We start from the raw sequence: 114522 nt of genomic DNA on the forward strand, positions 1-114522 counted from the left end.
GCGCCAAGGCGCTTCTGAAGCTGGTCGGCCTCGAAGGATTCGAGAAGAAGCTGCCCTGGCAGCTCTCGGGCGGCATGCAGCAGCGCGCCTCGATCTGTCGTGCGCTGGTGCACGATCCCAAGATTATGCTGATGGACGAGCCGTTCGGCGCGCTCGACGCGCTGACGCGCGAGCGCATGAATGTCGAGTTGATGCGGATCCAGCGCGAGACCAGGAAGACGGTGCTTCTGATCACGCATTCGATTCCGGAGGCCGTGTTCCTCGCCGACCGCGTGCTGGTCATGACCGAGCGGCCCGGCGCGATCGCGGCGATCTACGACGTGCCGCTGCCGCGCCCGCGTTCGCTCGATGTGATGGCCGATCCTGTCTTCACCGAGCTCGTGCAACGCATCCGCAAGCATTTCTTCTCGCAAGGGGCATTGGACTGACGACCATGGCGCCGCGCCTGAAGCTGCGAGACATCGCTTTCTTCGAACGTCCCGTTCATTTCGCGCGGCCGTTCCGCTTCGGCGCGATCACGATCAACGCGACGCCGCAGCTTTTCGTGCGGGTCGAGATCGAGGTCGAGGGCAGGGGGAATGCGGTCGGTGCCAGCGCCGAGCTGCTGGTGCCAAAATGGTTCGACAAGCGGCCGGAGCTGTCGCCGGCGCAGACGGCTGACGGCCTGCGGCGTTCGCTGGAGATTGCGCGGGGCCTTTATCTTGCGCGGACTGGATTTTTGACGGCATTCGATCTGCATGCCTCGTGCATCGGTGCCCAGGTCGCGACTTGTGCGAAAAAGAATATTCCAGCGCTTGCGGCGGCTTATGGCCCCGCGGAAATCGACAAGGCGATCCTCGACGCACTGCTGCGTGCCATGGATACCAACTTTTTCGACGGGATGGCCGGCAACCTTGCCGGCATCGATGCGCGGCTTTCGCCGGACCTCAAGGAAGCGGACCTCACGGCGTTTCTCGCCGGCCGGAAGCCGCTGCCGCGCGTTGCCATCAGGCATACCGTCGGCCTCGACGATACCGTCGAAGGCAAGGGCGGCGTGGCCGATGCACGCGAGAACGCCGGTGCCAATTACTTCAAGCTGAAGCTGTCGGGCGATCCCGCAGCCGATGCAGGACGGCTGGCGCGGATCGGCAAGGAGCTCGACACGCTCGGGCGCGACTACAAGGTGACGCTCGACGCGAACGAGCAGTACGCCGATCTTGCCGCACTACAGGCACTGATGGACCGGCTTGATCGTGATTCCGCGCTGCGCCCGATCGCCTCGCGCTTGCTCTATGTCGAACAGCCGATGCCGCGAGACATCACCCGGCAATCGCCGCTCGGCTCGCTCGCCGCGCACGGCTTCATCATCGACGAGGCCGACGATTCCTACGATGCCTTCCCGGCGGCGCGTGCGCTCGGCTATTGCGGCATTTCCTCGAAATCCTGCAAGGGCCTCTACAAGTCCATCGTCAACGCGACGCGCGCGGCGAAATGGACCGCGGGCGGCGCGCGGTTCTTCGTGACCGGAGAGGACCTGACCTGCCAGGCAGGCCTTGCCGTGCAGCAGGATCTCGCGCTCGGTGCCTTCATCGGCGTGACCCATGCCGAACGCAACGGCCACCACTATGTCGACGGCTTCGGCGAGACACCCGCCGCTGAAGCTGCGGCCTTCGCCGCGGCGCATCCCGATCTCTATGCCGATGCCGGGCAGGGCATCCGGCTCTCCAATCACGACGGCGATCTCCTGACGGGATCGCTCGCCACAACGGGCTTTGCGACGTCGGTCCATCCGGACTGGTCGGCGCTCGCCCCGCTCGAACAGCCAAAATCACTTCAGGAGCAATTGGCATGACCACCCAACGCCTCGGCCTCATCATGAACGGCGTCACCGGCCGCATGGGGCTCAACCAGCATCTGATCCGTTCAATCGTCGCGATCCGCGAGCAGGGCGGCGTTCGGCTGAGGAACGGCGACCGCGTGATGCCCGATCCGATCCTGGTCGGCCGCAGCGCCGACAAGGTCGAAGCCCTCGCCAAGCGCTATAACATCACGCGCTGGACCACCGACCTCGATGCGGCGCTCGCCGACAAGAACGACACCATGTTCTTCGACGCCGCGACCACGCAGGCGCGGCCCGGCCTTTTGACTCAGGCCATCAATGCCGGCAAGCACGTCTATTGCGAGAAGCCGATCGCGACGAATTTCGAGGAGGCGCTCGAGGTCGTCAAGCTCGCCAACGCCAAGGGCGTCAAGCATGGCACGGTGCAGGACAAGCTGTTCCTGCCCGGCCTGAAGAAGATCGCCTTCCTGCGCGATTCCGGCTTCTTCGGCCGCATCCTCTCGGTGCGCGGCGAATTCGGCTATTGGGTGTTCGAAGGCGGCTGGCAGGAGGCGCAGCGGCCGTCATGGAACTACCGCGACGAGGACGGCGGCGGCATCATCCTCGACATGGTCTGCCACTGGCGCTACGTGCTCGACAACCTCTTCGGCAACGTCCAGAGCGTGGTCTGCATCGGCAACACCGACATCCCCGAGCGTTTTGACGAGCAGGGCAAGAAGTACAAGGCGACCGCGGACGATTCCGCCTATGCGACCTTCCAGCTCGAGGGCGGCGTCATCGCCCACATCAACATGTCCTGGGTGACGCGCGTCTATCGCGACGACCTCGTCACCTTCCAGGTCGACGGCACGCACGGCTCGGCGGTCGCGGGCCTGTCGGATTGCATGATCCAGGCGCGGCAGGCGACGCCCCGGCCGGTGTGGAATCCGGACGAGAAGCGTCTGCACGATTTCTACGGCGACTGGCAGAAGCTGCCTGACAACGTCACCTACGACAACGGCTTCAAGGAGCAGTGGGAGATGTTCATCCGCCACGTCTACGAGGACGCGCCCTACAAGTTCACGTTGCTCGAAGGCGTCAAGGGCGTGCAGCTCGCCGAATGCGCGCTGAAGAGCTGGAAGGAGCGGCGCTGGATCGACGTCGCCCCGATCAAGGCCTGAGGTTGATTGGATAAGTCTCAATGTTGAGCCGTCATTGCGAGCGAAGCGAAGCAATCCAGACTACCTCCGCGGCAAGAGTCTGGATTGCTTCGTCGCTTCGCTCCTCGCAATGACGGGGAGAGGTCTGAAGTCATGAACAAGCCCGTCCTGCCGATGTCGTCATTGTCGCTCAAGCTGCCGAAGGCCGATCGCTCGATCGAGACCTACCGGCTTGCGGCCTCGCGCACGTTTCCCGCTAAACTCGAGGGACCGCTGAACCGCATCGCGTTCTCGGCCGTGCACACGGTTGTCGATCCCTTTGCGGACAACGATCCCTGGCTCTCGGCTGCCGTCGACTGGGACAAGACCATCGCCTTCCGCGAGCACGTCTGGGATCTCGGCCTCGGCGTGGCCGAAGCCATGGACACCGCGCAGCGCGGAATGGGGCTGGACTGGCCAACCTCGCTGGAGTTGATCACCCGCTCGGTCGGTGCCGCCAAGCGGCGCAACGCACTGGTGTTCTCCGGCGCGGGCACGGACCATCTCGCTGTCGAGGATGCGAAGAGCCTCGACGACGTCATCCGTGCCTATGAGGAGCAGCTCTCGGCCGTCGAGAAGGTCGGCGGCCGCATCATCCTGATGGCGTCGCGTGCTCTCGCAAAACTCGGCCGCAGCGCCGACGATTACGCCAAGGTCTATAACCGCGTGCTGTCGCAGGTCCGCGAGCCCGTGATCATCCACTGGCTCGGCGATATGTTCGATCCCGCTCTGACCGGATATTGGGGCACCAAGGACCTCGACAAGGCGATGGACGTTGCGGTGGCCATCATCAACAACAACGCGGCCAAGGTTGACGGCGTGAAAGTTTCGCTGCTCGACAAGCAGCGCGAGATCGACATGCGCAGGCGCCTGGACAAGCGCATCAAGATGTACACCGGCGACGATTTCAATTACGCGGAGCTGATCGCCGGCGACGAGCAGGGTTTTTCGCACGCGCTGCTCGGCATTTTTGATGCGATCGCGCCGGCGGCGTCCTACGCGCTGTCGCGGCTCGCGGCCGGCGACGAGGCCGGTTTCCACGACGTGCTGGGGCCGACCGTGCCGCTGTCACGTCACATCTTCAAGGCGCCGACGCGCTTCTACAAGACCGGCGTCGTGTTCATGGCCTATCTCAATGGCCACCAGGATCATTTCACCATGGTCGGGGGACAGGAGAGCGCGCGGTCGATGCTGCATCTGGCCGAGCTGTTCCGTCTTGCCGATCAGGCCGGCCTGCTCGCCAATCCGGAACTGGCGACACGGCGGATGAAGACCGTGCTGGCCTCGCACGGACTGGACTCCTGATGCGCGATTTCTCGTCCGACCATCGCTGGCTGTCACTCAACACGGCGACGGTCCGCAAGCAGGGTGACCTCGTCGAGATCATCGAGGCCTGTGCAAGGCATGGCATCCGCGCCATCGACCCCTGGCGCGACCAGGTCGCTTCCGTCGGTCTGGATCGCGCCGCGCGCGCGGTGCGCGATGCCGGCCTCGGGCTGTCGGGCTATTGCCGTGGCGGCATGTTCACCTCGGACGCATCGCGTCGCGGCGAAGTTCGCGACGACAACCGCCGCTGCGTCGACGAAGCCAAGGCGCTGGGCGCGCCCTGCATCGTTCTCGTCGTTGGCGGCCTCCCGCAATATTCGCGGCCGGGCAGCGAGGCGTCCAAGGATATCGTCGCAGCGCGCGGTCAGGTCGAGGAGGCTCTGGCCGAGATGCTCGACTATGCCAAACAGGCAAAGCTGCCGCTGGCGATCGAGCCCTTGCATCCGGCTTATGCAGCCGACCGCGCTTGCGTGAACACGACGAAACAGGCGCTCGACATCTGCGATCGGCTCGACCCCGGCCGCAGCGGCATGCTCGGCGTCGCGCTCGACGTCTATCACATCTGGTGGGATCCGGAACTGATGGCCCAGATCGCGCGTGCCGGCGAGGATCGCCTGCTCGCGTTCCATGTCTGCGACTGGCTGGTGCCGACCAGGGACATCCTCAACGACCGCGGCATGATGGGCGACGGCGTCATCGGCATCAAATCGGTGCGCGCCGCGGTTGAGGCGCAGGGCTATGCCGGCTTTTCAGAGATCGAGATCTTCTCCAACGACTGGTGGAACAAGCCGATGGACGAGGTGCTGCGCACGTGCATCGAACGGCACAGGACGGTGGTGTAGCTCCCACGCGCGCTGTCCCCGCGGGCTTGCGACTTGTTGCCGCGTGTTGACGCGCGCCTTCCGCTCGACGGCACCGAAGCGGCGGGCTTGAGCGATTCAGCGAGCCGGTTGGAGTACCACCAACGAGAGGTGGACAGCCATCAGCTTTCAGGCAGAATGATATCATCCCGATGCCGCAGCCTCGCCACAGTCTGCGCCAGATCGGATGCGGTAATCAGTGGCATCAACGATCGGCAGGCACGGCGGATGTACCCACGCCTGATGATCTTGGATGGCCCCGACGTGCAATCGTCGGGGCCATTGTTGTGATCGGCGTGCCGGAGGGCCCCGGCGTGATCCAGTCCCGGCCCGTTCCATTGCGGCGATAAGGAAAGACCGCCCGAAGGCGGTCTTGCAGTCCAATGTGCCGGGCCAAAATAGTTTCGGGATCAAACCTTGTCCGGCCCGGTCTGATCGCCAGCTAACCACTATCCCGGGAGGGCCGCTCACAATTATGATTTCAGTCCTGAAATGGAATGCGCCTGCGACTTAGGACCCCGTCGTCCGACACGAGTCTTGTTGCGTGCCTGCGTACAGCGCTGGCCGAAGGGGCTGCGGCGCTGAGAACTGGACTAGCCCTCAGGGCTGGAGCTGCTCACGTCGGTGAAAAGTCTGACGATTGCGCTATCATCGATTGACCGTCAAACACCGGACTATCACTCGTCAATTCAATCTGCGAAATTGTGACGACACAAATGCGCTTGTGAACAAGCTGGCGCGAAGGGAGGTTGGCAGTGGAGGCAGTGGAGAAAGTGCAGCGCTTGCGTGCGATGGGTTCGCTGTGCCGCCAACAGGCCGCGTACAACAGCATGAACAAATGGAAGCTGCTCGCAGAAGCAGAATATTGGGATCATCTGGCCGATCTTGAGTTGTCTGCCTACTTCCAGCAATGCAACGCCAATAGCGCGGATGAGAAAGAGCGGCCTCAAGCGATCCCAACCGCGAATGACGCTGGACCGAAGACGATTTCCGTCGCGTGAGGTCAAGACGAGGCGGTTGTTTGCATTCCGTGCCACCGCGCTTCTCGCAGAGAGAAGCGGCCTGGATACGCATGTTCTCGTCGTAGTGTGGAGCAGGGCGATGATCGCACCCCGCGTCGCTCGGCCGCTGCTCACATTGCAACGAGAGAATGCGACGCCGCCGTCACGGGCCTGCGAGCTGTTGCAGCGTATTGAAGCGCGCCTTCTGCTCGCTGCTCAGCGTGGCATAGAACTCGTCCAGGGCGGGCTCGACCAGCTTGGCGGCCTGAAGCATGGCCTCGAGCCGGTGCTGCATCGCCTCCAGCCGTCCGACCGGCGTCAGCGGTACATCGTTCGGACAGGCCGCCTGTAGGCCCTCAACGCCCTTCGCCGTCGCTTCGCTGAGGCGGTCAAGCGCTTCCTTCTGCTTGCCCGCGGGGTGGAGCACAGCCTCAATCCTCTGGATCGGCAATTGGGTCAGGCCGGACTTCGGATCACCGCAGCCTTCGGCACTGGCTTCCTCGCCGCTGGCTTGCTGCTGCGGCGGCGAGCGGTCGCCGATGTTGGGGCCGAGCGCGTTGAAGCGGGCCTGCTGCTCGTCGCTGAGCGAGTTGTAGAAATTCTCCAGTGCCGGTCGCACGATCTTGACAGCATCCAGTGTCGCGCTGACGCGGTTCATCATCGCCCGCAAGCGGCCAGGCGGCGTCAGTGCATAAGTCTCCGCACAGGAGTCCTTGAACACACCGGCGGCGTTGACCGCCGCGGTCTTCAACGCGTCGAGCAGCGCGCGTTGCTCCGCCGTCGGCCGCACCGCCCTCGTGATATCGTCAAGCGGCCAGGCGGTGACGCCCTTGTCCGGCGTGCCGCACAATTGCTGCAGCGTTTGCGGGCTCACGCTGGCGCGCTGGCGCGCGCGGGTGCCGCCACCGGCTTGCGGATAATCATACGGGTTGGTGCTGGCATAGGCGGAATAGGGGCTGTCACCACCCCAGAACACGGTGTCGACGAAGTCGTCATATGCGTACGCCCAATAGCCGGGCTCGTAAGCATAGGACCAGAACGTGTAGTCAAAAATGTCCGAATAGGCATAAGGCCAGAACACGGGCCCAAGCCATGCCACGAACACTGCGGGATGGCGGTGTCGCCAGGCCTGCCGGGGAGCCCAGCCGCTGTGGCGAGCGACGAGGGTCGCTTGGGTTTGCGCAGTCGCCCGCTCGCGGAAGTGCGCGCCAAACCGCCCGCGCGCGGCGGCAGCCGCTGCAACTGTTGCAGCGGGGGCCTGCAGTCCCAGCCTCTGCTGACGCGCCAGATCGATTTGCTGCGCGCGTTGCTCGCGCTGCAGCAGACGGTTCTGCGCCTGCAGTGCGCGGTCTTGTGTGCGTTGCGCGCGTGCGCCTTCCGGCTTTTGCGACTGCAATGTCTGCACACGCTGCTGGAGGCGATCGATGCGGGTCTGGCGCTCCGCGGTCTGGCCCGACAGCATCTCGCGCTGTCGCTGCTCGACGTGCTGTGCACGCTGTTGTACGCGCTGCTCGCGCTCCAGCAGCCTATTCTGCGACTGCAGCAACCGCTGCTGCTCGCGTTGCGCGCGTGCGCCTTCCGGCTTTTGCGACTGCAATGTCTGCACACGCTGCTGCAAGCGGTCGATGCGGCCCTGGCGTTCCGAGGCTTGGCGCGACAGCATCTCGCGCGGCTGTTCCCGCCGCTCGCTCACGGCCGGCGGCGCGCTTGGGGGTGAGGGGGCGGCGATATGCGGCGTCGGCCGCGGTGCCATCGCCGGACGTTGCGGGGCAGCCGGCGCGCGATGGAATTCAGGTCGCGGTGCCGCCACGTGCGGGGCAGCTCGCGGCGGCGGTGCAGCGAAGTGCGGGGCCGGGCGCGGCGGCGGGGAGGCCATGCGAGGCGCCGGATTCGGTGCCATTGCCGGTCGCTGCGGCATGGCCGGGGGATGAAATGCCGGCGCGGCGGGACGCGCCATCGCAGGTGGCGCCGCCGGTCGGGCCATGGCTGGTGGGGCTGCCGGCCGAGCTGCCGGCCCCGGTGGTCCGCCCCTTCCGTGTCCCGGGGGTCCTTGGGCGTACGCGCCGACGCTCGCCGTCAGCATCGAGACACCAACCAAAAAAGCCGTAAGGCAAACGCCACGCGGAAGCATGATCGTAGCTCCCAGCTCGTAATCGCCCACAACTTTCAACGCACAGGTGGCGGAATGGTTCGTAGTTGGTCGCGGCCGGCATTGCGATCTTCCGACGCACCCACAGCAGCCAGTCATGCCGGCTATTGGCTTTACCATCCGGCCCGCTAAGACGCGCGGTTAAGAAAGATCGGCAGCCCCTGCTTGTTGGCGTAGATGGGGCGGTAGCGCTCCGTGTTGTAGCTGCTGGCAACGTCCAATTTGCGCGGACCGAGCTTGGCGTCAGGGATGGGCACGAGGTCGTAGCGGCCCTCGACCAGCGCCGACATGAGGCCGGTCTTGCTTTCCAGCATGGCATCGTAGGCCATGTTACCGAAAGTCAGGGCCACAAGCTTGTCGATGAAGTCCGGATCGCCCGATCGCAAATCGTAGGTGAGATCGGAGGTGATCGTTTCCTCGCCGGTGCGCCGCTTGATCTCGTCGGCAAGCGATTCCGCCACGTTGGCCTTCTTGCGGTGCCCGTAGGCGTCAGGCTCGCCGTATTCGCGCAGCTTGTAGCCTTCCCACTGAGCTCCCTCGCTGAGCACGATCAGCGCGTAGTTGCTTGGATTGGCGCGCTTGTCCTCGATGAGCAACTGGACCAGCTTGTCGAGGTCGACTTTATACTCCGGTATGACGCATCGTATCGAGGTCGCATACGCGGTGTAGAGTGCCGTGAATCCGGCATCGCGGCCAAAGACGCGGAAAATGCCAATTCGCTCATGCGAGCCGACGGTGGTGCGCTGCCGCTGGATGGCATCGCTGGCGCGGGTGATCGCGGTCGAGAAGCCGATGCAGTACTCGGTGTTGCGGACGTCATTATCCATCGTCTTCGGGATGGCGATGATCTTGACGCCGAGTTCGTTGAGCTTGGCCGCATAACTGAGCGTATCGTCGCCGCCGATGGCGATCAGGTGTTCGATGCCAAGTCCCGAAAGGTTAGCGAGCACCCGGCTGGTGAGGTCCCACGTCTTTGTCGCGATGCCGCCCTTGGTGCTCAGCGAGACCGGAACATCATTGCCGACGAGATGATCGGGCAGCTTTTGTATTTTGGAGGGATTGACGCGGCTCGAGTGCAGCACGGTGCCGCCGCGCCGGTCGATGGTTCGAGTGTTTTCACGGTTCAGCGGGATGACGTAGTGGGACCTGCTGTTTGGGTCGTCGAGGTTCAGGTGCGTGAGGGCCTCCCAACCACGGCGCAGACCGACAACCTCGATGTCGTCCTCACTGCCGCGATAAGTCACGCTCTTGATGACTGCATTGAGACCGGGAACGTCGCCGCCGCCCGTGAGAATGCCGATGCGCCTTTTTGCCATACCCACCTCGCACGCAGTCCCTTACTCGGCCGCTTCCGGCGTGCTCTCCTTGCGCACCTGAAAGCGCTTCAGCAGTGAGGACACGGTGTCGCGGAAGCCACCATACTCCAGCTCGGAATAGGGCAGCATCGCGGCGCCGGACCAACCCTGGCTGCGGATCTCGATGGCTTTGCGCTGGGCGCGCCGGCGGACCTCGTCCCATGCCGGGTTGTCGAAGAAATCGGTGAAGGACTCCGAAAAACGGCCTTCCTTGTCGATCGAGAAGCCGGCGCAGGAAACGATCGGCAGGCAGTACATGCCCGTCACCGGGGTGTTAATTGGCACGGGCATCAGCGGCATCACATGCGAGCCGCGTGCATCGCCACCCACGAAGTGCGCCTTGGCGAACGGCGAAATGATTTCCTCGGGCGCCGCGAAAATCCCTTGGTTCCTGACGATCGCGACCGGATCATCCTTGCCTGTGTACTTGCCTGCGATCGCGTGAAGACGCTGCGCCGAAACGGCGACGGCAACCTCGTTATGCGTTCGAGAAACGATGCGATCGATGCCAAAGCGCTCGTTGTCGCGAAGCAGCGCGGCAATGTGGTAACTGTCCTCAGGCGCGTCGAGTTCGATGATGCTGTCGCCGGCCGTGTTGTCCATGTCGATAACATGGAAACGGAATCCCTTGATCATCGGGGGCAGCATCAGCCCGGCGCAATACATGGGATCGGCAAAGGCGAGGTAGAGCGGCAGGTTGTAGGCGCCGGGGCCGCATTTGTCGGCGGCGAACACCATGAAGGACTCCGCAGGCCTCGAACCCGAGAGGTTGTGGTCGAAGCTGAGCTCGGCGACGCCCGGTCCGGCGCCGCGGACGTTTCCGGAAGGTGCGTCGACCAGAAGATCCTGGCCGGCGCCATAAAGCCCGGAAGTTTTCGCGACCGAAGTGGCTGCGAGGAACGCCTTCCAGGCAAGCTGATGCACCTCGGAGCTTCCTTCGCCCCGTGTGTGCGTCATAATGATCGCAATGTCGTCGCCGGTGTGGCAGACGAAAGCGTCGACCAGCAGGCCATCGCAGATCGCCTTCGCGACCTCGCCCTCGACAGCCGCCATCATGCGTGTAGACGGCTTCGTGTGGCCGCCAACGGAGCCAACGTCAGCTTTAATGACTGAAAGAGTGAGTCTCATGAGCATTTCTCCGATCCGCGCAACTCAGCGCCAGCCTCGGCGCTTGCTGCGCCGGGCACGGCGCTGCTCATTCGCGGACCAAAACGTCCGTCGCTGCGATAGGTTCCACACATCCCGTTCATCCGGTTGCCGGGATCATGCAGAGCTTTGCCTTAGGACCTTGCGTCACAATTTGCTGCGCTGCACGAGTCCGGTTCTGGACCCACACCGGCTGTTGGAAGTCGTTGGCGGCCTTTAGATAGTCGTCGACCGCCTGGCGGGTCTGCTCGCTCAATTCAAATCTGACCGGCCGCCCGGTTTTCTTTTGCCAGACCGTTGCGCGATCCGCCGTGTACCCGCCGGCGGCCACATCCTCGACCCGGATGGCGGCGACATCACAGCCGCGAAACTTGCTGTCGACCGCCAGATTGAACTTGGCGCCTCAGGAGAAATCCTGCGTCAGGGTCGTGGCGAGCCGCTCTAGCGCCCAGTCGACCTCGTCGCTGGTGATGACCAGCGGCGGGGCGATGCGGATCGTGTGCCCATGGGTTTCCTTGGCGAGGATACCCTTGCCCTGGAGCGCCTCGCAGTAGCGGCGCGCGGGGCCGGCCTCTGGATGCAGCTCGACCGCCAGCATCAGGCCGCGCCCGCGTACGTCGCGGATCGTGTTGGCGCGAATGTCCTTCAAGCCTTCCAGAAGGCGCGCGCCCTGCCTGGCCGCGTTCTCGATCATGCCTTCCTCGACCAGCACGCGCATCGCCGCGCGCGCCACCGCGCAGGCAAGCGGGTTGCCGCCGAAGGTTGAGCCGTGCTGCCCGGGTCTCAATGTCCCGAGCACCTCGTTGTTCGAGAGCACGGCCGACACCGGATAGAAGCCGCCGGACAACGCTTTGCCGAGCAGGGTCACGTCCGCCTCGATTCCCTCGTGTTGTTCGGCGAGCAGCTTGCCGGTGCGGCCGAGCCCGGTCTGGATCTCGTCGAGCACCAGCATGACGTTGTTGGCCGTGCAGAGCTCCCGCACCCTGGCGAAATAGCCGGCTGGCGGAATGATGACACCGGCTTCGCCCTGGATCGGCTCGACCAGAAAGGCGACAGTGTTTTGCGTGATCGCTGCTTCGAGCGCCGCGGCGTCGCCGAACGGGATGATCTTGAAGCCCGGCGCGAACGGTCCAAAGTGTGTGCGGGTCTCAGGGTCCGTTGAAAAGCCGATGACGCCCAGCGTGCGTCCGTGGAAATTATCGGCGCAGACTATGATCTCGGCCTGGCCGTCCGGCACGCCCTTCACCTCGTAGCCCCATTTGCGCACCGACTTGATCGCGCTTTCGACCGCCTCGGCGCCGCTGTTCATCGGCAGCACCTTGTGGGAGCCGGTCAGCCCCGCGATCTCTTCGTAGAACGGGGCGAGCTGGTCGTTGTGGAAGGCGCGTGAGGTCAGCGTCAGCCGGTGTGCCTGTTCCACCATCGCCGCCAGGATCTTGGGGTGACAATGGCCCTGGCTGACCGCGGAATAGGCCGAGAGGCAATCGAGATAACGGTTGCCGTCGGTATCCCAGACCCAGACACCTTCGCCGCGCGACAGGACGACCCCGATCGGTTCGTAATTACGGGCGCCAAAGCGCGCTTCTGTTGCGAGGAAATCAATGACGGACGAGCTCATCTTTCGTCACTCCATTGCTGCGTGCCGGCGTCAACCGACTGCACCGCGCTCAAATTGATCCGGGCATCGGCGAGGTGCGCGATCGCGCTGATTTGCCTCCCCTTGTCAGTTGGTTATGCGGATCCACAGAAGCAATCTTCCGCCAACCTCCGCTACTGTGCATGGGGTTGTTTTCGACATTTTTGTTTTAGGCCCATCAACCTATGGAGCAGGGCACGCTCAGGAAGCCGCGGAACCGCACCCGTCCGCCCCGTACCGGATGGCCGCTCACGGCATAGTTCGGGAAGCGTGCCAGGAAGCGCGAGATCGCGATGGCGCCTTCGAGCCGCGCCAGCGCCATGCCGGCGCATTGATGCGCGCCGGTGGCGAAGGCGAGATGCCGGTTCGGCGTGCGCGCGATGTCAAAGCGTTCGGGCTCCGGAAACTGGGCGGGATCGCGGTTGGCCGCCCCGATGCACAGCGTCACCGACGTGCCGGCGTCGAGCATGACGCCGCCGAGCTCGATCGTCTCCGTCGTCATGCGGTTGCCGAGCTGGTTCGAGCTCTCGTAGCGCAGCATCTCCTCGACGGCAGTCTTGATCATGTCGGAGTTTTCGATCAGCCGCTGCTTCTGGTCCGGATTCCGGTGCAGCGCGACGAGGCCGTTGCCGATCAGATTGGTGGTGGTCTCGTGCCCGGCATTGAGCAGGAAGATGCAGTTGTGCAGCAGCTCCTTCTCGGTCAGCCGCTCGCCGTTCTCCTCGCCGTTGCCTTCTCCCTGGATCAGGCGCGTCAGCACGTCACGCTCGGGATTGCCCGGCTTTTGGCGCCTGCGCGCGACCAGGGTTTCGAGATAGGCGAGGAAGTCCTTCACCGCCTTGTTGCCGCGCGCAGCCACTTCGGGCGACACCACCGGCTCGAGTGCACCGAGGATCGCAAGCGACCAGTCGCGCAGCGGCTCGCGTTCGTCGTGGGGAACGTCGAGCAGATTGCCGATCACTTCGATGGGGATCGACGCGGCGAAGTCGTCGATCAGCTCGCAAGCCCCCTTGGCGGCGATGGCATCGAGCAGGCCGTCGACCAGCTTGACGATATCAGGCTCCATCCCCGCGATCGCGCGCGGCGACAGCGCGCCCATGATCAGGCGGCGTACGCGGGTGTGGGCGGGCGGGTCGTTGAAGACGAGGCTCGTGGTGTGGTGCTCGTAAAGCGGGGTGTCGCCGTATTTCGGCGCGAACTCGCGCTTCTTGTCCGAACTGAACGACTTTGTGTTCTTGTAGGTGGTGACGAGATCGTCATAGCGGGTCAGGAACACAGTGCCGTTGGGGAGGCGCTTGACCGGCTCGTTTTCCCGCAGTGCACGATAAGTCGGGTAGGGATCGTCGTAGAATTCGGGTGTCAGCTTCTCCAGATCGAAATTGGCCGCCAGTTCTTTCGCACTTGCGTTCATCGCCGCCATACTCGCCGGTTGAGACCGATATGCTGTTTTCGCTCTTTCGAGCGGCTCGGCTCACCGTCTACAGTCGTGTCGTGATTTGCAAGCCGACCGGACAGGAAAATGCACGCTCGCGCTGACGCTGCCGACACGGGCCCGAATTGGCCCGACGATATTTTCGCGACATTGCAACGCTTCGACGTCCGGCAGGTGCCTTACGTGCCCGATGCCGGCCATTCGAAGCTGATCCAGCGCGTGCTCGGCTCATCCACGATGCGCGGCATTCCGCTGACGACGGAGGAGGAGGGCGTCGCACTCCTGGCCGGGGCCTGGACCGGCGGACAGCGGGGCGTGCTTCTGATGCAGTCGAGCGGGGTCGGCAATTGCATCAACATGCTGTCGCTGATCCCGATCCTGCGCTTTCCGTTCCTCACGCTCGTGACCATGCGCGGCGAGTGGGGCGAGTTCAATCCATGGCAGGTGCCGATGGGATCGGCCACGCAGGGCGTGTTCGAGCTCTCGGGCGTCCAGGTGCTGCGCGCGTCCAATGCGGCCGAGGTGCCGGCCGTGCTGGAGGCGGCCGCAGCGCAAGCCTACAACGCGCTCACGCCCACCGCCGTCCTGCTGTCGCAGCGCCTGATCGGCGCCAAGGTTTTCACCAAATGAGCAAGGCCAACCTCCTCGACCGCCGTCAGGTGGTGTCCTCCCTGCTTGCGAACCGCAAGGACGTCGTTGCGATCGGCGGCCTCGGGGCCTCCACCAACGACATGTGTGCCGCCGGCGACCACGCGCGCAACTTCTACCTCTGGGGCGGCATGGGCGGTGCGGCGATGATCGGGCTTGGCCTGGCGCTGGCGCAACCAAAATTGCCGGTGCTGGTCATCACCGGCGACGGCGAGATGCTGATGGGGATGGGGAGCCTTGCCACCATCGGCCTGCAGAAGCCGTCCAATCTCTCGATCGTGGTGCTCGACAACGAGGCCTATGGCGAGACCGGCGGCCAGACCAGCCACACCTCCGCGGCTGCCGACCTCGTCGGCGTCGCCAGGGCCTGCGGCATCGGGGACGCCCGCGCAATCTCGACCATGGCCGAGGTCGAGGCCTTCGCCAAAGCCGTCCACGACGTCTCGGCGGGGCCGCGATTTGCCAATGTGAAGATCGACAGCGCCAGCCTGGACCGGATTCTCCCAGTCCGGGACGGGACTTACATCGTCAACCGGATCCGTGACGATCTCGGCTTCCAGCCGATCTAGCTCCACTTGGCTCCGTCCTGAGCAGCGTTCCGGTCCCTCCGGGCGGGGAAGTGTGGCCATTTTCCAACAAGTTTGCACGCACGTAGGTTGCGCCGCAGCATCCTGCTTGACTTTTGCGTGGGTGAGTGCTTACTCACTAACATGAGCTCACTGCGAATGACGAGCGACCTGAGGCGTCAATTGATCCTCGGTGCCGCAAAACGCTGCTTTGCCCGACACGGCTATACCGGCACCACGACCAAGAGCGTGGCGGCCGCCGCCGCCATTTCCGAGGCGCTGCTGTTCAAGCATTTCCCGTCCAAGGCGGCGCTCTACGCCGAAATCCTCAGCGACGAATGCGAAGCCGATCCGGCACTGACGGACCTGCTCGAGCGGGAGCCCTCGACAGCCACGCTGGTCGAGTTGATCCGCGGCATGGTCCAGCATTTCCTCCACATCGCCGACGGGCCCGATCAGGAAGAGGCGCAGCGCCTGCGACTGATGGCCACCAGCCATCTGGATGACGGCGAATTCGCCCGTCTGCTATATGCCAAGATCGAGAAGCTGATCGGGGCGGTCTTCCTCGCCTCGCTCGAGCGCGCGGTTGCCAGCGGTGACGCCCGGCCGTTCAGCGGCGATCCGCTCAACCTGTTCTGGTTCGCGCATCATTCGGTGATGATGGCTGCGCTGACCAGGCTGCCGGCCACACCCTGCCTCGTTTACGGCAAGGCGAACGATCTGGAGCGGCAGCTCTGTGAGTTTCTCCTGAGGGGTATCGGACTTAACGACGCCGCAATTGCTTCGCATTTGGGCCGCGATCAGGCCGCGGATGCGGGCAAGACGGCGATTGCAGAAAGCGCATGACATGAACATCGTAACCGAACACAAGATTTCGGGCGAACCGATCGACACCAAGGCTCCCAAGCGTCCGGTCAGGCCGGTGCTGTGGTTCATCATCGTCGGCACGCTCCTGGGCGTGCTCGTCGGTGGGCTCGTCTGGTTCAATTATTTCCGCGGCCAGATGATCAAGCAGTTCTTCGCCAACAACAAGCCGCCGCCGACGGCGGTCAGCGCGGCCGAGGCGAAGTCCGAGGTGGTGCCGAACCTGCTCACCGCGGTCGGCGGGCTCTTCGCCGTGCATCAGGTCGACGTCAGCGCCGACGTCAATGGCCGCGTCACCGAGATCAAGTTCGAGCCGGGTAAGCATGTCGAGGCGGGTACGCCGCTGGTGCAACTGTTCGACATGCCGGAGCAGGGCGACCTCGCCAACTACAAGGCGCAGTCAACCGTCGCGCAGCTTTCGCTCGATCGCGCCAAGCAACTGGCATCGCGCCAGTTCGGTCCGCAGGCCACCGTCGATAACGCGCAGGCCGCCTACGACCAGGCGCTGGCCGGCATCGCCAAGACCGAGGCGCTGATCTCGCAGAAGCTGGTGCGCGCGCCGTTCTCCGGCGACCTCGGCGTCCGCAAGGTCGAGGTCGGCCAGTATCTGACGGCCGGCACGGCGATCGTGTCGCTGACCGATCTGTCGGAGCTGTGGGCCAACTTCACCGTGACGGAAAAGGACTCGGGCAACCTCAAGGTCGGTCAGGTCGTCCGGCTGAAGGTCGACGCCTATCCGGGCCGCGTCTTCGAAGGCAAGATCACCACGATCGAGCCGCAGATCGCCACCGATACCCGCAACATCCGCGTGCAGGCGACGGTCGCTAATCCGGAAAAGATCCTGAAGCCCGGTATGTTCGTGACCACGACGGTGGTGCTGCCGGACAAGCCGGCGGTGATCACCGTGCCCGAGACTGCGGTCGACTACACGCTGTACGGCGACTCCGTGTTCGTGATCACCGAAAAGAAGGAAGAGGACGGCAAGACCAGCCTGAGCGCGGTGCGCACCTTCGTGCAGACCGGCAACCGGGTCGATGGTCGTGCCGAAATCGTCAAGGGCCTGAAGGCAGGCGACAAGGTCGTCGCCGTCGGCCAGCTCAAGCTGCAATCGGGCTCGGCGGTGTCGATTTCGACCGACCCGGCGCCGCCGATTCCGGCGCAACCGCCGCGATACTGACGCCGCACACGTCGCAGCATGATCCGGCACGGCCGGGTCATGCGCTTTGCAAGTCAACGAAATCGAGATCGCCGCGATGCGCTTTACTGATATTTTCATCAAACGCCCGGTCCTGTCGGTCGTCGTCAGCCTGCTGATCCTGCTGATCGGCCTGCGCGCGGCGACGACGCTGCCGATCCGGCAATATCCAAAACTGTCGAACACGGTCATCAACATCACGACCGTCTATCCCGGTGCGTCCGCGGACCTGATCCAAGGCTTCATCACGACGCCGATCGAGCAGGCAGTCGCCTCCGCTGAGGGCGTCGATTACATGACCTCGTCCTCGGTGCTCGGCACCTCGACGATCCAGGTCTACATCAAGCTGAATTTCGATCCGAACCAGGCGCTCACCGAGGTGCTGGCCAAGACGAATTCGGTCAAATATCTCATCCCGAAGGAATCGAACGATCCGATCGTCACCAAAACCACCGGCCAGACCACGGCCGTAATGTATCTTGGTTTTTCGTCCGACGAATTGTCGGGCTCGGCGATTTCGGACTACCTGACGCGTGTGGTGCAGCCGGTGCTGTCGACCGTTGATGGTGTCGCCTCCGCCGACATCCTCGGTGCCCAGAATTTTGCGATGAGGCTGTGGCTCGATCCGGTGAAGATGGCCGGCCGCAATGTGTCGCCGGCCGATGTCGCCGCGGCAATCGCCGCCAACAACTTCCAGTCCGCGGCAGGCCAGACCAAGGGCTATCTGATCGTCTCGAACATCTCGACGAACACGGGCCTGACCGACGTCAACCAGTTCAAGAAGATGATCGTCAAGGCGAAGGACGGCGGCTTCGTGCGGATGGAGGACATCGCGTCGGTCGAGTTGGCCGCGCAGACCACCGATGCGAGTGTGGCCTTCAACGGCGAGCACGCGATCTTCATCGGCGTGCAGGCGACCCCGCAAGGCAACCCGCTGACTCTGGTGAAGGGCGTGCGCGCGCTTTTCCCGGAGCTCGAGCGCAACCTGCCGCCGTCAATGAAGATGAAGGTCGCCTACGATTCGACCAAGTTCATCCAATCCTCGATCGATGAGGTCGAGAAGACGCTGGGCGAAGCCATCATCATCGTCATCGTAGTGATCTTCCTGTTCCTGGCGTCGTTCCGCTCCGTCATCATTCCGGTTGTCACGATTCCGCTGTCGATGATCGGCGTCTGCACGCTGATGCTGATGCTGGGATTCAGCTTCAACCTGCTGACGCTGCTGGCCATGGTGCTCGCGATCGGACTTGTGGTCGACGACGCCATCGTGGTGGTGGAGAACATTCACCGCCATCTGGAGGAGGGCAAGACACCGGTGCAGGCGTCGCTGGAAGGCGCGCGCGAAATCGTCGGTCCCGTCATCTCGATGACGATCACGCTCGCCGCCGTCTATGCTCCGATCGGCTTCCTCGGCGGTCTCACCGGCTCGCTGTTCCGCGAATTCGCTTTCACCCTTGCTGGCTCCGTGATCGTGTCCGGCGTCATCGCGCTGACGCTGTCGCCGATGATGTGCTCGGTGCTGCTGAAGAATACGGAGGAGGGCCGGTTCGCAAAGCTGGTGAACGGGGTATTCGGCGCCATGACGCGCTGGTACGGCCGCAGGCTCGACCGCTCGCTCGACTACAAGGCCATCACCGGCCTGTTCGCGGTGACGATCCTCGGGCTCGTCGGCTTCCTGTACATGCATACGTCGAAGGAACTGGCGCCTGAGGAAGATCAGGGCATCGTGTTCGCGGTGACCAAGGCGCCGAAATACGCCAACATCGACTACGTCGATTTCTACGGTGAGAAGCTCGACAAGGAATTCCAGAAATTCGCTGAAACTGATCTGCGCTTCGTGCTGAACGGCATTAACGGGCCGCAGGGCGGTATCGCCGGTATGCTGCTGAAGCCGTGGGACGAACGGAAGCGTTCTTCGATCGCGCTGAAGCCGCTGGTCCAGGCCGAGCTTTCCAAGATCGAGGGTGTTCAGGCCTTTGCGTTCAATCTGCCGCCGCTGCCGGGTGGGCCGGGCGGCCTGCCGGTACAGATGGTGATCAACTCGACCGCGGGCTTCCAGGCCGTCTACGAGCAGATGGAGAAGCTGAAGGACGCCGCGCGCAAGAGCGGCATGTTCATCGTGTCCGACAGTGACCTCGCCTACAACCAGCCCACTGTCACGGTGAAGATCGATCGCACCAAGGCCCAGGACCTCGGCGTGAATATGCAGAACGTCGGCAGCGCGTTGGCGGTGCTGCTCGGCGGCAACTACATCAACCGCTTCAATCTGGAGGGTCGTTCCTACCAGGTGATCCCGCAGGTGCCGCGCGGCCAGAGGCTCTCGCCGGAATCGCTCGGCGGCTACTATGTGACAACCAACACCGGTCAGCAGCTTCCGTTGTCGACAGTGGTGTCGGTCGAAACCAGGACTGATCCAAATTCGCTGACCCACTATAATCAGCTGAACTCGGCGACGTTCTCGGCGGTGCCGATGCCCGGCGTGACCGTCGGTGCGGCGGTGGACTTCCTCGAAGGCGAGGCCAAGAAGCTGCCGCAGGGCTTCACCCACGACTATCTGGCGGATAGCCGGCAGTACGTGCAGGAAGGCAACCAACTTGCGATCACTTTCGGCTTTGCGCTGATCATCATCTTCCTGGTGCTGGCCGCGCAGTTCGAGAGCTTGCGCGATCCCCTGGTGATCATGATCTCGGTGCCGATGGCGATCGTCGGCGCCCTGATCCCGCTGTTCTTCGGCGCGGCGACCATGAACATCTACACCCAGGTCGGCCTGCTGACGCTGGTCGGGCTGATCACCAAGCACGGCATCCTGATGGTGGAGTTCGCCAACGAGCTCCAGATCAACGAACGGCTCGACCGTCGCTCGGCCATCGAAATGTCGGCCCGTATTCGTCTGCGGCCGATCCTGATGACGACGGCCGCGATGGTGACGGGCCTGATCCCGCTGCTGACCGCGACCGGCGCAGGCGCGGCCAGCCGTTTCTCGATCGGCCTCGTGGTCGTCGCCGGCATGTCGATCGGCACGCTGTTCACGCTGTTCGTGCTGCCGGCAGTCTATGTGGTGCTGGCGACCGACCATCGCGCGGCGGCCGATTCCGAGCGGAACAAGGAGGTCAACGATCTCGACCTCAATTCCAAGGCGCTGCGACCGACCTGAGCCGCAGGTCAGCGAACCAGAAGGGCGGCAGCGGCTTCCGTTGCCGCCCTTTTCATTTGCCCCGCGCCCTGCGACCGCCGTCAGGCTTACGCGGGAGTCCTTTCCGCGTTGGCGAGAGACAAGTTCCGGCCTTCTTGCTAGATTCGCCGGGATGAGCATCTCCCTCCACCCCGATACCCCGCAAGCCGGGACAGCGCCGGGCGCGGCCGCGGCTGGCGTTGCGCCCGGCGAGGCGGCGGGACGGGGGATCAGGACCCGGCTTTTCACCAAATATGTCGCGCTGTTCGTGGCCGTCGTCGCCATAGCGCTGCTGGTCAACGGGCTGTTCGAGGTCTTCTTCTATTATCGCGAGCACAAGGCCGCGCTGATCCGGGTCCAGCATGAACAGGCCGAGGCGGCGGCGGCCAAGATCGGCCAGTTCGTCAAGGAGATCGAGAGCCAGCTCGGCTGGACCACGCAGCTGCCCTGGTCGGCGGGCTCGATCGAGCAGCGCCGGTTCGACGCGCAACGGCTGCTGCGCCAGGTGCCCGCGATCACCGAGCTCGCCCAGGTGGATGCGACCGGCAAGGAGCGCTTGCGGGTCTCGCGGCTGGCCATGGACGCGATCGACAGCGGGATCGACCTATCGGCTGACCCGAAGTTCACCGAGGCGGTCGCGCACAAGGTCTATTACGGGCCGGTCTATTTCCGCAGGGAGTCCGAGCCCTACATGACGCTCGCGCTGGCCGGCGCGCGCAAGGATGCCGGCGTCAGCATCGCGGAGGTCAATCTCAAGCTGATCTGGGACGTCGTGTCCCAGATCAAGGTCGGCGAGCACGGACATGCCTATGTCGTCGGCCCGGAGGGGCGCCTGATCGCGCATCCCGATATCAGCCTGGTCCTGCGCAACACCGACATGTCAGGCCTCGCGCAGGTGCGCGCTGCGCAGGCCGGAGGTGGCACCCTGTCCGGCGCGCTCCCCGAAGCGCGCAATATCCAGGGGCAGAAGGTGCTGACCGCATCGGCCCCGATCGAGCCGCTGCATTGGACCATGCTCGTCGAGCTGCCGGTTGAGGAGGCCTATGCGGCGCTCTATGCTTCGCTGCAGCGGCTGGCGATCGTGTTGCTCGCAGCGTCGATCTTCGCGGTACTCGCCGGGATTTTTCTCGCGCGCCGCATGGTCGGCCCGATCCAGGCGCTACGCAGTGGCGCCGAGCGGATCGGCGGCGGCGACTTCTCCCAGCGCATCTCGATCCGGACCGGCGACGAGCTCGAAGGACTCGCCGACCAGTTCAACGACATGGGCGCGCGCTTGCAGGAATCCTATGCGGATTTGGAAAACAAGGTCGAGCGGCGGACGGCAGAGCTGCGTGAATCGCTCGAGCAACAGACTGCGACCGCCGAGATTCTCGCGTCGATCAGCGGATCAATGCACGACACCAAGCCGGTGTTCGACGCGATCGTACGAAATCTGCTGCGGATGTTCGACACCCGCTTTGCAGTGGTGCAGACGGTCCACGACGGGACGGTTGAGATGCCGGCTGCAGATGGGCAGCCCGGCTTCGAGCGGCTGACCGAGCGATATCCGCGCCCGCTGGCCGACGACACGGTGGGCGGGCTCGCCATTCTGTCCAAGCGAACGGTGCAATTCCAGCCGATATTGGGCAACCCCTCGGCACCTTCTTCCACCAGGGAGTTTGCGCGGGATTTCGGGTTCAATTCGGTCCTGTTCACGCCGATGCTGTTGAGGGAAAAGGTGATCGGCGCGATCGGTGTCGCCCGGGTCGAAGCGGTCGCCTTCGACGAAAAGCAGATCGCGCTGATCGCGTCGTTTGCCAACCAGGCCGTCATCGCGATCGAAAATACGCGCCTGTTGAATGAGCTGCGCATGCGTACGCAGGAGCTGTCACGATCTCTCGACGACCTGCGCGCCGCGCAGGATCGCCTGATCCAGACCGAGAAGCTCGCCTCCCTCGGTCAGCTCACGGCGGGGATTGCCCACGAGATCAAGAACCCGCTCAATTTCATCAACAATTTCTCCGCGGTCTCGACCGAACTGATCGACGAGCTCAATGAGACCCTGCGGTCGGTTTCTTTCGACGGCAAGAGCAAGGAGGAGATCGACGAGCTGACCGGCATGCTCAAGAGCAATCTGGAAAAGGTGGTGCAGCACGGCAAGCGCGCCGATTCCATCGTCAGGAACATGCTGCTGCATTCGCGCGCGGGTTCCGGCGAGCATCGTCCCAGCGATATCAATGCCGTCGTCGAGGAAAGCCTCAATCTTGCCTATCACGGCGCGCGCGCGGAACGGCCCGCCTTCAACGTCACGCTCGAGCGCGAGTTCGATCCCGGAGCCGGGATGGTCGATGTCTATCCGCAGGAGATCGCGCGCGTCTTGCTCAATTTGATCTCGAACGGCTTCTATGCCGCAGCCAAGCGCAAGGAGAGCGCGACGGAGGGCTTCGAGCCCACCTTGAGCGCGGCCACCAAAAACCTCGGCGACAAGGTCGAGATTCGGATCCGGGACAACGGCACGGGGATTCCGCCCGAGGTGAAGGCGAAATTGTTCAATCCGTTCTTCACCACCAAGCCGGCCGGCGAGGGCACCGGGCTCGGCCTGTCCATGAGCCATGACATCGTCGTGAAGCAGCACGGCGGCACGATCGACGTGAACACCGAGCCCGGTGTATTCACCGAATTCATCATCACCCTGCCGCGCATGATGGCGGCAGGCGGCACTCCCGGAGGCAAGAGTTGAACGTTTACATCCTGGTCGTCGATGACGAGCCCGACGTCGAGGCGCTGTTCCGGCAGCAGTTCCGGCGTGACCTGCGCGCCGGACGCTTCCAGATGGAATTCGCGCCGTCCGCGTCTGATGCGCTCAAGCTCGCCTCCGAGGTGCGCGACCCCGCGTTGATCCTGATCCTGTCCGACATCAACATGCCCGGCATGAGCGGGCTCGACATGCTGCCCAAGGTGCGCGCCGAGCATCCGGACGTTCCCGTCATCATGATCACGGCCTATGGTGACGCCGAGACGCGCCGGAAGGCGATCGAGCGTGGCGCCATCGGACTCCTCACCAAGCCGATCGATTTTGCGCTGCTGCGGCAGGAGATCGACACGAGGCTCGAGCAAGCCGCATGACTTCGACCATCCTCTTCGTCGATGACGAGCCAGACCTCGAGGCGCTGATCCTGCAGAAATTTCGCAGGCAGATCCGCGACGGGCTCGTGGCCATCATGTTTGCGCGCGACGGCGTCGAGGCGCTGGAATCCCTCGAGCAGAACCCGCATGTCGACATGGTGGTCTCCGACATCAACATGCCGCGGATGGATGGGCTGTCGCTGCTGGCGAAGCTCCAGGAGGCCGAGGACAAGAAATCGACCATCATCGTCTCGGCCTATGGCGACATGAGCAACATCCGCACCGCCATGAACCGCGGCGCGTTCGACTTCCTCACCAAACCGATCGACTTCGCCGATCTGGAGGCCACGATCGAGAAGACCATTCGCCATATCGAGATGCTGCGCGAGGCACGGCGCCGTCAGATGGAGGCGGAGCGGGCTCATGCCGCGCTGTCGCGGCATTTCTCGCCCGAGCTCGCCAAGCGTCTGGTGGCTGGCGGCGAGGGTGAGGGGATCGAGGTGCAGTGGCGCGATGTCGCCACCATCTTCACGGATATCACCGGGTTCACCTCCCTGGTCGAGAGCGCGCCGCCCGAGACGCTGGGCGCGCTCCTCAACGAATACGTCGGCGGGATGACCGAAACCATCTTCGCGCATGAGGGGACGGTCGCAAAAATCATCGGCGATGCGATCCAGGTGCTCTTCAATGCGCCGGGCGATCAGCCGGACTATGCGACGCGTGCGGTCGCCTGCGCCCATGACCTCGATGCCTGGGCGCAGGATTTCTGCGCGCGCCAGAGGGCCATGGGCGTGAATTTCGGCACCACCCGTATCGGCATTCACGCCGGGCCGGCACTGGTCGGCAATTTCGGAGGCAACCGCTTCTTCGACTACACCGCGTATGGAGACACCATCAACATCGCGGCGCGACTGGAGGCCGCCAACAAGCATCTCGGAACACGCGTCTGCGCCAGTGCCAGCGTCGCCAAGGCGGCGGAGCATTTTCAAGGCCGTCCCGTCGGCGATCTGATGTTGCGCGGACGCAGCGAACCGCTGCGTGCGTTCGAACCGTTGCCGCCGGAAAAATTCGAAGCGCCAAGGACGGCGCAATATTCCGAGGCTTTTGCCAAGATGGAAGCCGGCGACGTCGCGGCCATGCCGGCCTTTGCCGCGCTGGTCGGGATGCACGCCGACGATTCCCTGGCCGGCTTTCACCTGAAGCGCCTGCTCAACGCCGCCAAGGGTATCCGCATGAAACTGGAATAGGAGTTCGACATGATTGGTGACTTCTCCGCCGGCAACTATCGGTTCATCCCGTCCGTGTTCCAGTATTCGGCCGGTGCCGCCGCTGACGACGGCTACGAGATCGAGCGCGTTCGGTTCGACCGCCTGGTGCCGCTGGCCGAGGGATTTGCGCTCGCGGCGAAGTATATCCAGGAAGCAGGGCGTCCGCTGACGGCGTTCTGTGCCTGCGAGCTGCGCTCACCGGCGGCCTTCAGCGAGGAAGGGTTTCGCGCGTTCAACCTGCATTATGTGAAGACGCTGTCGGAATGGGGCATCTTCGACGGCACCACCAATCCGGTGGCGCGCAGCAATGTCTGTCCGGAGCTCGATCCGCCATCCGAGCCGTCGTTCTATGCCTTCTCCTTCACGCGTCCGACGACATCGAAGAGTCCGAGCTTCGTGATCGCCGGTGGCGCCGAGGCGCGCGAGGGCGGCGGCACCTATGTCGAGCGCACGGTGCGCTACCGCGACCTCAGTCCGGAGGGCCTCCGCGAGAAGGTGCGGTTCACCACGACGTCGCAGATGGAGAACCGGATGACGGCCTTCGGTTTCGGCTGGAAGGACACCACCGGCGTGCAGGCCTATTCCGTGCATGATTTCCACCATGCGCTGGTCGACGAACTGGTCCGCCGCGGCGCGCTGCGCTCCGGCCTGACCTGGCATTTCGCCCGGCCGCCGGTGGTCGACCTCGAATACGAGATGGATTGTCGTCGCGTGATGCGGGAGACCGTGATCTAGCGCTGGCGCGGATCGAGCGCGTCGCGCAGGCCGTCGCCGAGTAGGTTCAGCGACAGCACCACGAGGAAGATCGCAAGGCCCGGCCAGATTGCCATCCACGGCGCCTGGGTCAGGAAGCGCTGCGCCGCGTTGAGCATGCTGCCCCAGGACGGTGCGGGCGGCTGCTGGCCGAGGCCGAGGAAGGACAGCGCCGCTTCGGCGATGATGGCGGCGGCGATCGACAGTGTGGCCTGCACCAGCAGCGCCGGCAGGATGTTCGGCAGGATGTGCGAGAACGCGATCCGCCAGGGCGGATTGCCGAGCGCGCGCGCCGCCTCGACATAGTCTTCGGCCTTGACGCTCAGCACCTGCCCGCGCGTCAGACGGATGAAGATCGGCGTTGCCGAGATGCCGATTGCGATCATGGCGTTGCCGAGGCTGGGACCGAGGAACGCGGCCAGCGCAATCGCCAGGATGAGGAACGGGCAGGCCAGCATTGCATCGGTGATCCGGCTGATCAGCGCGTCAACAAATCCGCCGCGATAGCCGGCGAGGAGACCAAGAGGGACACCGATCCCGAGCGCAATCGCGACCGAGATGAGACCCGCCATCAGGGAGGCCCGCGCGCCGTAGATGACGCGGCTGAGGATGTCGCGGCCGAGATCGTCGGTGCCGAACCAGTGGGCGGCGGTGGGCGGCTTGCGCACCAGGCTCCAGCTCGTCGCAATGGGATCATAGGGCACGACCAGCGGCGCAAGGGCCGCAAGCAGGATGAAGGCCGTGATCACGACAAGCCCGAAGACCGCAGCCTTGCGCTTGAACAGGCGCCGCCGCGCACGGCGGGCCGGGCTGTCCAGCTCGTAGGCTTGGGTGGCGGGACTGGCTGACAGTGCAGCGTCGGTCATCGTCTAACCTCGCAGCCGCGGATTGACGAGGACATAGGCGATGTCGGCAACGAGATTCAGCGTGATGTAGACTGTGGCTGTCACCAGCACCACGCCCTGCACCACCGCATAGTCACGGTTGAATACGGCATCCACGATCAGCTTGCCGAAGCCGGGAATGGAAAAGATCTGCTCGGTCAGCACCGCGCCCGACAACAGCGTGCCGAGCTCGAGCGCACCGAGGGTGATGATCGGCGTCAGCGCGTTGCGCATCGCATGCTTGAGGATTACCGAGCGCTCGGAGAGACCTTTCGCGCGTGCGGTACGGACATAGTCGCTCTCCAGAACCTGGAGCATGGCGCTGCGCGTGTGCCGCATCAGGACCGCCGAAATTGCGTTGCCGAGCACGAAGGCCGGCATGATGGTGGCGGCCACGCTCGCGCGCCAGTCCTCGCTGAGCGGCACATAGCCTGAGGCCGGCAGCCAGCCCAGGTGAATTGAGAACAGGAAGATCATGAGGATTCCGAGCCAGAAATTCGGCGTCGAGATGCCCCACAGCGCGAACAGATTGGCGCCATAGTCCCAAACCGTGCCCTTCTTCACCGCGGAGATGATGCCGGCGGGAATGCCGATGAGGAACGCGATCAGGATCGCCATCGAGCCGAGCTGGAGCGTCACCGGCAGTTTCTGTGCGATCAGCTCGCGCACCGGCATCTTGTTGCGCAAGGACTCGCCGAAATTGCCTGAGAGAACGCCCTTGAGCCAATAGACGTACTGCACGGGGATCGGCTGATCGAGCTTATACTGCTGGCGGATCTGTTCGATCACGGCGGGATCGCGCTCCTCGCCGGCCATCACCAGCGCGGGATCGCCCGGCAGCAATTGCTGGAGCGAGAAGATCAGCACCGACACGAAGAACAGTGTCGGCACGATCTGCGCGATTCGGTGGGCGAGGAAATTCAGCATGATTCCACGCGCGTCCCAACCGCTGCCGTGATCACTTGAACTTCAATCCGACTACGCGCACGAGTCCATCGGGCATCTGCCTGTAGCCGTCGAGCTTCTTGGTGTGCGCGATCAGCAGTGTGCGGTGATAGATGTAGATGATCGGCAAATCATCGAGCAGGATCTTGGTCAGCTTTTCGTAGATCGCCTTGCGCTCCTCGACGTTGGACGTCATGCGTCCGTCTTCCATCAGCTTGTCGGCCTCGGGGTTCGCGTACACGCCGTCGTTTTGCGGCGCTTTGCTGCGCATGAAGATGTAGGAATTGCCGTCAGGATCGATGCGGCCGCTCCAGTTGATCTGGAAGATCTGGAACTCGCCTGCCTGGGCCTGCTTGAAGGTCGTGGCGAATTCGACCGCGCGGATCTTGATGTCGAAGCCCGCTTCGGCGGCCATCGATTGGACGACCTGGGCGACGGCTTCGTTCTCCGCGCCCTTGGGGATCATGTAATCCACCGTCACCGGCGTGGTGACGCCGGCTTCCTTCAATAGCGCCTTGGCCTTCGCGATGTCGCGACCGCGAACCGGGAACGCTTTCTGGTAATAGGGATGCTTCGGGCTGACCCACTGGTTGCCGGGCGTGAACTCGCCGTTGAAGACGACCTGGTTGAGGGCCTCGCGGTCGATCGAGAGATCGAGCGCCTGGCGCACCTTCGCCGACTGGCTTAGCGGCCCCTTGCTCTTGTCGTTTCCGATATTGACCGTCAGGCCGAGATAGCCGAGCTCCGGCGCGGTCGACAGCACGAGGCGGGAATCGGCGCGCACGTCCTTGATGTCGGTGGCGAGCACGCGCTCGATCAGATCGAGCCCGCCCGACTTCAGGTTCGCGAGCCGCACCGTCGCGTCGACAATCGGCAGGAACACAACGCGGTCGATGTGGATGTTGTCCTTGTTCCAGTAGTCAGCAAACCTCTCGAACACCATGCGGTCCTGCTGGACGCGCTCGACGAATTTGTAGGGGCCGGCGCAGACCGGATGCAGGCCGAACTTGTCGCCAGCTTCCTTCGCTGCCTTCGGCGAGACCATCATGCCGGAGCGGTCGGTGAGCTGGGCGATCAGGGGCGAGTAGGGGGTCTTCAGCACCAGCTTGATGGTCAGGGGATCGACCACCTCGACATGGTCGACGCTGGCAAGCTCGGACTTCCGGAACGAGGTCGGCAGCGTCATGTGACGCTCGAGTGAGAACTTTGCGGCTTCCGCGTCCAGCGGCTCGCCGTCATGGAATTTGACGTTGGGCCGGAGCTTGATCGTCATCTCCTTGCCGTCGGCCGAAGTCTCGTAGGACAGCGCGAGCTGCGGCACGATGTTGAGCTTCTCGTCGATGTCGAACAGCTTGTCGCAGAAGGCGGAGAAGACGATACGGCCGACATAGGTGCGGCCGATGCTGGGATCGAGGATGTCGGGGTCTTCGGCGATGCCGATGCGAAGCGTGGTCTGAGCTTGAACTTGGGCTTGGGCTGCGCCCGCGAGCGACGTCAGCACAGCCGACGCCAGGATTGTCAAACGCATGAAACTCATCGCTCTCAACCTCTGTTTTGCGGCTATGCCGGGTCCGTTCCCAATGAACTAACCCCGCCGCCGCGGACTGCTTCCGGGCCGCCGCTGAAGGCGGCGACCAATTTTTCAAGGACCGGCGAAAAGCCGCCGTCGGACGGGACGATCGCCGCGGAGGACGGCAGTTCCGATGTTCGGTGACAGGCCGTTGCATGTCCGATGCCATCCGGCACGAGCTGCGGCATTTCACTGCGGCAGCGGTCGACTACGTAGGGGCAGCGGGTGTGGAAGCGGCAACCCGGCGGCGGGCTGAGCGCGCTCGGGATCTCTCCCTGCAGCACAATCCGGCTGCGCTTTGCCCGCGGTTTAGGCATGGGGATCGCGGACAGCAGCGCACGGCTGTAGGGATGGCGGGGTGCCGCGAACAGGGCGTCCGCCTCGGCGGTCTCGACGATCTGGCCGAGATTCATCACCGCGACATGGTCGGCGATGTGCTTGACCACAGCCAGATCGTGCGAGACGAAGATGTAGGCCAGCCCAAGCCGGTCCTGCAGCTCGCGCAGGAGGTTGAGGATCTGCGAGCGGATCGAGACGTCCAGCGCCGAGACCGGCTCATCGCAGATGATCAGTTTTGGTTCGACCGCGAGCGCGCGGGCGATGGCGATGCGCTGGCGCTGGCCGCCGGAGAATTCGTGCGGATAACGTCGCTCGAGCCGCGGCTCGAGACCGACCAGCCGCAGGATTTCCGCGACGCGCTCGCGGCGTTGCGCCGGCGGTACCAGATCGTGCAGCGCCAGCGGCTCGGTGAGAATCTGGCCGACCGTCATGCGCGGATTAAGCGAGGCGTAGGGGTCCTGGAAGATGATCTGCGCTTCGCGACGGAAGGCGCGGAGCGCCCCGGCGTCCAGCGAGAGCAGGTCACGGCCGGCGAAACGCACCGTGCCTGCATCCGGCTCGATCAGCCGCAGCACCAGGCGACTGACAGTGGATTTGCCGCACCCGGATTCGCCGACCAAGGCCAGCGTCTTGCCGGCTTCGAGAGAGAAGCTGACGCCATCGACCGCTTTGACATGCCCCAGTGCCCGGCCGAACAACGAACGCCCGGCGACAAAATGCTTGACCAGCCCTTCGACCTCGAGGAGAGCGGTCATCGTGTCTGCTCCCCGCGAATCCTGCTCTCTTGTCCCGGGCGCGGCGCAACGCGACGTGTTGCGACGCTGAACCGGGATCCAGCTCGCCGCCACATGGGCCCCGGTTCAGCAGCGCACCACTGCGCTTCGCTTGTGCTGCGCTGTGCCCAGGGCACGAGAGGAGAGAGCGAGGCCATCACGACACCAGCAGTTCGAGAGGCGCGCGGATGCAGCGCGAGAGGTGGCCGGGGCTGACTTCGACCAGCGGCGGCGGCACCTCGGTGCAGGTATCCAGCACGAAGGGGCAGCGCGCGGCGAAGCGGCAGCCGGCGGGTGGCTGCGCCATGTTCGGCACCATGCCCTCGATCGTGGCCAGCTGCTCGGCGCGGTGGTCGAGCCGCGGGATCGAGCCCAGCAGGCCGACGGTGTAGGGATGCTGCGGCATCGCGAACAGCTCGTCGACCGGCGCGCGCTCGACGATCTCGCCGGCATACATCACCGCGACCTCGTCGCAGACTTCGGCGACGACACCGAGATCGTGGGTGATCAGGATGATGGCGGCGCCGCTCGCCGCCTTCAGTTCGCGCATCAGCTCCAAAATCTGCGCCTGCAAGGTGACATCGAGCGCCGTGGTCGGCTCGTCCGCGATCAGGAGGCGCGGATCGCAGGCGAGCGCCATCGCGATCATCACGCGCTGGCGCATGCCGCCGGAGAGCTTGTGCGGATATTCGTCGATGCGCCGCTCCGGCGAGGGGATGTGAACGCGCCGCAGCAGCTCGATCGCCCGCTCGCGCGCGCTCTTCCGCGAGCCGCCACGGTGACGCAGGATCGTTTCGGTGATCTGGTCGCCGATGGTGAAGCTCGGGTTGAGCGACGTCATCGGCTCCTGAAAAATCATCGCCAGCCGGTTGCCGCGGAGGTCGCGCAGCGTTTGGTCAGGAGTCTTCAGCAGGTCGAAGCCGTCGAAGCGGATCGCGCCCGAGATCTCCGCGCTTTGCTTCGGCAGCAATCCCATGATCGCCAGCGACGTCACGCTCTTGCCGCAACCGGATTCGCCGACGAGGCCGAGCGTCGCGCCATTGGCGACGCTGAGATCGACGCTGTCGACGGCGTGGGTCACGCGGCCGTCGTCGCCGTGGAAGCGGATGCGCAGATCCTTGATCTCGATGAGAGGGCTTGCGCTCATGATTGCCTTGCTCGGCTCGCAGCGATGCTGGCGTCGATGACGCTGCGATCGGTATTGCCTGCCGGGTTCTGCCGCGTCGGCATAGAGGACCGGAAATGCACCCAGAGTTCCTGACTGACGCGCTCCAGCCGTTCGAGCTCGCCCAGCGGATCGGAATGATCGTCGGCGCGAATGTCCAGCGCCGGCCATTCCTCCTCGCCGTGGATCAGGAGCGCCGCGGATTGCTTGCCGCGCTTGTCGCCGCCGGCGGCCTCGCCCGCGCGCATGGCGGCAAGCAGGCGGCGCGGGAAGGGCAGGCTGTCATTGGCGATATAGGTCTTCGCGGTCTCGTCGAGCACGTCGGCGCCGGCCAGCATGTTGCCGGCGATCGAGAAGCCGCTGCCGGCGATGTGCCCGCACCAGTCGACGCAGTCGCGCCCGGTATGCGCGGCGATCGCGCCGCCGGCGTCCATGATGTGGATCTGGCGGCTTTCGCGGCCGTCGTCGGTCGCAAGCAGGGTGGCGAGAACGTCATGCGCGTTCAGGCCCTCGCGCAGCAGCTTGACGCCGTCGATGCCGTAATAGGGATTGACGAAGGCCTGGGTCGCGATGGCGCCGAGGCCGGCCGCGACGTAGGGCACGCGCGCGCCGACGGCGAAGAAACGGGTCGCGACCGCGATGCCGAACTGGCCGGTGGCAGGATCTCGCGCGATGATCGACCAGGTCATGTGCTGCCTTCAGCGCCCTGCGGCGTAGCCCTGCATGCCGCGCGGGTTGGCGGCGGCGCGGCGGCGCACCCCGACGCGCGAGGCCGCGGTGAGGCGACCTTCCGACCAGTCGGGGCCGACCTCGACAATGTGTCCGCGCTCGCGAAGGTTCGCGATCGTCGCCTTCGGCACGCGGTTCTCGACCACGAGCACGCCGGGGCGTGCGGTGCGCGGCCAGAACGAGATCGGGAAATGTTCGGAGTGCCAGGCCGGCGCGTCGATCGCTTCCTGGAGATTGAGGTTGCAATGGACGTGGCGCAGGAAGAACTGCGTGATCCACTGATCCTGCTGGTCGCCGCCGGGCGAGCCCCAGGCGAGGTACGGTTCGCCGTCGCGTAGCGCCATGGTGGGGGACAGCGTCGTGCGCGGCCGCTTGCCCGGCGCCAGCGCGGCGGGATGGTCTTCCTCCAGCCAGAACATCTGGGCGCGGCTGCCGAGGCAGAAGCCGAGCTCCGGTATGATTGGTGAGGATTGCAGCCAGCCGCCCGATGGCGTCGAGGACACCATGTTGCCGGCCTTGTCGATGATGTCGAAATGCACGGTGTCGCCGCGCACCTCGCCGAAACGCCCGACTGTCGGCTCGCCGGCGCCAAGCGCGCCGACCGCCTCGCGCTGCCACTCGGCGCGGCGCAGCTTGACCACGCCGCCAAAACCTTCGACCGAACCTGGGAGGAAGTCGAGCGAGGCCTTGTCGGTGATGAGCTTGCGGCGCTCGTCGTTATAGGCGTCCGACAGCAGCGTCGCGATCGGGATCTCGCTGAACTTGGGATCGCCGTAGAATTTCTCGCGGTCGGCAAACGCAAGCTTGGCGCATTCGATCTGGAGATGGATGAATTCCGGCCCGGTCGGATCAAGCCCGTCGAGCGCAAAGCCCTTGAGCAGCGCGAGCTGCTGGAGTGTCACCGGGCCCTGGCTCCAGACGCCGGCCTTGCAGACGGTGTAGCGGCCATAGTCGTAGGTGAGCGGTGCCTCGATCGTCGGCTGCCAGCGCGCCATGTCGTCGGCCGAGAGCACGCCGCGATGCGGCGAGCCGCTGACATCCATCACTTCCTGGGTGCGGCAGAACTTGTCGATGGCTTCCGCGACGAAACCTTGCGACCAGGCCTTTCGCGCGCGCTCGATCTCGGCGTCGCGGCCACCGCCGCCGCTCTCGGCTTCGCTGAGAATGCGCGCGTAGGTCGAAGCCAGTGTCTTGTTGGTGAAGAGCGTGCCGGGCCTCGGCACTTCGCCGTTGGGCAGATAGACCGCGGCCGAGGTCGGCCAATGCTTGCGGAACAGCTGCTCGACGGTCTGGATCGTGGCGCAGGCGCGCTCGACCAGCGGATAGCCGTCGCGCGCATAGGAGATCGCGGGCTCCAGCACGTCGCGCACGCGCATCGTGCCGTAGTCGCGCAGCAGCATCATCCAGGATTCGAACGTGCCGGGGACGCAGGCCGCGAGCAAGCCGGTGCCCGGCACCATGTCGAGGCCTTCGCTCTTGTAATGCGCGATGGTGGCGCGCGCCGGCGCCGGGCCCTGGCCGCAGATCACCTCGGTGCGTGCGCGTTTGACGTCGTGCACGATGATGGGCACGTCTCCGCCCGGGCCGTTCAGGTGCGGTTCGACGACCTGAAGCGTGAACGCCGTGGCGACGCCGGCATCGAAGGCGTTGCCGCCCTTTTCAAGGATGGCCATGCCGACCGCGGTCGCGATCCAGTGTGTGGTGGCGACCACCCCGAACGTGCCCTCGATCTCGGGGCGCGTCGTGAAGGGATCGGGATTGACGTTGCTGGCCATGGGATTTCGTTACCTTGTTTGTCGCGCGCGCAATTGATCACAGGCAATGCCGTGCCGCCAATGCGTAGGCCGCATGGCACGCGCGCGTCACGCCGGGACCGGCGCGGTGTTCACCGCATGGCAGGCGACGCCGGCGATCAGGCTCGGTGCTTCCTTGCGGCAGAGATCGAACGCCAGCGGGCAGCGCGGATTGAAGGCGCAGCCGGGCGGCGGATGGATCGGATTTGGAATCTCGCCCTTCACCGGAATGCGCTGGCGGCCGCTCATGGCGAGGTCAGGCACGGCGCCCAGCAGCATCTTGGTGTAGGGCATGCGCGGTCGGGCGAACAGCTCGCGTCCCTCCGCGATCTCGACGATGCGGCCGAGATACATCACGCCGACGCGGCTCGCCATGTGGCGGACGACGGCGAGGTTGTGGCTGATGAACATGTAGGTCAGGCCGAACTTGTCCTGGAGGTCGCGCATCAGGTTCAGGATCTGGGCCTGCACCGAGACATCGAGCGCCGAGGTCGGCTCGTCGCAGACGATGAACTCCGCATCGGAGGCGAGCGCTCGCGCGATCGCGATACGCTGGCGCTGGCCGCCGGAGAATTCGTGTGGAAATTTCAACCGGTCGTCGGGATGCAGGCCGACGAGGCTGAGCAATTCGCCGACGCGCGCCTGGATATCGCGCTCGCCCTGGATCAGGTCGAAGGCGCGGATCGGCTCGGAGATGATGGCATCGACCCGGAAGCGCGGGTTCAGGCTCGCATAGGGGTCCTGGAAGATCATCTGGATGCGGCGGCGCAGCTTCCGGCGCGCCGGCGCCTGCCGCGGATCGGTCATCGAGACGCCGTCGATCAGCACGCTGCCGGAGCTTGGCGGCAGCAGGCCGACTACCATTCGAGCCACCGTGGTCTTGCCCGAGCCGGACTCGCCGACCAGCGCAAACGTCTCGCCCTTCCTGATGTCGAAGCTAACGTGATCGACAGCCTTGAGATATTCGAGATGCCCGCCTTCGAGCACGCGGTTGAGCCAGGGTTTTGAGACGTCGAAGACGCGGCGCAGATTTGTAGCCTGGACGAAGGGCGTGCTCATGCCGCGCTCTCCGCAGGCACGGTGTCGTAGAGATGGCAGGCAACGGATTGTGCGCCGCGTGGCAGCGGCTCCGGCCGTTCAACCCGGCAGCGATCGAAGGCGAAGGCGCAGCGCGGATTGAACGAGCAGCCGCGCGGGATCGCCGACAGGCGCGGCATGGACCCGGGGATCTGCACCAGGCGCTTGTCGTCCCCGGCAAGCGTCGGGATCGCGCCCATCAGGCCCTTGGCGTAAGGGTGCAGCGGATTCCTGACGACGTCCTGTACCGGGCCGATCTCGGCGACGCGGCCGGCATACATCACCGCGACGCGGTCGGAGGTCTCCGCGATCACGCCCATATCGTGCGTCACCAGCATCACGGCGGTGCCGTGGTCGCGGCCGAGCCGCTTGATCAGCGAGATGATCTGGGCCTGCACGGAGACGTCGAGCGCGGTGGTCGGCTCGTCCGCGATGATCAGCTCCGGCTCGGCGCAGATCGCCAGCGCAATCACGACGCGCTGGCGCATGCCGCCGGAGAATTCGTGGGGATAGCCGTCGATGCGCTTTTCCGGCGCGGGAATGCCGACCTCGGCGAGCAGGTCGATGGCGCGGCGGCGCGCGGCCGTCTCGGACAGGTTCAGGTGAGTTTTGATCGTCTCGATGATCTGGTCGCCGACGCGGTACAGGGGATTGAGCGAGGTGAGGGGATCCTGGAAGATCATGCCGATCCGTTTTCCCCGGATGCGGCGTATCTCCTCGGCCGGCAGATTGTCGATGCGCTTGCCGGCGAGACGAATCTCGCCGCCGGCGATGCGGCCGGGCGGATCGATCAGGCCGATCACCGACAGGCCGGTGACGGACTTGCCGGCGCCGGATTCGCCGACCACGCCGAGTACCTCGCCCTTGGCGATGTCGAAGGAGACGCCGTCGATCGCGCGCAGCGTGCCGCGGCGAGAGGCGAACTCGACCTGAAGATTGCGCACGGAGAGAACGGGTTCGGTCATAGGCGAGGCGTTTTCATCGAAGCTTTGCTCATCGAACTCTTGCTCATCGAAGTTTCGGGTTGAGCGCATCGCGCAGCCAGTCGCCGAGCAGGTTGATCGACAGGATCAGCGCGGCGAGCGCAAGCCCGGGGAAGGCGACGATCCACCATTCGCCCGCGAACAGATAGTTGTTGCCGATGCGGATCAGCGTACCGAGCGACGGCATGGTGTCGGGCAGGCCGACGCCGAGGAAGGACAGGGTCGCCTCGGTGATGATGGCAAGCGCGAGGTTGATGGTGGCGATGACCAGGATCGGTCCCATCGTGTTGGGCAGCACGTGCCGTAGCATGATCTTTGGCGCGGGCAGGCCGATCAGCTGCGCTGCGGCCACGTAGTCCTTGTTCTTCTCGACCATCACGGAACCGCGCACCGTCCGGGCATATCCGACCCAGAAACTAAGCCCGATCGAGATCACCAGCACCACCAGCATGCTGTTGGCATCCAGCCGGTTGCCGAGGATCGATTTCGCGATGCCGTTGACCAACAGCGCGATCAGAATGGCGGGGAAGGTGAGCTGCACGTCGGCGATCCGCATGATCACGCCGTCGACCGCGCCCCCGAAATAGCCGGCGATCAGGCCGAGCGCGATTCCGAGCGCGCCGGCGAAGACCACGCCGGCGACGCCGACGGCGAGCGAGATGCGCAAGCCATAGAGGATGGCGGAGAACACGTCGCGGCCCTGCTCGTCGGTGCCGAGCAGGAACGGGCTCTGGCCGTCGGCGGTCCAGAGCGGTGAGATCCGCGAGTTCATCAATTGCAGCTGCGCCGGATCGAACGGGTTCTGCACCGCGAGCGCGGATGCAAAGATCGCGAGCAGGAAGAACAGCGCGGTAATGGCCGCAGCCACCATGGTCAGCTTGGAGCGACGGAACGAATAGAAGATGTCGCTGTCGAGCGCGCGGTTGAGCCAGCTGCGGGCGGCATGCGTCGGCAGCGTGCTCTGCTTGTCGGAATTTGAGGCGACTGCGTCGGACATGGGGGCTGCCTTATGCGGCGCGGCCGATGGTCGAGCGCAGGCGCGGATCGACCACGGTGTAGAGGATGTCGACCACCAGATTGATGGTGACGAAAATCAGAGAGACCATCAGCAGGTAGGCGGCCATAATCGGGATATCGACGTTTTGCACGGCCTGCACGAACAGAAGTCCCATGCCGGGCCATTGGAATACGGTTTCGGTGATGATCGAAAATGCAATAACCGAGCCAAACTGCAGTCCGGCCACCGTGATGACGGGAATGAGCGTGTTCTTCAGTGCGTGGCCGAAATGGATGGCACGGGTGGTCAGCCCGCGGGCCCGAGCGAAGCGAATATAGTCGGTCCGAAGCACTTCCAGCATCTCCGCGCGCACCAGCCGCATGATCAGGGTCATCTGGAACAGGCCGAGCGTGATCGAGGGCATGATCAGCGCCTTCAGGCCCGACAGCGTGAGCAGCCCCGTCGTCCACCAGCCGAGCCTGACCACCTCGCCGCGACCGAACGAGGGCAACCAGCCCAATGTCACCGCGAACAGATAGATCAGGAGAATGCCGATCAGGAAAGTCGGCAACGAGATGCCGATCAGCGAAACCGCCTGGAATAATTTGGCGAGCACGGTGTCGCGCTTGAGCGCCGAATAGACGCCCATCAGGATGCCGAACACCATTGCGAATACGGTCGCGCACATCGCAAGTTCCAGCGTCGCAGGCATGCGCTCCATCAACAGCGCCGAGACCGGCTGGCGGAACTGATAGGAGACGCCGAATTTGAACTGCGCGGCGTTGCCGAAATAGCGGACGAACTGCACCGGCACGGGATCATCGAGGCCGAGCGATTTGCGCACGGCTTCGCGTTCGGCCGCCGACGTATCGATCGAGACGATCTGGTTGACCGGGTCGCCGGCGAAGCGGAACATCGAGAACGCGATGATGCCGACGGCGAACATGACGCCGATGGCCTGAACGGCGCGGCGAAGAGTGAAAGCGAGCATGCCTTCCACCGTCCTTGGGTGTGCGTTTGGCTGACGTCTTTGTCAGCCGGAAAAGGAAAGGTCCCGGAAGCCTGATGCTGCCGGGACCTCGTGTTCAACTGACGCTATTCCTTCTTGGTCGCCCAGTGGAACATGACCAGATTGTCGGCGCGCTGCGGCAGGTTGACCTTCTTCGATACGCCCCAGGCCAGCGCCTGCTGGTGCAGCGGGATGTAGGACCAGTCCTTGTTGCCGATCTCGTAGGCCTGCTTGATCAGCTGGTTGCGTTTGGCGGTGTCGGTTTCGACCAGCACCTTGTCGGTGATGGCGTCGAAATCCTTGTTGCAGTAACCGCCAAGATTGGCTTCACCTCGCGAGGATTTCGCATCGTCGCGGCAGCCCATGATGTCATACAGCACGTTGTGCGAATCCATCGTGCTCGGCGTCCAGCCCAGCATGTAGAACGAGGTCTGGTAGCCGCCCTGTTTCAACACCTTGGCGAAGTATTGCGCCTTCGGCTGCGCCAGCAGATTGATCTTGACGCCGATGCGGGCGAGCATGCCGACGACGGCCTGGCAGATCGCGGCATCGTTGACGTAGCGATCGTTCGGGCAATCCATGGTGACCTCGAAGCCGTCGGGGTAACCGGCCTCGGTCAGGAGCTTCTTGGCACCGTCAGGGTCGAATTTCGGCCGGGTGAACTCCTTGGACAGCAGGAACAATTCCGGAGCGATCATCAGCGCCGACGGCGTCGCCAGTCCGCGCATCACGCGCGTCTTGATCAGCTCGATGTCGATCGCCTTGTAGAAGGCCTCGCGGACGCGGATGTCCTTGAATGGGTTCTTGCCCTTGACGCTCGAGTAGAGCAGCTCGTCGCGGACCTGATCGAAGCCGATGAAGATGGTGCGCAGCTCCGCCCCCTTCAGCACCTGGGCGTTCGGGCTCGAATCGACGCGGGAGATGTCCTGGATCGGCACCGGCTCGATGACGTCGACTTCGCCCGAGAGCAGGGCCGCGACGCGAGTGGCGTCGGAGGAGATCGGGGTGAAGATGATCTCCTTCAAATTACCTTCGACCTTGCCCCAGTAATTGGGGTTGGCCTTGAATACGGTCTTCACGCCGGGCTGATGGCTCTCGATGATGAAGGGACCGGTGCCGTTCTCGTGGAGCGAGGCGTAGCTCGGCGTGGTCGCCGCCACCGGCGTCGGATCGACGACGTTATTCTCCTCGGCCCATTTCTTGTCCATGATGTACCAGACATCCCACGAATTATGCAGGATGGGATTGGGAGAGGGCAGCACGAAATCGACGGTGTAGTCGTCGACCTTGACCACCTTGACGTCCGGCGCAAGGCGGGTTTGCATATTCGATCCCTTCTTGCGGACGCGGTCGGCCGAGAACACGACGTCGTCGGCGGAGAAGGGGTCGCCGTTGTGGAACTTCACGCCCTTGCGCAAATGGAAGCGCCAGCGGGTCGGCTCCGGAGTTTCCCAGCTCTCCGCCAGCGCCGGGATGATCTTGAGGTCCTTGTCGCGCGCGGTGAGGCCTTGATAGACGTGACCGAGATGGGCGTGAGTGGTGCTCTCGTTGAGGGTATAGGGATCGAGCGACTTCAGGTCACCCTGGTTGGCATAGCGTAGCGTCTGGCTCGACGCCGACGAGACCGTCAACGCGAGCGTACCGGCGAGCGTCGCCGCAAACAGACTTCGACCGACTGACATTCTTGACCCTCTCCACTCTGCCGCGCCGGTGATTTTTGATTGTTCGGCGGGCGGTTGAACCATGTTGCCCAGAGTTCTCGACCCGTGCAAGCGCCATTCCAGCAAGGAACGCGCCAAGTTGCGCCGCTGTGCAGCAATGCTGACCGACAATCGGGGGCGCGAGGCGGATTTTGATTGACCATATCTGCCGATCGTGGAGGCCGGTGCCCGGCCGCCTGTCTCAGGTCGCTTGCGTTGCACACCGTCTCGCGGTGATACTGCGACAGGCCGCTCGAATCTCATCTGGAGGGGACATGAAAGTTAACATCGAAATCGACTGTACCCCCCTCGAGGCCCGCCAGTTCTTCGGTTTGCCCGACGTGTCGCCGATGCAGACGGCGGTGATGGACAAGCTGCAGCAGCAGGTCCTCAGCAACATCGAGAAAGTCTCGCCGGAATCGCTGATCCAGAGCTGGTTCACCTTCGATCCCAAGATCGCCGAGCGGTTTCAGGACATGTTCGTCACCATGGCCGGTCTCGGCAGCCCGCGCAGCGGCGACAAGAAGAAATAAATGTCGCCCGGGCCGGACGAGCCGCAGGCGCCGGGCCGGCTTCGTCCGCCGAGCCTCGGCCTGCTGCTGGCCGAAGCGCGTGGACTTTTCGAATTCAACGCCAGCGTAATGCTGTCGCCGCTCCTGATGCGCGCGCCCAGGGGCGACGGCCATCCGGTGCTGGCGCTGCCGGGCTTTCTTGCCAGCGATCTTTCGATGGCGCCGATGCGGCGCTATCTCAGCGAGCTCGGCTATGAGGCGCATGCCTGGCGGATGGGGCGCAATCTCGGTGGGCTGGAACGGATGAGGGAAGCCCTGCGCACGCGCCTTGCCGAAATCCACGCCACGAGCGGACGCAAGGTCAGCCTGGTCGGTTGGAGTCTCGGCGGCGTCTATGCCCGCGATCTCGCGCTCCAGGCGCCCGAGATGGTCCGCTACGTCGTCACGCTCGGCAGCCCGTTTGCCAACGACGTGCGGGCGACCAACGCCACGCGGCTGTATGAAGCGCTGACCGGCGAGCGTGTCGAGGATTTTGCCGAGCTGCGCGAGGCGATCGCCGGCGATCTGCCGGTGCCGGCGACGTCGATCTACTCGCGCGCCGACGGTGTCGTGAACTGGCGAACCTGTTTGTTGCGCCCCTCCGACCGCGCCGAGAACATCGAGGTGCACCTGGCGAGCCATATTGGGCTCGGCGTGAACCCCGCGGCGCTGTGGGCCGTAGCGGACCGCCTGGCGCAACCGGAGGGGGAATTCTGGCCGTTCGACCGGACAGGGCCGTTTGCCATTGCATATGCCCCGCCGGAACGGGCAGTATCGGCCTGACGAGAAGCGCCGGCAAAGGCGCCCGTCAAAACGAGCGGAGGGAACTATGGCTGACGGTAAGAAGCTGTCGTCGCTGGACGCATCATTTCTCTATCTGGAAACGCCGGAGATGCCGATGCATGTCGGCAGCATGGCGATCTTTCGCCTGCCTGACGACTACAAGGGCGACTTCTTCGAAGACTTCAAGGCGATGATCGTCTCGCGCCTGCACATCGCGCCGATCCTGAAGGCGCGGCTGGAGAAGGCGCCGCTCGATATCGATCATCCCTCCTGGATCGAGGACGACCAGTTCGACATCGACCGCCACATCTTCCGCGCCAGCCTGCCGCAGCCGCGCGACCGCGCCACGCTCGAGCGCATCGTCGGCTGGATGCACGCCAAGCTCTTGAACCGCGCCCGGCCGCTCTGGGAGTTCTACGTGTTCGAGGGCATGAAGGACAACGAGGTCGGGCTCTATTCCAAGATGCACCATGCCGCCATCGACGGCGGCGCCGGGGCGGCGCTGACCAACATGATCTACGATATCTCGCCCACCCCCCGGAAGGTCGATCCGCCGACGCCGGGCAGCAAGCCCGGACAGGAGCCGCGCGACATCGCCGCCAATCTGCTCGATTCCTATCAGCAGCTCTTCACCCAGCCGCTCGATGCCTCGGCGGCCGCGAAGAACCTGCAACTGCCGCGCACAGGCAAGAGCGACATCGGCTCGATCCTGTTCGACAATGCGATGTATCAGATCGAGAGCGCGGTGCGCTTCGCCGGCAACATCCCCACCATGGTCAAGAGCGTCTCCGACGTGCTCGGCAAGATCTCCGATCCGAAATCTCGGGAAAGCCTCGCCAGCATGGTGTCGCCGCCGACGATGCTGAACAAGACGATTTCCTCGGAGCGCAGCTTTGCCGGCGTCTCGATCTCGCTTTCGCGTTCAAAGGCGCTCGCCAAGCAGGCCGGCGGCAAGCTCAACGACGTGGTGCTGGCGCTCGCCTCCGGCGTGGTCCGGCGCTACCTCCAGCAATATGGCACGCTGCCGGCGAAATCGCTGACCGCCGCCGTGCCGATCTCGCTGCGCGAGGAAGGCAACACCGAGGCCAACAACCAGGTGTTCGGCATGATCTGCTCGATCGCGACCAATATCGACGATCCCAAGGCGCGGCTGGAGGCGATCATCGCGCAGTCGACCAAGTCCAAGGAGATGTCGCATCCGTTGCGGGCCCTGATGCCGCAGATTTCCAACATCTCGATGCTGGGTGCGCCGATGATGGTGCAGGTTCTGGCGCTGCTCTACAGCCGCTCGAACCTGTCGGATGTGCTGCCGCCGGCGGCCAACATCACGGTGTCCAACGTGCCGGGGCCGCGGCAGACGCTCTATGCCGCCGGCGCGGAGCTGTTGCACATCTTCCCGGTGTCGATCTCGACACATGGACAGGCGCTCAACATCACCGTGCAGAGCTATCGCGACCAGCTCGACTTCGGCTTCATCGTCGGCGCCAACATCATTCCGCACGTGCAAGTGATGTGCGACATGCTGCCGGAGGAGTTCGCCGCGCTGGAGGCGGCCTACGCGCCGCCGCCGGCCGACGTCAAGGGCGCCGCAGAGTAGGAATATTGCGATGATTGAAATGCCACCGCTCAAGTTCGTGCAGACGAACGGAATCCGCATGGGCTACTACGAAGCGGGCCCGGTCAGCGACAAGCCGCCGATCGTGCTGTGCCACGGCTGGCCGGAACTCGCCTTCTCCTGGCGTCACCAGATCAAGGCGCTGAGCGAGGCCGGCATCCGGGTGATCGCGCCGGACCAGCGCGGCTATGGCGCGACCGACCGGCCCGAGCCGGTCGAGGCCTACGACATCGAACATCTGACCGGTGACCTCGTCGGGCTCCTCGATCATCTCCAGATCGACAAGGCAATCTTCGTCGGTCACGATTGGGGCGGCTTCATCGTTTGGCAGATGCCGCTGCGGCACATCAACCGGGTTGCGGGGGTGGTCGGCATCAACACGCCTCATACCAACCGTGCCTGGGCCGATCCGATCGAGCTGCTGCGCGCTCGCTTCGGCGACAAGATGTACATCGTGCAGTTCCAGGATCCGGCGCATGAACCCGACAGGATCTTCGGCAGTCGCGTCGAGCAGACATTCGATGCGTTCATGCGCAAGCCGGCGCCGCGCCCGCCCGATGCGCCGGCAGAGGAAGTGATCGCCGGCGTGGGCGCTTCGCCGCGGGTCAATCTGGCGTTTCCGCAGATGATTGCGGCTTACGACGCGAAGCACGATCCGCGCACGCCGATCCTGTCGCCGGAAGAGAAAAAGGTGTTCGTCGACAATTTCACCAGAACGGGCTTCACCGGCGGCATCAACTGGTACCGCAACATGTCGCGCAACTGGATTCGCGCCGAAGGGCTCGATCATACGGTGCGCGTGCCGTCGCTGATGATCATGGCGGAGAACGACGCTGTGTTGCCGCCGTCTTCCGCCGATGGCATGGACAAGCTGATTCCCGATCTCGAAAAATATCTGGTCCGCGACAGCGGCCATTGGACGCAGCAGGAGAAGCCGGAAGAGGTCAGCGCCAAGCTGATCGAATGGCGTAGAAAGCGGTTTGGCTAATTTGTCATTGCGAGCGAAGCGAAGCAATCCAGGAATCTTTCCGCGGGAAAATCCAGATTGCTTCGTCGCAAGGGCTCCTCGCAATGACGAGGGTTACTGAGGGGGAAGCGCCTTTAATGTCATCCAAGAACCGTCTGGACCCGATTCCGCAGCCGCCGACCAAGCCGGTGGTCGGCAACATGCTGTCGCTGGATTCGGCCGCGCCGGTGCAGCACCTGACCCGGCTTGCCAAGGAGCTTGGGCCGATCTTCTGGCTCGACATGATGGGCTCGCCGATCGTCGTCGTCTCCGGCCACGATCTCGTCGACGAGCTCTCCGACGAGAAGCGCTTTGACAAGACGGTGCGCGGTGCGCTGCGTCGCGTGCGCGCGGTCGGCGGCGACGGCCTTTTCACGGCCGACACCCGCGAGCCGAACTGGAGCAAGGCGCACAACATCCTGCTTCAGCCGTTCGGCAACCGTGCCATGCAGTCCTATCACCCGAGCATGGTCGATATCGCCGAGCAGCTCGTCAACAAATGGGAACGGCTCAACGCCGACGACGAGATCGACGTCGTCCATGACATGACCGCGCTGACGCTGGACACAATCGGCCTGTGCGGCTTCGAGTACCGCTTCAATTCCTTCTACCGGCGCGATTACCATCCCTTCGTCGAGTCGCTAGTGCGCTCGCTCGAAACCATCATGATGACGCGCGGCCTGCCGTTCGAGCAGCTCTGGATGCAGAAGCGCCGGAAGACGCTCGCAGAAGACGTCGCCTTCATGAACAAGATGGTCGACGAGATCATCGCCGAGCGCCGCAAGAGCGCGGAAGGGATCGACGACAAGAAGGACATGCTCGCCGCGATGATGACCGGCGTCGACCGCTCGACCGGCGAGCAGCTTGACGACATCAACATCCGCTACCAGATCAACACGTTCCTGATCGCGGGTCACGAGACCACCAGCGGCCTGCTGTCCTACACGCTCTACGCTCTGCTCAAGCACCCGGACATTCTCAAGAAGGCCTATGACGAGGTCGATCGCGTCTTCGGCCCCGACGTCACCGCGAAGCCGACCTACCAGCAGGTGACGCAGCTCACCTACATCACGCAGATCCTCAAGGAAGCTCTGCGGCTGTGGCCGCCGGCGCCGGCCTATGGCATCTCGCCGCTGAACGACGAGACCATCGGCGGCGGCAATTACAGGCTCAGGAAGGGCACCTTCATCACCATCCTGGTGACGGCGCTGCATCGCGATCCCTCGGTCTGGGGTCCGAATCCCGACGCCTTTGATCCCGAGAATTTCAGCCGCGAGGCGGAGGCCAAGCGGCCGATCAATGCCTGGAAGCCGTTTGGCAACGGCCAGCGCGCCTGCATCGGACGCGGCTTCGCCATGCACGAGGCCGCGCTCGCGCTCGGCATGATCCTCCAGCGCTTCAAGCTGATCGACCACCAGCGCTATCAGATGCATCTGAAGGAAACGCTGACGATGAAGCCGGAAGGCTTCAAGATCAAGGTACGTCCGCGCGCCGATCGCGAGCGCGGCGCCTATGGCGGCCCTGTCGCGGTCGCGTCCTCGGGGCCGCGGGCGCCTCGTAAGCCGACGACGCGGCCCGGCCACAATACGCCGATGCTGGTGCTGTACGGCTCCAACCTCGGCACGGCCGAGGAGCTCGCGACGCGCATGGCCGACCTTGCCGAGATCAACGGCTTTGCCGTGCATCTCGGGCCGCTCGACGATTACGTCGGCAAGCTGCCGCAGGAGGGCGGCGTGCTGATCATCTGCGCCTCCTATAACGGTGCGCCGCCTGACAATGCGACGCAATTCGTCAAATGGCTCGGCGACGATCTGCCGAATGACGCCTTTGCCAATGTGCGCTACGCCGTGTTCGGCTGCGGCAACAGCGACTGGGCGGCGACCTATCAATCGGTGCCGCGCTTCATCGACGAGCAATTGTCGAAGCACGGTGCACGCGCGGTCTATCCGCGCGGCGAGGGCGATGCGCGCAGCGATCTCGACGGCCAGTTCCAGAAATGGTTCCCGGCGGCCGCGCAGATCGCCACCAAGGAATTCGGCATCGACTGGAATTTCACCCGCACCGCGGAGGACGATCCGCTCTATGCGATCGAGCCGGTGGCAGTAACCGCCGTCAACACCATCGTGGCGCAGGGCGGCGCTGTCGCGATGAAGGTGCAGGTCAATGACGAGCTTCAGAACAAGTCCGGCGCCAATCCGTCAGAGCGTTCGACGCGCCATATCGAGGTGCAACTGCCGTCCAACATCACCTACCGCGTCGGCGATCATCTGAGCGTGGTCCCGCGCAATGATCCGACGCTGGTGGATTCCGTCGCCCGTCGCTTCGGCTTCCTGCCGGCCGACCAGATCAGGCTTCAGGTCGCCGAAGGCCGGCGCGCGCAGCTGCCGGTCGGCAATGCCGTCTCGGTCGGACGCCTGCTCAGCGAGTTCGTCGAGCTGCAGCAGGTGGCGACACGGAAGCAGATCCAGATCATGGCCGAGCACACCCGCTGCCCGGTCACCAAGCCTAAGCTGCTGGCCTTCGTTGGCGAGGAGGCCGAGCCGCTCGAGCGTTATCGCACCGAGATTCTGTCAAGGCGCAAATCGGTATTCGACATGCTGCTCGAATATCCGGCCTGCGAGTTGCCGTTCCACGTTTACCTGGAAATGCTCTCGCTGCTGGCACCGCGTTATTACTCGATCTCCTCTTCGCCGTCGGTGGACCCGGCGCGGTGCAGCGTCACGGTCGGCGTGGTCGAAGGGCCGGCTGCCTCCGGACGCGGTGTCTACAAAGGCATCTGCTCGAATTATCTCTCCAATCGGCGTGCGGGCGATGCGATCTATGCCACCGTGCGCGAGACCAAAGCCGGATTCCGGCTCCCGGATGAGTCATCGGTGCCGATCATCATGATCGGCCCGGGCACGGGGCTTGCGCCGTTCCGCGGCTTCCTCCAGGAGCGCGCCGCGCGAAAGGCGAAAGGCGCCGCCCTCGGTCCGGCCATGCTGTTCTTCGGCTGCCGCCATCCCGACCAGGATTTTCTCTACGCGGAGGAGCTGAAGGGGCTGGCGGCAAGCGGCATCACCGAGCTCTTCACGGCATTCTCGCGTGCAGATGGACCGAAGACCTATGTGCAGCACATGCTTGCCGCGCAGAAGGACAGGGTCTGGCCGCTGATCGAGCAGGGCGCGATCATCTATGTCTGCGGCGATGGCGGCAAGATGGAGCCCGACGTGAAGGCCGCGCTCGTCGCGATCCATCGCGACAAGAGCGGCAGCGATGCCGCCACGGCTGCGCGCTGGATCGAGGAGATGGGCGCGAAGAACCGGTATGTGCTGGACGTCTGGGCGGGAGGGTGATTGTTCGTCCGATCGTGCTAAAGCTCTCCCATGATTCCCTGGGAAAAGATCGACACCGCAAAAATCCCCGGCTCCGACGAGGAGCTCCGCCTGATGCGGCGGGGCAAGGAGTTCTCCATCAAGCTCGGCACCAATGAGCTGATGAACAACCGCCTGTCGGGCTCTGAGGCCGCGCTCGCGACGCTGGCGGCGAAGCAGATCGAGACGGTCGCAAAGCCCGTTGTCCTCATCGGTGGCCTCGGCATGGGCTTTACGCTGCGCGCAGCGCTCACTGTGCTGGGAAGCAAGGCGAAGATCGTGGTCTCCGAGCTCGTGCCGGCGGTGGTCGCCTGGGCGCGCGGCCCCATGGCCGAGGTCTTCGGCGACAGTCTAGATGACGTCAGGGTCAAAATCCGGGAGACCGACGTCGGTGAAATCATCCGCGCGCAGCGATCGGCCTTCGACGCCATCCTCCTCGACGTCGACAACGGGCCGGAAGGGCTGACCCGGAAGGGCAATGACGCACTCTACAATGCGAGCGGGTTGAAAGCGGCGAAGGTGGCGCTGCGGCCGGGCGGCGTGCTCGCCGTCTGGTCGTCGGGACCCAACCCGGCCTTCACCAAGCGCCTCGGTAGCGCCGGCTTCGATGTGAACGAAGTCAACGTGCGCGCCACCGGCAGAGGCGGTGGCGCGCGCCATGTGATCTGGATGGCGCGGAAGAGCTAGGCCGTTTCCTCGGCCGCCGTCCGTCAGAACATCGTGTTGTTGTTCGCCGGATTTTCCGGGATGTCCTGAACGACGTCCCAGTGTTCGACGATCTTGCCGTTCTCCAGCTTGAAGATATCCACGATCGCGCGGCCCCTGCTGCCGGGCTCGCGAACGGAGTGAACATGGAGGATGACAAAGTCGCCATCGACGAATGAGCGCTTGATGTCGCTGTGCGAGTTCGGGAATTTCTCGCGCAGGAAGCCGATGAATTTGCGAAAACCGTCCGGACCATCGGGCGCATTCGGATTGTGCTGGACATAGCGGTTGCCGACATAGGCGAGGGCGGCGTCGGCGTCCTTCTGGTTGAGGCCCTTCTCGTAGAAGGCCAGCACGGCGGCGCGGTTGGCTTCTTCCTGCGCGCTGGCGGCCAGCGCAGCGCTGTTGCCGAGGGACAGCATGAGAATGGAGGCCGCAATCATTGCGACGGACCGGACGATGAGACGCATGTGAGCTCCGAGAGGCCGCAGCCTCTGTCTTGCGATTGAGGGAGGCCTGTATAGCTTTCGCGCCAGCTTGCGTTAAGAGAGTAACCGGAAGCTCACATGGTCACCGCGAGGAGACCGGTCGCGTTTACGCCGCTTGCGCCGCCGCCCCATGGGCGTGCTTGTCGATGGCGCGGATGATGTCGGGCCAGAAGCGCATCGGCAGCGCATGGCCCATGCCGTCGATCATCAAGAGCTTTGCGCCGGGAATCGACTCTGCGGTGTCCTTGCCGCCTTCGGGCCGCACCAGCGGATCGACGGTGCCGTGAATGACCAGCGTCGGTGCTTTCACGCTCTGCAGCCGTTCCTTGCGGCTGCCGGAGGCGAGTACGGCGCGGAGCTGCCGGCCGACGCCGGCCGGATTGAGGCCGCGTGCGAACACGCGCTCGGCACGATCGGGGTCGAGCGCCTCTTCCTCCGGAAACGACCCGGCGCGCAACACCTTCCAGGTCTCTCCGAAGCGGACGATGAACTCCTCCTTGCTGCGCGGCGGCGGCGCCATCAACATCGCGGCAGCCTCGCGTGTCGGCGGCGGCACGCGCGGATTGCCTGTCGTCGACATGATCGAGGTAAGCGAGCGCACGCGCTCGGGAAACGACAGCGTCACCTCCTGCGCGATCATGCCGCCCATCGAGGCGCCAACCAGATGCGCCGACTTGATGCCGAGCGCATCCATCAGGCCGACCGTGTCCTTCGCCATGTCGATCAGCTTGTAGGTCGCGGCGACGGGAATCCTGAGGAAGCGCAGCTTCAGCAGCTCGAGCGGCGTCAGGCGTTTGCCGCCCGTCAGGTGGCTCGACTTGCCGATGTCGCGATTGTCGAAGCGGATCACGCGAAAGCCGTGCACGGCGAGCTGCTCGCAGAACGCATCGTCCCAGTGGATCATCTGCGCCCCGAGCCCCATGATCAGCAGCAGCGGCTCGGCGTTGTCGTTGCCGAAAATCTCGTAGCAGATGTCGATGCCGTTGGCGCGGATGGTCTGGGGCGGCTGATGGGTGGTCACGGGCGCGTTCCCTCCTGCTGATCGATGCTGTATCGCACGGTTTGCCGCCGCAAAGAAGCCGTGTGCGCCGCACCGCGCGACCTGCCGGTTGACCGCTCCCTCGCAACGGTGTGGTATGGCGAAAAAAGAAGGGCATCGCAGCTCTCGATATCAGGAGGACGCCGATGACCGACAAGACCAATGACCCGGTCGCCATGTGGCAGAAAATGGTGGGTGAGATGGAGAAGGGGTTCAACTCCTTCGCCAACCAGGCCATGTCGTCGCCCGAGTTTTCACAGGCGATGAACCGCGCGGGAGGGGTTGCTGCAGGTGCTCAGAAGCAGCTCGGCGAGCTCATGGAAAAATATCTGGTCTCCATGAACCTGCCCAGCCGCGATCAGGTCACTGGCCTTGCCGAAAGGTTGCAAGCCATTGAAGGCCAGATCGGTGAGATCAAGTGGATGCTGAGCCAGATGGCGGCAGGTTCCGGCGTATCTCAGGGCTTCGATATGGCATTGCGCCCGCCGCGCACCAAGCGCCCGCCGTCCGAGGGGGGAGAGCAGACATGAATGCACCCACCGGACTAGATTTCGCATCGATCCCGGATCGCATCCAGTCGGAGGTGCAGCGGGCCATCCAGCGCAGCATCAAGGGTGTCGAATATTTCTCGACTTCGGGCCCTTCGCTCGGCTCGACTCCGAAGGACGTGCTGCATTCGCGCGGCACCATGAGCCTCTATCACTACCGGCCGATGTCCGACGAGATCTACCGCGTGCCGGTCTTGATCGTGATGGCGACCACCAATCGCGGCTATATCCTCGATCTCGTGCCCGGCCAGAGTTTTATCGAATTCCTGCTCAAGCGCGGCTACGACGTCTACATGCTGGACTGGAGCGCGCCGCGGCCGGAGGAGAAGAGCCTGCGCATGGAGGATTACGTCCTCGATTTCATCCCGGATTGCGTCCGTCGCGTGCAGGCGGATTCCGGCGAGCAGGACGTCTCCGTGATCGGCTATTGCTTCGGTGGCGTGCTGTCGCTGCTCTATGGCTCGATCCACAAGGACGGGCCGATGAAGAATTTGATCTGCTTCACCACGCCGATCGACTTTCGCGAGATGAAGCTATTCTCCAATTTCTCCGACCGCCGCTATTTCGACGTCGACCGTCTCGTCGACAGCGTCGGCAACGTGCCGCCGGAGATGATCCTGTCCTCGTTCGAGATGCTGCGCCCGGCCTCGCGCACGGTGAGCCAGATCCAGCTTTGGGAAAACATCTGGAACGACGAGTTCGTGAAGTCGTACCGGATGTTCGATCGCTGGGCGACCGACACGCTGCCGCTTGCGGGCGAGTATTTCCGCGCCATCACCAAGGATCTGATGTGGGACAACAAGCTGTTCAACGACACCATGTCGGTCGGCGGCCGCGCGGCGAAGCTCGAAGACATCAAGGTGCCGTTCCTGCATGCGGTCGCGGAGCACGATCACATCGTGCCGTATGACGCCGCAAAGCACCTGATCGCCAAGATCGGGTCCGAGGACAAGGAAGAGGTGATGCTGAAGGGCGGTCACGTCTCGCTGGTCGCCGGCGCCAATGCGGTGAAGCGGCTGTGGCCGAAACTGGACTCCTGGCTGGGGAAGAGATCGACATGAGTGAGCAGCGTTCCTATCCGCGTCAGGTCAAGACCGACGCCGGTGATATCGAGATCCGCCTGATGTCGCCTGCGGACGAGGCTGCGGTGCTTGCGTTCGGCAAGGGCCTGCCGACCCATGATCTGTTGTTCCTGCCGCGCAACATCAGCGAGCCGAAGGTGCTCTCGGCCTGGGTCAAGGAGATCGAGCGCGGCGCGATGACCAGCCTGCTCGCGGTCAGGGACGGCAAGGTCGTCGGCTGTGGCACACTGGTGCGCGACCCGCACTCCTGGTCGCCCCATGTCGGCGAGATCCGGATGGTTGTTTCCCTCGACGTGCGCGGGAAGGGGGTCGGGCGGGCGCTGTCGCAGGAGACCTTTGCGCTCGCGCTCGGCGCCGGTCTGGAAAAGCTTTCGGTCCAGATGACGGTCGACCAGCAGGCGGCGATCGCCCTGTTCGAGAGCCTCGGCTTCAAGGCCGAGGCTCTGCTACGGGACCATGTCCGGGACGTCGACGGCAAGACCCACGACATCGTCGTGCTCGGCCACAACATCGCGCAGGTGCAGGCCCAGATGGAGGCCTATGGGTTGCCAGGTGCCGTCCAGCACTAAAAGCGCCGTCCAGCACCAAAGCGCCGTCCAGCATTAGGAGCGGCCGGCTCGTCATCCGGGAACCCGTCTGGCCAGGGAGGCGCCAAATTGCCTTCCATTAAGGCGCTTCACGATTTCGTGATATCGCAGTGCAATACGAATATTGCATCGCACCATTAATTATGTCATATAAGCCGTGCCCCGGGCCAATGAGGACGGGGTGAGCCCATAGCTCAACCCAATGAGGATGGAGAGAACCCCATGACCACCGAAACCAACACTGCCTTCGAGGGCTTCAAGGACGCTTTCAAGAACATCCAGAACCTGGAAGTTCCCGAGGCCGCCCGCGAGTTCGTCAAGAAGTCCGCCAACACCGCCAAGGACCGTGCTGCCGAGGTGTTCGCTGGCTCCGAGCGCGTGACCGCCGCCGTCGAGAATGCGGTGACCGAGTCCGTCACCGAGGCCGGCAAGATCAGCCGCAACATCCAGCAGGCAATCTACGAGGACGCCGAGGCGTTCTTCTCGGGCATCGACAAGCTCGCGTCCGCCAAGTCGATCAGCGAAGCCGTCGAGATCCAGTCGAGCCTGCTCCGCGCCCGCGGCGAAGTCTTCGTCTCGCGCGCCAAGGCGACCGCCGACTATGTCGGCAAGCTCGCCGCCAACGGTGCGAAGTCCGCTCAGGACAACTTTGCCAAGGTCTACACCAAGACCGCTTGATACGGCATCCTGAGTACAAACTGAAATTTGAGGCCCGCTTCGGCGGGCCTTTGTTTTTGCGCTGCCGTCATTGCGGGCGAAGCGAAGCATACAGTCCGTCGACGTGGAAAAACTCTGGATTGCTTCGCTTCGCTCGCAATGACGAGTAGGGTGATGCAGTGATGACCCCGCCCGCCACCTTCTCCTTCGATAGCCCCGGTGACGCCGAACGCGCGGCGGAGCTTCGCCGCGTGAAAGCACTGGCGACGCTGGTGCTGGCCTCGACGCTTGCGCTGTTCGTCGTCGCGAAATGGCTTCTGCCAGTGCATCCCGTGTTCGGCTTCATCGCGGCCTTTGCGGAAGCTGCGACCATCGGCGGGCTTGCCGACTGGTACGCGGTGGTCGCGCTGTTCAAGCGGCCGCTCGGCCTGCCGATCCCGCACACCGCGATCATCCAGAGCAACCAGGCCCGCATCGCCGACAAGCTCGGCGAGTTCATCCAGGTGCATTTCCTCGAGGCCGGCCCCGTCGAGGCCAAGCTGAGGGAGATCGATTTCGGCTCCTTCGTCGCCGACTGGCTGCGCGACCGCAAGCGCAGCGATGATCTCGCGCGTTTCGCGTTGCGCCTGCTGCCGGAGGCCGTCTCCGCTACGGAAAGCTCCGGTCTGATGACCTTCATCATTCGCCGCATGTCCTCGCAGCTCCAGGCGATCGACCTTGCGCCGCTCGCGGCCGGTACGCTGCGCGGCTTCGTCGCGGAAGGGCGGCATCAGATCCTGTTCGACGATCTGCTGCGCGTGATGCACGAGACGCTGAACCAGAACGAGACGATGGCGATGATCCGCGAGAAGGTGCGCGCGGAGTTGCCGACCCTGCTCAGGCTCTATCGCGCCGACAAGTTTCTGGTGAACAAGATCGTGGCGTCCGCCACCGCTTTCTTCAATGAGGTGCGCAGCGATCCCAAACATCCGTTTCGCGGTGAATTCGATCGCATGGTGCTGGGCTTCGTCGATCGGCTCGGCACCGATCAGGCCTATATCGATCGTATCGACGGATTGAAGCGCGATCTGCTCGCCCGGCCCGAGCTTGCCGATCTCGCCCGCACCGTCTGGGCCAACACGCGTTCCTTCATCGAGCGCAGCGCGAGCGGCGAGACGCAGGTGCTGCAGCATCATCTTGCCGGCATGTTCGTCGCAGCCGGCGAGGCGCTCGCCAGCGATGCCGAGCTCCGCGGCGAGATCAACAAGGGCCTGGTGGCGGTGCTGCGCAGCTTCGTTGCGGATCAGAAGAGCGGCGTCTCCACCTTCATTTCCGACCAGGTCAAGGCGTGGGATATGGCGCAGCTGATTTCGCTGATTGAAATCAACATCGGCCGCGACCTGCAATACATCCGCTTCAACGGTTCGTTGATCGGCGGGCTCGCAGGTCTTGCGCTCTACTCCGTAGAATTCCTGCTTCGATGGTTGTGACTTTTGCGTCACGGACGCTGGCATTCACGTGCGGGCCTATTGTCGCCTTGGGCTTCACCCGCTTGAATGTCCGGAACCGGCCGCCTAGCTGATTCATGCTGCGTTGCGGAACGTTCAAGAAGCCGGACTGTTGGAATTCGTAGCCATTTGCCGGCATCGCAACCGGTAGCTTTTCAGCAATTCTGCCCAGGGGACCATTGATGACCGCTACTGCCCAGACGCTGCGTCCGCCGTCCCGTACCCTGATGTTCCTGGAAGGGCGCGCGATCCACGAGTTCGGCGCATTCCTCGGCGCGCTACCGCTGCTGAGCCTTGCGCCCCGCGGCGATGGGCATCCGGTGCTGGTGTTCCCGGGCCTCGTGGCCTCCGACGCGTCGACGCGCGCGCTGCGCTCGTTTCTGACCAGCAAGGGCTATGCGGCAAGCGGCTGGCGCCAAGGCCGCAACTACGGCCTGCGCGAGGGCGTGCAGCATGCGATGGTCGATCTCGTGCAGGAGCTCAGCGACAGGCATGGCTGCAAGATCAGTCTGGTCGGCTGGAGCCTCGGCGGCCTCTATGCGCGCCAGCTCGCCAAGATGATGCCGGCGCGCGTGCGCCAGGTGATCACGCTCGGCAGCCCCTTCGCGGGCGATCCCCGTTCGACCAATGCCTGGCGCGTCTATGAATGGGCGAGCGGGCGGAAGTCCGACGAGGTCGATCCGCAGTTCGGCGGCGAGCTCGCCGTCCCGCCGCCGGTGCCGACCACCGCCATCTTCAGCCGCACCGACGGCGTCTGCGCCTGGCAGGGCTGTATGGAGAAGACGGGCGCGCAGACCGAGAGCATCGAGGTCGAGAGCAGCCATTGCGGCATGGGCCATCATCCGGCCGCCGTCTATGCGGTCGCCGACCGCCTCGCGCAGAAGGAAGGCCAGTGGCGGCCGTTCGACCGCAGCGGCTGGCGCAGCATGGTCTATCCCGATCCGCACAGGTAGTTGCTTCCTTCGCCTCTCCCCACGTGCGAGGAGAGGCCGACACGCGAAGCGCGGCGGGTGAGGGGACTCTCCGCGAGCCCATTTGTCACTGTGTTTACGGATACAGCCCCTCACCCCGACCCTCTCCCCGTAAGAACGGGCAGAGGGAGAGCAAGAGCGTCGCGCCCTTCCATTGTCGTGCCCGCACCAAACGCGCTATGCCTCGGGCATGGCGCATCCATTGTCCCGCATCATCGACCTGCTCAAGCGTGAGCCGTCACGCACGGGCTCCATCGTCATCACCGTGTTCGGCGATGCCATCGTGCCGCGCGGCGGCTCGGTCTGGCTCGGCACGCTGTTGGAGTTCTTCGAGAGTCTCGACATCGATGCCGGCGTGGTGCGCACCGCGATGTCGCGCCTTGCCGCCGATGGCTGGCTGATGCGTGAAAAGGTTGGGCGTAACAGTTTTTATCGCCTGGCCGACAAGGGAAGTCAGACCTTTGAGGCCGCCACGCGCCACATCTACGATCCGCCGTCGTCGGACTGGACCGGGCGCTTCGAGCTACTCCTGATCGGCAATGGCGAGGATCGCGACGTCTCGCGCGAAGCGCTGCGCAACGCCGGCTTCGGCAGTCCGTTGCCCGGCGTGTGGGTCGCGCCATCAGGCGTGCCGGTGCCGGACGAGGCTGCCGGGGCGATCCGTCTTGAAGTCTCGGCTGAAGATGACAGCGGCCGCCGTCTGCTCAGCGCGAGCTGGCCGCTGGACCGCACCGCCGACGCCTATCTGAAATTCATGAAGACGTTCGAGCCGATCCGTGCCGCTATCGCGCGCGGTGCGGATTTGTCCGAGGCCGACGCCTTCACCGCGCGCATCCTGCTGATCCACTACTACCGCCGCGTCGTGTTGCGCGATCCGCTGCTGCCCGAGAGCTTGCTGCCGGGCGACTGGCCCGGCAGGGCAGCACGTGAACTCTGCGGTGAGGTCTATCGCGCGCTGCTCGCGCCGTCGGAACAATGGCTTGATAGCCATGGAACCAATGAGAAGGGGCCACTGCCGCCGGCTCGAAAGCTTCTGGAGCGGAGGTTCGAGGCCTGATTTATATGTTACAGAAATATCTTGCATGAAGTAATTTTTGTTATATATTGCCTCCCAATAAACGGGAGGATGCGCATGTATACCCAGGCGCTGAACACGGCCGAGACCGACGATCGCGGTCTCGAGGATGCGGCGAAGGCTGCGCAATTCCAGGCGCGCATCGATGCCGAGGAGCGCATCGAGCCGAACGACTGGATGCCGGCGGCCTATCGCAAGACGCTCACCCGCCAGATCTCGCAGCACGCCCATTCCGAAATTGTCGGCATGCTGCCTGAGGGCAACTGGATCACGCGCGCGCCGACCTTGCGCCGCAAGGCGGCGCTACTGGCCAAGGTGCAGGACGAATGCGGCCACGGGCTCTATCTCTATGCCGCTGCCGAGACGCTCGGCACGTCGCGCGAAGAGCTGGTCGACGCCATGCTTGCCGGCAAGGCCAAATATTCCTCGATCTTCAACTATCCGACGCTGACCTGGGCCGATATCGGCACCATCGGCTGGCTGGTGGACGGCGCCGCGATCATGAACCAGATCCCGCTGTGTCGTTGCTCCTACGGCCCGTACGCACGCGCGATGATCCGCGTCTGCAAGGAGGAGTCCTTCCACCAGCGCCAGGGCTACGAGATCATGCTGACGCTGTGCCGCGGCTCGGATGAGCAGAAGGCGATGGCGCAGGATGCACTGAACAGGTGGTGGTGGCCGGTGCTGATGATGTTCGGTCCGCCCGATGCGACGAGCCAGCACAGCGACACCTCGACGAAGTGGAAGATCAAGCGCTTCTCCAACGACGAGCTGCGCCAGAAGTTCGTCGATGCCACCGTGCCGCAGGCGCAATATCTCGGCCTCACCATTCCCGATCCCGGCATGACGCAGGATGCCGAAGGGCACTGGCGCTACAGCGAGATCGACTGGACCGAATTCAAGCAGGTGCTCGCCGGCAACGGCCCGTGCAACCGCGATCGGCTTGCCGCGCGTCGCAAGGCGCACGATGAGGGCGCCTGGGTGCGTGAGGCTGCAGCTAGCTATGCCGCCAAGCGCGCGCAGCGTCAGACCGCACAAGCCGCGGAATAAGGAGATCAATATGGCCACGCCGAACACGCCGCTGTGGGAAGTCTTCATTCGCAGCCGCAACGGGCTCGCGCACAAGCATGTCGGCTCGCTGCATGCGAACGACGCCACCATGGCGCTGCAGGCCGCGCGCGACATCTACACCCGCCGCGGCGAGGGTCTGTCGATCTGGGTCGTGCCGTCGACCGCGATCACCGCGAGCGATCCCGCCGAGAAGGGCATGATGTTCGAGCCGGCGGAATCGAAGATCTACCGGCATCCGACCTTCTATGAGGTGCCGGAAGAAGTGGGGCACATGTGATGCTTGTGGCCAACATCCAGGTCGCGGAAACACCGCTGGTGCTCTACGCGCTGCGCCGCGCCGACGATGCGCTGATTCTCGGCCACCGGCTGTCGGAATGGTGCGGACATGCGCCGATGCTGGAAGAGGACATGGCGCTCTCCAATATCGCGCTCGATCTCATCGGCCAGGCGCGGGAGCTCTACAGCTACGCAGCCAAGGCCGAAGGAAAGGACAACAACGAGGACAAGCTAGCCTACCTGCGCGACGTCAGGCAGTATCGCAACCTGCTGCTGGTCGAGCAGCCGAATGGCGACTTTGCCCGGACCCTGGTGCGGCAGTTCTTCTATTCCGCCTTCGCCGACCTCTATTGGCGGGCGATGATGGCCTCGCGTGATCCGACGCTCGCGGCCATTGCCGCCAAGTCCGAGAAGGAGAGCGCTTATCATCTGCGCCACGCCTCGGAATGGATCATTCGGCTCGGCGACGGCACCGGCGAGAGTCACGTCAGGGCGCAGGCCGCGATCGATCACCTCTGGGCCTTCACCGGTGAGATGTTCGCCGTCGATGACGGAGAACGCGCCCTGATCCATGCCGGTATCGCGATTGATCCCGGCAGCTTGCGCGGTCGCTGGCTGACGATGCTCTCCGATGTCGTCAGCGAAGCAACACTCACGCTGCCGCAAAACGACTGGATGCAGCAGGGCGGCCGGTCCGGCCGTCACAGCGAGCATCTCGGTCATCTCCTGTCCGAGCTGCAGTCGATGCAGCGTACTTTTCCGGGGCAGACATGGTGACGGTGCTTGAACGCGACAGCGAGCTGCGCCGGCGCGCCTGGGACGCCGCGGCGGCCGTCGTTGACCCGGAAATTCCGGTGCTGACCATCGCCGATCTCGGCGTGCTCCGTGATGTCGTTCTCGACGGCGATCATGTCGAGGTCGCGATCACCCCGACCTATTCGGGCTGCCCGGCCATGAACATGATCGCACTCGAAATCGAGGTCGCACTGGAGCGCGCCGGCTTCCATCGACCGAAAGTGCGCACCGTGCTGTCGCCGGCATGGACCACCGACTGGATGAGCGAAGAGGGCCGCCGCAAGCTGCGCGCCTACGGCATCGCGCCACCGCAGGCGTCAAGCTCCCGACGCGCGCTGTTCGGCGAGCAGGCCGTCGCGTGCCCACAATGCGGCTCTGACAAGACCGAGCTGCTGTCCGAATTCGGCTCGACCTCCTGCAAGGCGCTGTGGCGCTGCAAGGCCTGCCGCGAACCCTTCGATTATTTCAAGTGTCATTGATCATGTCCGCAGCCGCACCGCGCTTTCATCGCCTGACCATCAACGACCTCCGTCGCGAGGCGGCCGACGCCGTGTCGATGACCTTTGCGGTCCCCGGCGAACTCGCGGGCGATTACGCTTTCGCGCCCGGCCAGTACCTCACGCTCCGCACCATGCTGGATGGCGAGGAAGTCCGGCGCTCCTATTCGATCTGCTCGGGTCCTGACGATGGCGAGATCCGCATTGCCGTGAAGAAGGTCGACGGCGGAGCATTTTCGAACTGGGCGGCGGATGAACTCAAATGCGGCGACGAGCTCGACGTCATGACGCCGACCGGTCGCTTCGGCGTGATCCCGCCGGCGGATAGCGGACGCATCCATGTCGGCTTTGCGGCAGGCTCCGGCATCACGCCGATCCTGTCGATCGTCAAGGGCGTGCTCGCGCGCGAGCCGGACAGCCGCTTCTTCCTGTTCTACGGCAACCGCGCCACCGACAACATCATGTTCCTGGAGGCACTCGAGGAGCTCAAGGACCGCTTCATCGATCGCCTCTCGATCTTCCACGTCATCTCCGGCGAGGAGCAGGACATCCCGATCCTGTATGGCCGGCTGGACGGCGACAAGGTGCGGGTGCTGCTACGCTCGCTGGTGCCGGCCGCCAGCGTCGACCATGCCTTCATCTGTGGTCCCCTTGGCATGAGCGAGGAGATCGAGGCGACTTGCAGGGATCTCGGCATCGCGGAGGAGCGCATCCACGTGGAGCGCTTCGTCTCCGAATTCGGCGGCAAGCCGCGGCCGAAGAAAATCGTTGCGCCCGACGCGCCGCCGAAGGCGATCGCCTCGCTGATCATCGACGGCAAGCGCCGCGACGTGCCGGTTGCCGAGGACGAGGCGATCCTCGATGCCGCGCTGCGCGCCGGCGTCGATCTGCCCTTTGCCTGCAAGGGCGGCATGTGCTCGACCTGCCGCGCCAAGCTGGTCGAGGGCGAGGCGCCGATGGACATCAACTATTCGCTGGAGCCGTGGGAACTAAAGGCCGGCTTCGTCCTGACCTGCCAGGCAAAGCCGTCGTCGGAGCGGGTCGTCGTCGATTATGATCACGTTTGACAGCTATGGCCGGGCAGCAGAGCATTGTGGCCAAACATTTGGCCGGGAGAAGCGCGTGAACGTCAAAGCCAACCTGTCGCCCGAGGATATCGCCCGCGCCTGCGCCGAGGCCATGTGGGCGGAGGATGATGCCTCCAAGGGTCTCGGCATGGAGATCGTCGAGATCGGTCCGGGCTTCGCGACGCTGGCGATGAATGTGCGGCCGGACATGGTCAACGGCCAGCGCATCGCGCATGGCGGCTTCATCTTCACGCTCGCCGATTCCGCCTTCGCCTTTGCCTGCAATTCGCACAATGAACGTGTCGTGGCGGCACAGGGCCAGATCACCTTCATCAAGCCGGGCAGGCTTGGTGACCGCCTCGTTGCAAAAGCGCGCGAGGTCAGCCGTGGCGGACGCTCGGGCATCTACGACGTGCGCGTGACAGCGGGCGACACCGTCATCGCGGAATTCCGCGGGCATTCGCGTGTCATTCCCGGCACGTGGCTGCCGACGCAAGAACAGTAAGAGTCCAATAGAAAGAACCAATCAATGTGGGGAAGCGAGGATGGCTCTGACGAGGCTCAAGGAAGGTGGCAACGCCTATAGTGCCGAGATGGACGCGCATGAGCGCGCGTCACGCGACGAGATCATGGCGCTGCAAACGCAGCGGCTGGCCTGGTCGCTGAAGCACGCCTACGACAATGTCGGGCATTACCGCCAGGCCTTCGACAAGGCCGGCGTGCATCCGTCCGACTTTCGCGAGCTCTCCGATCTCGCGAAATTCCCGTTCACGGTGAAGACGGATCTGCGCGACAATTATCCGTTCAACATGTTCGCCGTGCCCCGCGAAAAGCTGGTGCGCGTGCATGCGTCGTCCGGCACTACAGGCAAGCCGATCGTGGTGGGCTATACGCAACGCGACATCGATACCTGGTCGGAGGTGATGGCGCGCTCGATTCGCGCCGCCGGCGGCCGCACCGGCATGATCATCCACAACGCCTATGGCTACGGCCTGTTTACCGGCGGATTGGGCGTGCACTATGGCGCCGAAAAACTTGGTTGCACCGTGGTGCCGATCTCCGGCGGCATGACCGAGCGGCAGGTGCAGCTCATCAACGACTTCCGGCCCGACATCATAACGGTGACGCCGAGCTACATGCTGGCGATCCTCGACGAGTTCAAGCGCCAGAAGCTCGACCCGCGTCAGTGCTCGCTCAAGGTCGGCATCTTCGGGGCCGAGCCCTGGACCAATGCGATGCGCGGCGAGATCGAGGATGCCTTCGACATGGACGCGACCGACATCTATGGCCTCTCGGAGGTGATCGGCCCCGGCGTCGCGCAGGAATGCATCGAGACCAAGGACGGCCTGCACATCTGGGAGGACCATTTTTATCCCGAGGTGATCGACCCGGAGACTGGCGCGGTGCTGCCGGACGGCGCGAAGGGCGAGCTGGTCTTCACCTCGCTGACCAAGGAAGCCTTCCCGGTGATCCGCTATCGCACCCGCGACCTGACGCGGCTGCTGCCGGGCACGGCGCGGCCGGGCATGCGGCGGATGGAGAAGGTGACGGGCCGTTCGGACGACATGATCATCCTGCGCGGCGTCAACCTGTTCCCGACCCAGATCGAGGAAGTGCTGCTCGCGACCGACTGGTGCGGCGGCCACTTCATCATGGAGCTGACCCGCGAAGGCCGCATGGACGAGCTGACCATCATCGCCGAGGCGCGGCCCGAAAGCTGGGACGGTCGGGGTCTCGTCGATCACGCCGACCGCATCTCGACCCACATCAAGAACACCATCGGCATCAGTTCCCAGGTGCGCGTGGTCGCGCCGGCCACGCTGGAGCGCTCGCTCGGCAAGGCCAAGCGCCTCTACGACAAGCGGCCAAAGGATTGACTTGGCTGCCCCCAAAGGCGACAAGGCCCGCGAGAAATCGTGGGTCTTTCGATGTCGACAGCCGATAGCATAACCGCCGAAGCGCGATGCGTGCGCCTCAATGCCAAGGCCGAGAACGCCGCCGCGATTGCGCCGGTGATCGAACGCCATGCGCTCGCGCGCGGTCCGAACGATCTGTTGATCGAGGTGAAGGCGGCGGCCGTCAATCCGTCGGACGTCAAGGCTGCGACCGGGCTGATGCCCTATGCTGTCTTCCCGCGCACGCCCGGTCGCGACTACGCCGGCGTGGTGATTGACGGGCCGGCCGACGCGATCGGCCGCGAGGTGTTCGGCTCCTCCGGCGATCTCGGCATCCGCCGTGACGGCACCCATGCAACACATCTCGTCGTCGAGGCCGACGCCGTGGTGGAGAAGCCGAAGACGGTGTCCTGGGAGGAGGCCGCCGGCATCGGCGTGCCCTTCGTCACCGCAATGGAAGGCTTTCGCCGCGCCGGCATTCCAAAGCCCGGTGAAACCGTGCTGGTGTTCGGCGTCAACGGCAAGGTCGGTCAGGCCGCCGTGCAGATCGCGACCTGGCAGGACGCGCGCGTCATCGGCGTGGTGCGCAAGGCGGAAGCCTATGAGGGCCATGCCAACGCGCCCATGGAGGTGATCGACGCCTCCGCAACCGATGTCGCCACCCGCGTGCGCGAATTGACCGGCGGCAAGGGCGCCGACATCGTGTTCAACACGGTCGGCGATCCCTATTTCCAGGCCGCGCACAAGTCGCTAGCACTGCGCGGCCGCCAGATCCTGATCGCCGCGATCGACCGCATCGTGCAGTTCAACATCCTCGAATTCTACCGGGGGCAGCACACCTATGTCGGCATCGACACGCTCGGGCTGTCCTCGGCCGCAACCGGCGCGGTGCTGCGCGACCTCCGTTCCGGCTTTGCGAGCGGGCACCTGAAGCCGTTCCCGATCAAGGCGAATGCCGTCTATCCGCTGGAGCGCGCCAAGGAGGCCTATGTCGCCGTCGCCGGTTCCTCGCGGGATCGCGTGATCCTGAAGCCGTAACACACCGTCATTGCGAGCGCAGCGAAGCAATCCAGAAATGTATCCGCGGAGACAGTCTGGATTGCTTCGTCGCTTCGCTCCTCGCAATGACGGAGAATGGCGAGAGACCTGAGAACCAAAGATGGATTCCACTCAACTCGTCATCCTTGCCGGCCTCGTCATCGGGCTCATCTATGGCGCCGTGGGCCTGCTCAGCGGTTTCTGCCTGATGAGCAGCATGCGCGGCTGGCTGGCCGAAGGAGACGGGCGGCTGGTGCGGACCTTTGCGATGGCGATTGCTGTTGCGGTTGCTGCGAGCCAATTCCTTGCCGGTAGCGGCATGGTCGATCTCGGCAAGTCGATCTATCTGCAACAATCCTTCTCGGTGCCGGTGCTGTTCCTCGGCGGCCTGTTGTTCGGCTACGGCGTGGTGCTGTCGAACGGTTGCGGCTCGCGGGCGCTGGTGCTGCTGGGCCGCGGCAATCTCCGTTCCTTCGTCGTCGTGATCGTGCTCGCCATCGCCGCGCAGATGACGCTCAAGGGCCTGATCGCGCCGGTGCGCATTGCGCTGGTTCAGGCCTCGCAAACGACCGTCAACGCCAATTCGCTGCCGTCACTGTTGGCCACGCTCGGTCCCGGTGAAGCGGTCTCGCGCGCGCTGAGCGCTGCGGCCATCGCCGTTGCGCTGATCCTGTTTGCGTTCGCGCACCCGGCATTCCGGCGTTCGCCGGGCCAGATTGCGGCCGGTGTCGTCGTCGGGCTCCTGGTCGCCAGCGGCTGGTTCGTCACCGGATATCTCGGTGCCGACGATTTCAATCCGGTCCCGGTGACCTCGCTGACCTTCGTCGCGCCGATCGCCGATAGCCTGCAATACGCCATGCTCTCGACCGGTCTGACGCTCAACTTCGGCATCGCCACCGTGGCCGGCGTTTTCGCCGGCAGCCTCGTCACCGCGCTCGCTACAGGCCGTTTCCACCTCGAAGGCTATTCCTCGCCGCGGCACATGCTGCGGTCTGCCGGTGGCGCCGCGCTGATGGGGATCGGCGGCGTGATGGCGTTCGGCTGCTCGATCGGGCAGGGGCTCACCGGCGTATCGACACTCGCTTTGGGCTCGTTCGTCGCGGTCGCCGGCATCCTGCTCGGCACGACGGCCGGCCTGCGCGGTGCACTGCGGGTTCAGCCGCTCGCGGTGGCCTGACCGCGCAGCAGCCGGCCGCCCAGCGTCGCAAGACCGATGCCGGTGACGATCAGTCCGGCCGCGACAGCTAGGCTCATGTCGATCGGCTCGCCCAGCAGGATCGCCGCGCTGGCGATGCCAACGAGCGGGGTCCCGGTGGTGCCGAGCGAGGTCGTCAGGGCCGAGATGCTCTTGTTGACCATCGACATCGCCCAATAGGCCAGTGCCGTTCCGATCAGCCCCGAATACAGGAACAGCAGCACGAGCTTCCACGACCATTCCGCGTGCGGCAGGCCATCCGTGACCATCGCCGATCCGGTCAACACGATGGTTGCGACGAGCACCTGCCAGATCAGAAGCTGGAGCGGCGACGCGATCCAGCGATGCGCGCGGATATAGATGATGTTCGCGGCCCAGGAGATCGCGGCCAGGATGACCATGCCGGCGCCGAGCACGACGTTGCCATTGGTCCAGTCGATCGATGCCGGGTTCAGGATCACGGCAAGGCCGATCAGTCCGAGCAGGGCGCCGGCGAGTTTTGGCGCGGTCAGCGTATCTTTCGCCAGCAGAGGCGCGGCGATCGCGACCCAGAGCGGCGTGGTGTAGCCGAGCACGATGGCCTTGCTCGCGGGCAGGAAGCGCACACCGGCCGCAACCAGGACCGAGAACACCGTCATGTGCAGCAGTGCGACGCTCAGGATCACCGGAATGTCGCGCCGCTCCGGGATCATCAGATTGTTGCTCAGCCCGAGGATCACGAACAATCCGGCCAGCGCGATCCAGCTCCTGATCGCCGAAGTCCATAATGGCGGAAGGAACTGGACGAGTTGCTTCGTCACCGACCAGTTCACGCCCCAGGCCAGCACGACGATGAGGAACAAGCCGACGGCCGCGCGGGAAGAGAGGGAGTTCATCGCAAAATCCTTGAAGCAGTCCAGACCGGCGCATAGCATCCGGACTGGCACCTGAAAAAGTGCCAGATTTGAAAGGAATGAGGTGCCAGTTTCAGAAGGTGTGATCTCCGCCCTGATCGAGCTGAAGCGGACCGACGACGAGGGGCTGGTGGCGCAACTGACGAGCCAGCTCCGCGGCTTGATTGCGACCGGTCGGCTCGGCAAGGGACGAGCGCTACCGTCGAGCCGCCGGCTTGCGAGCGATCTCGGCGTCTCGCGCAATACCGTCACTTATGCGTTCGAACAGCTTGCGGCGGAGGGATATCTCGAGGCGTCGCACGGTCGTCGTCCCATGGTCACGGTCGACGGCGGCCGTAACGAAGGGACGGGTGCCGTCGCACCGAGCGTCCGCTCTGGCAAGGCGCGGCTCTCGCCCTGGGCGTCGAAGCTCAAGCAGACCGACTGGCCGATGTCCTATCAGGCGCCGCTAAAACCCCTGCGTCCGGGGCATGGAGATGCGCGGGAGTTTCCGCACGAAGTGTGGGCCCGCTGCCTGCGCCGCAGCGCGGTGCGCGCAGCCAAGCGCGAGCTCGGACCGGTGAACCGGACCCACCTGCGTGAGGCGCTGGCGCATTATCTGGCCGCCAGCAGGGGCGTCCGCGCCACCGCAGACCAGATCCTGATCCTGCCGAGCGCGCAGGCCGCGCTGACCCTGATTGCGGCTGCGCTCATCACGCCCGGCGACGATGTCTGGGTCGAGGATCCCGGCTATCCCGGCGCTGCGGCGGCCTTCCGTGCCTCCGGCGCGCGCGTGATGGGGATGAAGCTCGATGAGCAGGGCATGCAGCGGATGCCGGGACTGGCCGCGCCAAAGCTCATTTTCATGACGCCCTCGCATCAGCACCCGACCGGGCGGCTGATGTCGCTCGCGCGCCGCACCGAATTCTTGGGCATGAGCAGGCCAGGCGAGACTTGGATCGTCGAAGACGATTACGACGGCGAATTTCATTATGACAGCCGGCCGGTGCCGGCCTTGCAGGGGTTAGACGCCCATGGCCGCGTGTTCTATGTCGGAACGTTTTCGAAGGCGATGACGTCGGATATCCGGCTCGGTTATGTCGTTGTGCCACCAGGGCTGGTCGGCACCCTGGAGATCGCACAGCGGCACATCGGGCTGATCGCCTCCAGCCACATCCAGGAAGCGCTGGCGGAGTTCATTGCCGACGGGCATTTTCTCGCGCATCTGCGCCGGATGCGACGGCTCTATCACGCGCGCCGCGATCACCTCGTCGAAGGACTGCAACGCCATCTGGGCGAAGTTCTCTCCGCCGAAGTGCCCTCGGGTGGCATCCAGCTGGTCGCCCGCCTCAAGCGCGGTCGCGCCGATCAGGCGGCGGTGCAACGGCTGGTCGAGGCAGGCGTCGAAACTCGGGCCCTGTCCAGCCTGGCGCTCGGCCGTCCACGCGACCATGGCCTGCTGGTCGGCTTCGCAGCGTGGCGCGAGAATGAGATCAGCGCGGCGGTGCGGATGATGGCGTCGTGCTTCTGATGCAGGCGCGCTAAAGCGCGATGAGATTGGGTCGAATCGTCATCGCGCTTTAGCTCTTTCTTTGAGCATGATCTTTTCGGAAAACCGCTTCACACTTTTCCGGATCATGCTCTAGTCCACGGCCTTCGTCACGATGCGGATCTCCGAGGTCAAAGTCCGGTGCACCGGACACTTGTCGGCGATCTCCATCAGCTTCTTGCGCTGCTCCGCATCGAGCGCGCCGTCGATCGCGATGTCGCGCTCGATCTGGTCGAGCAGGCCGTCCCGCGTCTCGCACTCCGCGCAATCCTTGGCGTGGATTTTCGAGTGCTTCAGCGTGACCGTGACGCGATCGAGCGGCAGCGATTTGCGATCGGCATAAAGGCGCATGGTCATGGAGGTGCAGGCACCAAGGCCGGCCAGCAGGAAGTCATAGGGGCCGGGGCCGGCATCCTCGCCGCCGGCCGCAATCGGCTCGTCCGCCACCAGATGATGCGGGCCGACGATGATGGCCTGGTTGAACTTGCTTTTGCGGGTCTCCTGCACCACGACCCTGCGCGGCTCCTCAGCGACATCCGTGGCCTTCTCAGGCTTCGCGGTGTCGATGTAGCGGCTGGCCCAGGCCGCGATCACGTCGGCCGCGTAGAGGGCGTCGGCCGGCTTGGTCAGGAGATGATCGGCGTGGTCGAGCGAGACGAAGCTCTTGGGGTGCCTGGCCGCAACGAAAATCTTGGTCGCATTGTCGATGCCGACGGTGTCGTCGACAGGGGACTGCATCACCAGCAGGGCCTTGTGCAGGCCGGTGATGTCCTTCATCAGTTCTTGCTCTGCGATGTCGTCGAGGAATTCGCGCTTGATCCGGAACGGGCGTCCCGCGAGCGAGACCTCGACTTCGCCCTGCGTGCGGATGCTGTCGAGATGCTCGCCGAACAGACCGGTGACGTGAGCGGGATCGGACGGCGCCGCGATGGTCACGACAGCCTTGGCTTCCGGAATCCTTCCGGCGGCAGCGAGGATCGCGGCACCACCCAGGCTGTGGCCGATCAGGATCGACGGCGCCGTGCGGACCTGGCGCAGATGATCGGCGGCGTGCACGAGGTCGGCGACGTTGGAGGAGAACGTCGAATTGGCAAAATCGCCTTCGCTGGAGCCGAGCCCGGTGAAGTCGAAGCGCAGCACCGCGATGCCCTTGGCGGCGAGCGCGACCGAGATGCGTTTTGCCGCCAGGGTGTCCTTGCCGCAGGTGAAGCAGTGCGCGAACAGCGCGTAGGCCGCGGGCTCGCCATCGGGCAGTTCCAGCGCGGCAGCCAGTTGATGGTCACCTTCGCCGGTGAATTGAAAGCGTTCGGTCGGCATGGGCTTCCCCCGTCCTTGCTTGAACCTAATCGGCTGAATAACGCTGCTCGGCCCAGGGATCGCCGCGGTTATGATAGCCGCGGACTTCCCAGAAGCCCGGCGCGTCCTCCGTCAGGAATTCGATGGCCTGAAGCCATTTGGCACTCTTCCAGAAATACAGATGCGGCACGACGAGCCGTACCGGGCCGCCGTGCTCTTCGGTCAGCGGCTGACCCGACCAGCTGTGGGCGAGCAGGGCGTCCTCGGCGGCAAAGTCTTCCAGCGTGAGGTTGGTGGTGTAGCCGTCATGGGAATGCAGGACCACGAAGCGCGCGTCCTCGCGCGGCTGGCAAGCTGCGAGCAACTCGCGCGTGGCGAGGCCTTCCCACTCATTGTCGTAGCGCGACCAGGTCGTCACGCAATGGATGTCGGACGTGATCTGCGCCTGCTTCTGTGCCGCGAATTCGGCAAAGGTCCAGAACACGGGGGTCTCGATCGCGCCGTAAACGTCGAGCCGCCAGCGTTCGCGCGAAACCGGCGGCACGACTCCGAGATCGAGCACCGGCCAGTCCTTGGTGAGATGCTGGCCCGGCGGCAGCCGCTGATCCTCCGGTCGCGTAATGCGGCCCGTGAGGAAGCGGCCTTCGCGCGCCCATTTCTCCTTGGTGCGCGTCAGCTTGCTGTCGGGCGGCTCGTTGTCGTCGGCCATGAGCTACTCGTGGCGATGCATCGCGGAGGCGTGCTTGGTGTCACGCATGGTGGAATAGATGATCAGCGACAGGCAGATGACGCCGGCGAGATAGTAGTAGAACCACTCCTCGTGCCCGATGCTCTTGAAATAGAGCGCGATCGCCGGCGCCGTCCCGCCGAAGATCGAGACCGTGATGGCGTAGGGCAGGCCGACGCCAAGGGCGCGGACATTGGTCGGGAACAGCTCGGCCTTCACCACGGCGTTGATCGAGGTGTAGCCGGCGACGAACAGCCAGGCGGCGCAGATCAGGATGAAGGCCATGAACGGCGACTTGGTCTCCTTCAGCGTCATCAGCAGCGGCACGGTCGCGAGCGTGCCCGCGACGCCGAAGAAGATCAGCAACGGCTTGCGCCCGATCTTGTCGGAGATCGCGCCGTAGATCGGCTGGAGGATGGTCGCGAAGATCAGCGTGCCGAAGATCACGAAAGTGGTCTGGTCCTCGGTCAGCCCGACCGAGAGTTTGACGAAGGTCTGCATGTAGGTAGTGAAGGTGTAGAACGCTGCGGTGCCGCCGGCCGTGAGGCCCACTACCAGCAGCAACTCGCGCGGGTAGCGTAGCAGATTGGCCAGCGAGCCGGTTGGCTTCACCACTTTCTTGGCTTCCTCGAAGGCCTCGGTCTCGTGCAGATTGCGCCGCATCACCGCGGCAAAGATCGCCAGCGCCGCGCCGATCGCAAACGGGATGCGCCAGCCCCAGGCCTTGAGCTCCTCCGGCGTGAGGAAGACCTTTTGCAGGAGCAGCAGCACGATGATCGCCGTGAGCTGGCCGCCGATCAGGGTGACGTACTGGAAGCTCGAATAGAAACCGCGATGCTTGGGATCGGCGACCTCGCTCAGGTAAGTGGCGCTGGCACCATATTCGCCGCCGAGGCTCAGGCCCTCGATGACGCGAGCGAGCGCCAGGATCACCGGTGCGGCGAAACCGATCGTCGCATAGGTCGGCGTCAGCGCGATGATCAGCGAGCCGAAGCACATGAAGACGACCGACAAGGTCAGCGAGATGCGACGGCCGAAATGGTCCGCGATGTAGCCGAACAGCCAGCCGCCCAGAGGGCGCATCAGGAAGGTTGCCGCGAACACGACGGCGACGTTCAGTTGCTGGACGACGGGGTCGTTGCCGGGGAAGAAGGCCGGAGCGAAGTAGAGCGCGAACGCCGTATAGGCGTAAAAATCGTACCACTCGACGAGATTGCCGATCGAGCCGATGAAGATCGCCTTGATCCGCCGCTCGGCGTCGGCGAGGTCGATGTGATCAGAGGCCGGTAGGATTGCTTGCTCTGTCACGTCCGGCCTCTCTCTGTTGGTCTTGGAAAGGCCTACATCGCCTTTCCGAACAGAAATGGCAACTGGCGGGGGCCTCTCACCGTGCCCTGTGACCAGGTCACCGTGCCTGCCGGATCGAGGGCGAAGTCCGGAATCCGCTTCAGCCATTCCTCCAGCGCAACCTGCATCTCCATGCGTGCAAGGTTGGAACCCACGCAGCGGTGGATGCCGAGGCCGAAGGCAGCATGGCGGTTCTCGCGGCGGTCGATCACGACTTTGTCAGCGTCCGGAAACATCTTGGGGTCGCGGTTGGCGGCCGGGAACGACAGCAGCACCATGTTGCCGGCCTTGACCGGGCAGCCCGAGATCGTGGTCTCCTTGACCACCTCGCGGGCCATGGTCACCGGCGAATAGGCCCGCAGCAGCTCCTCCACGGCGATCGGGATCAGCCCGGGCTCGGCGATCAGCCGTTCGCGGTCGGCCGGCGTTTTCGCGAGATGCCAGAGCGAGGAGCCGATCGCACTCCAGGTGGTGTCGATGCCGGCGATCAGGAGCAGCCGCAGCGAACCCAGCACGTGGGAGTCCTCGAGGGGATTGCCCTCCTTGTCCCTTGCGTTCATCAGGTAGGAGATCAGGTCGTTGGTCGGCTTCTTCTTCCGCTCCTCGATATGGGTGCTGAAATAGGCGCTCATCTCCTGCACGGCCTGGAGCAGCTTGCTCTCGTCCTTGATGCCGAGCTCGAGGATCATGTGGATCCAGTTGATGAACAGGTCGCTGTCGCTCTCGGGGATGCCGAGCATGTGGGCGATGGCCTGAACCGGAATATACTTGCTGTAGCGCGCTGCGGCGTCGACCTTGCCATCGGCGATGAACCCGTCGATCAGCTCGTTGCAGATCGCGCGCATCCGCGGTTCCAGCTTCTTCATCGCATCCGGCGTGAACGGCGGCAGCAGCAATTGCTTGGCCGGCTTGTGCACGGGCGGGTCGGAGGTGATCGGCGGAGCCGCATTCCTGGAAATCTCCGGCCGGACGTCACGGACGATGATGCGGCGCGAGGAGAAATGCTCGGTGTCGTTGGCGATCTCGCGCACGGCCTGATAGGTCGTCGGCATGTAGCAGCCGAGAAAACGATCGGTGTGCACCACGGGGCTCGCGGCACGCAGCTCCTCCCAGATCGGGAAGGGATCGTCCGTCCATTGCGGATCGGTGTGGTCGAAATCATGGACCCAGTCGGTCACGGGGGGATGGACGGCGGGCTGGCTGACGTCGGACATACGGGAAATCCCTTGGGGCTCGTGTTCGCTGAAGGCACGCAAGCGGGCAGGAGCCGCGCTACTCCTCGATCACATCGATCGCGATTTCCGGGCAGTTGGATTTGGCAAGCCAGGCCTTGTCTTCGAGGCCGGGCGGAACGACGCCGTCCCCGGCCTCATGGGCGTTGCCGTATTCGTCGAGCTCGAACAGCTCCGGTGCGAGCGCCTTGCAGCGTGCGTGGCCCTGGCATTTGTCGGGATCGACGTGAACCCTCAGTCGCTCTGTCATGGCGGCTTCCTCGGTCGTGTGCGCGGGACCCGAAGGCCGCGCGTTCCTCAGGTGAATTTTATCGGCGGCGTTTGCCGCCGCTTTAAGTTATATGTTATTACATTCGCGGTGGGCTTCCCCTGTCAAGCGCAAACTTATAGGCTTGACGTAACATGCGTTCACAACTCGTCCGTAAGCCGGGGAATACCTACCACCATGGCGATCTCCGTGACGCCTTGATCAAGGCTGCGCTGCGCGAGGCGGAGCAGGGCGGCGCCGAGGCGATCAGCATCAAGGCGCTTGCCAAACAGCTCGGCGTCTCGCAGCCGGCGCCGTATCGGCATTTTGCCGACCGTGATGCGCTGCTAACGGCGGTGACGGCGGAGGCGTTCCGGCAGCTCAGCGCACTTCTGCGCGAGGCGATGGCGAAGCCGTCGAAACAATCGAAACTGTCGCGGCTGGCGCAGGCGATGCTCGATTTCGGTCTGCGCCGCAACGGCATCTATCGCCTGATGTTCGCCTCCCGCACCGTGTCATGCGCGGCAAAGGGCAGTGAGCTGCACGACGCCACGCGCGAGACTTTCGCGCTGGTGATCGAAGCCCTCGAGGCGCCGGCGGTCGGCTTCTTGCGCGAGCGGCAAGCGCTCAAGATCTGGGCGGCGTTGCACGGCGTGGTGATGCTGGCCGAGCAGGGCCTGTTCACCGGCGAGGCCGCGCATGCCACGCGCGAGGAACTGGTCGAGGACTTTGTGAACGAAACGAAGGTCGCGCTCGCTGCTGCGATCAGGGATGCGCGACGTCGGAAAAAGGTCGGCGCCTAGGCCTTCGCTTTCAGCAGCCTCATCAGCTTGTCGACCGCGCTGTCCGGAGTCGTCACGACCGGGCGGCCGGTGGCCTCGGCGACCAGCGGCGCGGTTGCCGCGATGCTGAATTGCGCGAGCGCAATGACGTCGCAATCGTGCAAATCCTTTGACGCCTCGACAATCAACCTGTCGTGCGTGGCGCGATCGCCGCGATCGAGCGCGGCCAGCGCGCCCTCGGCGAGTTTCGGCACGACCTGGGCGGAGGCCGGAAACTCCGGTGGCATCGAGGCCAGTGTCGGCGGGAAAGTCGAGAGCAGGCCGATGCGCTTGCCCATGGTCACGGCCTGCTCGATCATCGCCTCGTTCGGCTTCAGCACGGGCATCGGCGCATGTGCGTGCGCGACGGCCTCGATGCAGGGGCCGAAGGCCGAGCAGGTGAACAGAATTCCGTTCGCTCCCGTTGCTGCCGCATAGTCGCCGAGCGCGAGGAAGCGCTCGGTCATGGCATCGTTGAGCACGCCGTCGCGGGCCAGATCCGCCGACAGGCTATCGTCGAGCAGGTTCATCAGCCGCGCCTCCGGCCAGGCCTTCGCGAATGCGGCCTCGATCGGCGCGATGGAATGCTTGAGGGCGTGGATGAGGGCGATGCGTGGGGGCGTCGTCATTGGAGGTGATTACCTGATAGGTCTCGCGCCCCGGACGCAGCGCAATGCGAAGCATTGCGCTGCAGAGCCGGGGCCTATTGTGGCCGCTGGGTCCCGGCTCTGCGCAGCAGCGTTACACGCTGCAGCGCGTCCGGGACACGGGAGACACTTACTTGAACGGCACCGCGTACATCAAGCCGCCCTTGGTCCAGAGGCCGTTGAGGCCGCGGTCGAGCTTGAGCGGGCTCGCCTTGCCGACATTGCGCTCGTAGATCTCGCCGTAATTGCCGGTGGCCTTGATCACCGTCACCAGCCATTTGTTGTCGAGACCGAGCCGCGAGCCGAGGTCGCCGGAGGCACCCAGCAGGCGCTGGACCGCCGGCGTCTGTGACTTCGCCATCTCGTCGACATTGCCTTGCGTGACGCCGAGCTCCTCTGCCTCGATCAGCCCGTAATGCAACCAGGTGATGATGTCGCTCCAGACTTCGTCACCGTTGCGGGTGAACGAGCCGAGCGGCTCCTTGCTGATGGTCTGCGGCAGCACGACGTAGTCGGCCGGATTCGGCGCCGCGGTCGTGACCGCGCCAGCGAGCGCGGAAGCGTCCTGGGTCATGGCATCGCAGCGGCCGCCGAAGAAGGTCTGGTACATGGTGTCGACGCGGTCGAACACCAGCGGCTTCCAGTCGATGCCGTTGGCGCGGCCGTAATCGCCGAGCGTGACTTCATGAGTGGTGCCCTGCGCGACGCAGACCGTGGCGCCCTTGAGGTCCTTCAGCTCCTTGACGCCGAGGTCCTTCTTCACGACAAAACCCTGGCCGTCGTAGAAGTTGATCGGACCCTGGCGGAGGCCCAGCGTCACGCCGCGCAGATAGGTCTGGGTCGAGTTGCGGTAGAGTACGTCGATCTCGCCCGATTGCAGCGCGGTGAAGCGATTCTGCGCGGTCAGCGAGACGTAGCGCACCTTGCTGGCGTCGCCGAGCACGCCGGCTGCGAGCGCGCGGCAATAATCGACGTCGAGACCCTTGTAATTGCCCTGCGAGTCCGGCGCGGAGAAACCGGCAAAGCCGGCGCTGACGCCGCAGATCAGCGTGCCGCGGCTCTTCACCGTGTCGAGCGTCGCCGCCGACGCGGCAACCGTCGATGCCGCGAGCATGCTCGCCGCGATAACCACTTTCCTCATCATATGACTCTCCCCTCAGTGATTGACACTACGCAACACGTTGTCGACGGCGGTGCCGAGCTTGTCGACGATCAGATCGATCTCGGCAGCCGAAGCGATATAGGGCGGCGCCAGCAGCACATGGTCGCCACGGACGCCGTCCACGGTACCGCCGCCGGGATAGCAGCCGAGCCCGTTGGCGAAGGCTTCCGCCTTGATCTTCTGGTTCAGCTTGAGCGCGGGATCAAACGAGGTGCGGCCGGCGCGATCGGCGACGAGCTCGATCGCCCAGAACAGGCCGCGGCCCCTGATGTCGCCGACATGGCGGTGATTGCCGAAGCGCTCGGTCAGGCGTTGCTCGAACTGCTTGCCACGCTCCTTGACGCGGTCGAGCAGGCGGTCCTCGCGGATCACGTCCTGCACCGCGAGCGCGGCCGCGCAGGCGAGCGGATGCGCCAGATAGGTGTGACCATGCTGGAACGCGCCGGAGCCCGAGCGGATGGTGTCGATGATCTTGCCGCTCGCGAGCATCGCGCCGATCGGCTGGTAGCCGCCGCCGAGACCTTTCGCGATGGCCTGGATATCGGGCGCGACGCCCTCCTGCTCCCAGGCGTGCGTCGTGCCGGTGCGGCCCATGCCGCTCATGACCTCGTCGAGGATGAGGAGGGCGCCATGCCGGTCGCAGATCTCGCGCACCGCTTTGAAGTAGCCGTCCGGTGCCGTCACCGCGCCGGCGGTGGCACCGACAACGGGCTCGGCGAGGAACGCGGCGACGGTGTCGGGGCCAAGCCGCTGAAATTCGGCTTCGAGCTCCGCGGCCAGTCGCGCCACGAACTGCGCATCGGATTCGCCGTCGTGCTTCTCGTGATAGGCAAAGGCCGGCGTCACATGGCTGAAGGCACCGGACAGCAGGGGCGCATAGGGCGCGCGCCGCCAGGCATTGCCACCGGCGGCGAGCGCGCCGAGCGTGTTGCCGTGATAGCTCTGCCGCCGCGCAATGAAGTGCTGCCGCTGCGGCTCGCCGCGCTCGATGAAATATTGCCGCGCGAGCTTGATGCTGGATTCAATCGCCTCCGATCCGCCGCTGACGAAATAAGCGTAGGCGAGACCGCCGGGTTCATGCCCGACCAGCGTCTCGGCCAGCGCCTCGGCTGGCTCGGAGGAGAAGAAGGCGGTGTGCGCATAGGCCAGCGTCGAGGCTTGTTTTGCCATCGCCGCGATCACGCGCGGATGCTGATGGCCGAGGCAGGAGACGGCTGCGCCGCCTGAGGCGTCGATCACGCGCCGCCCGTCCTCGGCGAAGAGATAGACGCCTTCGCCGCCGATCGCCTTGGGCGGCGTTTCGCGCAACGAACGGTGCAGCACGCGGCTGGTGCGAGCGGCCATGGGTCAACCTTTCTCTGGGACGTAAGTGGAGGCCGCGGCGAGCCGCGCCTCGGTGGTTTCCAGGCGCTTCTTCGCGGCCGTGCCGCCGAGCGAGAATGTTACCGCCGCGAGCGATTGCGCAATCGCGATGGCACCCGTGAGACTCGGAAAGAAGCCGGGGGACGAGGCCGCCTCAAACAGCAGCACGTGGTCGGCGCCCTCGGCCATCGGCGCCGAGAGACTGTCCGCGATGGCGATCAGCGCTGCGCCGGCACGATGGGCGGCCTGCGCAACACGGACGCTCGCATGCGTGTAGGGCAGGAAGCCGATGACGATGACGGCTTCGCCGGGACGAAAGGCGCCAAGATCGAGATCGTCGGGGCCGGATGCGCCGACGAGTTGCACTTGTTCGGGACGGAACAGCCGGAGCTCGTAGTTCAAGAGCTCCGCGACGCTCCGGCAGCTTCGGTAACCGGCAATCCAGATTCGCTTGGCGTCGTGCAGCGCGCGGGCTGCATCCGCAATCGGCTGGGCCGGAATGCGCAGAAGGCCGGCGCCCTCGGCCTCGAGCTTGTCGGTGACGAGCGCGACATCGGCGTTCGGGCCGTGACGGCGGCTCTTGGCGCGGCCGGAGAAAGGTGAGATCTGCGACGGCCGCCGCGCTTCGGTGAGTGCCGCGCGCAATTGGTCCCAGCCGGAATAGCCGATGGCCTTGGCAAGCCGCGTGAACGCGGCCGGGTCGGCGCCGGCCTCGGCGGCGAGATCGCGCATCGAACGGGTGGTGGCGTCGTAGTCGTTGGCGGCAACGAAGCGGCCGACCTCCTGCAGGCGCAGGGGGAGCGATGGCAACGCAATGCGCAGTTCGCTCAAGGGCGAGGATTTCGCGGGCTCGGCCATGAAACATTTGTTGCACGCTTTTCAGATTGGTGCAACAGTTGACGTGCGCCGCCGGAAATCGTTGCTCGCCAGAAGGATTTTTGTGCTGTGACTTCAGACAGTCCAAGACCGCCGCCCCGCCGTCGCTTCTTCGGCGGATTTGGCCGCCGAGAGCTGCAAGGCCTGTTCTGGCAGGTGCTCGTCGTCGGAATCGTGCTTGGGGTTGTCGCTTTCCTCTGGTCCAACACCGTCACCAATCTCTCGGCCCGCCGCATCACCACCGGCTTCGCTTTCCTCGGCCGCGAGGCCGGCATGCCGATCGCCGACAGCCTCCTCGCCTATAATCCGAGAGACACGTACCTGTGGGCCTTCGTCGTCGGCATCGCCAACACCTTGCGCGTCGCCGTGATCGGCATCGTGCTCGCGACGATCCTGGGCACGCTGATCGGCATTTCGCGTCTCTCCGCCAACTGGCTGTTGTCGCGGCTCGCCGCTGTCTATGTCGAAACGCTCCGCGATATCCCGCTGCTGCTGCAGCTCCTGTTCTGGTACGTGTTGATGCAGGCACTGCCCGCCGCGCGCGCGGCCTGGCGGCCGGTCGAGGGCGTGTTCCTGTCCAATCGCGGTCTGATCCTGCCGGCGATCCCGGTCGGCTCGCCGCAGCTCTGGGTGCTCGGTACAGCCATGCTCGGGCTTGCCGTGTTCTATCTCATCAGGCGATGGCTGATCGCTCAGCAGATGCGCGACGGCAAGCCGCGGCCGGCCTGGCCCTTTGCGGTTGGCTTCATCGTCGCGCTGCCGGCGGTAATGTCCGTGGCGCTTGGTGTGTCCTGGAAGATCGAATGGCCGGAGCTGCGCGGCTTCAATTTCGTCGGCGGGCTGACGCTCGCGCCGGAGTATTTCGCGCTGCTGATCGCGCTCGTGACCTACACCTCGGCCTTCATCGCCGAGATCGTGCGCAGCGGCATCCAGTCCGTGCCGCGCGGACAATGGGATGCCGCCAATGCGCTCGGCTTGCGCCGCAGCTTCATGCTGCGGCAGATCATCCTGCCCCAGGCGCTGCGCGTCATCGTGCCGCCGATGACGAGCCAGTATCTCAACCTGACAAAGAACTCTTCGCTGGCGGTCGCGATCGGTTACCAGGACGTAGTGTCTGTCGCCAATACCACGCTGAACCAGACCGGGCAGGCGATCGAGGCGATCGCGCTGATCATGGCGGTGTTCCTGACCATCAGCCTCGGCATCAGCTTCTTCATGAACTGGTACAATTCGCGCATCGCGCTGGTGGAGCGCTGATCATGACGGCGATCACCGACATTCCGGACGCCCCGCGCGCTGCCCGCCGACCGCAGATGGGCAACCCGGTGCTGCGCTGGCTGCGTACCAATTTGTTCTCGTCGATCCCGAACGGCATTCTTTCGGTGGTGCTGCTGGCGATCCTCGCCAAGGGCATCTTCAGCTTCATGCAGTGGGGCATCGCGAACGCGGTCTGGCTCACGCCGGCAAACGACTCCAGCGCCTGCCGCGCGGTGCGCGGCCTCGGTGCCTGCTGGGCGATCATCCCCGAAAAATATCGCTTTATCCTGTTCGGCACCTATCCGTTCGACGAGCAGTGGCGGCCGGCGCTGTCGGTCGTGCTTTTCATCGCACTGTTCTATCTCTCCACCCGTCGCGCCCTGTGGCGGCGCGAACTGGCCTATATCTGGATCGGCGCGCTGGCGCTGATCAGCGTGCTGATGTGGGGCGGGGTGCTCGGCCTCTCCTTCGTCTCGCAGGACCGTTGGGGCGGATTGCCGGTGACACTGATCCTGGCGACGTTTGGATTGGCCTTTGGTTTTCCGCTCGGCATCCTCGTTGCGCTCGGCCGGCGTTCAAAGCTGCCGGCGATCCGTTCGCTCTCGGTGCTCTATGTCGAGTTGATCCGCGGCGTGCCGCTGGTGAGTTTGTTGTTCATGGCGAGCGTGATGTTTCCGCTGTTCATGCCGAGCGGCTTCAACATCGACAAGCTGTTGCGCGCGCAGATCGCCATCATCCTGTTCGCGGGCGCGTATCTTGCCGAAGTCATCCGTGGCGGCCTCCAGGCCGTGCCGCGCGGGCAATATGAGGCCGCCGAGGCGCTGGGGCTGTCCTACTGGCGGAAGCATCGCCTGATCGTGCTGCCGCAGGCGATCCGCCACGTCATCCCGCCGCTGGTCAACACCTTCATCGCGTTCTTCAAGGACACCAGCCTGGTCCTGATCATTGGCATCTTCGACCTGCTGACGACGGCCAAGACCGCGATCATCGATCCGGCCTGGCAGCAATTCTCGGTCGAGGTGTACATCTTCGTCGCCGCGATCTACTTTGTCTTTTGCTTTGCGATGTCGCGGTACAGTCGCGGCCTGGAGGCGAATACCGCCTCGAGGTGAGCGGCTTTCCCCGCCGCGGGAGTGAGCCAGAAGCGCTGGAAGCCTATACTGGAGCGCGAAATGCTTATGCCGCGCCTATATCGCGTGCCTGGATTCAAACTGGCAATCCTACGCGGCGAGATCCATTTGCAATTTGCTGGTGGCACTCACAAGAGGCACGTCACATCATGATGAAATCAGTTCTCACAGCGTCGGCCATGCTGGTCGCGCTTTGCTCCGCCGCCTCTGCTCACGAGGCAATGAATCACTCGCACATGGCTTCGGCGGCCACCGTCCAGATGTCGCAAACGCATCCGAACTCCTTCGCCTTCGCCGCTCCAATGGATGAGGCCGGATACGATGCGCATCAGTATCACGGCGGGCCGAAAGCGAACGACTAGGGTTTGACCGGCGCACGGCGGGGACGGTCAAGTCCCCGCCGGTGCGGCTCGCGTTATGCCTTCACCTTGGGATCGATCGGCGTTGAGTCGCGCAGACCCAGAATATCCTCCAACACCTTCGCGCCGGCGATCACCTGCGCATCCGCGCGCGGGGCGCCGACGACCTGTACGCCGACCGGGAGGCCCGACGCCGTGAAGCCGCAGGGCAGCGACAGCGATGGGCAGCAGGCCAGCGTGATGGCGTAGACGATGCCGAGCCATTCGACGTAGTTCTCGAACTTCTTGCCGGCGCATTCAGCGACATAGCGGTGCTCGATCGGGAAGGGCGGCACGATCGTGGTCGGCGTCAACAGCAGGTCGTAGTTTTTGAAGAATTCGATCGCGCGCGCGGTCATGCCGACGCGCTGCGCCTCGGCGCGCGCGAGCTGCTCGACGGTGAGCTTGAGGCCTTCCTCGATGTTCCAGATCACCTCGGGCTTCAGAAGATCGCGCCTGGTCCGCAGCAGATTTGCCTTGGTGATCGCGAAATCGAAGGCGCGCAGGACGTGGAAGCATTCATGCGCCTCGCGCCAGTCCGGATGCGCTTCCTCCACGATCGCGCCAGCCTCCGCAAAGCGTTCAGCGGCCTTGCGCGTGATCGCCTTGACCTCGGGATCGACCGGGGTGATGCCGAGATCGGGCGAATAGGCGATGCGCTTCGGCTTCTTGCCTGACTGCGCCGCCGACAGGAACGAGGTCGCAGGTGCGGGCAGCGAGAGCGGGTCGTCCGCATAGTCGCCGCTCATGGCATCCAACAGCAGCGCAAGATCCTCGACGTTGCGCGCCATCGGCCCCACCACGCCGAGATTGCGGTCGATCGCCGATTTGGGCGTATGTGCGACGCGCCCGATGCTCGGCCGCATGCCGACCACGCCGCAGAAGGCCGCGGGGCTGCGCAAGCTGCCGCCCATGTCGGAGCCCTGGGCGAGCCAGGCCATGCCGGTGGCCAGCGCCGCGGCCGCGCCGCCGGAGGAGCCGGCCGCAGATTTCGTCGTATCCCAGGGATTGAGCGTCGCACCGAACACTTCGTTGAACGTGTTGGCGCCGGCGCCGAATTCCGGTGTGTTCGACTTGGCGTAGACCACCGCGCCATTGCCTTCGAGGTTCTCGACCATGAGATCGGACTGCTTGGGCACATTGTCCTTGAAGATCGGCGAACCCTGCGTGTTCAGCACGCCGGCGACGTCAGTGAGATCCTTGATCGGCACCGGTAGGCCCGCGAGCAGCCCGCGCGCGCCGGCCGGCTTCTGCATCAGCGCCTTGGCGTTGTTCCGCGCGCGATCGAAGCATAGCGTCGGCAGCGCGTTGACCTTGCCGTCGACCTCACCGATGCGCTTCTCCACCACATCCAGCAGTTCGAGCGGCGAGACGTCGCCGGAGCGCAGCTTGTCGACGACGGCGCAGGCGGTTTCGCGGATCAGGTCTTGAGACAACTATTTTACTCCTGTGCTTGTTGTGTCGTCATTGCGAACGCCGCGAAGCAATCCAGACTGCCACAGCGGATGCGTTTCTGGATTGTTTCGCTGCGCTCGCAATGAGGGGAAGAACTAACCCCAGCCCGCGCTGATGCCGCCATCCACGGTATAGATGACTCCCGACGTATATCCGGCGCGATCAGACGCCAGGAACGCCATGAGATCGCCGATCTCGCGCGCATGCGCGGGACGGCCGAGCGGCAGGCTCTTCTGGAATTCCTTGTAGCGGCTCTCATCGCCGAACTGGTGCTTTGCCCGCGTCTTGAGCAGGGTGACGTGGCGATCGGTGCCGACCGGGCCGGGATTGATGCCGACCACGCGGATGTTGTCGACGAGGCTCTTGCCGCCGAGCGCGCGGGTGAAGGCCATCAATGCGGCGTTGCCGGCGCTGCCGCAGATGTAATTGGCGTCGAATTTTTCGCCGGCCGCGCCGATGTCATTGACGATGACGCCGCCGCCCTTCGCCTTCATCTGCGCGTAGATCTGCCGAGTCAGGTTGATGTAGCCGAACACTTTCAATTCCCAGGCGTGTCGCCAGGTCGCCTCGTCGATCTTGTCGATGGAGCCACCGGGGATGTCGCCGGCATTGTTGACGAGCACGTCGATGTCAGCGGCTTCCCTCGCGAGCCGCGCCACGTCCTCGGCCTTGCGCAGGTCCACGATGCTCGTCGCGGCATCGATCTGATGCGCGGAACGCAGGCGGTCCGCCAGCGCCTTGAGCTGGTCGCCGCTGCGGGCGGCGAGCAGGAGGTTTGCGCCTTCCTCGGCAAACGCCTCGGCGGCGGCTGCGCCAATGCCTTTGGACGCGCCCGTGATCAGGACGCGCTTGCCACGCAGATGCAGATCCATGAAGGGTACTCGCTCGGTGGGAACATCAGGATCAAACCAGTAGGCGCTCGGCCGCGCCACGGTCAACATTGCAGTGCAGCGTTGCACTGCTGCCGAGTTTGGTCCATTGCAGTGCGGTCAAAAAGGCGGCGGCTGCCGGACCAACCAAGGACGTTCTCGATGAGCAAGAAACAATACCGGATTGCAGTCATTCCCGGCGACGGCATCGGCAAGGAAGTGATGCCCGAGGGCCTGCGCGTTCTGGAGGCAGCGGCGAAGAAGCACGGGGTGTCCCTGCATTTCGACCATTTCGACTTCTCGTCCTGGGACTATTACGAGAAGCACGGCCAGATGATGCCCGACGACTGGAAGGAAAAGATCGGCAAGCATGACGCGATCTATTTCGGCGCCGTCGGCTGGCCGGCCAAGATTCCGGATCACGTCTCGCTGTGGGGTTCGCTGATCAAGTTTCGCCGCGAGTTCGACCAGTATGTGAATTTGCGCCCGGTGCGGCTGATGCCCGGCGTGCCGTCGCCGCTGGCGAACCGCAAGCCCGGCGACATCGATTTCTGGGTGGTGCGCGAGAACACCGAAGGTGAATATTCCTCCGTCGGCGGCCGCATGTTCCCCGACACCGACCGCGAGTTCGTCACGCAGCAGACGGTGATGACCCGCACCGGCGTCGACCGCATCCTGAAGTTCGCTTTCGAGCTCGCGCAGTCGCGGCCGAAGAAGCACCTGACCTCGGCGACCAAGTCCAACGGCATCTCGATCACCATGCCCTATTGGGACGAGCGCGTGGAGGCGATGGCGAAGAAGTTTCCGGGCGTGAAGTGGGACAAGTACCACATCGATATCCTGACCGCGAACTTCGTGCTGCATCCGGACTGGTTCGACGTCGTGGTCGGCTCGAATCTGTTCGGCGACATCCTCTCCGATCTCGGCCCGGCCTGCACCGGCACCATCGGCATCGCGCCATCAGGCAACATCAATCCCGAGGGCGATTTCCCCTCGGTGTTCGAGCCGGTGCACGGCTCGGCGCCCGACATTGCGGGGCAGGGCATCGCCAACCCGATCGGCGCGATCTGGTCCGGCGCGATGATGCTCGAGCACCTCGGCGAGAAGGAAGCCGGCAAGTCGATCGTCGATGCGATCGAGCGCACGCTCGCCGAACGCACGCTGCGCACCAAGGACCTCGGGGGCAACGCCGACACCACGGCGTGCGGCAAGGCCGTCGCGGAAATGGTGGACTAAGGTCGCTAAATAGATGCGGCGCCGCCCCCGCTAGGGGACGGCGCCGTGAAATCTGCTTTGCTTACAGGTCAGCCCGCGATCTTCTCGATCGCAGCCTGATCCAGTCCGAACTTATTCCCGGCCTCCAGGATTTCCTGCCAGGTGGTCGGATCGACGGGGATGCCTTCGGCCAGACGCTTCTTCTTGGTTTCGCGCTCGGGGTCACCGGCGATCTTCACCTTGTCGACGCCGGGACCGGGCGGTGAGCCGGTGTGCCAGGCGACGAAGCTTTCGACTTCGCGCGCGAGGTTTTCGCCGGTGCCGAGCTTGTCCGGATCGATGATGATCGAGAGCATGCCGTTGAGGACGTTGTACTTGCCGTCGGACGGGCCCTTGACCACCTGCCCGCCGGAGAGCGCGCCGCCGAGGATTTCGCACACCAGCGCGAGCCCCGACCCCTTGTGCTCGCCGAACGGCAGGATGGCGCCGTGCGGCGGGATCACGGTGTAGCGCGGATTGACGGTGGGCTTGCCTTCATTGTCGATGATGGTGCCGGGCTCGAGCTCGACGCCCTTGTTGTGGGCGACGCGGGTCTTGCCCTGCGCGATTCTGCTGGTGGCGAAGTCGAGCACGATCGGGTCCTTGCCCCTGCGCGGGATGCCGACGCAGAACGGGTTGGTGCCGTGGCGCGCATCGCTGCCGCCCCACGGCGCCACGATCGGGCGCGAGATCACGTTGACGAAGTGGATCGAGACCAGCCCGTGGTCGATGCACTGCTCTGCCCAGTGGCCGATGCGGCCGATGTGGTGCGAGTTGGAGAGGCCGACGAGACACACGCCGTTTTTCTTGGCGCGCTCTGCCGCCAGCTCCATCGCTTCATGGCCTATCACCTGGCCATAGCCGGTGAGGCCATCCAGGGTGAGGAGCGGACCGGTGTCGAGCACGATCTTGACGTGCGCGTTCACGGCGAGGCCGCCGTTGGTGACGCTCTGGACATAGCGGGGGATCATGCCGACGCCGTGCGAGTCATGTCCTCTAAGATTGGCCTCGACGAGGTTGTTGGCCACGAGCTCGGCTTCGCGGTCCGTAGACCCGCCCGCCTTGACGATGGCACGGACGACGTTGGTGAGCGGCTGTGCCTTGATGGTGCGATAGTCGGCCATTGTTGTTGCTTTTATCCCTTCACGATCCGGCGGCAATGGACCCATGCCGCTTCAATCAGGTTCTCGCTCGCTTCCGGCGTGCGGAAGGCCGAATGCGCCGACAGCGTCACGTTCGGCAGTTTTGTCAACGGATGGTCGCCGGGCAGGGGCTCGATGTTGAAGACGTCGAGGCCGGCATGGCGGATGTGGCCGGACTTCAGCGCGTCGATCATCGCGGGCTCGTCGACGACCGCGGCACGCGCGGTGTTGATCAGGATGACACCGGGCTTCATCGCAGAAATCTTCTCGCGCGTGATCATGCCGCGCGTCTCGTCGTTGAGCAGCAGATGCAGCGACACGACGTCGCTTCTCGCCAGCAGCGTGTCGAGATCGGTGAACTCGACGCCCGGATGGCTCTTTGGCGACCGGTTCCAGGCGATCACCTTCATGCCTGAGCCGACCGCAATGCGTGCGACTTCCGCGGCGATGCCGCCGAAGCCGATCAGGCCGAGCGTCTTGCCGGTCAGCTGCATGCCGTCCTCGCGCAGCCAATTGCCGACGCGCATCTCGCGGTCCATCATCGCGATGACGCGGGCGGAGGCCCACATCAGCGCGATCGCGGATTCGGCGACTGCCGTGTCGCCATAGCCCTTGATCAGATGCACGGAGATGCCGAGCTCGGCGAGCTCTTCGGGGTTCATATAGCTGCGCGCGCCAGTGCCGAGGAACACGACGTGCTTGAGGCCGGCGCATTTCTTCGCGACCTCGGTCGGCAGCGCGGTGTGATCGACGATCGCGATCTCCGCACCATCGAGGACTTCAGGATATTGCTCGGGCTTGATGTCCGGATCCCTGTGGATCCGCACCTTGGGGTCGCCGGGCTTCCCCAGCCGCTCCATGATCACGGCGAGGGCTTCGTTGGCGTCGACGAAAACTCCGCGCATGGCTTTCTCCGTTCAGGACGCGACGCCGGCGATCGCCAGCACGGTATGCATCAGCACGTTGGTACCTGCGGCGCAGTCGGGCTGCGTGGCGTCTTCCAGCTCGTTGTGGCTGATGCCGTCCTTGCAGGGCACGAACACCATCGCGGCCGGCATGACGGTGTTGAGGTTGCAGGCATCGTGGCCGGCGCCGGAGGTGATGCGGCGGGAGGAATAGCCGAGCGTCTTCGCCGCGTTCTCGACCGCCGCGATCAGCTTGGGATCGAAATGCGTCGGCGGCTTGCGCCAGACCAGGTCGATCTTGACCTCGACCTTGCGGCGCGCGGCGATCTCGGCAATGGCGGCGCGCAAATCGCGATCGAGCGCGTCCATGATGGCGCCATCCGCGCTGCGGCAATCCATGGTGAAGGCGATCTCGCCGGGAATGACGTTGCGCGAGGGATTTGCGATCACGGCCTCGCCGATGGTGCCGACCGCCTTCGGCCCGTGCTTCTTCGCAATGGCCTCCATCGCCAGCACGATTTCGGAGAGCGTCGCGAGCGCATCGCGCCGCAGCGGCATCGGCGTCGATCCGGCATGGCTCTCGAAGCCGGAAATCTTGCCGTCGTACCAGAGCACGCCCTGGCCGGAATCGACCACGCCGATGGTCTTGCCCTCGGCCTCGAGGATCGGACCCTGCTCGATGTGCAGCTCGACGAAGCAGCCGAGCTTCTGGAAGCCCACCGGCTTGTCGCCGCGATAGCCGATGCTATCGAGCGCCTGGCTGACGGTCGTGCCGTCGATATCCTTGCGCGACAGGATGTCATCGGTGGTGAAATCACCGACGTAAGCCGCGGAGGCCATCATCGCCGGTGCGAAGCGCGAGCCTTCCTCGTTGGTCCAGTTGACGACGCAGATCGGCGCTTCGGTTTCGATGCCTGCGTCGTTCAGCGTGCGGATCACTTCCAGCGCGCCGAGCGTCCCCAGAATGCCGTCATACTTTCCGCCGGTCGGCTGGGTGTCGAGATGCGAGCCGATGCCGACGGGCAGCTTCGACATGTCGCGGCCCTTGCGCAGGCCGAACTGTGAGCCGAGCGCATCGGTGTGCACCTCGAGGCCGGCGTCCTCGCAAGCCTTGCGGAACCAGTCGCGCACCTGCTTGTCTTCGCTGCTCAGCGTCAGCCGCCGCACACCGCCCTTGGCCGTCCCGCCAAACTGCGCGGTCTCGTGGATGGAGCCCCAGAGGCGGGCGGAATCGATTTGCAGATTGGTGGCGGCTCGGCTCATGCGGTCGGTCTCTCTTTTGTCCGGCGCCTTTTTCAATGACGCGCCGGCGCGGACTCGTCAACCGCGAGGCTGCTCTGCGCAATCTGCCGTGCGAGCTCGGCGACGCGCTCCACCGCGACGACGTCAGGCGATGCGAGCCAGCTCGCCGTGAACGTCAGCGGCGCTATGGCGAGATCGGTTTCGAGTAGTTGCAACCGCCCGTCGGCGAGCTCGTTCTCGACGATGGCGTCGGGGATCACGGCGATGCCGAGCCCTTCGACCGCCATATGGATGACCGTCGCCAGCGATGCGGAGGCATGCAGCCGGATCGGCGGCAGCTCCGGCCGGTCGAACACTTCGCGCACGACCTCGTAAGGCCTGGTCTTGCGCGGGAAGGTGATGATCGGAAACCGCGCGAGGTCGGCGCGCGTCACCGGGCCGTCGCCGAGCCCGAGCGAGGGGCTTGCGAGAAAGCCGATCGGATAATCCGCGAGCACGCGATTATGGACGCCGGAGGCCGACAGCGGCCCCACCACGAAGGCGAGCTCGATTTCCTGCGCGAGCAGGCGCGCAGTGAGGTTCGGCGTGATGTCGACCTCGATCTCCAGCGATAGGTTCGGATAGACTTCGTTCATGCTCTTGACGAGCCGCGGCAGCCACGTGTGCACGATGGTTTCTGCGACGCCGAGGCGCATCACGCCGCGCATCGCCGAGCGGTCGCCGATCTCGGCGATCATCGCCGCCCTCAGGCCGATCAACTTCTCAGCATAGACCATCATCTGCCGGCCGCTCGGCGTCGGCGAAGCAACGCGATGATCGCGGTTAAGGAGCTTCACGCCCATCTCGCGCTCGAGCTGGGCGATGCGCTGGGAGATCGCCGGCTGGGTCGTATTGAGCCGTGCTGCGGCGCCGCGAAAGCTGCCGAGCTTCACAACCCAAAGGAAGGTTTCGATCGACCTGAAGTCCAGCATGAGAAGGATTTTCCCGATCGATAAATCTAATTTATCAAGATCGATTAGAAAGGAAGATTAGACTTTATAGCATGCTTGGTGTTGGCTGTCTTTGTCGAGTTTATAGGCAGGTCGATCAAATGACTGTTTTGGTGGCAGCGCAGCAAACTGAAACGCCCGACACCCTCCCGAGCCGCCAGGCGCGGCTCGCCTATCGCGGCGGCCAGGTCGGATCTACCGCCGGCGTCGCTCCCGGCTTCGTCCAGGGCAATCTGGCGATCCTGCCGGCCGAATACGCCAGCGCCTTTCACCGCTTCTGCCAGCTCAATCCGAAACCGTGCCCGATCATCGGCATGTCCGACGTCGGCAGCCCGCACATCCCCGCACTCGGCGCCGATCTCGACATCCGCACCGACGTGCCGCGCTATCGCATCTGGCGCGACGGCGAGGTGGTCGACGAGCCGACCGACGTGACCAAGCATTGGCGCGACGATCTCGTGACCTTCGTGCTCGGCTGCTCGTTCTCGTTCGAAGAGGCGTTGCTCGACGAGGGCATGCCGATCCGCCACATCGAGCAGAACGTGCGCGTGCCGATGTACCGCACCAGCATCGCCTGCGGCGAGGCCGGTCCGTTCGCCGGTCCCATGGTGGTGTCGATGCGTCCGTTCAAGCCGGCTGATGCGATTCGCGCTGTGCAGATCACCTCGCGTTATCCCGCCGTGCACGGTGCACCCGTGCATCTCGGGCATCCGCACCTGATCGGCATCAAGGATCTCGCCAAGCCGGACTACGGCGATCCCGTGCCCGTCGCCGACGACGAGATCCCGGTGTTCTGGGCCTGCGGCGTGACGCCGCAATCGGTGATCAACGCCGCCAGGCTGCCGTTCGCGATCACGCATTCGCCCGGCCTGATGCTGGTGACGGATCTGAAGAACCGGAACATGGCCGTGATTTAGTAGGCAGCGTTTGCTGCTTCTTCGGGCTTTACCGCATCGATCAATCGCTCCATTCGATCACTCGAAATTTAGTAACAGGGGACTTTGCCATGACGATCTCTCGCCGTGACGTGCTGCTAGGAGCCACCGCCACCGCCGCGCTGGTGCCGCTCGCTGCACGCGCCCAGACCTCGGAAGTCGTGATCGGCGTCATCTATCCGTTCTCCGGCGGCAGCGCGCAGCAGGGCGTCGACGCGCAGAAGGCCTATGAGACCGCGCTCGAGGTCATCAACAAGGACACCGATTTCGATCTGCCACTGGCTAAGGGCGAGGGTCTGCCCGGCCTCGGCGGCGCAAAAGTCCGCCTCGTGTTCGCCGACCACCAGGCCGATCCGCAAAAGGGCCGCGCCGAAGCCGAGCGCCTGATCACACAGGAGAAGGTCTCCGCGATCATCGGCACCTATCAAAGCGCGGTCGCCGTCACCGTCAGCCAGATCTGCGAACGCTACCAGATCCCGTTCGTCTCGGCCGACAACTCCTCGCCGAGCCTGCATCGCCGCGGCCTCAAATATTATTTCCGCGCCGCCCCACACGACGAGATGTACTCGGCTGCGATGTTCGACTTCTTCGATGCCTTGAAGAAGAAGGGCACCAAGATCGAGACGCTGTCGCTGTTCCACGAGGATACCATCTTCGGCACCGATTCCGGCAACGCCCAGGCCAAGATCGCCGGCGAGCGCGGCTACAAGATCGTCACCGACATCAAGTATCGCGCCAACTCCCCCTCGCTCTCGGCCGAGGTGCAGCAGCTCAAGACCGCCAATGCCGACGTGCTGATGCCGTCGAGTTACACCACGGACGGCATCCTGCTGGTCAAGACCATGGCCGAACTGGGCTACAAGCCGAACGCGATCGTGGCGCAGGACGCCGGCTTCTCGGAGAAGGCGCTCTATGATGCCGTCGGCGACAAGCTCGAAGGCGTGATCTCGCGCGGCACCTTCTCGCTCGATCTCGCTCAGAAGCGCCCCATGGTCGGCAAGATCAACGAGATGTTCAAGGCGCGCTCGGGCAAGGACTTCAACGACCTGACCTCGCGCCAGTTCATGGGCCTGATCATCCTGGCCGACGCCATCAACCGCGCCAAGTCGGCCGACGGCGAGAAGATCCGCGATGCACTGGCCGCGACCGACATCCCGGGCGAGCAGACCATCATGCCCTGGAAGCGCGTCAAGTTCGACGAGGCCGGCCAGAACAACGATGCCGACCCGGTGCTGCTGCAATATATCGGCGGCAAGTTCGTCACCATCTTCCCGCCGCAGGCCGCGATCGCCGAAGCGATCTGGCCGATGAAGTAGGCGCTGCGGGATTAGGGGAGCAAATCGAGATCGTCGCACGAGCCTCGTCATTGCGAGGAGCGAAGCGACGAAGCAATCCAGAGTGTCTCCGTGGTGAGATGCTGGATTGCTTCGCTTCGCTCGCAATGACGGAGCAAACGATGACGTTTCGAACGGGGGACTAAAGTTGACAGCTCAAGCCATTATCCAGAGTCTCGCGAGCGGCCTTCTGATGGGCCTGCTCTACGGACTGATCGCCGTCGGCCTCGCGCTGATCTTCGGCCTGATGGACGTCGTGAACTTCGCCCATGGCGAGTTCCTGATGATCGCGATGTATGCGAGCTTCTTCCTGTTCGCGTTCTTCGCCATCGATCCATTGCTCTCCGCGCCGTTGGTCGCCGCGGCACTCTTCGTCTTCGGGGCGGTCGTCTACCTGCTGATTGTCCGCTTCGCCATGCGGGCCAAGGCCAATGCCGGCATGGTGCAGATCTTTTCCACTTTTGGCCTCGCCATCGTCATGCGCGGCCTCGCGCAGTTCTTCTTCACGCCGGACTATCGCAGCATTCCGCAGTCCTGGCTCGGCGGCAAAACCATCTCGATTGCCGGCATCTTCCTGCCGGAGCCGCAGCTCATCGGCGCGCTGGTCTCGATCGCGGCCTTCGCCGGTCTCTACTTCTTCATCCACCGCACCGACTTCGGCCGGGCGCTGGAAGCGACACGTGAGGATCCCGGCGCGGTCGCCCTCGTCGGCATCGACAAGAACCGCGTGTTCGCGCTCGGCTGGGGCCTTGGCGCCGCGCTGGTCGGTCTCGCCGGCGCGATCATGGCGGTGTTCTTCTACATCTATCCCGACGTCGGCGCGTCCTTCGCGCTGATCGCCTACGTCACCGTCGCGCTCGGCGGCTTCGGCAGCGTGTTCGGCGCCTTCGCCGGCGGCATCATTGTCGGCCTGGTCGAAGCGGTGACCGCGCTGGTGTTGCCGCCATCGCTGAAGTCCGTCGGCATCTATGCCGTCTATCTCCTCGTCGTCTTCATCCGGCCTCGCGGCCTGTTCGGGTCGATGTGATGGACAAGAATTTTGCCGCGCGGCGCCGCCGCGACCTCATCATCGCCGCGGTGCTGGCCGCACTCGCGGCGCTCGCCCCGCTGCTCATCAAGGATGTCTACGTCCAGAACATCCTGATCCTGACCCTGATGTATGCGGCGCTGTCGCAGAGCTGGAACATCCTGTCCGGTTATTGCGGGCAGATCTCGCTGGGGCACGCGCTCTATTTCGGCATCGGCGCCTACACCACCGAGCTGCTGTTCACCAAGTTCGGCGTGCTGCCCTGGTTCGGCATGCTCGCCGGCGGCGTGATTGCGGCGATCATCGCAATGGGGCTCGGCTATCCCTTCTTCCGCCTGCGCGGCCATTACTTCGTGATCGCGACCATCGTCATCGCCGAGATCGGACTGCTCTTGTTCCAGAACTGGGAATGGGCGGGGGCCGCGATGGGAATCACTGTTCCCGTGCGCGGCGACAGCTGGCTGAAATTCCAGTTCATGCGCAGCAAGCTGCCGTACTTCTATTTCGCGCTGGTGCTGTGCAGCCTCGCCTGGTTCGTCACATGGTGGCTGGAAGACTCCAAATGGGGTTTTTGGTGGCGCGCGGTGAAGGACAATCCGGAAGCGGCCGAAAGCCTTGGCGTTGTCGTGTTCAATTCCAAGATGGGCGCGGCAGCGGTCTCCGCTTTCTTGGTCGCCATCGGCGGCGCGTTCTATGCGCAGTTTCTCGCCTATATCGATCCTGAGAGCGTCATGGGCTTCCAGTTCTCGTTGCTGATGGCGTTGCCGGCCGTGCTCGGCGGTATCGGTACCCTCTGGGGCCCGGTGCTAGGGGCGGCCATCCTGATCCCGATGACGGAGCTGACGCGCTCCTATATCGGCGGCTCCGGCCGCGGTGTTGACCTCATCGTCTATGGCGCCCTGATCGTCGCGATCTCGCTGGCCCTGCCGCGCGGTCTGGTGAGCCTATTCTCCCGTTCGAAGGCAAGAGGAGCCACGCGATGACTGCGCTCCTTGAAACCCGCGGTGTCTGGCAGCGGTTCGGCGGCCTCGTCGCCAACAGCGATGTCTCGATCTCGGTCGGCCGCGGCGAGATCGTCGGCCTGATCGGGCCGAACGGTGCCGGTAAGTCGACGCTGTTCAATCTCATCGCCGGCGTCCTGCCGCCGACGCAGGGGTCGATCTGGTTCGACGGCGAGGATGTCACCAACATGCCGGCGGCCGAGCGCTGCCAGCGTGGTGTCGGGCGCACCTTCCAGGTGGTCAAGAGCTTTGAGACCATGACTGTCATCGACAACGTCATCGTCGGTGCTCTCGTGCGCAACACCGTGATGCGCGAGGCGCGCCGCAAGGCGCATGAGGTGCTCGAATTCACCGGGCTTGCCGCGCGCGCCGACGTGCTGGCGAGCGACCTAGTGCCGGCCGAGAAACGCCGCCTCGAAGTCGCCCGTGCGCTGGCGACCGAACCGAAGCTGCTGCTGCTGGACGAAGTCCTCACCGGCCTGACGCCGACCGAGGCGCAGACTGGCGTCGCGCTGGTGCGCAAGGTGCGTGATGCCGGCATCACCGTTTTGATGGTCGAGCATGTCATGGAGATCGTGATGCCGCTGGTCGACCGCGCCATCGTGCTCGACCTCGGCAAGGTGCTGGTCGAGGGTAAGCCTTCCGACGTCGTTCGCGATCCCAAGGTGATCAGCGCATATCTGGGAGATCGTCATGCTGTCGGTGCATGAAGTCACGACCGCCTATCAGGGCCTGGTCGCGATCTCGGCGGTCTCGATCGAGGTCCAGAAGGGCGAGATCGTCTGCGTCGCCGGCGCCAACGGCGCGGGCAAGTCGACGCTGCTCAAATCCATCGCCGGCGCCGAGCGCCCGCGTTCGGGCACGGTGACGTTCGACGGCAAGCGGCTCGACGGCATGGCGCAGCATCATATCACCGCCACCGGCATCGCCTATGTGCCGGAGAACCGCCGTCTGTTCCCGCGCCTGTCGGTGCGCGACAATCTGCGCCTGGGCAGCTATCTCTACCGCGGTGACGCCGACCGCGAGGGGCCGCTCGACCTCGTGTTCAAGCTGTTCCCGCGCCTTCAGGAACGTTTGGAGCAGCGCGCCGAGACGCTGTCCGGCGGCGAGCAGCAGATGCTCGCGATCGGCCGCGCGCTGATGACGCGTCCGCGGCTGTTGATGCTGGACGAGCCCTCGCAAGGCATCATGCCGAAGCTGGTCGACGAAATCTTCCAGGCGGTACTGCGCATCCGCGACGCCGGCATGACCGTGCTGATCGTCGAGCAGCGCATGGCCGAGTGCCTGGAGATCGCCGACCGCGCCTATATCCTGCAAACCGGCCGCGTGCTGATGCAGGGGCCGGCAGCCGAGATCAGGGGCAATCCCGACGTGCGGAAGGCGTATCTGGGGCTGTAGCTAGACTGCCACCGCAATCTCAGCCGTCATCCTGAGATGCGCGCTCTTCGCGCGCCTCGAAGGATGACGGTAGGTTTGTGGGGTCAATGCTCGTGCCCATGCTCCGGCAGCGTCACCCCGAACACCTTCACCAGATCTTTCACCTGCTCCGGCGAGAGATACCGCGGGTTCATCCCGCGCAGCAGCAGGTACAGCTTCGCCGTCTCCTCCAGCTCCTCCGTCGCGAACACCGCGGCCTCCAGCGTGTCGCCGGCGACCACCGGGCCGTGATTGGCGAGCAGCACGGATGAATATTTGCCTGCCAGCCCCTTGATTGCATCCGCAACCGCGGGATCGCCGGGGCGGTAATAGGGCACAAGCGCAGTGGCGCCGCATTTCATCAGATAATAAGCCGTCATCGGCGGCAGTGCGGCGCGCGGGTCGATCTCGGGCAGCATCGAGAGCGCGACCGAATGGGTGGAATGCAGATGCACGATCGCCCGCGCGCTTTCGCGCGTATCGTAGAGCGCGGTGTGCAGCGGAACTTCCTTGGTCGGCGCATCGCCCGAGAGGAGGCGCCCCCGTGCGTCCAGCCGCGAGAGTCGCGCCGGGTCGAGGAAGCCGAGCGAGGCGTTGGTGGGGGTGACGAGCCAACCCCCGTCGTGCATCTTGACGCTGATATTGCCGGAAGAGCCCGGTGTCAGCCCGCGCTCGAACAAGGACCGTCCGAAGCGGCAGATATCCTCACGCAGCCGGGTCTCGTTGCTCATAGCCGTCATGCCCGCTTGTCTCACGCTTTGGCAGCGCGGCCAAGCCGTGTTATTCGGATCAGTGAGCCGCCGCAAAGGGCGGCCGTCCAGGAAACGTTCGCAAGGGTCAGTTGCATGTCCGCCTCCACGTCACAAAATCAGCGTATCGCCGTCATCGGGCTCGGCTCGATGGGGTTCGGCATGGCGACCTCGCTGAAGCGCGCCGGTCATGCGGTGACCGGCTGCGACGTCTCGGCTGACGCGGTGGCGCGTTTCGTGAAGGACGGCGGCGCAGGCGCCAGCACGCCGGCGGAAGCGGCCAAGGGCGCCGACATCGTCGTCAGCGTCGTCGTCAATGCCGCGCAGACCGAGACCATCCTGTTCGGCAAGGATGGCGCCGCCGAGACCCTGCCGAAGGACAGCGTCTTCCTGTCCTCCGCCACCATGGACCCGGATGTGGCTCGTCGCCTCGCAAAGCAGTTGGAGGCGACCGGCCGTCACTATCTGGATGCGCCGATCTCCGGCGGCGCGCAGCGCGCAGCCCAAGGCGAGCTGACGATCCTTGCCTCCGGCAGTCCCGCTGCCTTTGCAAAGGCGCGGCCGGCGCTCGATGCCATGGCGGCAAAACTCTACGAGCTCGGCGATGCCGCAGGGCAGGGCGCCGCCTTCAAGATGATCAACCAGTTGCTGGCCGGCGTGCATATCGCCGCCGCCAGCGAAGCGATGGCGTTCGCGGCCAAGCAGGGCCTCGACATCCGCAAGGTCTATGAGGTGATCACGGCCTCAGCCGGCAATTCCTGGATGTTCGAGAACCGCATGCCGCACGTGCTCGACGGCGATTACACGCCGCGCAGCGCGGTGGAGATCTTCGTCAAGGACCTCGGCATCATCCAGGACATGGCGCGCAGCGCCCGATTCCCGGTGCCGGTCTCCGCCGCTGCTCTCCAGATGTTTCTGATGACATCCGCCGCCGGCATGGGCCGCGATGACGACGCCTCGGTCGCGCGCATGTATGCGCAGGTCACCGGCGTAAAACTTCCCGGCGACAAGTAGAGCCAAGAGGATTCCGATGCCCCGTTTCGCCGCCAACCTCTCGATGATGTTCACCGAGGTGCCGTTCCTCGACCGTTTCGACGCCGCCGCGCAAGCGGGCTTCACCGCGGTCGAATTCCTCTTTCCCTACGAGCATCCGGCCGAGGTGGTCGGCGAGCGGCTCAGGCGCAACGGTTTGACGCAGGCGCTGTTCAACCTGCCGCCGGGCGATTGGAATGCCGGCGAGAAGGGCTTTGCTGCTCTTCCCCAGCGCTTCTCCGATCTCAAGGCGAGCCTGGAGACGGCGTTGCCTTACGCCAAGGCGACCGGCGTCAAGCGGCTGCACTTGATGGCCGGCATTGCCAACCGCGGCGAGCGCGTCGCGATCGAGGCGTTCTACAAATCGGTGGCGTGGGCTGCGGAGTTCTTCGCTCCGCACGGCATCGACATCGTGCTCGAGCCGATCAATGCGCGCAATGTGCCCGGCTACTTCCTCAACGATTTTGGCTTCGCGCGCGACCTGATCCAGGAGCTGAGACTGGCAAACCTGAAGCTCCAGTTCGACATCTATCACTGCCAGATCATCCACGGCGACGTCACCATGCGCTTGCGCGAGATGATGCCGATCATCGGGCACATCCAGATCGCCAGCGTTCCCTCGCGCAACGAGCCCGACGGGGAGGAGCTGAATTATCCGTTCCTGTTCACTGAACTCGACCGGCTCGGCTATACCGGGTTCGTCGGCTGCGAATACAATCCGCGCGGGAAGACCACCGATGGCCTTGCCTGGTTCAAGCCTTATGCGGGAGTGAAGCCGTGACGCTCGCGCTTGGTTGCATCGCCGACGACTATACCGGCGCCTCCGATCTCGCCAACACGCTGACGCGCGCGGGCCTGCGTACCGTGCAGACCATCGGCGTGCCCGCGGACGATCTCGCGCTGCCCGAAGTCGACGCCGTCGTGGTGTCACTGAAGAGCCGCTCGATCGAGGCAGGCCTTGCCGTGTCGCGCTCGCGTGCGGCGGAGAAATGGCTGCGTGGCCGCGGGGCGCGCCACGTGCTGTTCAAGATCTGCTCGACCTTCGATTCCACCGATGCGGGCAATATCGGCCCGGTGATGGACGCGCTGCGCGCCGATAGCGGCGAGGCCGTCGTGCTGGTGACGCCGGCTTTCCCGGAGACCGGTCGCACGGTCTATCAGGGCAATCTGTTCGTCGGCGCCGTGCCGCTGAACGAGAGCCCGCTCAAGGACCATCCGCTCAATCCAATGCGCGATTCCAACCTGGTGCGCGTGCTGGCACGCCAGAGCAAGACGCAGGTGGGTCTGGTCGATCTCGCGACCGTCACCCGCGGCGCGGAGGCCGTGCGGGCTCGGCTTGCCGAACTATCAGGCAAGGGCATCGGTGCCGCGATCATCGATGCCGTGTTCGACCGCGACCTCGAGACCATCGGCCTCGTCGCTGCCCAGCATAGGCTGTCGGTCGGCGCCTCCGGCATCGGCCTCGGACTGGCGCGGGCTCTGGTCTCGACGGGCAAGGTCAAGTCAGCAGCTGGCAGCGGCGGGTCGGACGCCGCCATCGGCGGACCGGCGGCTTGCCTCGCCGGAAGCTGCTCGCAGGCGACGCTTCAGCAGATCGCCAACGCCGAACGCGTCATGGCGGTGCTCCATCTCGATCAGGACCGTATTCTTACGGGAGCGGACGAAGTGCAGCGCGCGATCGCCTGGGCTAAGCCGCGGCTCGCCGACGGTCCGGTCCTGATCGCGTCGAGCGCGACACCGGATCAGGTCGCCGCCCTGCAGGCGCGCCACGGCCGCGATGCGGCCGGTCACGCCATCGAGCAGGCGATGGCCGACATTGCGGAAAACCTAGTCAAATCAGGCGTCCGGCGGCTGGTCGTGGCTGGCGGCGAGACCTCCGGCGCCGTCGTCGATCGCCTCGGGCTTCCCGGCTTCCTGGTCGGCGCGGAGATCGCTGCGGGCGTCCCGGTGTTGCGCGCCGTCGGCGCTGAAACAGGCGAGATGCTGCTCGCGCTGAAGTCCGGAAATTTCGGCGGGCCGGAATTCTTCGCGGACGCGCTTGGGCTCATGCGCTGAGGGCAGGACGTTCTTAGCTGCCTGTTCATTTCTTTCAGGCTCCGTACTCGAACGGAGTCGTAGTTAACATCTGCTCAGTCGCTCTGTTGTCTGATGTCGGCGTCGCTCCTTTTGGTTGATTGTTAAGACCTCCCGGACGCGCGCCCGCGCCAGCACAACGAGACCCGATTATGTTCGCCACCATTTCCATTCGCGCCAAGATCATCAGTGTCGTGGCGTTCCTGCTGGTCGCGATGACCGGCATGGGCCTGCTCGCCGTCACGAAGATGCGGTCGATGAACGCCAACACCACCGACATCACCACGAGCTGGCTGCCCAGCGTCCGGGTGCTCGGCGAACTGCGCGCCAGCGTCATCACCTACCGCAACGTCGTTCGCCAGCACATGCTGGCCGAAACCCTCGAAGACAAGCTCGCCAACGAGAAGACGGCCGGCACCGTGATCGAGGCGCTCGGCAAGGCTCGCAGGAACTACGAGCCGATGATCACCACTCCGGAAGAGCGCAGGCTGTACAACGAATGGGCCAAGCTCTGGGACGACTACAAGAAGGGCACCGAAGACGTCATGGCGCTGTCGCGCAAGGAGGCCGGCAAGGTCCCGCATGACGCACAGGAGCTGAACACCAAGACGGTCAACAAGATCGGCCTTGCGTCGGATGAGGTCCTGATGAAGGACATCGAGCTCAACACCAAGGGCGGCGACCAGGCTGCCCAGGATGCCGCCGACAGCTATTTCTATGCCTTCATGCTGGTCTCGATCATCCTCGGCGCCGCCGTGATCATCGGCATCGGCGTCAGCTTCTACCTGGTCCAGGACGTCTCCGCCGGCATCAACTCGATCATCCAGCCGATGCAGGCGCTCGGCAAGGGCGACCTCTCCGCCGAAGTCCCGCATCGCGGCGAGAAGACCGAGATCGGCGCCATGGCCGATGTGCTCCAGATCTTCAAGGAAGCCTTGATCGCCAAGAAAGCCGCCGATGAGGCCGCCGCCGCCGATGCCGATGCCAAGATCGAGCGCGGCCGTCGCGTCGACGGCATCACCCGCGATTTCGAAACCATGATCGGCGAGATTGTCCAGACCGTGTCCTCGGCCTCGACCCAGCTCGAGGCCTCCGCCTCGACGCTGACCTCGACCGCCGACCGCTCGCAGCGGATGGCGACCACGGTCGCCGCGGCTTCCGAGGAAGCCTCGACCAACGTGCAGTCGGTGGCCTCTGCCACCGAGGAGATGGCGTCGTCGGTCGGCGAGATCAGCCGTCAGGTGCAGGAATCTGCGCGGATGGCGGGCGATGCCGTCGGCCAGGCCCGTGCCACCACCGAGCGCGTCAGCGAACTCTCCAAGGCGGCTTCCCGCATCGGCGACGTCGTCGAGCTGATCAACACCATCGCGGGCCAGACTAACCTCTTGGCGCTGAACGCCACCATCGAGGCGGCGCGTGCCGGTGAAGCCGGCCGCGGCTTCGCGGTGGTCGCCTCCGAGGTGAAGGCGCTCGCCGAGCAGACCGCCAAGGCGACCGGCGAGATCGGCCAGCAGATCTCCGGCATCCAGGCCGCGACCAACGACTCGGTCGGCGCCATCAAGGAGATCTCCTCGACCATTGAGCGTCTCTCCGAAATCTCCTCGGCGATTGCGGCTGCGGTGGAAGAGCAGGGCGCAGCGACCCAGGAGATCGCCCGCAACGTGCAGCAGGCGGCGCAGGGCACCCAGCAGGTCTCCTCCAACATCACCGATGTGCAGCGCGGCGCGACCGAGACCGGCACGGCCTCCTCGCAGGTGCTGTCGGCAGCGCAGATGCTGTCCAACGACTCGAGCCGCCTCAAGACCGAGGTCAGCAAGTTCCTGACCAACGTCCGCGCGGCCTGAGCCGGGACACGATCGCAGTTCTGAAAGCGGCGCCTGCGGGTGCCGCTTTTTTTACGGGGGTAAGCCGCTTCCGCAATCTTCCGGCCGCAGGCTGCATATCTGGAATGCGATTTCGCGGTGCGATAGCAGGGAAGTGACCGCACGGGGCGGCGCTGTCGTTGGCCATTTCCGCGGTGTTCGGGTAAATCAGCCTCAGGAACCCGTGGGGCGTGTTCCCTGTCCCCGATTTGGAATTGCCTGACCAATGATTGCTCTGGTCCGTATTGCCCTGAGCCGACCCTACACGTTTGTCGTGCTCGCGCTTCTGCTCCTGATCATCGGGCCGCTGGCGGCCCTGCGGACGCCGACCGACATCTTCCCGGACATCCGCATCCCCGTGATCGGCGTGGTCTGGCAGTACACCGGCCTGCCGCCGGACCAGATGTCCGGCCGCATCACCACGCCGTTCCAGCGCGCGCTGACGACGACGGTCAACGACATCGAGCACATTGCCGCCAACTCCTATAACGGCTTTGGCATCATCAAGATCTTCTTCCAGCCGAACGTCGACATCCGCACCGCCAACGCGCAGGTCACCGCGATCTCGCAGACGCTGCTGAAGCAGATGCCGCCGGGCGCAACGCCGCCCCTGATCCTGAACTACTCCGCCTCGACCGTGCCGATCATCCAGGTAGCTTTGTCGGGCGATGGCCTGACCGAGCAGAACCTCGCCGATATCGGCATTAACAATCTGCGCACCCCGCTGGTCACCGTGCCCGGCGCGGCGATCCCGTATCCGTTCGGCGGCAAGCAGCGCCAAATCCAGATCGACCTCGATCCGACCGCGCTCCAGGCCCGTGGCCTGTCGGGCCAGGACGTCGCCAACGCGCTCGCAGCCCAGAACCTGATCACGCCGGTCGGCACCCAGAAGATCGGCCAGTTCGAATACAACATCCAGCTCAACAACTCGCCGCTGAAGATCGACGAGCTCGGCAATCTGCCGATCAGGACCGTCAACGGCGCGATGGTCTATGTGCGCGACGTCGCGACCGTGCGTGACGGTAATCCGCCGCAGACCAACATCGTCCACGTCGACGGCAATCGCTCGGTGCTGATGATGGTGCTGAAGGCGGGCGCGACCTCGACGCTCGATATCATCGCAGGCATCAAGCAGAAGGTGATCGACGTCAAGGACCAGCTGCCGGACGCGCTGAAGATCGGCTTCATCGGCGACCAGTCGGTGTTCGTCCGCGGCGCGATTCAAGGCGTCGCAGTCGAAGGCGTGATCGCTGCGCTGCTGACCAGCGTCATGATCCTGCTGTTCCTCGGCAGCTGGCGCTCCACGGTCATCATCGCAGTCTCGATCCCGCTCTCGGTGCTCGGCGCCATCATCATGCTGTCGGCGATCGGCGAGACGCTCAACATCATGACGCTCGGCGGCCTTGCGCTCGCGGTCGGCATCCTCGTCGACGACGCCACCGTGACCATCGAGAACATCAACTACCATCTGGAGCAGGGCAAGCCGGTCGAGCAGTCGATTCTCGACGGCGCCAACCAGATCGTGACGCCGGCCTTCGTCTCGCTGCTCTGCATCTGCATCGTGTTCGTGCCGATGTTCTTCCTCTCCGGCGTCGCGCGCTTCCTGTTCGTGCCGATGGCGGAAGCCGTGATGTTCGCTATGATCTGGTCGTTCATCCTGTCGCGCACGCTGGTGCCGACCATGGCGAACTATCTGCTACAGGCGCACGTCCATCACGAGGGCGTCCCGCCGAAGTCGCGCAATCCGCTGGTCTGGTTCCAGCGCGGCTTCGAGGCCCGGTTCGAGCGCATTCGCGGCGGCTACCATGACTTCCTCGGGCTCGCGCTGGCGCACCGCGCGGTGTTCGTGATCGGCTTCCTCTGCGTGGTCGGCGCGTCCTTCGCGCTGGTGCCGTTCCTCGGGCGCAACTTCTTCCCGGCGGTCGATGCCGGCAATATCCTGATGCACGTCCGTACCCAGGTCGGCACCCGCGTGGAGGAGACGGCCAACCAGCTCGCCGACGTCCAGAAGGCGATCCGCAAGCTGATCCCCGGCGAAATCGAGACGCTGACCGACAATATCGGCATGCCGATCTCCGGCATCAACATGACCTATAACAACACGGGCGTGATCGGCCCGCAGGACGGCGACATCCAGATCAAGCTGAAAGAGGGCCACAAGCCGACGGAAGAGCACGTGCGCGTACTGCGCGAGCAGCTGCCGCGCCTGTTCCCCGGCGTCAGCTTCGCGTTCCTCCCGGCCGACATCGTCAGCCAGATCCTGAACTTCGGCGCGCCGGCGCCGATTGACCTGCAGATCCGCGGCGCCAACATCAACGCCAACTTTGCCTACGCCAACAATCTGCTGGCGAAGGTTCGCAAGATTCCGGGCGTTGCCGATGCGCGCATCCAGCAGTCGCCGAACAATCCCACCTTCAACATCGACGTCGACCGCACCCGCGCGCAATATGTCGGTCTGACCGAGCGCGACGTCACCAACAGCCTCGTGGTCAATCTCGCCGGCTCTTCGCAGGTGGCGCCGACCTACTACCTCAATCCGGACAACGGCGTGTCCTACTCGATCGTGATGCAGACGCCGCAATATCAGATCGACTCGCTCAGCGCGCTCCAGACGCTGCCGATCACGGCGGCCGGCAATTCCCAATCGCCTATCCTCGGCGGCATTGCCGACATCAAGCGCTCGACCTCGAGCGCGGTGGTGTCGCAATACGACATCCAGTCGATGGTGCAGATCTTTGCTACGACCTCGGGCCGCGATCTCGGCGCGGTGTCGAACGATATCCGCAAGGTGATCGCCGACACGGCCAAGGACGTGCCGAAGGGCTCCTCCGTGGTGCTGCTCGGCCAGGTGCAGACCATGAACAGCGCCTTCACCGGTCTTCTGTTCGGCCTGCTCGGTGCCGTCGTGCTGATCTACTTCCTGATCGTCGTGAACTTCCAGTCCTGGTCCGATCCGTTCGTGATCATCACGGCGCTGCCGGCCGCGCTCGCCGGCATCGTCTGGATGCTGTTCATGACCGAGACGACGCTGTCGGTGCCCGCCCTGACCGGCGCGATCATGTGCATGGGCGTTGCCACCGCCAACAGCGTGCTGGTGATCTCCTTCGCCCGCGAGCGCTACGAGGAGCTCGGTGACCCCATCGCCGCTGCACTCGAGGCCGGGTTCGTCCGGTTCCGCCCGGTGCTGATGACCGCGCTCGCCATGATCATCGGCATGGCGCCGATGGCCCTGGGGCTCGGGGAGGGCGGCGAGCAGAATGCGCCCCTTGGCCGCGCCGTGATCGGCGGCCTGATCTTTGCAACTTTCGCCACGCTGATGTTTGTTCCCGTGGTGTTCAGTATGGTACACAAGAAACAAGGCGCCAAAGCCGCCGCCCCATTGGAGACTCCGCATGTCGCCCACTGAACCCCGCTCCCCGGTGTCGCACCGGAAACTGGGCATCTTCGGCGTGGTGGCGCTGATTGCGGCAGGCCTCGTCGTCGGCACCGGCATTCGTGCTCGCGAGGAGCAGGGCTCCAAGCTGAAGGAATGGACCGACGATCAGGCCGTTCCCAGCGTCGTCGTGACGCTGCCCAATGCGAAGGCTCTCAACGCCACCATCGACCTGCCGGGCCGGCTCGAGGCCTATTACCGCGCGCCGATCTTCGCGCGCGTCTCCGGCTACCTGAAGAGCTGGAGCGTCGACATGGGCGCGCGCGTCAAGGCGGGGCAGGTGATCGCCGAGATCGAGGCGCCCGACCTCGACCAGCAACTGCTTCAGGCCCGTGCCGACCTCGCCAGCCAACAGGCCAGTGCCAGGCTCTCGGAAGCAACGCTCAACCGGCGCAAGACGCTGGTCGCCTCCAACTTCGTCTCGGCGCAGGAGATCGACGAGCGCACTGCCGATCTCTCCAACAAGAACGCAGCCGTCCATTCGGGCCAGGCCAACGTCGAGCGGCTGGAAGCGCTGGCCGGCTACAAGAAGATCACCGCGCCGTTCGACGGCGTGGTCACGGCGCGCGATACCGACGTCGGCGCGCTGATCAATGCCGGCGGCGGCTCCGGCCCGGCGATGTTCGTGGTCTCCGACATCACCAAGCTGCGCGTTTACGTCAACGTTCCCCAGAACTATGTGCCGGCGATCAAGATCGGCGCCAAGGCCACCATGGTCATGCCGGAATACCCGAACCGGACCTTCCAGGCGACGGTCGAGGCGTCCTCGCAGGCCGTCGACGTTGCCTCAGGCACCACCCGCATGCAGCTCGGGCTCGACAATTCCAGCGGCGAGTTGATGCCGGGCGGCTATGCCAGTGTGAAGCTCAACCTCCAGCGCGACATCGCGCCGCTGAGCATTCCCGCCAGCGCCCTGATCTTCAACGGCAGCGGTCTGCGTGTTGCGACCGTCGGCCCCGACGACAAGGTGCAGTTCAAGACCGTGACCATCGCGCGCGATCTTGGCAAGGAGATTGAGCTCGCCTCGGGCATCGCACCCGACGACCGCGTCATCACTGCCCCGCCGGATGGCCTTTCCGACGGCGACCAGGTTCGCGTCGGCGGCGGTGCTGGTGCCAAGGGCAAGCCGGCGACGGCGTCGGAGAAGCAGGCGCCGAAGGGCTAAGGCGCTCTTGTAGGGTGGGTTAGCCGCAGGCGTAACCCACCGCTTCTGTCACCGCGGAGGCTAAAGAGGTGGGTTACGCTGCGCTAACCCACCCTATGCGAGCTACGCCACCCGCCACTCCGGAACGCCATCCGCAGCCATCGTGATCTCGCCGAGCGACCCCACCGGCGTGCGGTCCATGTTGAGCAGACGCGCCAGAGTCGCCGCGTCGCTCGCCGGAATGCGCGCGAGTGTGCGCCGCTCGTCCGCCGTCCGCAGCATCGCCACGCCGTGTTCGACCTCGCCGCCGCGGCCATAGAGCACCGTAAAGCTCTCGACCTTGCCCCTGCCTGAGGCATCCGTGACGAACTCGGGCACTGCGCGCTTGTTGCGGTCGGCCTCGCCTTGCACGCTCGTCTCCTGCGCCAACGCCTCACGCGGCGTCTTCGACACCACCAATGCGTGGTGCTTGGTGACGAAGCCGCCCTGGCCGTAGAGCAGCCCGAGCTTGGCACCATCGCGCACACGCCGCACCATCGCGCAGGCCGCGTGTGTCATGTAGGTGTTGAGCGGCGCACCGAAGAAGGTCAGGCCACCGGTCACGGTCGGCTGCACGTCGGCCCCGAGGCCAAGCGTCCGCCGCGCCATCTTGGGTACGCAGGGGAAGCAGCTATAGAGCTCGATCGCGTCGAACTTTTTGCCGTCGCCGCCGGCGAGGTCCATCACCGCCTTCAGCACTGCGTTCTGCGGATGGCTCTCGTAAAACTGGTCGCGTAAGAGATAGTCGCGCGGCTCTTCGGCCGAGGCGCCGCCGAGCGGGTAGACCAGCTTGTCCTCCGCGATGCCGGCCGCGCGCGCCTTGGCGAGGCTGGTGAGCAGCAGCGCGCCGCCCATGTTGACGCTGGGGTTGGCGACCATGAGCTTGTTGTAGGGCCACGCGATCAGCCGGTTGTCGGCCGTCGGCGTTGTGATCTCGTCCGGCTCATAGCGCCGCTTCAGCCAGGCGTTGGGATTTTCGGCGGCGGCCTCGGAGTAGCGCGACCACAGCGTGCCGGACTCTGCCATGGCTTCGCGCGGCGTCTGGCCCCAATGGGCGGAGGAGGCGGACTCATAGAATGGATAAACGGTGACGGGACGGAACACGCCGAGCTTCACCGCCAGCGGCTTCTGGAATGCCGCACCACGCTTGGGCTCCTCGACGTCATGGGCGAATGCCGTCCAGGGTAGCTTGACCCCGGCGCGCTCCGCCTTGGTCGCGGTCGACTGCGCCTCCGCGCCGCAGATTGCCGCCACTGTGCATTCGCCACGCGCGATGCGCTTTGCCGCCTCGTGGATGTAGCGGATCGGGCTCTCGCCGCCCACCGGGCCGTAATAGCAATGCGCAGGCGCAATGCCGAGCCGCTGCGCCAAAAGCTTTTCCGGATCGCGATAACGCCAGCTCAGGAAGTTGACGACGTCGAGCGACTGCAGCTCGCCAAGCAGTTTTGCGCCGGCGTCCTGCTCGGCCCGCCGTAGCGCCTGTTCGAGCAGATCCAGCGGCTCGAGGCCGTCGGTGATCTCCTTGGGTCGGTCGACGATCTCGCCGATGCCGACGATGACGGGGATGCGGTCTTCCGGGATTGAGGTCTTGGTCATTTCTTCTTGTTTCACGTTTCAGATTTTTGGCACGCCGTCGTCTTTCGAGGGCCGCTGAAGAAGCGGCCACCTCAGGATGACGGCTACGGACGCAGCGTCATCCTGAGGTGCGAGCCGAGGGGCGCATCGCGCCGCTTGGCGAGCCTCGAAGGATGGGCCGCGCACACCGTCACTCCGCCACCAGTGCATTCATGTGCTCGACGGCCTCGGCAAATTCTTCCTTGAACTCCTGCACCACCGCGCCCGCCGACTTCACGCTGTCGATCAGGCCGACGCCCTGGCCGACGAAATAGCTGACGAGGTCGCGCGCCTTGGCGTTGCCGCTCGCCGCCGCGCGATCGATCGCGTTGAAGGCGTCGCGGCTGACGATGCTTTGCAGCGGCATCGGCAGCGCGCCTGGGCTATCCGGCGCGCGATCCCAGGCATCGGTCCAGACCGAGCGGAGCTGGCGTGCCGGCTTGCCGGTACGTCCCTTCGAACGGATCGCGTCGCGCGAGGACGCCGCGATCATCTTCTCGCGGAAGATCTCCGTGGTCTCGGCCTCGACGGTGGCGAGCCACACCGAGCCGGTCCAGGCGCCCGCCGCGCCCATCGCCATGCAGGCGGCCATCTGCCGTCCCGTCATGATGCCGCCGGCCGCGAGCACCGGCACGTCGCGGATATTCTTGATCGCCTTGATCACCTCCGGCACCAGCACCAGGGTGGAGACCTCGCCGCAATGGCCGCCGGCCTCGGTGCCCTGCACCACGAGAATGTCGACGCCGGCCGCGACCTGGCGCAGGGCATGCTCCTTGGCGCCGACGAGGGCGGCAACCGGTACGCCGTGCTTCCTGCCCATCTCGATCATCGCCTTCGGCGGCACGCCCAGCGCGTTGGCGATCAGACGGATCGGATGGTTGAAGGAGACCTCGAGCAGCTGAAGTGCCGTCTTTGCATCGAACGGTTGCGGCTGGTTGTCGGCCACATCACTTGTCGTCAACTCGATGTCGTACTTCTTCAGCAGGTTACGCGTGTAGGCGCGGTGCTCCTGCGGCACGCGCGCCTCCAGGCTCTTCCAGGTGACGTCCTTCTCGCCTGCGGTCGAGATGTTTTCGGGGATCAGCACGTCGATGCCGTAGGGCTTGCCGTCGACATGATCGTCGATCCATTTCAGCTCGCGTTCGAGCGTGTCGGGCGTGTGCACGGTGGCGCCTAACACGCCAAAGCCACCGGCTCGGCTGACGGCGGCAACGACGTCGCGGCAATGGCTGAAGGCGAGCAGCGGGAACTCGATGCCCAGCATGTCGCAGATCGGCGATTTCATGGCTCTCTCCCGGCAGCCGTCGCGTTGCTGTTGTTGCTTTGCTTGAGCGAAGGCGCTTCGACGCTAGCTCATCGTCACCCGCGATGCCAATCCGGATTTGGCCGCGCATCTTGCGTGCAGACGCCACGCGGCGGATGAGCCATTCCGCTGCACAAAATAAACAGACCGGAGCCCGCCGATTTGCCTCTTGCGCTTTTGTGGGTCTGTGAGAATGCTGGCTCAAACAAAGAGAAAACAGCGAGGGAGCGCCAACCGATGTCGCAAGCGCAAGCGGGTCCGGCCCGAACCGTGAAGGCCTACGACGTGGTCGTCGTCGGCGCGGGCTTTGCCGGCATGTACATGCTGCACCGCCTGCGCGGTCTTGGCTTCTCGGCGCGCGTCTATGAGCAGGGTGGTGGCGTCGGCGGCACCTGGTACTGGAATCGCTATCCCGGCGCGCGCTGCGATGTCGAGAGCATGCAGTACTCCTACTCGTTCTCGGAAGAGCTTCAGCAGGAATGGGACTGGAGCGAGCGCTACGCGCCGCAGCCGGAAATCCTGAACTACGCCAACCACGTTGCCGACCGTTTTGATCTTCGCCGCGACATCCAGTTCGACACCCGCGTCGAGCGCGCGGCGTTCGACGCGCGCGCGAAGTGCTGGTCGGTGATGACGTCGGACGGCCAGACGGTTGAGGCGCAGTTCATCGTGCTCGCGACCGGCTGCCTCTCGAACGCGCGCAAGCCCGACATCAAGGGCCTCGAGAGCTTCAAGGGACCTGTCTACCACACCGGCAACTGGCCGCATGAGCCGGTCGATTTCACGGGTCAGCGCGTCGGCCTCATCGGGACTGGTTCATCGGGTATCCAGTCGGCCCCCATCATTGCCGAGCAGGCACGACATCTCACAGTCTTTCAGCGCACGGCGAATTTTTCGATTCCTGCCTGCAACGCCGCGCTGACCGACGAAGAACGCAACAACTTCCGCAGGACCTATCCGGAGATCCGCCGCTTCGCCCGCGAAGTCGCACGCAACGGCATTTTCGCCGAGCAGCCCGATCGCGGCGCGCTCGACGACAGCGACGAGACCAGGAACGGCAAATATTCGGCGCGCTGGGAGCGCGGCGGGCTCACCTTCATGTATGTCTACAACAATCTCGGCCTTGAGCGATCCGCGAACGATACCGCGGCGAACTTCGTGCGCGGCAAGATCGCCGAGATCGTGAAGGACCCCGAAACCGCGAAGCTGCTCCAGCCGAACAGCCATCCGATCGGCACCAAGCGCATCTGCATCGATACGGAGTACTTCGCGACCTTCAACCGGCCGAACGTCTCGCTGGTCGACATCAAGACCAATCCGATCGAGGAGATCACCGCGAATGCCGTGCGTGTCGCGGGCAAGGACCACGAGGTCGACGCGCTGGTGATGGCGACGGGGTTCGATGCCATGACTGGCTCGGTCGCGAAGATCGACATCAGTGGCCCGGGTGGACGGACGCTGAAGGAGAAGTGGGCGGAAGGCCCAAAGACCTATCTCGGGCTGATGAGCGCGGGCTTTCCGAACCTGTTCATCATCACCGGCCCCGGCAGTCCGTCGGTGCTGTCGAACATGATCGTCTCGATTGAGCAGCATGTCGACTGGATCGCCGATTGCCTCGTCCACATGCGCAGGCAGGGTGTTGCCACCATGGAGGCGGGCGGGGAGGCCGAGGACAAGTGGGTCGCCCATGTCAACGAGGTCGCCCACGGCACGCTCTATCCGCAGGCCAATTCCTGGTACATGGGCGCCAACATTCCCGGCAAGCCGCGCATCTTCATGCCCTATATCGGTGGCGTCGGCGTCTACCGCCGGATCTGCGACGAGGTCGCGGCGAAGGGATATGAGGGGTTTTTGCTGGGGCGGGCCGAGCAGGGGCTGACGGCGGCCGCGTCCTGAACCTGGCTCTTTCCGATCGTCATTCCCGGGGGGCGCGGAGCGGCGGGCCCGGAACGACGGCACGGAAGTGGCCTGCCATGACGAAACGTAGAGTTGCCCCGCCCGGCAATGCATTTCTGCGCCCTTGCCATCGGCCATTCGCGGGCTAATTAATGCAGGCGCATCTTTTCGCCGGAGCCCCCGCATGACCGACGCCCCCGCCTACGTGCCGCCCAAAGTCTGGACCTGGAACAAGGAGAACGGCGGGCAGTTCGCCAGCATCAACCGGCCCATCGCCGGTCCCACCCACGACAAGGAGCTGCCGGTCGGCAAGCATCCCTTCCAGCTGTATTCGCTGGCGACGCCGAATGGCGTGAAGGTCACGGTGATGCTGGAGGAACTGCTGGCGCTCGGCCACAAGGGCGCCGAATACGATGCCTGGCTGATCAGGATCGGCAATGGCGACCAGTTCGGCAGCGGCTTTGTCGACATCAACCCGAACTCGAAAATTCCCGCGCTGGTGGACCGCTCCGGTCCTGAGCCGATCCGGGTGTTCGAATCCGGCTCGATCCTGGTCTACCTAGCCGAGAAGTTCGGCGCCTTCCTGCCGAAGGACATCAAGAGCCGCACCGAAGCCATGTCCTGGCTGTTCTGGCAGATGGGCAGCGCGCCCTATCTCGGCGGCGGTTTTGGTCACTTCTATGCCTACGCGCCGACCAAGATCGAATACGCCATCGATCGCTTTGCGATGGAGGTCAAGCGCCAGCTCGACGTTCTCGACCGGCGCCTTGCCGACAACGAGTACCTCGCGGGCAATGAGTACACCATCGCCGACATCGCGGTGTGGCCCTGGTATGGCGCGCTCGCCAAGGGGCTGGTCTATGGCGCCGGCGAATTCCTGTCGGTGCAGGACTACAAGCACGTGCAGCGCTGGACCGACCAGATCGCCAAGCGCCCGGCCGTCAAGCGCGGCCGCATGGTCAACCGCGTCTCCGGCGATCCCGCCAGCCAGCTCCACGAGCGCCACGACGCCGGCGATTTCGACACCAAGACCCAGGACAAGATCGAGCCTGCGACGTAGGTGCGTAGGGTGGATTAGCCGAAGGCGTAATCCACCATCTCTTTGCAAGAATTTGGCGGATTACGCTTGCGCTAATCCGCCCTACGATTTCTTGGTCCCCTCCGCGGCCGGAAACACCACGCGATCATCCGTGCGGCAGTAGCGATCCGCGAACATGCGGCCGATCGGGTGATAGCGGTCCATGTGCACCCGCATCGCCTTGTCGTCCCACAATTCGTCGCGGATATGGAAGTGGACGCCTTCGCCCATGATCAGCCGGCGATCGTCGTTGACGTCGATCATCTTCCAGAGCTTGCACTCCATCGCCCAGGGCGTGTCGGCGAGCCGCGGCACGGCGATCCTGGTCGAGGGCGCGAGCTTCAGCCCGAGATAGTCGGGCTCGCCCACTTCGGGGGGAAAGTCTCCGCTGCTCTCGTGCATGGCCTTCGCCAGCGGCTCGTCGGCGAGGTTGACCACGAACTCGCCGGTGCGCTGGATGTTGAGAAACGTGTCCTTGTCCTGGCCGTTGGGCTTGCGGTTCGCCGCGAACATGCACAGCGGCGGATCTTCGCAGAAGGCGTTGAAGAAGCTGAACGGCGCGGCGTTGACGACGCCGGTCGGCCCGACCGAGGTCACCCACGCGATCGGTCGCGGCAGGATGAAGGACGTCAGCACCTTGTAGCGCTCGCGTGGCGTCAGGTCGCTGGCGGCGTATTCCATGGTGGCTCCTGGCGGAAAAGATTCTCGTAGGGTGGGCAAAGCGAAACGTGCCCACCACTTCTTGCGCGGTCGCAATGGTGGGCACGGCGCGCGAAGAACGCGCCTTTGCCCACCCTACGGCATCTCGTGGATCACGCCATGCTCAGCTCGTGGCGTCCCACCACCATCCAGTGCACCTCGTCCGGACCATCCGCGAAGCGCAGATGGCGGACGTCCTGGTACATCTCGGCAAGCGGGGTCCAGTGCGAGATGCCGGTGGCGCCGTGCATCTGGATCGACTGGTCGATGATCTTGCAGGCGCGCTCCGGCACCATGGCCTTGACCATGGAGACCCAGACGCGGGCTTCCTTGTTGCCGAGCACGTCCATGGCCTTGGCGGCTTTCAGCACCATCAGCCGCATCGCCTCGATCTCGCAGCGCGCCTGCGCGATGATCTGCATGTTGCCGCCGAGATGGGCGATTTTCTTGCCGAAGGCCTCGCGGGTGAGGCCACGCTGCACCATCAGATCAAGCGCCTTCTCGGCCTTGCCGATCGTGCGCATGCAGTGATGGATGCGGCCCGGGCCGAGGCGGAGCTGCGAGATCTCGAAGCCCCGGCCTTCGCCGAGCAGCATGTTCTCCTTGGGCACACGGACGTTGTTGAAGCGCATGTGCATGTGGCCGCGCGGGGCGTGGTCCTGGCCGAACACGTACATGGGCCCGAGCACCTCGACGCCTGGCGTATCGCGCGGCACCAGGATCTGCGACTGCTGCTTGCTCGGCGCAGCATCCGGATTGGTCTTCACCATCACGATGAGGATCTTGCAGCGCGGATCGCCGACGCCGGAGATGTAGTATTTCTCGCCGTTGATGACCCATTCGTCGCCGACGATCTTTGCGGTCGTCGAAATGTTCTTGGCGTCGGAGGAGGCGACGTTCGGCTCGGTCATGACATAGGCCGAGCGGATCTCGCCGTTCATCAGCGGCTTCAGCCACTTCTCCTTCTGCTCCTTGGTGCCGACGCGCTCCAGCACTTCCATGTTGCCGGTGTCCGGCGCCGAGCAGTTCATCGACTCGGAGGCCAGCGGGCTCTTGCCGAGTTCGGAGGCGATATAGGCGTAGTCGAGATTCTTCAGGCCCTGGCCGGTCTCGTCGTCGGGCAGGAAGAAGTTCCAGAGGCCTTCCTTCTTCGCCTTGTTCTTGGCGACCTCGAGCACCTCGAGCTGCTTCGGGGTGAAGCTCCAGCGATCCTCTTTGCCTTCGCCGGCCTTGGCGAACTCGATCGACATCGGCTCGACGGTGTCGCGGATGAATTTCCTGACGTGATCGTAGAGCGGCCGGACCTGGTCCGACATGCGGAGATCGTTGAGCTCGTCGCCGGGATTGAGGGTGTAGTTGGTGGTGCGGGGTATGTAGGCGTGTTTCATTGTTTCTCCCATTTCAAATCGCGCGTTGCCGTCAAGAATAGACGTGGCAGTGCCAAAGCGCGAGCGCGTATTTTTCACGCGTCCATGCCATATCGTGGAATATCGCGGCAGCGTTTCAAACACTGTTTGAGCCGGATCGGCATCGCGAGGGCGATAGTCGGTCTACCCGTCTTCTCGCTGATCTCCAGCAGGCCTCTTGCGATCTGACAATGCGGGTTGGATGACAGGGCGCGCCGCCGGACCCATGGCCTTCCGTTGGTTCCAGACTGATTCAGCCTACTCCCGGAGCCTATTGGGACTTTTGCGCCGCGCCGTAACAGGCTAACCTCCTGTTCGCGCGGAGGGAGAGAGCACATGAGTTCTTCCGTTGTACGCGAAGTGCAGTTTCCAAAACAGCCGGCGCTGCAGTTGATCTACGACACGGCGCCGATCGGACTTGCTTATCTCTCACCCGATTGCCGCTATTTGCAGATCAACCAGCGGCTCACCGAGATCTGCGGCATCTCGGTCGAAGACCACCTCGGGCGCACGGTGCGGGATTGCGTGCCGGGGTTGGCGTCCGCCGTCGAGGGCATCGTTCGGTCGATCATGGAGACCGGCGACCCTGTCACCGGGATCGAGGTCTATGGCCAACGTCCCGGCTACAACGACGAACGCTGCTGGATCACCCACTGGCATCCGCAGCGCGGACCGAACGGCAACATCGTCGGCGTTAACGTGGCGGCGGAGGAGATCACCGAACGCAAGCGCGGCGAACGGGAGCTCCGCAGTGCCCGCGACGCGGCCGAGGCGGCGTTGCAACGCCTGAAGGAGGCTCAGGATTCACTGGTGGAGGCGGAAAAGCTCGCGGCTCTCGGACGGTTGGTGGCAGGCGTGGCACACGAGATCAACAGTCCCATCGGGACCAGCCTGACCGTCACCTCTGCGCTGGAACGAAAGACGGCAAAGTTTGCGGCGGAAGTCGCGCGAGGCGGGCTGAAGCGATCGAGCCTGAATGAGTTCGTCGCAGTGGTTCAGACCGCGTCGTCGCATCTGGCCGACAATCTCGCCCGCGCAGCGGAATTGATCCAGTCGTTCAAGCAGGTTGCAGTCGATCAAGATTATCTTGAGCGCCGCAGCTTCGATCCGGGGGAGCTCACTCAACAGGTCGCCGCGGGCCTGCAGCCGGAATTACGAAAGAACAATCTGGCGCTTAATGTCGAATGCCAACCCGGTCTGGCAATAAACAGCTATCCCGGTCCATGCGCGCAGGCGCTGACCAACCTGCTCGAAAATGCGGCGGTGCACGCATTTCCGCATGGCAAGAGCGGAAGCATCAACATCGAGATTTGCGCGCGCGGCCGGGACGATGTCGAGATTGCCGTTTCCGACAATGGCTGCGGAATGAGCGAGGACCTGCGCCGGCAGGCCTTCAATCCGTTCTTCACGACGCGTCGCAGTGAAGGCAGGGTCGGCCTCGGCCTGCACATCGTCCACAACATCGTCGTCAATCGGTTGGGCGGTCGTATCAATCTCGAAAGCGAGCCGGGCGAGGGGACACGAATCCGGATGATCGTGCCGCGAGCCGCGCCTGAGCCGAGTGATGCCTCGTGAGCACCGGACCAGGGGAAAGCAATGTGCACGTGGATGGCCGGGACATTGGCGAGCGGAAGCGACGCCGTCCTTTGGACGGCTATGCCAGGCCATGTCGGTGAAGTGAGCGCTCGGCTCATGCCATCCGGTGCATCGCGCAAAGCTTGTTGCCGTCGAGATCGCGCAAATAAGCGATGTAGAGCTTGTTCCCTGCGCCCTCGCGGATGCCGGGCGGATTCTCGATCGGCGTTCCGCCGGCGGCGATACCGGCGGCGTGCCACTTGTCGACTTGCTCAGGCGAGTTGGCGGCAAAGCCGATGGTGCCGCCATTCGCACACGTGGCGGCCTCGCCGTTGATCGGCTTCGTCACCGAGAACACGCCGGTCTTGGTGATGTAGAAGATGCGATGGCCGTCGACCCTGGCCGGACGCACTTCGAGAGTACTGAGAAGGTTGTCGTAAAAGGCCTTGGCCTTGTCGAGGTCGTTGGTGCCGATCATGATGTGCGAGAACATTTGCCCATTCCCCTTCTGCGCTCACAAGACGAGAAGCCGTAGGGTGGGCAAAGCGCAGCGTGCCCACCACGACATCTAAAAATGCTTATGCTGGGTACGGCGCAGATGCGCCTTTGCCCAACCTACAAGAAATCAAAACGCCGTATAGCCGCCGTCGATCACGAACGTATCCGCGGTGTGATACGACGACGCCTTGCTCATCAGATACACGGCGATGCCGCCGAAATCGCTGGCCTCGCCGAAGCGCCGCACCGGAATGCGAGGCATCACATTGGCCACGAACTTCTCGTTGGCCATGATGCCCGCGGTCATGTCGCTCTTGATCCAGCCGGGCAGGATCGCATTCGCGGTGACGCCGTGACGCGCCAGCTCGACGCCGAGCGCGCGCACCAGCGCGTTGATCGCGGCCTTGGTCGCGGCATAATGCTCATTGCGCGCAGTGCCGAAGATCGAGGCGAGGCTCGATGTCGCGACCAGCCGGCCGAAGGGATCGCCGGCATTGGCGCGCTCGGTCATATGTTTTGCGGCGGCCTGGAACGCGTGGAACACGCCGTCCAGATTGGTCGCAAACATCGTGCGCCACTCTTCCTCGGTGCGCTCGATGAAGGAGCGCCGGCCGCCGCCGCCGATTCCGGCATTGGCGAAGCAGCCGTCGACCCGGCCGAAAATGTCGAGCGTGGCCTTCATCGCGGCATCGACCGAAGCCGGATCGGTGACGTCGCAGACGCGGGTGTCGACCTTGCCGGAGAGGCCCGTCATGCTCGCGGCAGCAGCCTTGTTCTTGTCAGGATTGCGGCCCCAGATCGAGACGTTGCAGCCCTGGCCGGCGAGCGCCTGCGCGATGCCGAGCCCGATACCGCCATTGCCGCCGGTGATCACGGCGGCGCGGCCCGTGAGGTCGAAAAGGTTCATGGCGCGTCTCCTGTTTTTGGCAAGGTTTCTTAGGGCTGCGCGCGCCAGCCTGTGCGCGCAAGATTGTGCGATACGACGACAAGGTATGTTCGGACCACCATGGACAAGGCCGCGACAAAAATCAAATATGCGCCCCGGCAAAACGAATTCCGGTCTGCGAAACATCGCAGACGACAACTGACGAGGAAACCATGCAGTTCAAACACGTCACGCTCGATTTCGATGGCTCGGTCGCGATCCTCCGGCTCGACCATCAGGAGGTGATGAACGCGGTCTCCATGGACATGCTGGGCGGCCTCTCCGATGCGCTCGACGCGATCGAGGAGAAGAAGAGCGAGGTGCGCTGCGTGGTGCTGACCGGCGCGGGGCGGGCGTTCTGCACCGGCGCGAATCTGCAAGGGCGCAACAACCAGTCGAAGAAGACCAAGGCGGGCCTGACGCTCGAGACGGGCTTTCATCCCTTCCTGCGCCGCATCCGCAATCTGCATTGCCCGATCGTGACCGCGGTCAACGGCCCGGCCGCCGGCGCCGGCATGAGCTTCGCGCTGCTCGGCGACATGATTTTGTGCGCGCGGTCCTCTTACTTTCTTCAAGCGTTCCGCCGCATCGGCCTCGTGCCGGATTGCGGCTCGACCTGGCTGCTGCCGCGTCTCGTCGGCCGGGCGCGCTCGATCGAATTGTCGCTGATGGGCGAGCGGCTGCCGGCCGAGAAGGCGCTGGAATGGGGCCTCGTCAACCGCGTCTATGACGACGGCGTGCTGATGGAGGAGGCGATGAAGCTTGCGCGCGATCTCGCCAGCGGCCCGACCGTCGCGCTGTCGCTGATCCGCAAGCTCTACTGGGACAGCCCCGAAAATTCGTTTGAGGATCAGCTCAATCTCGAATTCCAGTGCCAGCTGCGTGCCGGCGACACGGACGATTTCCGTGAAGGCGTTGGCGCGTTCCTGGAGAAGCGCCCGGCGCAGTTCAAAGGCAAATGATCGAGGCCGAGCTCTCCCGCAGCGTCGCGCGCTGGTGCGAAGGGGCGACCGGCGTCACCGGCGCGGCAAAACTGTCCGGCGGCGCCAGCCAGGAAACCTGGCGTTTCGACATCGAGCATCCCGATGGGCCGATCGGCGCGATCCTGCGCCGCTCGCCAAAGGGGTATGGCGCAGCTCCGACGCGCGCGGCGGGCCTCGCCGCCGAAGCGCAGTTGATGCAGCTTGCCTATGAGGCGGGCGTGCCGTCGCCACGCGTGATGCATGTGTTGGCGCCCGACGAGGATCTCGGCACGGGCTTCATCATGCAGCGGGTCGAGGGCGAGACCATCGCCCGCAAGATTCTTCGCGATGATGAGTACGCGGCGGCGCGGCCGCGTCTCGCACGGCAGATCGGCGGCGTGCTCGCCGGGCTGCACAGGCTGCCGCAGGACAAGCTGCCCGAGCTGCGCAGCCGGTCCGCGACCCAGGAGATCTCTGAGTTCGAGCGCGACTATCGCAGCCTGACCTGGCCAAAGCCCGTGTTC

103 protein-coding genes (2 of these 103 cut by a window edge) are annotated in these 114522 nt (G+C 64.5%); 61 read left to right on the forward strand and 42 right to left on the reverse strand.

Annotation, left to right across the window (positions count from 1 at the left end; all coding sequences use genetic code 11):
- The 6 genes from ACKWRH_RS12505 to ACKWRH_RS12530 form a co-directional block, all read left to right on the forward strand.
- Positions 1-428 carry the 3' portion of an ABC transporter ATP-binding protein gene (locus ACKWRH_RS12505; protein ID WP_028157076.1) on the forward strand. It extends 421 nt beyond the left edge of the window, so 428 of the gene's 849 nt are visible here — the last part of the coding sequence; the start codon falls outside the window, past its left edge; its stop codon occupies positions 426-428.
- 5 nt (positions 429-433) lie between these two features.
- The gene (locus tag ACKWRH_RS12510) at positions 434-1831 is read left to right on the forward strand and encodes a hypothetical protein (RefSeq protein ID WP_445220772.1); all 1398 of its coding nucleotides are present in this window, start codon (positions 434-436) and stop codon (positions 1829-1831) included.
- Positions 1828-2979 carry a Gfo/Idh/MocA family protein gene (locus tag ACKWRH_RS12515; RefSeq protein WP_445220773.1) on the forward strand — a complete coding sequence of 384 codons (1152 nt, stop codon included), beginning with the start codon at positions 1828-1830 and terminating at the stop codon, positions 2977-2979. The genes ACKWRH_RS12510 and ACKWRH_RS12515 overlap by 4 nt, the downstream gene beginning before the upstream one ends.
- A gap of 132 nt (positions 2980-3111) precedes the next feature.
- On the forward strand, positions 3112-4302 hold the full coding sequence (locus ACKWRH_RS12520) for a dihydrodipicolinate synthase family protein (RefSeq protein ID WP_445220774.1): 1191 nt from the start codon (positions 3112-3114) through the stop codon (positions 4300-4302).
- Positions 4302-5165, forward strand: coding sequence for a sugar phosphate isomerase/epimerase family protein (locus ACKWRH_RS12525; protein WP_445220775.1), 864 nt, complete (start codon positions 4302-4304; stop codon positions 5163-5165). The genes ACKWRH_RS12520 and ACKWRH_RS12525 overlap by 1 nt, the downstream gene beginning before the upstream one ends.
- Positions 5166-5938: 773 nt before the next feature.
- Entirely contained in the window at positions 5939-6184 is a 246-nt protein-coding gene (locus tag ACKWRH_RS12530; protein WP_445220776.1) for a hypothetical protein, read from the forward strand.
- A 163-nt stretch (positions 6185-6347) separates the two neighbouring features.
- Here ACKWRH_RS12530 and ACKWRH_RS12535 read toward each other — a convergent pair whose 3' ends face one another.
- Positions 6348-7265 (reverse strand): Spy/CpxP family protein refolding chaperone, encoded by a 918-nt coding sequence (locus tag ACKWRH_RS12535; protein WP_445220777.1) that lies wholly within the window; start codon positions 7263-7265, stop codon positions 6348-6350.
- 69 nt (positions 7266-7334) lie between these two features.
- On the opposite strand from ACKWRH_RS12535, the gene ACKWRH_RS12540 reads away from it, so the two are divergent.
- Complete coding sequence (locus ACKWRH_RS12540) at positions 7335-7901, forward strand: hypothetical protein (protein ID WP_445220778.1); 567 nt, start codon at positions 7335-7337, stop codon at positions 7899-7901.
- Positions 7902-8461: 560 nt separating this feature from the next.
- Here the strand turns inward: ACKWRH_RS12540 and ACKWRH_RS12545 are convergent.
- The 4 genes from ACKWRH_RS12545 to ACKWRH_RS12560 all read right to left on the reverse strand — a co-directional run bounded on the left by ACKWRH_RS12545 (position 8462) and on the right by ACKWRH_RS12560 (position 13881).
- A complete protein-coding gene (locus tag ACKWRH_RS12545) occupies positions 8462-9649 on the reverse strand; it encodes a 6-phosphofructokinase (protein WP_445220779.1) in 1188 nt (395 codons plus the stop codon).
- Between the two features lie 21 nt (positions 9650-9670).
- Positions 9671-10822 carry a fructose-1,6-bisphosphatase gene (locus ACKWRH_RS12550; protein ID WP_445220780.1) on the reverse strand — a complete coding sequence of 384 codons (1152 nt, stop codon included), beginning with the start codon at positions 10820-10822 and terminating at the stop codon, positions 9671-9673.
- A 415-nt stretch (positions 10823-11237) separates the two neighbouring features.
- Complete coding sequence (rocD, locus tag ACKWRH_RS12555; protein ID WP_445220781.1) at positions 11238-12452, reverse strand: ornithine--oxo-acid transaminase; 1215 nt, start codon at positions 12450-12452, stop codon at positions 11238-11240.
- A 196-nt stretch (positions 12453-12648) separates the two neighbouring features.
- Positions 12649-13881 carry a cytochrome P450 gene (locus ACKWRH_RS12560; RefSeq protein WP_445220782.1) on the reverse strand — a complete coding sequence of 411 codons (1233 nt, stop codon included), beginning with the start codon at positions 13879-13881 and terminating at the stop codon, positions 12649-12651.
- A gap of 108 nt (positions 13882-13989) precedes the next feature.
- Between ACKWRH_RS12560 and ACKWRH_RS12565 the strand changes: the two genes are divergently transcribed.
- From ACKWRH_RS12565 to cnbZ, 9 genes are all read left to right on the forward strand, one after another.
- Positions 13990-14532: a phosphonopyruvate decarboxylase gene (locus ACKWRH_RS12565; protein WP_445220783.1), complete on the forward strand. Its 543-nt coding sequence runs from the start codon at positions 13990-13992 to the stop codon at positions 14530-14532.
- On the forward strand, positions 14529-15119 hold the full coding sequence (locus ACKWRH_RS12570; RefSeq protein ID WP_445220784.1) for a thiamine pyrophosphate-dependent enzyme: 591 nt from the start codon (positions 14529-14531) through the stop codon (positions 15117-15119). Before ACKWRH_RS12565 ends, ACKWRH_RS12570 begins: the two co-directional genes overlap by 4 nt.
- 141 nt (positions 15120-15260) lie before the next feature.
- Positions 15261-15962, forward strand: coding sequence for a TetR/AcrR family transcriptional regulator (locus ACKWRH_RS12575; protein ID WP_085404399.1), 702 nt, complete (start codon positions 15261-15263; stop codon positions 15960-15962).
- 1 nt (position 15963) lies between these two features.
- The gene (locus ACKWRH_RS12580) at positions 15964-17157 is read left to right on the forward strand and encodes an efflux RND transporter periplasmic adaptor subunit (RefSeq protein ID WP_445220785.1); all 1194 of its coding nucleotides are present in this window, start codon (positions 15964-15966) and stop codon (positions 17155-17157) included.
- Positions 17158-17233: 76 nt separating this feature from the next.
- Positions 17234-20329 (forward strand): MexW/MexI family multidrug efflux RND transporter permease subunit, encoded by a 3096-nt coding sequence (locus tag ACKWRH_RS12585; protein WP_445222385.1) that lies wholly within the window; start codon positions 17234-17236, stop codon positions 20327-20329.
- A 151-nt stretch (positions 20330-20480) separates the two neighbouring features.
- Complete coding sequence (locus tag ACKWRH_RS12590) at positions 20481-23066, forward strand: ATP-binding protein (protein ID WP_445220786.1); 2586 nt, start codon at positions 20481-20483, stop codon at positions 23064-23066.
- On the forward strand, positions 23063-23452 hold the full coding sequence (locus ACKWRH_RS12595; RefSeq protein ID WP_445220787.1) for a response regulator: 390 nt from the start codon (positions 23063-23065) through the stop codon (positions 23450-23452). Before ACKWRH_RS12590 ends, ACKWRH_RS12595 begins: the two co-directional genes overlap by 4 nt.
- Positions 23449-24699 (forward strand): adenylate/guanylate cyclase domain-containing protein, encoded by a 1251-nt coding sequence (locus tag ACKWRH_RS12600; protein ID WP_445220788.1) that lies wholly within the window; start codon positions 23449-23451, stop codon positions 24697-24699. The genes ACKWRH_RS12595 and ACKWRH_RS12600 overlap by 4 nt, the downstream gene beginning before the upstream one ends.
- A gap of 9 nt (positions 24700-24708) precedes the next feature.
- Positions 24709-25455, forward strand: a complete 747-nt coding sequence (gene cnbZ, locus ACKWRH_RS12605; RefSeq protein WP_445220789.1) for a 2-amino-5-chloromuconate deaminase CnbZ — start codon at positions 24709-24711, stop codon at positions 25453-25455.
- Here cnbZ and ACKWRH_RS12610 read toward each other — a convergent pair.
- From ACKWRH_RS12610 to ACKWRH_RS12665, 12 genes are all read right to left on the reverse strand, one after another.
- Entirely contained in the window at positions 25452-26339 is an 888-nt protein-coding gene (locus tag ACKWRH_RS12610) for an ABC transporter permease (RefSeq protein WP_445220790.1), read from the reverse strand. The two genes, cnbZ and ACKWRH_RS12610, sit on opposite strands and share 4 nt — an antisense overlap.
- A gap of 3 nt (positions 26340-26342) precedes the next feature.
- Entirely contained in the window at positions 26343-27284 is a 942-nt protein-coding gene (locus ACKWRH_RS12615; RefSeq protein ID WP_445220791.1) for an ABC transporter permease, read from the reverse strand.
- Between the two features lie 31 nt (positions 27285-27315).
- The gene (locus ACKWRH_RS12620) at positions 27316-28839 is read right to left on the reverse strand and encodes an ABC transporter substrate-binding protein (RefSeq protein ID WP_445220792.1); all 1524 of its coding nucleotides are present in this window, start codon (positions 28837-28839) and stop codon (positions 27316-27318) included.
- Between the two features lie 23 nt (positions 28840-28862).
- Positions 28863-29966, reverse strand: a complete 1104-nt coding sequence (locus tag ACKWRH_RS12625) for an ABC transporter ATP-binding protein (protein ID WP_445222386.1) — start codon at positions 29964-29966, stop codon at positions 28863-28865.
- Between the two features lie 175 nt (positions 29967-30141).
- Positions 30142-31131, reverse strand: a complete 990-nt coding sequence (locus tag ACKWRH_RS12630) for an ABC transporter ATP-binding protein (RefSeq protein ID WP_445220793.1) — start codon at positions 31129-31131, stop codon at positions 30142-30144.
- Positions 31128-31838, reverse strand: coding sequence for a DUF1028 domain-containing protein (locus ACKWRH_RS12635; RefSeq protein WP_445220794.1), 711 nt, complete (start codon positions 31836-31838; stop codon positions 31128-31130). The genes ACKWRH_RS12630 and ACKWRH_RS12635 overlap by 4 nt, the downstream gene beginning before the upstream one ends.
- A 9-nt stretch (positions 31839-31847) precedes the next feature.
- Entirely contained in the window at positions 31848-33653 is a 1806-nt protein-coding gene (locus tag ACKWRH_RS12640) for a gamma-glutamyltransferase family protein (protein WP_445220795.1), read from the reverse strand.
- Positions 33654-33740: 87 nt separating this feature from the next.
- Positions 33741-34730, reverse strand: a complete 990-nt coding sequence (locus ACKWRH_RS12645; RefSeq protein ID WP_445220796.1) for an ABC transporter ATP-binding protein — start codon at positions 34728-34730, stop codon at positions 33741-33743.
- The gene (locus ACKWRH_RS12650; RefSeq protein ID WP_445220797.1) at positions 34727-35713 is read right to left on the reverse strand and encodes an ABC transporter ATP-binding protein; all 987 of its coding nucleotides are present in this window, start codon (positions 35711-35713) and stop codon (positions 34727-34729) included. Before ACKWRH_RS12650 ends, ACKWRH_RS12645 begins: the two co-directional genes overlap by 4 nt.
- A gap of 43 nt (positions 35714-35756) precedes the next feature.
- Positions 35757-36728, reverse strand: coding sequence for an ABC transporter permease (locus ACKWRH_RS12655; RefSeq protein ID WP_445220798.1), 972 nt, complete (start codon positions 36726-36728; stop codon positions 35757-35759).
- Positions 36729-36738: 10 nt separating this feature from the next.
- Positions 36739-37719: an ABC transporter permease gene (locus ACKWRH_RS12660; RefSeq protein WP_445220799.1), complete on the reverse strand. Its 981-nt coding sequence runs from the start codon at positions 37717-37719 to the stop codon at positions 36739-36741.
- A gap of 104 nt (positions 37720-37823) precedes the next feature.
- The gene (locus ACKWRH_RS12665) at positions 37824-39419 is read right to left on the reverse strand and encodes an ABC transporter substrate-binding protein (RefSeq protein WP_445220800.1); all 1596 of its coding nucleotides are present in this window, start codon (positions 39417-39419) and stop codon (positions 37824-37826) included.
- 293 nt (positions 39420-39712) lie between these two features.
- On the opposite strand from ACKWRH_RS12665, the gene ACKWRH_RS12670 reads away from it, so the two are divergent.
- The 6 genes from ACKWRH_RS12670 to ACKWRH_RS12695 all read left to right on the forward strand — a co-directional run bounded on the left by ACKWRH_RS12670 (position 39713) and on the right by ACKWRH_RS12695 (position 47432).
- On the forward strand, positions 39713-39970 hold the full coding sequence (locus ACKWRH_RS12670) for a DUF6489 family protein (protein ID WP_028146839.1): 258 nt from the start codon (positions 39713-39715) through the stop codon (positions 39968-39970).
- Positions 39971-40771, forward strand: coding sequence for an esterase/lipase family protein (locus tag ACKWRH_RS12675; RefSeq protein ID WP_445220801.1), 801 nt, complete (start codon positions 39971-39973; stop codon positions 40769-40771).
- Positions 40772-40817: 46 nt separating this feature from the next.
- Positions 40818-42368 carry a WS/DGAT/MGAT family O-acyltransferase gene (locus ACKWRH_RS12680; RefSeq protein WP_445220802.1) on the forward strand — a complete coding sequence of 517 codons (1551 nt, stop codon included), beginning with the start codon at positions 40818-40820 and terminating at the stop codon, positions 42366-42368.
- A 10-nt stretch (positions 42369-42378) separates the two neighbouring features.
- Complete coding sequence (locus ACKWRH_RS12685; RefSeq protein ID WP_445220803.1) at positions 42379-43374, forward strand: alpha/beta fold hydrolase; 996 nt, start codon at positions 42379-42381, stop codon at positions 43372-43374.
- A gap of 116 nt (positions 43375-43490) precedes the next feature.
- Entirely contained in the window at positions 43491-46727 is a 3237-nt protein-coding gene (locus tag ACKWRH_RS12690) for a bifunctional cytochrome P450/NADPH--P450 reductase (RefSeq protein WP_445220804.1), read from the forward strand.
- A 30-nt stretch (positions 46728-46757) separates the two neighbouring features.
- Positions 46758-47432, forward strand: coding sequence for a spermidine synthase (locus ACKWRH_RS12695; RefSeq protein ID WP_445220805.1), 675 nt, complete (start codon positions 46758-46760; stop codon positions 47430-47432).
- 23 nt (positions 47433-47455) lie between these two features.
- Here ACKWRH_RS12695 and ACKWRH_RS12700 read toward each other — a convergent pair whose 3' ends face one another.
- Both ACKWRH_RS12700 and ACKWRH_RS12705 read right to left on the reverse strand, forming a co-directional pair.
- A complete protein-coding gene (locus tag ACKWRH_RS12700; protein WP_445220806.1) occupies positions 47456-47920 on the reverse strand; it encodes a nuclear transport factor 2 family protein in 465 nt (154 codons plus the stop codon).
- Positions 47921-48044: 124 nt separating this feature from the next.
- Positions 48045-48959 (reverse strand): alpha/beta fold hydrolase, encoded by a 915-nt coding sequence (locus ACKWRH_RS12705; RefSeq protein WP_445220807.1) that lies wholly within the window; start codon positions 48957-48959, stop codon positions 48045-48047.
- A gap of 164 nt (positions 48960-49123) precedes the next feature.
- On the opposite strand from ACKWRH_RS12705, the gene ACKWRH_RS12710 reads away from it, so the two are divergent.
- From ACKWRH_RS12710 to ACKWRH_RS12785, 16 genes are all read left to right on the forward strand, one after another.
- The gene (locus ACKWRH_RS12710) at positions 49124-49507 is read left to right on the forward strand and encodes a hypothetical protein (RefSeq protein WP_445220808.1); all 384 of its coding nucleotides are present in this window, start codon (positions 49124-49126) and stop codon (positions 49505-49507) included.
- A complete protein-coding gene (locus ACKWRH_RS12715; protein WP_445220809.1) occupies positions 49504-50586 on the forward strand; it encodes a PHA/PHB synthase family protein in 1083 nt (360 codons plus the stop codon). Before ACKWRH_RS12710 ends, ACKWRH_RS12715 begins: the two co-directional genes overlap by 4 nt.
- Positions 50583-51176: a GNAT family N-acetyltransferase gene (locus tag ACKWRH_RS12720; RefSeq protein WP_445220810.1), complete on the forward strand. Its 594-nt coding sequence runs from the start codon at positions 50583-50585 to the stop codon at positions 51174-51176. Before ACKWRH_RS12715 ends, ACKWRH_RS12720 begins: the two co-directional genes overlap by 4 nt.
- A 240-nt stretch (positions 51177-51416) precedes the next feature.
- On the forward strand, positions 51417-51872 hold the full coding sequence (locus ACKWRH_RS12725) for a phasin (protein ID WP_071915875.1): 456 nt from the start codon (positions 51417-51419) through the stop codon (positions 51870-51872).
- Positions 51873-52033: 161 nt separating this feature from the next.
- Positions 52034-53320 (forward strand): DUF445 domain-containing protein, encoded by a 1287-nt coding sequence (locus ACKWRH_RS12730; RefSeq protein ID WP_445220811.1) that lies wholly within the window; start codon positions 52034-52036, stop codon positions 53318-53320.
- A 200-nt stretch (positions 53321-53520) separates the two neighbouring features.
- Positions 53521-54291 (forward strand): esterase/lipase family protein, encoded by a 771-nt coding sequence (locus ACKWRH_RS12735; protein WP_445220812.1) that lies wholly within the window; start codon positions 53521-53523, stop codon positions 54289-54291.
- A gap of 208 nt (positions 54292-54499) precedes the next feature.
- Positions 54500-55366 (forward strand): phenylacetic acid degradation operon negative regulatory protein PaaX, encoded by an 867-nt coding sequence (gene paaX / locus ACKWRH_RS12740; RefSeq protein ID WP_445220813.1) that lies wholly within the window; start codon positions 54500-54502, stop codon positions 55364-55366.
- Between the two features lie 75 nt (positions 55367-55441).
- Positions 55442-56434: a 1,2-phenylacetyl-CoA epoxidase subunit PaaA gene (gene paaA / locus ACKWRH_RS12745; RefSeq protein WP_208085634.1), complete on the forward strand. Its 993-nt coding sequence runs from the start codon at positions 55442-55444 to the stop codon at positions 56432-56434.
- Positions 56435-56444: 10 nt separating this feature from the next.
- Complete coding sequence (paaB, locus tag ACKWRH_RS12750; protein WP_014496929.1) at positions 56445-56732, forward strand: 1,2-phenylacetyl-CoA epoxidase subunit PaaB; 288 nt, start codon at positions 56445-56447, stop codon at positions 56730-56732.
- On the forward strand, positions 56732-57508 hold the full coding sequence (paaC, locus tag ACKWRH_RS12755; protein ID WP_445220814.1) for a 1,2-phenylacetyl-CoA epoxidase subunit PaaC: 777 nt from the start codon (positions 56732-56734) through the stop codon (positions 57506-57508). The genes paaB and paaC overlap by 1 nt, the downstream gene beginning before the upstream one ends.
- Positions 57502-58005 carry a 1,2-phenylacetyl-CoA epoxidase subunit PaaD gene (gene paaD / locus ACKWRH_RS12760; RefSeq protein ID WP_445220815.1) on the forward strand — a complete coding sequence of 168 codons (504 nt, stop codon included), beginning with the start codon at positions 57502-57504 and terminating at the stop codon, positions 58003-58005. Before paaC ends, paaD begins: the two co-directional genes overlap by 7 nt.
- Positions 58006-58007: 2 nt before the next feature.
- The gene (gene paaE / locus ACKWRH_RS12765; RefSeq protein ID WP_445220816.1) at positions 58008-59090 is read left to right on the forward strand and encodes a 1,2-phenylacetyl-CoA epoxidase subunit PaaE; all 1083 of its coding nucleotides are present in this window, start codon (positions 58008-58010) and stop codon (positions 59088-59090) included.
- 55 nt (positions 59091-59145) lie between these two features.
- Positions 59146-59595 carry a hydroxyphenylacetyl-CoA thioesterase PaaI gene (paaI, locus tag ACKWRH_RS12770; protein WP_445220817.1) on the forward strand — a complete coding sequence of 150 codons (450 nt, stop codon included), beginning with the start codon at positions 59146-59148 and terminating at the stop codon, positions 59593-59595.
- A 40-nt stretch (positions 59596-59635) separates the two neighbouring features.
- Positions 59636-60967 (forward strand): phenylacetate--CoA ligase PaaK, encoded by a 1332-nt coding sequence (paaK, locus tag ACKWRH_RS12775; protein ID WP_445220818.1) that lies wholly within the window; start codon positions 59636-59638, stop codon positions 60965-60967.
- Positions 60968-61018: 51 nt separating this feature from the next.
- Complete coding sequence (locus tag ACKWRH_RS12780) at positions 61019-62023, forward strand: quinone oxidoreductase family protein (protein WP_445220819.1); 1005 nt, start codon at positions 61019-61021, stop codon at positions 62021-62023.
- Between the two features lie 121 nt (positions 62024-62144).
- Positions 62145-63200, forward strand: coding sequence for a YeeE/YedE family protein (locus ACKWRH_RS12785; protein WP_445220820.1), 1056 nt, complete (start codon positions 62145-62147; stop codon positions 63198-63200).
- On the opposite strand, the gene ACKWRH_RS12790 is transcribed toward ACKWRH_RS12785, so the two are convergent.
- A complete protein-coding gene (locus ACKWRH_RS12790; RefSeq protein WP_445220821.1) occupies positions 63179-64093 on the reverse strand; it encodes a DMT family transporter in 915 nt (304 codons plus the stop codon). The genes ACKWRH_RS12785 and ACKWRH_RS12790 overlap by 22 nt on opposite strands.
- An 82-nt stretch (positions 64094-64175) precedes the next feature.
- On the opposite strand from ACKWRH_RS12790, the gene pdxR reads away from it, so the two are divergent.
- Positions 64176-65621: a MocR-like pyridoxine biosynthesis transcription factor PdxR gene (pdxR, locus tag ACKWRH_RS12795; RefSeq protein ID WP_445220822.1), complete on the forward strand. Its 1446-nt coding sequence runs from the start codon at positions 64176-64178 to the stop codon at positions 65619-65621.
- A gap of 111 nt (positions 65622-65732) precedes the next feature.
- Here pdxR and ACKWRH_RS12800 read toward each other — a convergent pair whose 3' ends face one another.
- Genes ACKWRH_RS12800 through ACKWRH_RS12820 form a run of 5 tightly spaced genes read right to left on the reverse strand, consistent with a single transcriptional unit; the run spans position 65733 to position 70491 of the window.
- Positions 65733-66956, reverse strand: coding sequence for a bifunctional alpha/beta hydrolase/OsmC family protein (locus ACKWRH_RS12800; RefSeq protein ID WP_445220823.1), 1224 nt, complete (start codon positions 66954-66956; stop codon positions 65733-65735).
- Positions 66957-66981: 25 nt separating this feature from the next.
- Complete coding sequence (locus ACKWRH_RS12805) at positions 66982-67644, reverse strand: sulfite oxidase-like oxidoreductase (protein WP_445220824.1); 663 nt, start codon at positions 67642-67644, stop codon at positions 66982-66984.
- Between the two features lie 3 nt (positions 67645-67647).
- Positions 67648-68970, reverse strand: a complete 1323-nt coding sequence (locus ACKWRH_RS12810) for an MFS transporter (protein ID WP_445220825.1) — start codon at positions 68968-68970, stop codon at positions 67648-67650.
- Between the two features lie 32 nt (positions 68971-69002).
- Positions 69003-70223, reverse strand: coding sequence for a cytochrome P450 (locus ACKWRH_RS12815; RefSeq protein ID WP_445220826.1), 1221 nt, complete (start codon positions 70221-70223; stop codon positions 69003-69005).
- Between the two features lie 58 nt (positions 70224-70281).
- Positions 70282-70491 (reverse strand): ferredoxin, encoded by a 210-nt coding sequence (locus ACKWRH_RS12820; RefSeq protein WP_027558597.1) that lies wholly within the window; start codon positions 70489-70491, stop codon positions 70282-70284.
- 152 nt (positions 70492-70643) lie between these two features.
- Between ACKWRH_RS12820 and ACKWRH_RS12825 the strand changes: the two genes are divergently transcribed.
- The gene (locus tag ACKWRH_RS12825; protein WP_445220827.1) at positions 70644-71291 is read left to right on the forward strand and encodes a TetR/AcrR family transcriptional regulator; all 648 of its coding nucleotides are present in this window, start codon (positions 70644-70646) and stop codon (positions 71289-71291) included.
- Here the strand turns inward: ACKWRH_RS12825 and ACKWRH_RS12830 are convergent.
- The 4 genes from ACKWRH_RS12830 to ACKWRH_RS12845 all read right to left on the reverse strand — a co-directional run bounded on the left by ACKWRH_RS12830 (position 71288) and on the right by ACKWRH_RS12845 (position 75338).
- Positions 71288-71938 (reverse strand): aspartate/glutamate racemase family protein, encoded by a 651-nt coding sequence (locus ACKWRH_RS12830; RefSeq protein ID WP_445220828.1) that lies wholly within the window; start codon positions 71936-71938, stop codon positions 71288-71290. The two genes, ACKWRH_RS12825 and ACKWRH_RS12830, sit on opposite strands and share 4 nt — an antisense overlap.
- Positions 71939-72086: 148 nt before the next feature.
- The gene (locus ACKWRH_RS12835; protein ID WP_445220829.1) at positions 72087-73100 is read right to left on the reverse strand and encodes an amino acid ABC transporter substrate-binding protein; all 1014 of its coding nucleotides are present in this window, start codon (positions 73098-73100) and stop codon (positions 72087-72089) included.
- A 12-nt stretch (positions 73101-73112) separates the two neighbouring features.
- The gene (locus ACKWRH_RS12840; protein WP_445220830.1) at positions 73113-74462 is read right to left on the reverse strand and encodes an aspartate aminotransferase family protein; all 1350 of its coding nucleotides are present in this window, start codon (positions 74460-74462) and stop codon (positions 73113-73115) included.
- A 3-nt stretch (positions 74463-74465) separates the two neighbouring features.
- Positions 74466-75338: a MurR/RpiR family transcriptional regulator gene (locus ACKWRH_RS12845; RefSeq protein ID WP_038942069.1), complete on the reverse strand. Its 873-nt coding sequence runs from the start codon at positions 75336-75338 to the stop codon at positions 74466-74468.
- Between the two features lie 87 nt (positions 75339-75425).
- Between ACKWRH_RS12845 and ACKWRH_RS12850 the strand changes: the two genes are divergently transcribed.
- The 3 genes from ACKWRH_RS12850 (at position 75426) to ACKWRH_RS12860 (ending at position 78105) form a co-directional block, all read left to right on the forward strand.
- Entirely contained in the window at positions 75426-76613 is a 1188-nt protein-coding gene (locus ACKWRH_RS12850) for an amino acid ABC transporter permease (RefSeq protein ID WP_445220831.1), read from the forward strand.
- A gap of 2 nt (positions 76614-76615) precedes the next feature.
- A complete protein-coding gene (locus ACKWRH_RS12855) occupies positions 76616-77725 on the forward strand; it encodes an amino acid ABC transporter permease (protein WP_445220832.1) in 1110 nt (369 codons plus the stop codon).
- Between the two features lie 197 nt (positions 77726-77922).
- Positions 77923-78105 carry a hypothetical protein gene (locus tag ACKWRH_RS12860; protein WP_445220833.1) on the forward strand — a complete coding sequence of 61 codons (183 nt, stop codon included), beginning with the start codon at positions 77923-77925 and terminating at the stop codon, positions 78103-78105.
- A gap of 53 nt (positions 78106-78158) precedes the next feature.
- On the opposite strand, the gene ACKWRH_RS12865 is transcribed toward ACKWRH_RS12860, so the two are convergent.
- Both ACKWRH_RS12865 and ACKWRH_RS12870 read right to left on the reverse strand, forming a co-directional pair.
- Positions 78159-79577, reverse strand: a complete 1419-nt coding sequence (locus tag ACKWRH_RS12865; RefSeq protein ID WP_445220834.1) for an amidase — start codon at positions 79575-79577, stop codon at positions 78159-78161.
- Positions 79578-79691: 114 nt separating this feature from the next.
- A complete protein-coding gene (locus ACKWRH_RS12870; protein WP_445220835.1) occupies positions 79692-80468 on the reverse strand; it encodes an SDR family oxidoreductase in 777 nt (258 codons plus the stop codon).
- 159 nt (positions 80469-80627) lie between these two features.
- Between ACKWRH_RS12870 and ACKWRH_RS12875 the strand changes: the two genes are divergently transcribed.
- Complete coding sequence (locus tag ACKWRH_RS12875) at positions 80628-81701, forward strand: tartrate dehydrogenase (protein WP_445220836.1); 1074 nt, start codon at positions 80628-80630, stop codon at positions 81699-81701.
- A gap of 68 nt (positions 81702-81769) precedes the next feature.
- On the opposite strand, the gene ACKWRH_RS12880 is transcribed toward ACKWRH_RS12875, so the two are convergent.
- Genes ACKWRH_RS12880 through ACKWRH_RS12895 form a run of 4 tightly spaced genes read right to left on the reverse strand, consistent with a single transcriptional unit; the run spans position 81770 to position 85979 of the window.
- Positions 81770-82843, reverse strand: coding sequence for a malate/lactate/ureidoglycolate dehydrogenase (locus ACKWRH_RS12880; RefSeq protein ID WP_445220837.1), 1074 nt, complete (start codon positions 82841-82843; stop codon positions 81770-81772).
- A gap of 11 nt (positions 82844-82854) precedes the next feature.
- Positions 82855-83766 (reverse strand): NAD(P)-dependent oxidoreductase, encoded by a 912-nt coding sequence (locus ACKWRH_RS12885; RefSeq protein WP_445220838.1) that lies wholly within the window; start codon positions 83764-83766, stop codon positions 82855-82857.
- A 12-nt stretch (positions 83767-83778) separates the two neighbouring features.
- Positions 83779-85029, reverse strand: coding sequence for a Zn-dependent hydrolase (locus ACKWRH_RS12890; RefSeq protein ID WP_041955820.1), 1251 nt, complete (start codon positions 85027-85029; stop codon positions 83779-83781).
- A gap of 32 nt (positions 85030-85061) precedes the next feature.
- On the reverse strand, positions 85062-85979 hold the full coding sequence (locus tag ACKWRH_RS12895) for a LysR family transcriptional regulator (protein ID WP_071915762.1): 918 nt from the start codon (positions 85977-85979) through the stop codon (positions 85062-85064).
- A gap of 119 nt (positions 85980-86098) precedes the next feature.
- On the opposite strand from ACKWRH_RS12895, the gene ACKWRH_RS12900 reads away from it, so the two are divergent.
- The 6 genes from ACKWRH_RS12900 to ACKWRH_RS12925 all read left to right on the forward strand — a co-directional run bounded on the left by ACKWRH_RS12900 (position 86099) and on the right by ACKWRH_RS12925 (position 91692).
- Positions 86099-86914 (forward strand): putative hydro-lyase, encoded by an 816-nt coding sequence (locus ACKWRH_RS12900; RefSeq protein WP_445220839.1) that lies wholly within the window; start codon positions 86099-86101, stop codon positions 86912-86914.
- A gap of 89 nt (positions 86915-87003) precedes the next feature.
- The gene (locus ACKWRH_RS12905; protein WP_445220840.1) at positions 87004-88248 is read left to right on the forward strand and encodes an ABC transporter substrate-binding protein; all 1245 of its coding nucleotides are present in this window, start codon (positions 87004-87006) and stop codon (positions 88246-88248) included.
- Between the two features lie 211 nt (positions 88249-88459).
- Positions 88460-89293: a branched-chain amino acid ABC transporter permease gene (locus tag ACKWRH_RS12910; protein ID WP_445222387.1), complete on the forward strand. Its 834-nt coding sequence runs from the start codon at positions 88460-88462 to the stop codon at positions 89291-89293.
- A complete protein-coding gene (locus ACKWRH_RS12915; protein ID WP_445220841.1) occupies positions 89293-90276 on the forward strand; it encodes a branched-chain amino acid ABC transporter permease in 984 nt (327 codons plus the stop codon). Before ACKWRH_RS12910 ends, ACKWRH_RS12915 begins: the two co-directional genes overlap by 1 nt.
- Positions 90273-91004, forward strand: a complete 732-nt coding sequence (locus ACKWRH_RS12920; protein ID WP_028146884.1) for an ABC transporter ATP-binding protein — start codon at positions 90273-90275, stop codon at positions 91002-91004. Before ACKWRH_RS12915 ends, ACKWRH_RS12920 begins: the two co-directional genes overlap by 4 nt.
- The gene (locus ACKWRH_RS12925; protein WP_445220842.1) at positions 90988-91692 is read left to right on the forward strand and encodes an ABC transporter ATP-binding protein; all 705 of its coding nucleotides are present in this window, start codon (positions 90988-90990) and stop codon (positions 91690-91692) included. Before ACKWRH_RS12920 ends, ACKWRH_RS12925 begins: the two co-directional genes overlap by 17 nt.
- An 83-nt stretch (positions 91693-91775) precedes the next feature.
- Here ACKWRH_RS12925 and otnC read toward each other — a convergent pair whose 3' ends face one another.
- Positions 91776-92450: a 3-oxo-tetronate 4-phosphate decarboxylase gene (gene otnC / locus ACKWRH_RS12930; RefSeq protein WP_441497976.1), complete on the reverse strand. Its 675-nt coding sequence runs from the start codon at positions 92448-92450 to the stop codon at positions 91776-91778.
- Between the two features lie 105 nt (positions 92451-92555).
- Here otnC and ltnD point away from each other — a divergent pair, with 105 nt between their 5' ends.
- From ltnD to ACKWRH_RS12960, 6 genes are all read left to right on the forward strand, one after another.
- Complete coding sequence (ltnD, locus tag ACKWRH_RS12935) at positions 92556-93473, forward strand: L-threonate dehydrogenase (protein ID WP_014496893.1); 918 nt, start codon at positions 92556-92558, stop codon at positions 93471-93473.
- A gap of 16 nt (positions 93474-93489) precedes the next feature.
- Positions 93490-94272, forward strand: coding sequence for a 2-oxo-tetronate isomerase (gene otnI / locus ACKWRH_RS12940; protein ID WP_445220843.1), 783 nt, complete (start codon positions 93490-93492; stop codon positions 94270-94272).
- Entirely contained in the window at positions 94269-95546 is a 1278-nt protein-coding gene (gene otnK, locus ACKWRH_RS12945) for a 3-oxo-tetronate kinase (RefSeq protein ID WP_445220844.1), read from the forward strand. Before otnI ends, otnK begins: the two co-directional genes overlap by 4 nt.
- A gap of 170 nt (positions 95547-95716) precedes the next feature.
- Positions 95717-97408: a methyl-accepting chemotaxis protein gene (locus tag ACKWRH_RS12950; RefSeq protein WP_445220845.1), complete on the forward strand. Its 1692-nt coding sequence runs from the start codon at positions 95717-95719 to the stop codon at positions 97406-97408.
- 244 nt (positions 97409-97652) lie between these two features.
- Positions 97653-100832 carry an efflux RND transporter permease subunit gene (locus ACKWRH_RS12955; protein WP_445220846.1) on the forward strand — a complete coding sequence of 1060 codons (3180 nt, stop codon included), beginning with the start codon at positions 97653-97655 and terminating at the stop codon, positions 100830-100832.
- Complete coding sequence (locus ACKWRH_RS12960; protein ID WP_445220847.1) at positions 100819-102024, forward strand: efflux RND transporter periplasmic adaptor subunit; 1206 nt, start codon at positions 100819-100821, stop codon at positions 102022-102024. The genes ACKWRH_RS12955 and ACKWRH_RS12960 overlap by 14 nt, the downstream gene beginning before the upstream one ends.
- A gap of 102 nt (positions 102025-102126) precedes the next feature.
- On the opposite strand, the gene ACKWRH_RS12965 is transcribed toward ACKWRH_RS12960, so the two are convergent.
- Entirely contained in the window at positions 102127-103638 is a 1512-nt protein-coding gene (locus ACKWRH_RS12965; RefSeq protein ID WP_445220848.1) for an acetyl-CoA acetyltransferase, read from the reverse strand.
- Positions 103639-103807: 169 nt separating this feature from the next.
- Positions 103808-104941 carry a nitronate monooxygenase gene (locus ACKWRH_RS12970; RefSeq protein WP_445220849.1) on the reverse strand — a complete coding sequence of 378 codons (1134 nt, stop codon included), beginning with the start codon at positions 104939-104941 and terminating at the stop codon, positions 103808-103810.
- Positions 104942-105196: 255 nt separating this feature from the next.
- On the opposite strand from ACKWRH_RS12970, the gene ACKWRH_RS12975 reads away from it, so the two are divergent.
- Both ACKWRH_RS12975 and yghU read left to right on the forward strand, forming a co-directional pair.
- The gene (locus ACKWRH_RS12975) at positions 105197-106855 is read left to right on the forward strand and encodes a flavin-containing monooxygenase (RefSeq protein ID WP_445220850.1); all 1659 of its coding nucleotides are present in this window, start codon (positions 105197-105199) and stop codon (positions 106853-106855) included.
- A 184-nt stretch (positions 106856-107039) separates the two neighbouring features.
- A complete protein-coding gene (gene yghU, locus ACKWRH_RS12980; RefSeq protein WP_445220851.1) occupies positions 107040-107915 on the forward strand; it encodes a glutathione-dependent disulfide-bond oxidoreductase in 876 nt (291 codons plus the stop codon).
- Between the two features lie 81 nt (positions 107916-107996).
- On the opposite strand, the gene ACKWRH_RS12985 is transcribed toward yghU, so the two are convergent.
- On the reverse strand, positions 107997-108614 hold the full coding sequence (locus tag ACKWRH_RS12985; protein WP_445220852.1) for a flavin reductase family protein: 618 nt from the start codon (positions 108612-108614) through the stop codon (positions 107997-107999).
- A 131-nt stretch (positions 108615-108745) separates the two neighbouring features.
- On the reverse strand, positions 108746-110020 hold the full coding sequence (locus ACKWRH_RS12990) for an acyl-CoA dehydrogenase family protein (protein WP_445220853.1): 1275 nt from the start codon (positions 110018-110020) through the stop codon (positions 108746-108748).
- 408 nt (positions 110021-110428) lie between these two features.
- Here ACKWRH_RS12990 and ACKWRH_RS12995 point away from each other — a divergent pair, with 408 nt between their 5' ends.
- Positions 110429-111613 (forward strand): sensor histidine kinase, encoded by a 1185-nt coding sequence (locus ACKWRH_RS12995; RefSeq protein WP_445220854.1) that lies wholly within the window; start codon positions 110429-110431, stop codon positions 111611-111613.
- 115 nt (positions 111614-111728) lie between these two features.
- Here the strand turns inward: ACKWRH_RS12995 and ACKWRH_RS13000 are convergent, their stop codons facing one another.
- The gene (locus ACKWRH_RS13000) at positions 111729-112106 is read right to left on the reverse strand and encodes a VOC family protein (RefSeq protein ID WP_445220855.1); all 378 of its coding nucleotides are present in this window, start codon (positions 112104-112106) and stop codon (positions 111729-111731) included.
- 132 nt (positions 112107-112238) lie between these two features.
- Positions 112239-113018, reverse strand: coding sequence for an SDR family NAD(P)-dependent oxidoreductase (locus tag ACKWRH_RS13005; RefSeq protein WP_445220856.1), 780 nt, complete (start codon positions 113016-113018; stop codon positions 112239-112241).
- A 191-nt stretch (positions 113019-113209) separates the two neighbouring features.
- Between ACKWRH_RS13005 and ACKWRH_RS13010 the strand changes: the two genes are divergently transcribed.
- Positions 113210-113998: an enoyl-CoA hydratase/isomerase gene (locus ACKWRH_RS13010; protein ID WP_445220857.1), complete on the forward strand. Its 789-nt coding sequence runs from the start codon at positions 113210-113212 to the stop codon at positions 113996-113998.
- Positions 113995-114522, forward strand: partial view of a phosphotransferase family protein gene (locus ACKWRH_RS13015; protein WP_445220858.1) — the 5' portion only. 459 nt of this gene lie beyond the right edge of the window; 528 of the gene's 987 nt are visible here — the first part of the coding sequence; it begins with the start codon at positions 113995-113997; its stop codon lies beyond the right edge, outside the window. Before ACKWRH_RS13010 ends, ACKWRH_RS13015 begins: the two co-directional genes overlap by 4 nt.

Source organism: Bradyrhizobium sp. Pa8 (assembly GCF_052588265.1).

What these genes read in the sequence shown, in the direction of transcription:
- ACKWRH_RS12525 (WP_445220775.1), top strand. Translation starts at nt 4,302, where the DNA reads ATGCGCGATTTCTCGTCCGACCATCGCTGGCTGTCACTCAACACGGCG.
- ACKWRH_RS12650 (WP_445220797.1), bottom strand. Translation starts at nt 35,713, where the DNA reads ATGACCGAACCCGTTCTCTCCGTGCGCAATCTTCAGGTCGAGTTCGCC.
- ACKWRH_RS12805 (WP_445220824.1), bottom strand. Translation starts at nt 67,644, where the DNA reads ATGGCCGACGACAACGAGCCGCCCGACAGCAAGCTGACGCGCACCAAG.
- ACKWRH_RS12640 (WP_445220795.1), bottom strand. Translation starts at nt 33,653, where the DNA reads ATGGCCAGCAACGTCAATCCCGATCCCTTCACGACGCGCCCCGAGATC.
- ACKWRH_RS12510 (WP_445220772.1), top strand. Translation starts at nt 434, where the DNA reads ATGGCGCCGCGCCTGAAGCTGCGAGACATCGCTTTCTTCGAACGTCCC.
- ACKWRH_RS12905 (WP_445220840.1), top strand. Translation starts at nt 87,004, where the DNA reads ATGACGATCTCTCGCCGTGACGTGCTGCTAGGAGCCACCGCCACCGCC.
- ACKWRH_RS12560 (WP_445220782.1), bottom strand. Translation starts at nt 13,881, where the DNA reads ATGAACGCAAGTGCGAAAGAACTGGCGGCCAATTTCGATCTGGAGAAG.
- ACKWRH_RS12920 (WP_028146884.1), top strand. Translation starts at nt 90,273, where the DNA reads ATGACTGCGCTCCTTGAAACCCGCGGTGTCTGGCAGCGGTTCGGCGGC.
- ACKWRH_RS12515 (WP_445220773.1), top strand. Translation starts at nt 1,828, where the DNA reads ATGACCACCCAACGCCTCGGCCTCATCATGAACGGCGTCACCGGCCGC.
- cnbZ (WP_445220789.1), top strand. Translation starts at nt 24,709, where the DNA reads ATGATTGGTGACTTCTCCGCCGGCAACTATCGGTTCATCCCGTCCGTG.
- rocD (WP_445220781.1), bottom strand. Translation starts at nt 12,452, where the DNA reads ATGAGCTCGTCCGTCATTGATTTCCTCGCAACAGAAGCGCGCTTTGGC.
- ACKWRH_RS12955 (WP_445220846.1), top strand. Translation starts at nt 97,653, where the DNA reads ATGATTGCTCTGGTCCGTATTGCCCTGAGCCGACCCTACACGTTTGTC.
- ACKWRH_RS12580 (WP_445220785.1), top strand. Translation starts at nt 15,964, where the DNA reads ATGAACATCGTAACCGAACACAAGATTTCGGGCGAACCGATCGACACC.
- ACKWRH_RS12655 (WP_445220798.1), bottom strand. Translation starts at nt 36,728, where the DNA reads ATGTCCGACGCAGTCGCCTCAAATTCCGACAAGCAGAGCACGCTGCCG.
- ACKWRH_RS12820 (WP_027558597.1), bottom strand. Translation starts at nt 70,491, where the DNA reads ATGACAGAGCGACTGAGGGTTCACGTCGATCCCGACAAATGCCAGGGC.
- ACKWRH_RS12670 (WP_028146839.1), top strand. Translation starts at nt 39,713, where the DNA reads ATGAAAGTTAACATCGAAATCGACTGTACCCCCCTCGAGGCCCGCCAG.
- ACKWRH_RS12570 (WP_445220784.1), top strand. Translation starts at nt 14,529, where the DNA reads ATGAGCAAGGCCAACCTCCTCGACCGCCGTCAGGTGGTGTCCTCCCTG.
- ACKWRH_RS12550 (WP_445220780.1), bottom strand. Translation starts at nt 10,822, where the DNA reads ATGCTCATGAGACTCACTCTTTCAGTCATTAAAGCTGACGTTGGCTCC.
- ACKWRH_RS12695 (WP_445220805.1), top strand. Translation starts at nt 46,758, where the DNA reads ATGATTCCCTGGGAAAAGATCGACACCGCAAAAATCCCCGGCTCCGAC.
- ltnD (WP_014496893.1), top strand. Translation starts at nt 92,556, where the DNA reads ATGTCCGCCTCCACGTCACAAAATCAGCGTATCGCCGTCATCGGGCTC.
- ACKWRH_RS12730 (WP_445220811.1), top strand. Translation starts at nt 52,034, where the DNA reads ATGACCCCGCCCGCCACCTTCTCCTTCGATAGCCCCGGTGACGCCGAA.
- ACKWRH_RS12635 (WP_445220794.1), bottom strand. Translation starts at nt 31,838, where the DNA reads ATGACCTGGTCGATCATCGCGCGAGATCCTGCCACCGGCCAGTTCGGC.
- ACKWRH_RS12970 (WP_445220849.1), bottom strand. Translation starts at nt 104,941, where the DNA reads ATGAAATCGCCGATCTGCGACATGCTGGGCATCGAGTTCCCGCTGCTC.
- ACKWRH_RS12615 (WP_445220791.1), bottom strand. Translation starts at nt 27,284, where the DNA reads ATGCTGAATTTCCTCGCCCACCGAATCGCGCAGATCGTGCCGACACTG.
- paaA (WP_208085634.1), top strand. Translation starts at nt 55,442, where the DNA reads ATGTATACCCAGGCGCTGAACACGGCCGAGACCGACGATCGCGGTCTC.
- ACKWRH_RS13005 (WP_445220856.1), bottom strand. Translation starts at nt 113,018, where the DNA reads ATGAACCTTTTCGACCTCACGGGCCGCGCCGCCGTGATCACCGGCGGC.
- ACKWRH_RS12585 (WP_445222385.1), top strand. Translation starts at nt 17,234, where the DNA reads ATGCGCTTTACTGATATTTTCATCAAACGCCCGGTCCTGTCGGTCGTC.
- ACKWRH_RS12925 (WP_445220842.1), top strand. Translation starts at nt 90,988, where the DNA reads ATGCTGTCGGTGCATGAAGTCACGACCGCCTATCAGGGCCTGGTCGCG.
- ACKWRH_RS13000 (WP_445220855.1), bottom strand. Translation starts at nt 112,106, where the DNA reads ATGTTCTCGCACATCATGATCGGCACCAACGACCTCGACAAGGCCAAG.
- ACKWRH_RS12735 (WP_445220812.1), top strand. Translation starts at nt 53,521, where the DNA reads ATGACCGCTACTGCCCAGACGCTGCGTCCGCCGTCCCGTACCCTGATG.
- ACKWRH_RS12680 (WP_445220802.1), top strand. Translation starts at nt 40,818, where the DNA reads ATGGCTGACGGTAAGAAGCTGTCGTCGCTGGACGCATCATTTCTCTAT.
- ACKWRH_RS12700 (WP_445220806.1), bottom strand. Translation starts at nt 47,920, where the DNA reads ATGCGTCTCATCGTCCGGTCCGTCGCAATGATTGCGGCCTCCATTCTC.
- ACKWRH_RS12800 (WP_445220823.1), bottom strand. Translation starts at nt 66,956, where the DNA reads ATGCCGACCGAACGCTTTCAATTCACCGGCGAAGGTGACCATCAACTG.
- ACKWRH_RS12875 (WP_445220836.1), top strand. Translation starts at nt 80,628, where the DNA reads ATGAGCAAGAAACAATACCGGATTGCAGTCATTCCCGGCGACGGCATC.
- ACKWRH_RS12665 (WP_445220800.1), bottom strand. Translation starts at nt 39,419, where the DNA reads ATGTCAGTCGGTCGAAGTCTGTTTGCGGCGACGCTCGCCGGTACGCTC.
- ACKWRH_RS12715 (WP_445220809.1), top strand. Translation starts at nt 49,504, where the DNA reads ATGAATGCACCCACCGGACTAGATTTCGCATCGATCCCGGATCGCATC.
- ACKWRH_RS12675 (WP_445220801.1), top strand. Translation starts at nt 39,971, where the DNA reads ATGTCGCCCGGGCCGGACGAGCCGCAGGCGCCGGGCCGGCTTCGTCCG.
- ACKWRH_RS12710 (WP_445220808.1), top strand. Translation starts at nt 49,124, where the DNA reads ATGACCGACAAGACCAATGACCCGGTCGCCATGTGGCAGAAAATGGTG.
- ACKWRH_RS12565 (WP_445220783.1), top strand. Translation starts at nt 13,990, where the DNA reads ATGCACGCTCGCGCTGACGCTGCCGACACGGGCCCGAATTGGCCCGAC.
- ACKWRH_RS12725 (WP_071915875.1), top strand. Translation starts at nt 51,417, where the DNA reads ATGACCACCGAAACCAACACTGCCTTCGAGGGCTTCAAGGACGCTTTC.
- ACKWRH_RS12610 (WP_445220790.1), bottom strand. Translation starts at nt 26,339, where the DNA reads ATGACCGACGCTGCACTGTCAGCCAGTCCCGCCACCCAAGCCTACGAG.
- ACKWRH_RS12780 (WP_445220819.1), top strand. Translation starts at nt 61,019, where the DNA reads ATGTCGACAGCCGATAGCATAACCGCCGAAGCGCGATGCGTGCGCCTC.
- ACKWRH_RS12590 (WP_445220786.1), top strand. Translation starts at nt 20,481, where the DNA reads ATGAGCATCTCCCTCCACCCCGATACCCCGCAAGCCGGGACAGCGCCG.
- ACKWRH_RS12830 (WP_445220828.1), bottom strand. Translation starts at nt 71,938, where the DNA reads ATGACGACGCCCCCACGCATCGCCCTCATCCACGCCCTCAAGCATTCC.
- ACKWRH_RS12840 (WP_445220830.1), bottom strand. Translation starts at nt 74,462, where the DNA reads ATGGCCGCTCGCACCAGCCGCGTGCTGCACCGTTCGTTGCGCGAAACG.
- ACKWRH_RS12965 (WP_445220848.1), bottom strand. Translation starts at nt 103,638, where the DNA reads ATGACCAAGACCTCAATCCCGGAAGACCGCATCCCCGTCATCGTCGGC.
- ACKWRH_RS12950 (WP_445220845.1), top strand. Translation starts at nt 95,717, where the DNA reads ATGTTCGCCACCATTTCCATTCGCGCCAAGATCATCAGTGTCGTGGCG.
- ACKWRH_RS12645 (WP_445220796.1), bottom strand. Translation starts at nt 34,730, where the DNA reads ATGAGCACGCCCTTCGTCCAGGCTACAAATCTGCGCCGCGTCTTCGAC.
- ACKWRH_RS12625 (WP_445222386.1), bottom strand. Translation starts at nt 29,966, where the DNA reads ATGACCGCTCTCCTCGAGGTCGAAGGGCTGGTCAAGCATTTTGTCGCC.
- ACKWRH_RS12870 (WP_445220835.1), bottom strand. Translation starts at nt 80,468, where the DNA reads ATGGATCTGCATCTGCGTGGCAAGCGCGTCCTGATCACGGGCGCGTCC.
- ACKWRH_RS12910 (WP_445222387.1), top strand. Translation starts at nt 88,460, where the DNA reads ATGGGCCTGCTCTACGGACTGATCGCCGTCGGCCTCGCGCTGATCTTC.
- ACKWRH_RS12890 (WP_041955820.1), bottom strand. Translation starts at nt 85,029, where the DNA reads ATGAGCCGAGCCGCCACCAATCTGCAAATCGATTCCGCCCGCCTCTGG.
- ACKWRH_RS12880 (WP_445220837.1), bottom strand. Translation starts at nt 82,843, where the DNA reads ATGGCCGACTATCGCACCATCAAGGCACAGCCGCTCACCAACGTCGTC.
- ACKWRH_RS12845 (WP_038942069.1), bottom strand. Translation starts at nt 75,338, where the DNA reads ATGGCCGAGCCCGCGAAATCCTCGCCCTTGAGCGAACTGCGCATTGCG.
- otnC (WP_441497976.1), bottom strand. Translation starts at nt 92,450, where the DNA reads ATGACGGCTATGAGCAACGAGACCCGGCTGCGTGAGGATATCTGCCGC.
- paaD (WP_445220815.1), top strand. Translation starts at nt 57,502, where the DNA reads ATGGTGACGGTGCTTGAACGCGACAGCGAGCTGCGCCGGCGCGCCTGG.
- ACKWRH_RS12860 (WP_445220833.1), top strand. Translation starts at nt 77,923, where the DNA reads ATGCTGGTCGCGCTTTGCTCCGCCGCCTCTGCTCACGAGGCAATGAAT.
- ACKWRH_RS12630 (WP_445220793.1), bottom strand. Translation starts at nt 31,131, where the DNA reads ATGAGCGCAAGCCCTCTCATCGAGATCAAGGATCTGCGCATCCGCTTC.
- paaE (WP_445220816.1), top strand. Translation starts at nt 58,008, where the DNA reads ATGTCCGCAGCCGCACCGCGCTTTCATCGCCTGACCATCAACGACCTC.
- ACKWRH_RS12620 (WP_445220792.1), bottom strand. Translation starts at nt 28,839, where the DNA reads ATGAGTTTCATGCGTTTGACAATCCTGGCGTCGGCTGTGCTGACGTCG.
- ACKWRH_RS13010 (WP_445220857.1), top strand. Translation starts at nt 113,210, where the DNA reads ATGCAGTTCAAACACGTCACGCTCGATTTCGATGGCTCGGTCGCGATC.
- ACKWRH_RS12990 (WP_445220853.1), bottom strand. Translation starts at nt 110,020, where the DNA reads ATGAAACACGCCTACATACCCCGCACCACCAACTACACCCTCAATCCC.
- ACKWRH_RS12600 (WP_445220788.1), top strand. Translation starts at nt 23,449, where the DNA reads ATGACTTCGACCATCCTCTTCGTCGATGACGAGCCAGACCTCGAGGCG.
- ACKWRH_RS12915 (WP_445220841.1), top strand. Translation starts at nt 89,293, where the DNA reads ATGGACAAGAATTTTGCCGCGCGGCGCCGCCGCGACCTCATCATCGCC.
- ACKWRH_RS12985 (WP_445220852.1), bottom strand. Translation starts at nt 108,614, where the DNA reads ATGGAATACGCCGCCAGCGACCTGACGCCACGCGAGCGCTACAAGGTG.
- ACKWRH_RS12520 (WP_445220774.1), top strand. Translation starts at nt 3,112, where the DNA reads ATGAACAAGCCCGTCCTGCCGATGTCGTCATTGTCGCTCAAGCTGCCG.
- ACKWRH_RS12900 (WP_445220839.1), top strand. Translation starts at nt 86,099, where the DNA reads ATGACTGTTTTGGTGGCAGCGCAGCAAACTGAAACGCCCGACACCCTC.
- ACKWRH_RS12895 (WP_071915762.1), bottom strand. Translation starts at nt 85,979, where the DNA reads ATGCTGGACTTCAGGTCGATCGAAACCTTCCTTTGGGTTGTGAAGCTC.
- ACKWRH_RS12575 (WP_085404399.1), top strand. Translation starts at nt 15,261, where the DNA reads ATGAGCTCACTGCGAATGACGAGCGACCTGAGGCGTCAATTGATCCTC.
- ACKWRH_RS12975 (WP_445220850.1), top strand. Translation starts at nt 105,197, where the DNA reads ATGTCGCAAGCGCAAGCGGGTCCGGCCCGAACCGTGAAGGCCTACGAC.
- ACKWRH_RS12690 (WP_445220804.1), top strand. Translation starts at nt 43,491, where the DNA reads ATGTCATCCAAGAACCGTCTGGACCCGATTCCGCAGCCGCCGACCAAG.
- ACKWRH_RS12825 (WP_445220827.1), top strand. Translation starts at nt 70,644, where the DNA reads ATGCGTTCACAACTCGTCCGTAAGCCGGGGAATACCTACCACCATGGC.
- ACKWRH_RS12815 (WP_445220826.1), bottom strand. Translation starts at nt 70,223, where the DNA reads ATGTCCGACGTCAGCCAGCCCGCCGTCCATCCCCCCGTGACCGACTGG.
- ACKWRH_RS12790 (WP_445220821.1), bottom strand. Translation starts at nt 64,093, where the DNA reads ATGAACTCCCTCTCTTCCCGCGCGGCCGTCGGCTTGTTCCTCATCGTC.
- ACKWRH_RS12785 (WP_445220820.1), top strand. Translation starts at nt 62,145, where the DNA reads ATGGATTCCACTCAACTCGTCATCCTTGCCGGCCTCGTCATCGGGCTC.
- ACKWRH_RS12835 (WP_445220829.1), bottom strand. Translation starts at nt 73,100, where the DNA reads ATGATGAGGAAAGTGGTTATCGCGGCGAGCATGCTCGCGGCATCGACG.
- ACKWRH_RS12960 (WP_445220847.1), top strand. Translation starts at nt 100,819, where the DNA reads ATGTCGCCCACTGAACCCCGCTCCCCGGTGTCGCACCGGAAACTGGGC.
- paaC (WP_445220814.1), top strand. Translation starts at nt 56,732, where the DNA reads ATGCTTGTGGCCAACATCCAGGTCGCGGAAACACCGCTGGTGCTCTAC.
- yghU (WP_445220851.1), top strand. Translation starts at nt 107,040, where the DNA reads ATGACCGACGCCCCCGCCTACGTGCCGCCCAAAGTCTGGACCTGGAAC.
- ACKWRH_RS12685 (WP_445220803.1), top strand. Translation starts at nt 42,379, where the DNA reads ATGATTGAAATGCCACCGCTCAAGTTCGTGCAGACGAACGGAATCCGC.
- ACKWRH_RS12720 (WP_445220810.1), top strand. Translation starts at nt 50,583, where the DNA reads ATGAGTGAGCAGCGTTCCTATCCGCGTCAGGTCAAGACCGACGCCGGT.
- otnI (WP_445220843.1), top strand. Translation starts at nt 93,490, where the DNA reads ATGCCCCGTTTCGCCGCCAACCTCTCGATGATGTTCACCGAGGTGCCG.
- paaX (WP_445220813.1), top strand. Translation starts at nt 54,500, where the DNA reads ATGGCGCATCCATTGTCCCGCATCATCGACCTGCTCAAGCGTGAGCCG.
- paaB (WP_014496929.1), top strand. Translation starts at nt 56,445, where the DNA reads ATGGCCACGCCGAACACGCCGCTGTGGGAAGTCTTCATTCGCAGCCGC.
- ACKWRH_RS12545 (WP_445220779.1), bottom strand. Translation starts at nt 9,649, where the DNA reads ATGGCAAAAAGGCGCATCGGCATTCTCACGGGCGGCGGCGACGTTCCC.
- ACKWRH_RS12885 (WP_445220838.1), bottom strand. Translation starts at nt 83,766, where the DNA reads ATGCGCGGAGTTTTCGTCGACGCCAACGAAGCCCTCGCCGTGATCATG.
- ACKWRH_RS12660 (WP_445220799.1), bottom strand. Translation starts at nt 37,719, where the DNA reads ATGCTCGCTTTCACTCTTCGCCGCGCCGTTCAGGCCATCGGCGTCATG.
- ACKWRH_RS12855 (WP_445220832.1), top strand. Translation starts at nt 76,616, where the DNA reads ATGACGGCGATCACCGACATTCCGGACGCCCCGCGCGCTGCCCGCCGA.
- paaK (WP_445220818.1), top strand. Translation starts at nt 59,636, where the DNA reads ATGGCTCTGACGAGGCTCAAGGAAGGTGGCAACGCCTATAGTGCCGAG.